Source organism: Mycobacterium sp. Marseille-P9652, assembly GCF_902652685.1.
Taxonomy (GTDB): domain Bacteria; phylum Actinomycetota; class Actinomycetes; order Mycobacteriales; family Mycobacteriaceae; genus Mycobacterium.
Genome location: NZ_CACRUY010000014.1, coordinates 1 through 104,259, shown reverse-complemented (window position 1 = coordinate 104,259; position 104,259 = coordinate 1). Strand labels below are relative to the sequence as shown.

The 104,259-nt window shown below is 68.7% G+C and carries 107 protein-coding genes; 70 read left to right on the top strand and 37 right to left on the bottom strand.

Annotated elements, in window-relative coordinates:
* The first annotated feature begins 400 nt into the window (after nt 1–400).
* The 4 genes from GPY60_RS10835 (at nt 401) to GPY60_RS10820 (ending at nt 5,594) form a co-directional block, all read left to right on the top strand.
* Nucleotides 401–1,486 carry a S1C family serine protease gene (locus tag GPY60_RS10835; RefSeq protein ID WP_156687664.1) on the top strand — a complete coding sequence of 362 codons (1,086 nt, stop codon included), beginning with the start codon at nt 401–403 and terminating at the stop codon, nt 1,484–1,486.
* A gap of 121 nt (nt 1,487–1,607) precedes the next feature.
* Entirely contained in the window at nt 1,608–3,392 is a 1,785-nt protein-coding gene (gene treS, locus GPY60_RS10830) for a maltose alpha-D-glucosyltransferase (RefSeq protein WP_156687663.1), read from the top strand.
* Nucleotides 3,389–4,741, top strand: coding sequence for a maltokinase N-terminal cap-like domain-containing protein (locus tag GPY60_RS10825; RefSeq protein WP_156687662.1), 1,353 nt, complete (start codon nt 3,389–3,391; stop codon nt 4,739–4,741). Before treS ends, GPY60_RS10825 begins: the two co-directional genes overlap by 4 nt.
* 133 nt (nt 4,742–4,874) lie before the next feature.
* Entirely contained in the window at nt 4,875–5,594 is a 720-nt protein-coding gene (locus tag GPY60_RS10820) for a YoaK family protein (protein WP_156687661.1), read from the top strand.
* A 67-nt stretch (nt 5,595–5,661) separates the two neighbouring features.
* On the opposite strand, the gene ag85C is transcribed toward GPY60_RS10820, so the two are convergent.
* The 6 genes from ag85C to GPY60_RS26595 form a co-directional block, all read right to left on the bottom strand.
* Nucleotides 5,662–6,654, bottom strand: coding sequence for a diacylglycerol acyltransferase/mycolyltransferase Ag85C (gene ag85C / locus GPY60_RS10815; protein WP_156687660.1), 993 nt, complete (start codon nt 6,652–6,654; stop codon nt 5,662–5,664).
* 198 nt (nt 6,655–6,852) lie between these two features.
* Nucleotides 6,853–7,671: an ABC transporter permease gene (locus tag GPY60_RS10810; protein ID WP_156687659.1), complete on the bottom strand. Its 819-nt coding sequence runs from the start codon at nt 7,669–7,671 to the stop codon at nt 6,853–6,855.
* Complete coding sequence (locus tag GPY60_RS10805) at nt 7,661–8,479, bottom strand: ATP-binding cassette domain-containing protein (RefSeq protein WP_156687658.1); 819 nt, start codon at nt 8,477–8,479, stop codon at nt 7,661–7,663. Before GPY60_RS10805 ends, GPY60_RS10810 begins: the two co-directional genes overlap by 11 nt.
* Nucleotides 8,476–8,937 carry a MarR family winged helix-turn-helix transcriptional regulator gene (locus GPY60_RS10800; RefSeq protein ID WP_156687657.1) on the bottom strand — a complete coding sequence of 154 codons (462 nt, stop codon included), beginning with the start codon at nt 8,935–8,937 and terminating at the stop codon, nt 8,476–8,478. Before GPY60_RS10800 ends, GPY60_RS10805 begins: the two co-directional genes overlap by 4 nt.
* 56 nt (nt 8,938–8,993) lie before the next feature.
* On the bottom strand, nt 8,994–9,491 hold the full coding sequence (locus GPY60_RS10795; RefSeq protein WP_156687656.1) for a metallophosphoesterase family protein: 498 nt from the start codon (nt 9,489–9,491) through the stop codon (nt 8,994–8,996).
* A 34-nt stretch (nt 9,492–9,525) separates the two neighbouring features.
* On the bottom strand, nt 9,526–9,699 hold the full coding sequence (locus GPY60_RS26595) for a hypothetical protein (protein ID WP_197283629.1): 174 nt from the start codon (nt 9,697–9,699) through the stop codon (nt 9,526–9,528).
* Nucleotides 9,700–9,804: 105 nt separating this feature from the next.
* Between GPY60_RS26595 and GPY60_RS10790 the strand changes: the two genes are divergently transcribed.
* On the top strand, nt 9,805–10,260 hold the full coding sequence (locus GPY60_RS10790; RefSeq protein ID WP_156687655.1) for a MaoC family dehydratase: 456 nt from the start codon (nt 9,805–9,807) through the stop codon (nt 10,258–10,260).
* An 82-nt stretch (nt 10,261–10,342) separates the two neighbouring features.
* On the opposite strand, the gene GPY60_RS10785 is transcribed toward GPY60_RS10790, so the two are convergent.
* Nucleotides 10,343–11,638, bottom strand: coding sequence for an acyl-CoA dehydrogenase family protein (locus GPY60_RS10785; RefSeq protein WP_156687673.1), 1,296 nt, complete (start codon nt 11,636–11,638; stop codon nt 10,343–10,345).
* A gap of 89 nt (nt 11,639–11,727) precedes the next feature.
* Entirely contained in the window at nt 11,728–12,435 is a 708-nt protein-coding gene (locus GPY60_RS10780) for a GAF and ANTAR domain-containing protein (RefSeq protein ID WP_156687654.1), read from the bottom strand.
* A gap of 146 nt (nt 12,436–12,581) precedes the next feature.
* Here GPY60_RS10780 and GPY60_RS10775 point away from each other — a divergent pair, with 146 nt between their 5' ends.
* The gene (locus tag GPY60_RS10775) at nt 12,582–13,478 is read left to right on the top strand and encodes a manganese catalase family protein (protein ID WP_156687653.1); all 897 of its coding nucleotides are present in this window, start codon (nt 12,582–12,584) and stop codon (nt 13,476–13,478) included.
* Nucleotides 13,479–13,544: 66 nt separating this feature from the next.
* Here the strand turns inward: GPY60_RS10775 and GPY60_RS10770 are convergent, their stop codons facing one another.
* On the bottom strand, nt 13,545–14,123 hold the full coding sequence (locus tag GPY60_RS10770) for a hemerythrin domain-containing protein (protein WP_156687652.1): 579 nt from the start codon (nt 14,121–14,123) through the stop codon (nt 13,545–13,547).
* A 120-nt stretch (nt 14,124–14,243) separates the two neighbouring features.
* Between GPY60_RS10770 and GPY60_RS10765 the strand changes: the two genes are divergently transcribed.
* On the top strand, nt 14,244–15,164 hold the full coding sequence (locus tag GPY60_RS10765) for a cation diffusion facilitator family transporter (protein WP_156687651.1): 921 nt from the start codon (nt 14,244–14,246) through the stop codon (nt 15,162–15,164).
* Nucleotides 15,165–15,168: 4 nt separating this feature from the next.
* Here GPY60_RS10765 and GPY60_RS10760 read toward each other — a convergent pair whose 3' ends face one another.
* Nucleotides 15,169–16,257: a F420-dependent hydroxymycolic acid dehydrogenase gene (locus GPY60_RS10760; protein WP_156687650.1), complete on the bottom strand. Its 1,089-nt coding sequence runs from the start codon at nt 16,255–16,257 to the stop codon at nt 15,169–15,171.
* Between the two features lie 65 nt (nt 16,258–16,322).
* On the opposite strand from GPY60_RS10760, the gene GPY60_RS10755 reads away from it, so the two are divergent.
* Together GPY60_RS10755 and GPY60_RS10750 are read left to right on the top strand one after the other, a co-directional pair.
* Nucleotides 16,323–16,928 (top strand): GNAT family N-acetyltransferase, encoded by a 606-nt coding sequence (locus GPY60_RS10755; RefSeq protein ID WP_156687649.1) that lies wholly within the window; start codon nt 16,323–16,325, stop codon nt 16,926–16,928.
* A gap of 47 nt (nt 16,929–16,975) precedes the next feature.
* Entirely contained in the window at nt 16,976–17,371 is a 396-nt protein-coding gene (locus tag GPY60_RS10750) for a hypothetical protein (RefSeq protein ID WP_156687648.1), read from the top strand.
* Nucleotides 17,372–17,418: 47 nt separating this feature from the next.
* Here the strand turns inward: GPY60_RS10750 and GPY60_RS10745 are convergent, their stop codons facing one another.
* Nucleotides 17,419–18,060 (bottom strand): TetR family transcriptional regulator, encoded by a 642-nt coding sequence (locus tag GPY60_RS10745; RefSeq protein WP_197283630.1) that lies wholly within the window; start codon nt 18,058–18,060, stop codon nt 17,419–17,421.
* Between the two features lie 97 nt (nt 18,061–18,157).
* Here GPY60_RS10745 and GPY60_RS10740 point away from each other — a divergent pair, with 97 nt between their 5' ends.
* From GPY60_RS10740 to GPY60_RS10725, 4 genes are all read left to right on the top strand, one after another.
* Nucleotides 18,158–19,228: a ferredoxin reductase gene (locus GPY60_RS10740; RefSeq protein WP_156687646.1), complete on the top strand. Its 1,071-nt coding sequence runs from the start codon at nt 18,158–18,160 to the stop codon at nt 19,226–19,228.
* 59 nt (nt 19,229–19,287) lie between these two features.
* Nucleotides 19,288–20,391, top strand: coding sequence for a fatty acid desaturase family protein (locus GPY60_RS10735; RefSeq protein WP_156687645.1), 1,104 nt, complete (start codon nt 19,288–19,290; stop codon nt 20,389–20,391).
* Between the two features lie 70 nt (nt 20,392–20,461).
* Entirely contained in the window at nt 20,462–20,986 is a 525-nt protein-coding gene (locus GPY60_RS10730; protein WP_197283628.1) for an SRPBCC family protein, read from the top strand.
* Nucleotides 20,986–22,029, top strand: a complete 1,044-nt coding sequence (locus GPY60_RS10725; RefSeq protein ID WP_156687643.1) for an LLM class flavin-dependent oxidoreductase — start codon at nt 20,986–20,988, stop codon at nt 22,027–22,029. The genes GPY60_RS10730 and GPY60_RS10725 overlap by 1 nt, the downstream gene beginning before the upstream one ends.
* Nucleotides 22,030–22,036: 7 nt before the next feature.
* Here GPY60_RS10725 and GPY60_RS10720 read toward each other — a convergent pair whose 3' ends face one another.
* Both GPY60_RS10720 and GPY60_RS10715 read right to left on the bottom strand, forming a co-directional pair.
* Entirely contained in the window at nt 22,037–23,149 is a 1,113-nt protein-coding gene (locus GPY60_RS10720) for a DUF1214 domain-containing protein (protein ID WP_156687642.1), read from the bottom strand.
* On the bottom strand, nt 23,146–23,721 hold the full coding sequence (locus tag GPY60_RS10715; protein ID WP_156687641.1) for a TetR/AcrR family transcriptional regulator: 576 nt from the start codon (nt 23,719–23,721) through the stop codon (nt 23,146–23,148). Before GPY60_RS10715 ends, GPY60_RS10720 begins: the two co-directional genes overlap by 4 nt.
* 97 nt (nt 23,722–23,818) lie before the next feature.
* Between GPY60_RS10715 and GPY60_RS10710 the strand changes: the two genes are divergently transcribed.
* Together GPY60_RS10710 and GPY60_RS10705 are read left to right on the top strand one after the other, a co-directional pair.
* Nucleotides 23,819–24,982, top strand: a complete 1,164-nt coding sequence (locus GPY60_RS10710; protein WP_231639559.1) for a sulfotransferase family protein — start codon at nt 23,819–23,821, stop codon at nt 24,980–24,982.
* Between the two features lie 17 nt (nt 24,983–24,999).
* Entirely contained in the window at nt 25,000–25,890 is an 891-nt protein-coding gene (locus tag GPY60_RS10705) for an alpha/beta fold hydrolase (protein WP_156687639.1), read from the top strand.
* Nucleotides 25,891–25,962: 72 nt separating this feature from the next.
* On the opposite strand, the gene GPY60_RS10700 is transcribed toward GPY60_RS10705, so the two are convergent.
* The 3 genes from GPY60_RS10700 to GPY60_RS10690 are packed head-to-tail and all read right to left on the bottom strand — an operon-like array spanning nt 25,963 to nt 27,861.
* A complete protein-coding gene (locus GPY60_RS10700) occupies nt 25,963–27,006 on the bottom strand; it encodes a zinc-binding dehydrogenase (RefSeq protein ID WP_156687638.1) in 1,044 nt (347 codons plus the stop codon).
* 6 nt (nt 27,007–27,012) lie between these two features.
* Nucleotides 27,013–27,225: a TOBE domain-containing protein gene (locus tag GPY60_RS10695; protein ID WP_156687637.1), complete on the bottom strand. Its 213-nt coding sequence runs from the start codon at nt 27,223–27,225 to the stop codon at nt 27,013–27,015.
* A gap of 39 nt (nt 27,226–27,264) precedes the next feature.
* On the bottom strand, nt 27,265–27,861 hold the full coding sequence (locus GPY60_RS10690) for a TetR/AcrR family transcriptional regulator (RefSeq protein ID WP_156687672.1): 597 nt from the start codon (nt 27,859–27,861) through the stop codon (nt 27,265–27,267).
* A gap of 138 nt (nt 27,862–27,999) precedes the next feature.
* Here GPY60_RS10690 and GPY60_RS10685 point away from each other — a divergent pair, with 138 nt between their 5' ends.
* Nucleotides 28,000–29,325, top strand: coding sequence for a cytochrome P450 (locus GPY60_RS10685; RefSeq protein WP_156687636.1), 1,326 nt, complete (start codon nt 28,000–28,002; stop codon nt 29,323–29,325).
* A gap of 180 nt (nt 29,326–29,505) precedes the next feature.
* The gene (locus GPY60_RS10680) at nt 29,506–30,264 is read left to right on the top strand and encodes a maleylpyruvate isomerase N-terminal domain-containing protein (RefSeq protein ID WP_197283627.1); all 759 of its coding nucleotides are present in this window, start codon (nt 29,506–29,508) and stop codon (nt 30,262–30,264) included.
* Here the strand turns inward: GPY60_RS10680 and msrA are convergent.
* Nucleotides 30,261–30,779, bottom strand: a complete 519-nt coding sequence (gene msrA / locus GPY60_RS10675) for a peptide-methionine (S)-S-oxide reductase MsrA (protein WP_156687634.1) — start codon at nt 30,777–30,779, stop codon at nt 30,261–30,263. The genes GPY60_RS10680 and msrA overlap by 4 nt on opposite strands.
* 79 nt (nt 30,780–30,858) lie before the next feature.
* Between msrA and GPY60_RS10670 the strand changes: the two genes are divergently transcribed.
* From GPY60_RS10670 to GPY60_RS10660, 3 genes are all read left to right on the top strand, one after another.
* The gene (locus GPY60_RS10670) at nt 30,859–31,365 is read left to right on the top strand and encodes a nuclear transport factor 2 family protein (protein ID WP_156687633.1); all 507 of its coding nucleotides are present in this window, start codon (nt 30,859–30,861) and stop codon (nt 31,363–31,365) included.
* Nucleotides 31,362–32,384: an NAD-dependent epimerase/dehydratase family protein gene (locus GPY60_RS10665; RefSeq protein ID WP_156687632.1), complete on the top strand. Its 1,023-nt coding sequence runs from the start codon at nt 31,362–31,364 to the stop codon at nt 32,382–32,384. The genes GPY60_RS10670 and GPY60_RS10665 overlap by 4 nt, the downstream gene beginning before the upstream one ends.
* A gap of 71 nt (nt 32,385–32,455) precedes the next feature.
* A complete protein-coding gene (locus GPY60_RS10660) occupies nt 32,456–32,836 on the top strand; it encodes a DUF427 domain-containing protein (protein WP_156687631.1) in 381 nt (126 codons plus the stop codon).
* Nucleotides 32,837–32,840: 4 nt separating this feature from the next.
* On the opposite strand, the gene GPY60_RS10655 is transcribed toward GPY60_RS10660, so the two are convergent.
* On the bottom strand, nt 32,841–33,242 hold the full coding sequence (locus tag GPY60_RS10655; RefSeq protein WP_156687630.1) for a nuclear transport factor 2 family protein: 402 nt from the start codon (nt 33,240–33,242) through the stop codon (nt 32,841–32,843).
* Nucleotides 33,243–33,277: 35 nt separating this feature from the next.
* Between GPY60_RS10655 and GPY60_RS10650 the strand changes: the two genes are divergently transcribed.
* Together GPY60_RS10650 and GPY60_RS10645 are read left to right on the top strand one after the other, a co-directional pair.
* Nucleotides 33,278–34,210: a DNA-3-methyladenine glycosylase family protein gene (locus tag GPY60_RS10650; RefSeq protein WP_156687629.1), complete on the top strand. Its 933-nt coding sequence runs from the start codon at nt 33,278–33,280 to the stop codon at nt 34,208–34,210.
* 83 nt (nt 34,211–34,293) lie between these two features.
* Entirely contained in the window at nt 34,294–34,845 is a 552-nt protein-coding gene (locus GPY60_RS10645) for a Dps family protein (protein ID WP_156687628.1), read from the top strand.
* Between the two features lie 11 nt (nt 34,846–34,856).
* On the opposite strand, the gene GPY60_RS10640 is transcribed toward GPY60_RS10645, so the two are convergent.
* Nucleotides 34,857–36,311, bottom strand: a complete 1,455-nt coding sequence (locus GPY60_RS10640) for a chloride channel protein (RefSeq protein WP_156687627.1) — start codon at nt 36,309–36,311, stop codon at nt 34,857–34,859.
* A gap of 150 nt (nt 36,312–36,461) precedes the next feature.
* On the opposite strand from GPY60_RS10640, the gene GPY60_RS10635 reads away from it, so the two are divergent.
* The 8 genes from GPY60_RS10635 to GPY60_RS10600 all read left to right on the top strand — a co-directional run bounded on the left by GPY60_RS10635 (nt 36,462) and on the right by GPY60_RS10600 (nt 44,490).
* Nucleotides 36,462–37,448 (top strand): pirin family protein, encoded by a 987-nt coding sequence (locus tag GPY60_RS10635; protein ID WP_156687626.1) that lies wholly within the window; start codon nt 36,462–36,464, stop codon nt 37,446–37,448.
* Nucleotides 37,448–38,092, top strand: a complete 645-nt coding sequence (locus GPY60_RS10630; protein ID WP_156687625.1) for a TetR/AcrR family transcriptional regulator — start codon at nt 37,448–37,450, stop codon at nt 38,090–38,092. Before GPY60_RS10635 ends, GPY60_RS10630 begins: the two co-directional genes overlap by 1 nt.
* A gap of 55 nt (nt 38,093–38,147) precedes the next feature.
* A complete protein-coding gene (locus tag GPY60_RS10625; protein ID WP_156687624.1) occupies nt 38,148–39,095 on the top strand; it encodes a class I SAM-dependent methyltransferase in 948 nt (315 codons plus the stop codon).
* A gap of 28 nt (nt 39,096–39,123) precedes the next feature.
* Complete coding sequence (locus tag GPY60_RS10620) at nt 39,124–40,056, top strand: class I SAM-dependent methyltransferase (RefSeq protein ID WP_156687671.1); 933 nt, start codon at nt 39,124–39,126, stop codon at nt 40,054–40,056.
* Complete coding sequence (locus tag GPY60_RS10615) at nt 40,057–40,983, top strand: SAM-dependent methyltransferase (protein WP_156687623.1); 927 nt, start codon at nt 40,057–40,059, stop codon at nt 40,981–40,983.
* A 164-nt stretch (nt 40,984–41,147) separates the two neighbouring features.
* A complete protein-coding gene (locus GPY60_RS10610; RefSeq protein WP_156687622.1) occupies nt 41,148–42,584 on the top strand; it encodes an aldehyde dehydrogenase family protein in 1,437 nt (478 codons plus the stop codon).
* A gap of 71 nt (nt 42,585–42,655) precedes the next feature.
* Complete coding sequence (locus GPY60_RS10605; RefSeq protein WP_156687621.1) at nt 42,656–43,516, top strand: SDR family oxidoreductase; 861 nt, start codon at nt 42,656–42,658, stop codon at nt 43,514–43,516.
* A gap of 5 nt (nt 43,517–43,521) precedes the next feature.
* Nucleotides 43,522–44,490 carry an NADPH:quinone oxidoreductase family protein gene (locus GPY60_RS10600; RefSeq protein ID WP_156687620.1) on the top strand — a complete coding sequence of 323 codons (969 nt, stop codon included), beginning with the start codon at nt 43,522–43,524 and terminating at the stop codon, nt 44,488–44,490.
* On the opposite strand, the gene GPY60_RS10595 is transcribed toward GPY60_RS10600, so the two are convergent.
* From GPY60_RS10595 to GPY60_RS10575, 5 genes are all read right to left on the bottom strand, one after another.
* Nucleotides 44,487–46,184, bottom strand: a complete 1,698-nt coding sequence (locus GPY60_RS10595; RefSeq protein ID WP_156687619.1) for a PE family protein — start codon at nt 46,182–46,184, stop codon at nt 44,487–44,489. The two genes, GPY60_RS10600 and GPY60_RS10595, sit on opposite strands and share 4 nt — an antisense overlap.
* Before the next feature lie 166 nt (nt 46,185–46,350).
* A complete protein-coding gene (locus tag GPY60_RS10590; RefSeq protein ID WP_156687618.1) occupies nt 46,351–48,069 on the bottom strand; it encodes a PE family protein in 1,719 nt (572 codons plus the stop codon).
* A 160-nt stretch (nt 48,070–48,229) separates the two neighbouring features.
* The gene (locus GPY60_RS10585) at nt 48,230–49,987 is read right to left on the bottom strand and encodes a PE family protein (RefSeq protein WP_156687617.1); all 1,758 of its coding nucleotides are present in this window, start codon (nt 49,985–49,987) and stop codon (nt 48,230–48,232) included.
* A 115-nt stretch (nt 49,988–50,102) separates the two neighbouring features.
* Nucleotides 50,103–50,930 (bottom strand): tyrosine-protein phosphatase, encoded by an 828-nt coding sequence (locus tag GPY60_RS10580; protein WP_156687616.1) that lies wholly within the window; start codon nt 50,928–50,930, stop codon nt 50,103–50,105.
* A gap of 2 nt (nt 50,931–50,932) precedes the next feature.
* Nucleotides 50,933–52,144 carry an acyl-CoA dehydrogenase family protein gene (locus tag GPY60_RS10575; RefSeq protein WP_156687670.1) on the bottom strand — a complete coding sequence of 404 codons (1,212 nt, stop codon included), beginning with the start codon at nt 52,142–52,144 and terminating at the stop codon, nt 50,933–50,935.
* Nucleotides 52,145–52,305: 161 nt separating this feature from the next.
* Between GPY60_RS10575 and GPY60_RS10570 the strand changes: the two genes are divergently transcribed.
* The 4 genes from GPY60_RS10570 (at nt 52,306) to GPY60_RS10555 (ending at nt 55,686) form a co-directional block, all read left to right on the top strand.
* Nucleotides 52,306–52,767 (top strand): nuclear transport factor 2 family protein, encoded by a 462-nt coding sequence (locus GPY60_RS10570; protein ID WP_156687615.1) that lies wholly within the window; start codon nt 52,306–52,308, stop codon nt 52,765–52,767.
* 76 nt (nt 52,768–52,843) lie between these two features.
* Nucleotides 52,844–53,935: a Re/Si-specific NAD(P)(+) transhydrogenase subunit alpha gene (locus tag GPY60_RS10565; RefSeq protein ID WP_156687614.1), complete on the top strand. Its 1,092-nt coding sequence runs from the start codon at nt 52,844–52,846 to the stop codon at nt 53,933–53,935.
* Nucleotides 53,936–54,265 carry an NAD(P) transhydrogenase subunit alpha gene (locus GPY60_RS10560; protein ID WP_156687613.1) on the top strand — a complete coding sequence of 110 codons (330 nt, stop codon included), beginning with the start codon at nt 53,936–53,938 and terminating at the stop codon, nt 54,263–54,265.
* Entirely contained in the window at nt 54,262–55,686 is a 1,425-nt protein-coding gene (locus tag GPY60_RS10555; RefSeq protein ID WP_156687612.1) for an NAD(P)(+) transhydrogenase (Re/Si-specific) subunit beta, read from the top strand. Before GPY60_RS10560 ends, GPY60_RS10555 begins: the two co-directional genes overlap by 4 nt.
* Before the next feature lie 52 nt (nt 55,687–55,738).
* On the opposite strand, the gene GPY60_RS10550 is transcribed toward GPY60_RS10555, so the two are convergent.
* Nucleotides 55,739–55,864 (bottom strand): hypothetical protein, encoded by a 126-nt coding sequence (locus tag GPY60_RS10550; RefSeq protein ID WP_156687611.1) that lies wholly within the window; start codon nt 55,862–55,864, stop codon nt 55,739–55,741.
* A 162-nt stretch (nt 55,865–56,026) separates the two neighbouring features.
* Between GPY60_RS10550 and GPY60_RS10545 the strand changes: the two genes are divergently transcribed.
* Entirely contained in the window at nt 56,027–56,683 is a 657-nt protein-coding gene (locus GPY60_RS10545) for a TetR/AcrR family transcriptional regulator (RefSeq protein WP_156687610.1), read from the top strand.
* Here the strand turns inward: GPY60_RS10545 and GPY60_RS10540 are convergent.
* The 3 genes from GPY60_RS10540 to GPY60_RS10530 form a co-directional block, all read right to left on the bottom strand.
* A complete protein-coding gene (locus GPY60_RS10540) occupies nt 56,661–58,106 on the bottom strand; it encodes a PE family protein (RefSeq protein ID WP_156687609.1) in 1,446 nt (481 codons plus the stop codon). The genes GPY60_RS10545 and GPY60_RS10540 overlap by 23 nt on opposite strands.
* Before the next feature lie 83 nt (nt 58,107–58,189).
* Nucleotides 58,190–59,659, bottom strand: coding sequence for a PE family protein (locus GPY60_RS10535; RefSeq protein ID WP_156687608.1), 1,470 nt, complete (start codon nt 59,657–59,659; stop codon nt 58,190–58,192).
* Nucleotides 59,660–59,789: 130 nt separating this feature from the next.
* A complete protein-coding gene (locus GPY60_RS10530) occupies nt 59,790–60,692 on the bottom strand; it encodes an alpha/beta hydrolase (RefSeq protein ID WP_156687607.1) in 903 nt (300 codons plus the stop codon).
* A 90-nt stretch (nt 60,693–60,782) separates the two neighbouring features.
* On the opposite strand from GPY60_RS10530, the gene GPY60_RS10525 reads away from it, so the two are divergent.
* The 4 genes from GPY60_RS10525 (at nt 60,783) to GPY60_RS10510 (ending at nt 64,500) form a co-directional block, all read left to right on the top strand.
* Nucleotides 60,783–61,868 carry an NAD(P)H-dependent amine dehydrogenase family protein gene (locus tag GPY60_RS10525; RefSeq protein WP_156687606.1) on the top strand — a complete coding sequence of 362 codons (1,086 nt, stop codon included), beginning with the start codon at nt 60,783–60,785 and terminating at the stop codon, nt 61,866–61,868.
* A 23-nt stretch (nt 61,869–61,891) separates the two neighbouring features.
* Nucleotides 61,892–62,632, top strand: a complete 741-nt coding sequence (locus tag GPY60_RS10520) for a glucose 1-dehydrogenase (protein ID WP_156687605.1) — start codon at nt 61,892–61,894, stop codon at nt 62,630–62,632.
* Nucleotides 62,633–62,795: 163 nt separating this feature from the next.
* Nucleotides 62,796–63,101: a WhiB family transcriptional regulator gene (locus GPY60_RS10515; protein WP_231639555.1), complete on the top strand. Its 306-nt coding sequence runs from the start codon at nt 62,796–62,798 to the stop codon at nt 63,099–63,101.
* A gap of 49 nt (nt 63,102–63,150) precedes the next feature.
* Nucleotides 63,151–64,500: an FAD-binding oxidoreductase gene (locus tag GPY60_RS10510; protein WP_156687604.1), complete on the top strand. Its 1,350-nt coding sequence runs from the start codon at nt 63,151–63,153 to the stop codon at nt 64,498–64,500.
* A 77-nt stretch (nt 64,501–64,577) separates the two neighbouring features.
* Here GPY60_RS10510 and GPY60_RS10505 read toward each other — a convergent pair whose 3' ends face one another.
* Genes GPY60_RS10505 through GPY60_RS10495 form a run of 3 tightly spaced genes read right to left on the bottom strand, consistent with a single transcriptional unit; the run spans nt 64,578 to nt 66,810 of the window.
* Nucleotides 64,578–65,117 (bottom strand): TetR/AcrR family transcriptional regulator, encoded by a 540-nt coding sequence (locus GPY60_RS10505; RefSeq protein WP_156687603.1) that lies wholly within the window; start codon nt 65,115–65,117, stop codon nt 64,578–64,580.
* A 31-nt stretch (nt 65,118–65,148) separates the two neighbouring features.
* On the bottom strand, nt 65,149–65,979 hold the full coding sequence (locus GPY60_RS10500; RefSeq protein ID WP_156687602.1) for a thioesterase family protein: 831 nt from the start codon (nt 65,977–65,979) through the stop codon (nt 65,149–65,151).
* Nucleotides 65,980–65,997: 18 nt separating this feature from the next.
* Nucleotides 65,998–66,810 (bottom strand): SMP-30/gluconolactonase/LRE family protein, encoded by an 813-nt coding sequence (locus tag GPY60_RS10495; protein ID WP_156687668.1) that lies wholly within the window; start codon nt 66,808–66,810, stop codon nt 65,998–66,000.
* Nucleotides 66,811–66,996: 186 nt separating this feature from the next.
* Between GPY60_RS10495 and GPY60_RS10490 the strand changes: the two genes are divergently transcribed.
* From GPY60_RS10490 to GPY60_RS10480, 3 genes are read left to right on the top strand one after another with little or no spacing between them, the layout of a single operon-like run.
* On the top strand, nt 66,997–67,878 hold the full coding sequence (locus GPY60_RS10490; protein ID WP_197283625.1) for an acyl-CoA thioesterase: 882 nt from the start codon (nt 66,997–66,999) through the stop codon (nt 67,876–67,878).
* A gap of 5 nt (nt 67,879–67,883) precedes the next feature.
* Entirely contained in the window at nt 67,884–68,804 is a 921-nt protein-coding gene (locus GPY60_RS10485) for an LLM class F420-dependent oxidoreductase (RefSeq protein WP_156687601.1), read from the top strand.
* On the top strand, nt 68,804–69,955 hold the full coding sequence (locus GPY60_RS10480) for an acyl-CoA dehydrogenase family protein (RefSeq protein WP_156687600.1): 1,152 nt from the start codon (nt 68,804–68,806) through the stop codon (nt 69,953–69,955). The genes GPY60_RS10485 and GPY60_RS10480 overlap by 1 nt, the downstream gene beginning before the upstream one ends.
* On the opposite strand, the gene GPY60_RS10475 is transcribed toward GPY60_RS10480, so the two are convergent.
* Nucleotides 69,939–70,625, bottom strand: a complete 687-nt coding sequence (locus GPY60_RS10475) for a DUF427 domain-containing protein (RefSeq protein ID WP_156687599.1) — start codon at nt 70,623–70,625, stop codon at nt 69,939–69,941. The two genes, GPY60_RS10480 and GPY60_RS10475, sit on opposite strands and share 17 nt — an antisense overlap.
* 134 nt (nt 70,626–70,759) lie before the next feature.
* Here GPY60_RS10475 and GPY60_RS10470 point away from each other — a divergent pair, with 134 nt between their 5' ends.
* From GPY60_RS10470 to GPY60_RS10405, 14 genes are all read left to right on the top strand, one after another.
* Nucleotides 70,760–71,929 carry a CoA transferase gene (locus tag GPY60_RS10470; RefSeq protein WP_156687598.1) on the top strand — a complete coding sequence of 390 codons (1,170 nt, stop codon included), beginning with the start codon at nt 70,760–70,762 and terminating at the stop codon, nt 71,927–71,929.
* Between the two features lie 94 nt (nt 71,930–72,023).
* Nucleotides 72,024–72,602 (top strand): hypothetical protein, encoded by a 579-nt coding sequence (locus tag GPY60_RS10465; RefSeq protein WP_156687597.1) that lies wholly within the window; start codon nt 72,024–72,026, stop codon nt 72,600–72,602.
* A gap of 3 nt (nt 72,603–72,605) precedes the next feature.
* The gene (locus GPY60_RS10460; RefSeq protein ID WP_156687596.1) at nt 72,606–73,310 is read left to right on the top strand and encodes an NIPSNAP family protein; all 705 of its coding nucleotides are present in this window, start codon (nt 72,606–72,608) and stop codon (nt 73,308–73,310) included.
* Nucleotides 73,307–74,518, top strand: coding sequence for a cytochrome P450 (locus GPY60_RS10455; RefSeq protein WP_156687595.1), 1,212 nt, complete (start codon nt 73,307–73,309; stop codon nt 74,516–74,518). Before GPY60_RS10460 ends, GPY60_RS10455 begins: the two co-directional genes overlap by 4 nt.
* 1 nt (nt 74,519) lies before the next feature.
* Nucleotides 74,520–75,488, top strand: coding sequence for a zinc-binding dehydrogenase (locus tag GPY60_RS10450; RefSeq protein ID WP_156687594.1), 969 nt, complete (start codon nt 74,520–74,522; stop codon nt 75,486–75,488).
* A complete protein-coding gene (locus tag GPY60_RS10445; RefSeq protein WP_156687593.1) occupies nt 75,485–76,225 on the top strand; it encodes an HpcH/HpaI aldolase family protein in 741 nt (246 codons plus the stop codon). The genes GPY60_RS10450 and GPY60_RS10445 overlap by 4 nt, the downstream gene beginning before the upstream one ends.
* Nucleotides 76,222–76,620, top strand: coding sequence for a nuclear transport factor 2 family protein (locus GPY60_RS10440; RefSeq protein ID WP_156687592.1), 399 nt, complete (start codon nt 76,222–76,224; stop codon nt 76,618–76,620). Before GPY60_RS10445 ends, GPY60_RS10440 begins: the two co-directional genes overlap by 4 nt.
* Entirely contained in the window at nt 76,617–77,345 is a 729-nt protein-coding gene (locus tag GPY60_RS10435; protein ID WP_156687591.1) for an SDR family NAD(P)-dependent oxidoreductase, read from the top strand. The genes GPY60_RS10440 and GPY60_RS10435 overlap by 4 nt, the downstream gene beginning before the upstream one ends.
* Nucleotides 77,327–78,853, top strand: coding sequence for a flavin-containing monooxygenase (locus GPY60_RS10430; RefSeq protein ID WP_156687590.1), 1,527 nt, complete (start codon nt 77,327–77,329; stop codon nt 78,851–78,853). Before GPY60_RS10435 ends, GPY60_RS10430 begins: the two co-directional genes overlap by 19 nt.
* A complete protein-coding gene (locus tag GPY60_RS10425) occupies nt 78,850–79,794 on the top strand; it encodes an alpha/beta hydrolase (protein ID WP_156687589.1) in 945 nt (314 codons plus the stop codon). Before GPY60_RS10430 ends, GPY60_RS10425 begins: the two co-directional genes overlap by 4 nt.
* A 30-nt stretch (nt 79,795–79,824) precedes the next feature.
* Complete coding sequence (locus GPY60_RS10420; protein ID WP_156687588.1) at nt 79,825–81,018, top strand: enolase C-terminal domain-like protein; 1,194 nt, start codon at nt 79,825–79,827, stop codon at nt 81,016–81,018.
* Nucleotides 81,019–81,025: 7 nt separating this feature from the next.
* Nucleotides 81,026–82,333 carry a hydroxyacid-oxoacid transhydrogenase gene (locus GPY60_RS10415; protein ID WP_156687587.1) on the top strand — a complete coding sequence of 436 codons (1,308 nt, stop codon included), beginning with the start codon at nt 81,026–81,028 and terminating at the stop codon, nt 82,331–82,333.
* 4 nt (nt 82,334–82,337) lie between these two features.
* Nucleotides 82,338–82,799: an acyl-CoA thioesterase gene (locus GPY60_RS10410; RefSeq protein ID WP_156687586.1), complete on the top strand. Its 462-nt coding sequence runs from the start codon at nt 82,338–82,340 to the stop codon at nt 82,797–82,799.
* 32 nt (nt 82,800–82,831) lie between these two features.
* Complete coding sequence (locus tag GPY60_RS10405; protein ID WP_156687585.1) at nt 82,832–83,272, top strand: SRPBCC family protein; 441 nt, start codon at nt 82,832–82,834, stop codon at nt 83,270–83,272.
* A gap of 72 nt (nt 83,273–83,344) precedes the next feature.
* Here GPY60_RS10405 and GPY60_RS10400 read toward each other — a convergent pair whose 3' ends face one another.
* A complete protein-coding gene (locus GPY60_RS10400; protein WP_197283624.1) occupies nt 83,345–84,031 on the bottom strand; it encodes a GntR family transcriptional regulator in 687 nt (228 codons plus the stop codon).
* A gap of 152 nt (nt 84,032–84,183) precedes the next feature.
* Here GPY60_RS10400 and fadD5 point away from each other — a divergent pair, with 152 nt between their 5' ends.
* From fadD5 to GPY60_RS10330, 14 genes are all read left to right on the top strand, one after another.
* Nucleotides 84,184–85,833, top strand: a complete 1,650-nt coding sequence (gene fadD5 / locus GPY60_RS10395) for a fatty-acid--CoA ligase FadD5 (RefSeq protein ID WP_156687584.1) — start codon at nt 84,184–84,186, stop codon at nt 85,831–85,833.
* 212 nt (nt 85,834–86,045) lie between these two features.
* On the top strand, nt 86,046–86,861 hold the full coding sequence (locus tag GPY60_RS10390) for an MlaE family ABC transporter permease (protein WP_231639551.1): 816 nt from the start codon (nt 86,046–86,048) through the stop codon (nt 86,859–86,861).
* A 1-nt stretch (nt 86,862) separates the two neighbouring features.
* The gene (locus tag GPY60_RS10385) at nt 86,863–87,732 is read left to right on the top strand and encodes an MlaE family ABC transporter permease (RefSeq protein ID WP_156687582.1); all 870 of its coding nucleotides are present in this window, start codon (nt 86,863–86,865) and stop codon (nt 87,730–87,732) included.
* A gap of 4 nt (nt 87,733–87,736) precedes the next feature.
* A complete protein-coding gene (locus tag GPY60_RS10380; protein ID WP_156687581.1) occupies nt 87,737–89,089 on the top strand; it encodes an MCE family protein in 1,353 nt (450 codons plus the stop codon).
* On the top strand, nt 89,086–90,126 hold the full coding sequence (locus tag GPY60_RS10375; RefSeq protein ID WP_156687580.1) for a virulence factor Mce family protein: 1,041 nt from the start codon (nt 89,086–89,088) through the stop codon (nt 90,124–90,126). Before GPY60_RS10380 ends, GPY60_RS10375 begins: the two co-directional genes overlap by 4 nt.
* A complete protein-coding gene (locus GPY60_RS10370) occupies nt 90,123–91,715 on the top strand; it encodes a virulence factor Mce family protein (RefSeq protein WP_156687579.1) in 1,593 nt (530 codons plus the stop codon). Before GPY60_RS10375 ends, GPY60_RS10370 begins: the two co-directional genes overlap by 4 nt.
* Entirely contained in the window at nt 91,712–93,349 is a 1,638-nt protein-coding gene (locus tag GPY60_RS10365) for a virulence factor Mce family protein (protein WP_156687578.1), read from the top strand. The genes GPY60_RS10370 and GPY60_RS10365 overlap by 4 nt, the downstream gene beginning before the upstream one ends.
* 62 nt (nt 93,350–93,411) lie before the next feature.
* Nucleotides 93,412–94,563 carry a virulence factor Mce family protein gene (locus GPY60_RS10360; RefSeq protein WP_156687577.1) on the top strand — a complete coding sequence of 384 codons (1,152 nt, stop codon included), beginning with the start codon at nt 93,412–93,414 and terminating at the stop codon, nt 94,561–94,563.
* Nucleotides 94,557–96,110 (top strand): virulence factor Mce family protein, encoded by a 1,554-nt coding sequence (locus tag GPY60_RS10355; RefSeq protein ID WP_156687576.1) that lies wholly within the window; start codon nt 94,557–94,559, stop codon nt 96,108–96,110. Before GPY60_RS10360 ends, GPY60_RS10355 begins: the two co-directional genes overlap by 7 nt.
* The gene (locus GPY60_RS10350) at nt 96,077–96,967 is read left to right on the top strand and encodes an Mce protein (protein WP_231639548.1); all 891 of its coding nucleotides are present in this window, start codon (nt 96,077–96,079) and stop codon (nt 96,965–96,967) included. Before GPY60_RS10355 ends, GPY60_RS10350 begins: the two co-directional genes overlap by 34 nt.
* Nucleotides 96,964–97,935 (top strand): RDD family protein, encoded by a 972-nt coding sequence (locus GPY60_RS10345; RefSeq protein ID WP_156687575.1) that lies wholly within the window; start codon nt 96,964–96,966, stop codon nt 97,933–97,935. Before GPY60_RS10350 ends, GPY60_RS10345 begins: the two co-directional genes overlap by 4 nt.
* Nucleotides 97,932–98,486 (top strand): mammalian cell entry protein, encoded by a 555-nt coding sequence (locus tag GPY60_RS10340; RefSeq protein ID WP_156687574.1) that lies wholly within the window; start codon nt 97,932–97,934, stop codon nt 98,484–98,486. Before GPY60_RS10345 ends, GPY60_RS10340 begins: the two co-directional genes overlap by 4 nt.
* A complete protein-coding gene (locus GPY60_RS10335) occupies nt 98,453–99,190 on the top strand; it encodes a mammalian cell entry protein (protein ID WP_156687573.1) in 738 nt (245 codons plus the stop codon). Before GPY60_RS10340 ends, GPY60_RS10335 begins: the two co-directional genes overlap by 34 nt.
* Nucleotides 99,191–99,209: 19 nt before the next feature.
* Complete coding sequence (locus GPY60_RS10330; protein WP_156687572.1) at nt 99,210–99,884, top strand: YoaK family protein; 675 nt, start codon at nt 99,210–99,212, stop codon at nt 99,882–99,884.
* Here the strand turns inward: GPY60_RS10330 and GPY60_RS10325 are convergent.
* From GPY60_RS10325 to GPY60_RS10310, 4 genes are all read right to left on the bottom strand, one after another.
* A complete protein-coding gene (locus tag GPY60_RS10325; RefSeq protein WP_156687571.1) occupies nt 99,881–100,999 on the bottom strand; it encodes a phosphodiester glycosidase family protein in 1,119 nt (372 codons plus the stop codon). The two genes, GPY60_RS10330 and GPY60_RS10325, sit on opposite strands and share 4 nt — an antisense overlap.
* 80 nt (nt 101,000–101,079) lie before the next feature.
* Nucleotides 101,080–102,444, bottom strand: coding sequence for a YhgE/Pip domain-containing protein (locus tag GPY60_RS10320; RefSeq protein ID WP_156687570.1), 1,365 nt, complete (start codon nt 102,442–102,444; stop codon nt 101,080–101,082).
* Between the two features lie 144 nt (nt 102,445–102,588).
* On the bottom strand, nt 102,589–103,314 hold the full coding sequence (locus GPY60_RS10315; protein WP_231639553.1) for a pirin family protein: 726 nt from the start codon (nt 103,312–103,314) through the stop codon (nt 102,589–102,591).
* The gene (locus GPY60_RS10310; protein ID WP_156687665.1) at nt 103,314–104,135 is read right to left on the bottom strand and encodes a MarR family transcriptional regulator; all 822 of its coding nucleotides are present in this window, start codon (nt 104,133–104,135) and stop codon (nt 103,314–103,316) included. Before GPY60_RS10310 ends, GPY60_RS10315 begins: the two co-directional genes overlap by 1 nt.
* Between the last annotated feature and the right edge of the window lie 124 nt (nt 104,136–104,259).

The window sequence follows — 104,259 nt, the reverse complement described above, 5'->3', positions numbered from 1 at the left end:
CAACCTCGACACCCCCGCCCAACGACTCGCCCAACTCCTCGACCAAGCCGCCTGACCAGATGTTGCACTAACCGATTGACAATGCCCCGACGCCCGTCGCAGACGATTACGTCTCGCGAACCCGCGTCGCTACTCCGCATGCGGGCCGAACACCACTTCGCCCGCTTCGAGGCGTAGACGGCTGGTGGCGCTTCTCCTACCGCGACGTCACCCTGATGGACCTGATCTTCGGCGCCAGCCGGGACATCGCGCACGCCGTCAGCAAAGAAAGATAGGCAGCCAATAAGAATCCGCCTCTGCCGTGGTTAGCCAACTGCATTACGGTTAATACCCACAGGGAATTGCCAGCCAGACCTCCAGGCCTGGGCATCCCGATGTTTACCGCATGGAAGGCGACGAAATGAGCAGATCGCACCACCGCCCCGTCGGGTGGTCGGGCTTCGTCGGGGTGCTGGCCGCCGTCGGGCTGGGCCTCGGGCTGGGGCTCAGCCCCGCCACCGCCACGGCGGCGCCCGCCGTGCCGTCGACGCCGGCGCTCGACAAATTCGGCGACCGGCCGCAGGCGCCGCTCGACCCGTCGGCCCTGGTCGGCCAGGTCGGCCCGCAGGTCGTCAACATCAACACGCGGTTCGGCTACAACAATGCGGTGGGCGCCGGAACCGGCATCGTCATCGACCCCAACGGAGTTGTGCTCACCAACAACCACGTGATCTCGGGCGCCACCGACATCAGCGCGTTCGACGTCGGCAACGGGCAGACCTACGCCGTCGACGTGGTCGGCTACGACCGCAACCAGGACGTCGCGGTGCTGCAACTGCGCGGCGCCGCCGGGCTCCCGACCGCCGCGATCGGCGGACCGGCGTCGGTCGGCGAGCCCGTCGTCGCCCTCGGCAACGCCGGCGGCCAGGGCGGCACGCCGAGCGCGGTCGCCGGCAAGGTCCTCGCGCTGAACCAAACGGTCTCGGCCGACGACACCCTGACCGGTGCCCAGGAGACGCTGAGCGGCCTGATCCAGGCCGACACCCCGATCAAGCCGGGCGACTCGGGTGGGCCGATGGTCAACAACGCCGGGCAGGTGATCGGCATGAACACCGCCGCCACCGACAGCTACAAGATGTCGGGCGGGCAGGGCTTCGCCATCCCGATCGGCACCGCAATGGGGGTCGCCGGCCAGATCCGGTCGGGCGCCGCATCGCGCACCGTGCACATCGGCCCGACGGCGTTCCTCGGCCTGGGCGTCGTCGACAACGGCGGCAACGGCGCGAAGGTTCAGCGAGTGGTCACCAGCGGCCCGGCCGCGGCGGCCGGGATCTCCCCCGGCGACGTCATCACGTCGGTCGACGGCGTGGCGATCAACGGGGCCACCGGGATGACCGACGTGCTCGTCCCGCACCACCCCGGTGACACGATCGCTGTGAGCTTCCGCACGGCGGGCGGCGACAACCGCACCCAGCAGGTGACGCTGGCGGACGGGCCGCCGGCCTGATCCTCGTCCGAAAGACGTTGGCCTGGCGGCGAATTACGTTGCCGCCAGGCGTAATTGGGCGGTTCTCCGCGGGCGTGATTCCCACGGTCGCGCCTCGGGTACACGTGGCATCGTGGAAATGATGAACGACGCAAGAGACGCTGTCGAGCACCATCCCGCATCGGGCAGTCATGTGGAGGGAGGGCTGGTCGAACACCCCAACGCCGAGGACTTCGACAACGCCGCCGCACTGCCCGCCGACCCGACCTGGTTCAAGCACGCGGTTTTCTACGAGGTGCTGGTCCGCGCGTTCTTCGACGACAACGCGGACGGGTCGGGCGATTTGCGCGGTCTCCTCGGGCGGCTCGACTACCTGCAGTGGCTGGGAATCGACTGCATCTGGCTCCCGCCCTTCTACGACTCGCCGCTGCGCGACGGCGGGTACGACATCCGGGACTTCTACAAGGTGCTGCCCGAGTTCGGCACCGTGGAGGACTTCGTCGACCTGCTCGACGCCGCGCACGAGCGGGGGATCCGCGTCATCACCGACCTGGTGATGAACCACACCTCGGATTCACACCCCTGGTTCCAGGAGTCGCGGCACGACCCCGACGGCCCCTACGGCGACTATTACGTCTGGAGCGACACCAGCGAGCGCTACAACGACGCCCGGATCATCTTCATCGACACCGAGGAGTCGAACTGGACCTTCGACCCGGTGCGCAAGCAGTTCTACTGGCACCGGTTCTTCTCGCATCAGCCGGACCTGAACTACGACAACCCCGCGGTGCAGGAAGCCATGATCGACGTGCTGCGGTTCTGGCTGGGGCTGGGCATCGACGGGTTCCGGCTGGACGCCGTGCCCTACCTTTTCGAGCGGGAGGGCACCAACTGCGAGAACCTGCCCGAGACGCACGCCTTCCTCAAGAAGGTGCGCAAGGTCATCGACGACGAATTCCCGGGCCGGGTGCTGCTGGCCGAGGCCAACCAGTGGCCCGCCGACGTCGTGGAGTACTTCGGCGACCCCACGACCGGCGGCGACGAATGCCACATGGCGTTCCACTTCCCGCTCATGCCGCGCATCTTCATGGCGGTCCGCCGCGAGTCCCGGTTCCCGATCTCGGAGATCCTCGCGCAGACGCCCGAGATCCCCGACATGGCCCAGTGGGGGATCTTCCTGCGCAACCACGACGAGTTGACGCTGGAGATGGTCACCGACGAAGAACGCGACTACATGTACTCGGAGTACGCCAAGGACCCGCGGATGAAGGCCAACGTCGGGATCCGGCGCCGCCTGGCGCCGCTGCTCGACAACGACCGCAATCAGATCGAGCTGTTCACCGCGCTGCTGCTGTCGCTGCCCGGCTCGCCGGTGCTGTACTACGGCGACGAGATCGGCATGGGCGACGTCATCTGGCTCGGTGACCGCGACGGGGTGCGCACCCCGATGCAGTGGACCCCGGACCGCAACGCGGGCTTCTCCAAGGCCAACCCCGGTCGGTTGTACCTGCCCCCCAGCCAGGACTCGGTCTACGGCTACCAGGCGGTCAACGTCGAGGCGCAGCGCGACACGTCGACGTCGCTGCTTAACTTCACCCGCATGATGCTGGCGGTGCGCCGCCGCCACCGGGCCTTCGCCACCGGGACGTTCGAGGAACTGGGCGGCTCGAACCCGTCGGTGCTGGCGTTCATCCGGCAGGTCAGGGGGAGCGGCCAGACCGGTGACGTCGTGGTGTGCGTCAACAACCTGTCCCGGTTCCCGCAGCCTATCGAGCTCAACCTCCAGCACTGGAGCGGTTGCACGCCGGTGGAATTGACCGGGCACGTCGAGTTTCCGCGCATCGGCCACCTGCCCTACCTTTTGACGCTGCCGGGACACGGTTTCTATTGGTTCCAGTTGTCCCCCGCCTGTGAGGAGAACGCATGACAAGCACTGGAAGCCCGGGCGAGCTGCCCTGGGCGGAGTGGCTGCCTCAGCAGCGGTGGTACGCCGGACGCAACCGGAAGCTGGTGGCGGCCGAGGCCGCCGTCGTCGTCCCACTGCGCGACGACCTTGACCTCGTCCTGGTGGACGCCGAGTACACGACGGGGCCCGCGGAGCGCTACCAGGTGATCGTCGGGTGGGACTCGGCGCCGGTGTCCGAGTACAGCACGGTCGCGACGATCGGCGCCGCCGACGACCGGACGGGTTTCGACGCGCTCTACGACGCGGCCGCGCCGCAATTCCTGCTGTCGCTCATCGACGCGGGCGGCGAACGCGACACACCCGATTCCGGGAAACTCACCTTCACCAAGGAGCCCGGTGTCACCCTCCCGCTGGAGGCCATGCCGCACGTGTCCGACGCCGAGCAGAGCAACACCAGCGTGATCTTCGACCGGCGCGCCATCTTCAAGGTGTTCCGCCGCGTGAGCGCCGGCATCAACCCCGACATCGAGCTGAACCGGGTGCTCGGCCGGGCGGCCAACCCGCACGTCGCCCGGCTGCTGGGCACCTACGAGATGACGCCACCCGGCGACGAGGCGTGGCCGCTGGGCATGGTGACCGAGTTCGCGTCGAACGCCGCCGAGGGGTGGGCGATGGCGACCGCCAGTGTGCGCGACCTGTTCGCCGAGGGCGACCTGTACGCCTACGAGGTCGGCGGGGACTTCGCCGCCGAGTCGAACCGGCTGGGGGAGGCCGTCGCGTCCGTGCACGCCACCCTGGCCCAGGAACTCGGCACGGCGCAGGCGCCGTTCCCGGTGGACAACATGCTCGCGCGGCTGTCGTCGACCGTGGCCGCGGTGCCGGAGCTCCGGGAGTACGCGGCGATCATCGAGGAGCGGTTCGGCAAGCTCGCCGACGAGACGATCACCGTCCAGCGGGTGCACGGCGACCTGCACCTGGGCCAGGTGCTGCGCACCCCGGAGAGCTGGCTGCTGATCGACTTCGAAGGCGAGCCCGGCCAGCCGCTCGACGAGCGGCGGGCTCCCGACTCGCCGCTGCGCGACGTGGCCGGCGTGCTGCGCTCGTTCGAGTACGCCGCCTACGGACCGCTGGTAGAGCAGCCCACCGACAAGCAATTGGCCGCCCGCGCCCGAGAGTGGGTCGAGCGCAACTCCAAGGCCTTCTGCGACGGGTATGCGGCGGTCGCGGGGATCGACCCGCGGGACTCGGCACACGTGCTGGCCGCGTACGAACTCGACAAGGCCGTCTACGAGGCGGGCTACGAGGCCCGGCACCGGCCGGGTTGGCTGCCGATCCCGTTGCGCTCCATCGCCCGGCTCACCGCCGCGTAGGCGCGACGGCTTCGTCACACTCTGTTCGTCACACAGCGATTGGTCACATAGAAATCCGCCCGAGAGGGTTTGCTGCATAGGAGTTTGCTATGCGCGCCCTGCGATTGGCACGGGCTTCTGAAAGCATGTTCGTGTGGCGAGTGAAACCTTCAACAGCGAGGCGCGGCTCTCCTGGGTGCTGGCGGTGGTGGCCGGGGTGCTGGGGGCGATCTCCTTCACCCATTCCCAGGGCTATTTCGTCGTCTTCATGACCGGCAACGCGCAACGCGCCGTCCTGTCCTACTTCACACACCAACCATGGCTCGCCGCAAGCGCGGCGCTGCTGATGGTTTCGTTCGTGACGGGCGTGGTGGTCGCCTCGGTGTGCCGGCGCCACTTCTGGGTCAATCATCCGCACGGCCCCACCGTGCTCACCACGATCAGCCTGCTGATCGCCACCGGCCTCGACGTCATCGACGAGGGCTGGGAGGAGAACTTCCTCGACTTCGCCCCAATCCTGGTGCTGGCCTTCGCCAACGGGGCGTTGAACACATCGTTCGTCAAGAACGGCGAGGTGTCGGTCCCGCTGAGCTACGTGACCGGCACGATCGTGAAGATGGGGCAGGGCATCGAACGCCACATCGCCGGCGCGGGGAAGGTGGACGACTGGCTCGGCTACTTCCTGCTCTTGGCCAGTTTCATGCTCGGCGCCGCGGTGGGCGGCTTCATCAGCGTCGTGACGAACGGGACCTGGATGCTGGTGATGGCCACCGCGGTGTGCGCGCTGACGACCGCCTACACGTACTTCCATCAGGATCGCCGGGCGCTGCTCAAGGAGCGGGCCGAGGCCGACCGGGCCGACGCAGAAAAATAGGCATCGGCAGCGGCGCTGACCGGTTGCGCCACTGCCGATGCCGGCTCGGGTGTTGCGAGGGGTGTTCCTAGGCCGCGTTGTTGCTGCCGAGAAGCACCTGCTGGATGTCGGGCTTCATCGCGACCAGCTGCTGGTTCCAGTACGGCCACGAGTGCGTCCCGTTGGGCGGGAAGTTGAACGTCCCGTTGCGTCCGCCCGAGGCGACGTAGGTGTTCTGGAACTGCTGGTTGGTGCGCAGCGTGAGACCCTCCAGGAACTTCGCCGGCATGTTGTCGCCGCCGAGGTCGCTGGGCGTGCCGTTACCGCAGTAGACCCAGATGCGGGTGTTGTTGGCGACCAGCCGCGGGATCTGAACCATCGGGTCGTTGCGCTTCCAGGCCGGGTCGTTCGACGGGCCCCACATGCTGTTGGCGTTGTAGCCGCCCGAGTCGTTCATCGCCAGGCCGATGAGCGTCGGCCACCATCCCTCGGACGGGTTGAGGAAGCCCGACAGCGATGCGGCATAAGGGAATTGCTGCGGGTAGTAGGCCGCCATGATCAGCGCCGAGCCGCCCGACATCGACAGCCCCACCGCGGCGTTGCCGGTCGGTGACAGCTGCTTGTTGGCCTGCAGCCACGCGGGCATCTCCTGGGTCAGGAACGTCTCCCACTTGTAGGTGTAGTTCTGGCCGTTGCCCGACGACGGCTGGTACCAGTTGCTGTAGAAGCTCGACTGCCCGCCCACCGGCATGATCACGGACAGGCCCGACTGGTAGAACTCCTCGAACGCCGGGGTGTTGATGTCCCAGCCGTTGTAGTCGTCCTGGGCCCGCAGGCCGTCGAGCAGGTAAACCGAGTGCGGCCCGCCCCCCTGGAACTGCACCTTGATTTCGCGGCCCATCGACGGCGACGGCACCGACAGGTATTCGACCGGAAGCCCCGGCCGGGAGAATGCCCCCGCGGTGGCCGAGCCGCCGACGGCGCCGACCAGACCCGCCAACAGGGCCGTTCCCGTCGCCGCGACCATGAGCCGTCGCGGCATGGTCGTCACCGCCCCGCGCAACTTCTGAACGAACGTCATAGCCCCTACCCATCCTTCATCTGCCGCGTGGTGCGGTCGATTTGTTCGCCTGCGCAGTGAAACACAGGGGGAGGGTGCAATTCGCCTGTCGTGGCCGGGCCGCGACATCGCGGTTGGCTAACGATCGCGTGACGGCGCGGACTCGGTCGCGACAGGCTGTCGAGTGAACGGTGTTGCCGGAGAGGCTATTCGCCTGCCCTAGGCGACCAGCCGACGCAAAAGCGTTGACGCCGTGCCGATTCCGATGACTGCGGCCACCGCGAGCACTAGGACGTCGACCGGGTTGAACGGGGTGCCGATCAGCAGCGCCCGCAGCGCGTCGACCTCGTAACTGAGCGGGTTGACCTTGCTCAGCGCGTGCAGCCACGCCGGCATCGCGTCCACCGGGTAGAGGGCGTTGGACCCGAAGAACAACGGCATCGTGATGGCCTGGCCGATGCCCATGAGGCGGTCCCGGCTCAGCACCAGTCCGGCCAGCGTCATCGACAAGCAGGCGAAGAACGCGGAGCCCAGCATCACGACCACCATCGCCGCGAGTACCCGCAGCGGGTTGACGGTCAGGCCGATGTTCATGATGTATGCCAGCGCCATCACGCCGACGACCTGCGCGACGGACCGCACCCCGGCCGCGAACGCCTTGCCGGTGATCAGCGCCGACGCGGGCGCGGGCGTCACCATGAGCTTGGCGAGGACGCCCGCGTCTCGATCCCAGATGATCTGGATGCCATAGAAGATCGAGATGAACAGGGCCGACTGCGCGATGATGCCCGGCGCCAGGAACGCGAGGTAGGACACCTTGCCGGTGTTGATGACGTGCAGGTGGCTGAACGTGGTGCCGAAGATCAGCAGCCACAGCGCGGGTTGCACCATGCGGGTGACGAATTCGGTGCGGTCGTGCTGCAGCTTCTGCAGCTCCACGATCGCGAACGCGCCCACGCGGCTCAGCGTGGCGGGGACGCGCTCGGCCCCCCGCGGCGCGCGGACCAGGGTCGCCTGGGTTGCGTGGTCAGCTGGCACGGCTGGCAACCTTTCTGCTGGAACGGATTTCGCGGAACGAGCCGGAGGTCTCCGGTTGCCCCGCCAGGTCGGAGGCCGCGTAGTGGCGGAACACGTCCTCGAGCGTCGCGCCGGGCGACACCTTGGACTTCAGCTTCGCGGGGGTCCCCACGGCGCGCAGCACGCCGCGGTGCATCAGCGCGACGCGATCGCACAACGCGTCGGCCTCCTCCATGTAGTGGGTGGTGAGCAGCACGGTCATGCCGAACTGGGCCTGCATCCTCTGCACCTGACCCCAAACCCCGTCCCGCGCAATGGGATCGAGGCCGACGGTCGGCTCGTCGAGCACCAGCAGCGACGGGCGGTTCACCAGCGCCTGGGCCACCTCGAGACGGCGGACCATGCCCCCCGAGTAGGTGCCGGCGCGGCGGTCCGCCACGTCGAGGAGCTCCATGGCGGCGAGCGCCTCGTCCACCCGTTGCGCCCGGTCGGCCCGCGGCACCCCGTACAGCCGCGCGAACCACTGCACGTTCTGCCGCCCGGTCAATGCCGGCTCGACGGAAAGCTGCTGCGGCACATAGCCGATGTTGCTGCGAATGTCGACGGTCTCGGCGCGGGTGTCCATGCCGAAGATTCGCAACTCGCCCTGCTGCACCGGCGTCAACGTGGTGAGCATCCGGACCAGCGTCGTCTTCCCGGCGCCGTTGGGGCCCAGCAGGCCCATCGTCTCACCGGGCCGCACCTGCAGCGTGACGTCGTCGACCGCCGTGAAGTTGCCGTAGCGGTAGGTCAGGTTCCGGCAGTCGATCGCCATCGGTAGTTCGCTCATGAGCGCCGCTCCTGGAGTCGTCGGGTCATCATGTCAAGGACCTCCAATCCCCTTGTCAGGGATTCGATCTGTTCGTCGTCGAGTTCGTCGAGCACGTCCGATAGCAGTGCGCGCCGTGCGGCCCGAGACGCGTCGACGAGCTGCTGGGTGGGCTCGGCGAGCCGCAGCCGCCCGACGCGGCGGTCCGTCTCAGCCACGGTCCGGATCAGCAGGCCGTTGGCGACCAGCTTGGACACCAACGTGGAGGCGGTGTTGGGCACCAGGCCGAGTTCCGCCGCGGCGGCGCTCACCGAGATGCCCGGTTGCCGGCCGACGAGCCACAGCAGTTCCGCCTGCGCCTCGCTGAGCCGCGCCGAATCGAACCCGCGACCGGCCGATCGGCGAAGTTGCCGGCGGAATCTGCCGACGACGCCGAACACCTCGGCGACCAGATCGGTGCCCGATTGAACTGCCCCCATATACCTCTGTCTACGAGCTAAATGTGTGTGTCAGCTGTGTATGGGTTAGATACCCGCTACTTGTTGAGGAAATGCAGGTCGACGGCGGTCAATTGGCCGTCCCCGACGGTGGCGGTCATGTAGCTGCAGAACGGTTGGCGGCGACGGTCGGTCGGCGAGCCGGGGTTGAGCAGGCGCAGGCCGGTGGGGGCCGTCGAGTCCCACGGGATGTGGCTGTGGCCGAACACCAGGACGTCGGTGTCCGCATACAGCCGCGACATCCGGCCCTCACGGCCGGCCGCGGCACCCGTCTCGTGCACCACGGTGAAGCGCACCCCGTCCAGCGTCGCGTCCGCGCGTTCGGGAAGCCGCCGCCGCAGTTCCGGCCCGTCGTTGTTGCCCCAGCACGCGACCAGGGTGGCCGCCCTCGACTCGAGCTCGTCGAGCAGTTGTGGTGCGACCCAGTCGCCCGCATGCACCACGACGTCGGCCGCCGCGACCTCGTCCCAGACTTCCGCGGGCAGGTCGCGCGCCCGCTTGGGCACATGGGTATCGGCGATCAGCAGCAGTCGCACGGCGTCATTCTGCGCCCCCCGGCGCGTCAGCCCGTCAGCCTCGCTCGGCCCGGGCCTCGGCGCCCGTCTCCCCGGCGTCGAACGTGTCGTCGGAGCCCGCGGCGCCCACGTACGAGCCGTCGGGCTCCCCCGCCGCGGCGCGCGAGCGAGACTCGTGCGCCTCGGGCTCGACGTCGTCCTCAGTCTTGTGGCCCTTGTTCTCCGTCATCGCTGTCCTGTACCCGTGCGGCCCCGCCGCAAACCGCCCGACGACCCCAGCGGCGGGCTCGGATAGGGTGCAGGCGGGCATCGTTACCACCCCTCAGGAGGACCAATGCGCACCTTCGATTCGGTGGCCGACCTGACGGCCGCCACCGGCGAGACGATCGGCCAGAGCGACTGGGTGACCATCACCCAGGACGACGTCAATCTGTTCGCCGACGCGACCGGTGACCACCAGTGGATTCACGTCGACCCGGAACGGGCGGCCAAGGGCCCGTTCGGAAAGACCATCGCGCACGGGTTCATGACCCTGGCGCTGCTGCCGCGGCTGCAGCACCAGATCTACACCGTCAACGGGATCAAGCTGGCAATCAACTACGGCCTGAACAAGGTTCGCTTCCCGGCACCCGTCCCGGTCGGTTCTCGGGTGCGCGCCAACACGTCGTTGGTGAGTGTCGACGACCTGGGGAACGGTGCCGTGCAGGCGACGATGTCGACGACGGTCGAGATCGAGGGCTCGCCCAAGCCGGCGTGTGTCGCCGAAAGCATCGTCCGCTACATCACCTGATCCCCCGCGCCGAACGTCGAGTTGTTGGCGCGAAACGGACCTTGGGTTCTGGGCAATAAGTCGACGCTCGACCGAGGGAGGTCTAGAACTCGGCGATGGCGTGTTCCAGGCGCTCCGCCAGTCGGGCCTGCGCCTCGGCACGCCGCGTCGGGATGTGCGCGGACGGGAAAGGCGTTGTCACGGGCTGGTATTCGCGCAACGTGCGACGGGCCACCGTCATCTTGTGAAGTTCGGTCGCGCCGTCGGCGATGCCCAGCGACTCGGCGGCCACCAGCATCTTGACGAACGGCATCTCGTCGGAGACGCCCAGGGCGCCGTGCAGGTGCAGGGCGCGGTGCGCGACGTCGTGCAGGACCTGTGGCATGGCGACCTTCACCGCCGCGATGTCGCGGCGCACCTGCTGGTAGTCGTGGTGCTTGTCGATCAGCCACGCCGTGCGCAGCACCAGCAGCCGGAACTGCTCGATCTGGATCCAGCTGTCGGCAATCTTCTCCTGCGTCATCTGGAAGTCGGCCAGCCGGCCGTGCCGCGTCTTGCGCGACACCGCGCGCTCGCACATCATGTCGAATGCGCTGCGCGCCAACGCGATCGTGCGCATCGCGTGGTGGATGCGGCCGCCGCCGAGCCGAGTCTGGGCGATCATGAATGCCTGGCCCTCGCCGCCCAGCACGTGGTCGGCCGGCACCCGCACGTCGTTGTAGCGGACGTAGCCGTGGCTGGCGCGCTTGGACGATTCGGCGCCGACGCCGACGTTGCGCACGATCTCGATGCCCGGTGTCTCGGCGGGAACGATGAACAGCGACATCTTGTCGTATGTCCGGGACTCGGGATTGGTGACGGCCATGACGATGAAGAACGACGCGTGTTTGGCGTTGGTGGAGAACCACTTCTCGCCGTTGATCACCCAGTCGTCGCCGTCACGCGTCGCGGCCGTGACGAACTGCCCCGGGTCGGATCCGCCCTGCGGCTCGGTCATCGAGTAGCAGGAGGTGATCTCGCCGTCGAGCAGCGGCTGCAGGTAGCGGGCCTTCTGCTCGTCGGTGCCGAACAGCGCGAGGATCTCGGCGTTGCCCGAATCGGGCGCCTGGCAGCCGAACACCGACGGCGCCCAGCGCGACCGGCCGAGGATCTCGTTGAGCAGGGCGAGCTTCACCTGCCCGAACCCCTGGCCGCCGAGCTCCGGCCGCAGGTGCGCGGCCCACAGCCCCTGGTCCTTCACCTGCTGCTGCAGGGGCCGCAGGATCGCCATCATCTCGGCGTTCTTCTTGTCGTAGGGGTCGAGGGCCACCAGGTCCAGCGGCTCGAGTTCCTCGGCCATGAATTTCTCGACCCAGTCGAGCTTGGCCTGATATTCCGGGTCCGTCTCGAAATCCCACACGGTGGCCACCCGTTCCCCGGCGCAACGCCGCGCCGGACTCGTCGATTAGGGCCCCACCATCGTAAGCGGGCGTCTCGCCGAGCCGTTCCTCACAGTTCCCCGCCGGTGCCGCGGGTGTCCACGACGCGCTGCGCGATGTCGACGAGCTTGAGCTGGCTCTCCTGCGAGAGCATGCGCAGCAGATCGAAGGCGCGGACGTCGTCGACGCCGAAGCGTTCCATGATGATGCCCTTGGCCTGACCGATCCGGTCCCGGGTCGACATCGCGGAATGCAGCTGCTCACCATGACGCGCCGCCAGGATCGCGGCGGCGGCGTGCGCGGCGAACACCATGCCGATGGTCTCGGCCTCCGAATCCCATGCGCCCGCCTCGAAACTGAAGAGGTTGAGCGCGCCGGCGGTGCGGTCCGCCGTGTACAGCTTCAACGACAGGCTGCCCAGCACCCCGCGCTCGACGGCCGCCGGCGCGTAGCGGGGCCACCGCGTCTCGTCACGCATGTCGTCGCTGCGGACCAACGTTTCCCGCAGCGCCGCCTCGGCGCAGGGACCCTCGCTGAAATCGTGCTGAAGCCTGTCGAGTTCCGCGACGAGACCGTCGGTGTCGGCCACCGACTCGAATTCGCCGCCACCTTTCACCAGCAGGACTCCCGCGAGGTCGACCCGCGGTATGAGCTCCCTCGCTGCGGTGGTGACCTCGGCCAGCACCCGCTCGAGTGGCCGGGGGGCGGCGATCTCGCGCACCAGCTCGGCCATGCGCAGCGCCAGTTCGTGCCGAGCGTTGGTGTCGGCGATGTCCATAAGACGGGATTGTGCACCATCGGTTTTCGCCGGGCGCCCCCGCCCGCCGCGTATGGGCCGAGTAAGCCCGCTGCCACAACGTTTGTCGGCATCTACCACGGGTACCCGCCGCGAATTACACCAGTCCCGAAGGCTTAGGAGGCCCCGTGTTCGTCCATAACAAAGCCCTGCAATTCGAGGTCCGGGTGAGCGCCCCGGATCCGCGGTTCGCCACGCTGCTGCAAGAGCAATTCGGGGGCGCCAACGGGGAACTCAAGGCCGCCATGCAGTACTTCACCCAGGCCTTCGTCCTCCGGGACAAAAACCCCAAAATGTACGACCTGTTCATGGACATCGCCACCGAGGAACTCAGTCACCTCGAAATGGTCGGTTCGATGATCACCATGCTGCTCGACGGGCTCAATGACGATCTGAAGATCGCCAACGAGAAGTGCGACTGGATGCCCGCGGTGTCCAGCGGCGACGGGCGCGACCAGATCGTCCACCAGGTTGCGGTGAACCCGCTGTACCTCGCGCTGACCGGAGGTGGCCCGGACGTGAGCAATTCCCAGGGCGTGCCGTGGATGGGCTCCTACGTCAACGCCAATGGCGACCCGACGGTGGACCTGCGCAGCAACCTGGCCGCCGAATCCCGGGCGAAGATCGTCTACGAATACCTCAAGCAGTTCACCGACGACCCCGGCGTCCAGGACACGCTCAACTTCCTGATGACACGCGAGGTGGCCCACTACCAGCAGTTCACCGCGGCCCTCAACGAGTTGCCGGTCAACTTCCCGCCGGGACAACTGCCGGCGGACCCCCGCTTCGCGAACGTCGCGTTCAACATGTCGAACGGCGGCGGCGAGTCCATTCGAGGGCCGTGGAACCAGGGTCAGGGCCCGTGGCCGGAGGGCATGGAATGGCAGTACGTGGAGAAGCCGCAGGAAGAGTGGCTGGGCGGCACGACCCGTCAGAACACGGGCGCCGAGCAGAACCCGAACGGCTCGCCGGCGATCAACGCCGACAAGCCCTTCACGCACGAACAACGCATTCCCACAATCTGATTCGACCTGATTCGACAGTGAGAAAGGCCGGGCGTTGAAATCAACGCCCGGCCTTTTTCCTCTCTGCTACTTGACCTGCGGGTCGGGCGGGTTGTCGTCGGCGCGGCCGGTGACGGCGTCGCGCACGTGGTCCATGACCGCCGCGCCCATGCCGACCGTCTTGAGCACGGCGGGGTTCGGTGGGGTGTTCGGGTGCGGCCGCGTCGGCGCGACTTTCTTTGCCGCTTCGAGCTTTCCGCCGATCTTCTCCAGGTCGTCGCGGCCGATCACGGCCTCGACCTGCGGCCACACCACGTCCTGCTCGTAGGCGATGTGCTCGCGGCCCAGCTTGACGAATTCCTGCAGCGCGTCGTGATAGTCGGCCTCGCCCGGCTTGCCGTCCTCCAGCCGCTGCAGCACCTTCTTTCCGGCCTGCTCCTGCTCGAGCGCCTTGTCGACGATCCCGTCGCCGATGGCATTTCGCACCGCGGGCCAGAAGAACTGCTCTTCGATCGCCTCGTGTTGCGACTCGGCGATGATCAGGTTGTTCACCACCGTCTCCAGGCCGCTGGCCTCGGCGCCCGACCCGGACGGGGCGCCGTCGAGGGTTTCCAGCAACCCGAGCACGCTCTTGTGGTCCTGGCGGAGAAAAGTGATCGCGTCCATAACTTGCCTTCCATCGGAGCCTTGATCGCGGATTGGCCTGCGGGTACCCGGGCCCCGGGTGTTGAAACGGCTTGCAGCCGACGGTCGTTTCGCGCTGGCGGCCAAGGGTATGCCCGGGTGGTGGCCGCCGACAGCACGACCAAGTCCGTACTGGTGGCGTTCGGTGCCGACGCGGGGATCGCCGTCGCCAAGCTCGTGGGCTTCCTCGTCACCGGCAGTGCGGCGATGCTCGCCGAGGTGCTGCACTCCGTCGCCGACAGCATGAACGAGCTGTTGCTGATGTTCGGCAAGCGCCAGGCGCACCGGCGCCCGGATGCGTTGCACCAGTTCGGGTATGGCCGCAGCCGGTACTTCTACTCGTTCGTCGTGGCCCTGCTGGTGTTCGCGCTCGGCTCGGTGGTCGCCCTCTATGAGGGCTGTCGCAAGCTCCGAAACCCCGAACCGCTGACCTCACCGCAGATCGCGATCGCGATCCTGGGCGTGGCCGCGCTGCTGGAGGGCTACAGCCTGCACACGGTGCGCAAACAGTCGAAGCGGTTGAAGGGATCCGACAGTTGGTGGCAGTTCATCCGCAATTCGCGCGTGCCCGAGCCGCCGGTGGTCCTGCTCGAGGACAGCGCCGCACTGATCGGCCTGGCCCTGGCCTTCGCCGGCGTGGGCCTCACGGCCGTCACCGGTGACCCGATCTGGGACGCGATCGGCACCCTGGCCATCGGCGTCCTCCTCGGCGGGATCGCCCTGGTGCTGATCGTCGAGACGCACAGCCTCCTGATCGGCGAGGGTGCAACGGCGAACCAGTGCAAGGTGATTCGCTCGGTGTTGCAACGCGAGGAGCACGTCGACGCGGTGACCGACCTGCGCACCCAGTACCTCGCCCCGGACCAGCTCGTGGTCGCCGCCAGGGTCGTGTGCGGCCCCGAGCCCGAATTCGCCGTTGCCGCCGCCGTGATTCGCGACGCGGAGACGCGCATCCGTCAGGCGGTGCCGTCGGTGCGGGCGGTCTACATCCAACCCGAAATCCCGAGCGCACCGCCGAACTGACGGATCAGTGCAGCTTCGGCAGGACGTTCGTGCGATAGAAGTCGATGGCCGCGGTCGGATCGTCCTGAGGGAAGTGCAGGAACGGAACGGCCCCGGCGTCCAACGCCTTTTGCACGGCGTTGACGTGGGTTGCCGGGTCGGTGCCGACCGCCCAGTTGGCGAGCACCTTGTCGATGGGGTTGGCGTCGGCGGCGCGCTGGATCTCGACGGGGTTGGGCTGATCGACCGCGCCGGCGGTGAAGCGCCACAACGTCGCCGCGCGGGCGGCCGCGGCGGCGTCGCCGACGACGGCGAACACCTCGGCGCGCTTGCCGAGGGTCGCCGGATCGCGACCGGCCGCTCGAGCGCCGGCGGCGAGCGCGGCGAGCAGCCGGGGATCGGAGAGGTCGCGCGCCTGGGTGATCCAGCCGTCGCCGTACTGGCCCGCCAGCGTCGCGCTCTTGGGCCCGCTGGCCGCCACGAAGATCTGCGGGGGCGTCGGCGGGGTGTCGTACAGCCTCAGCGAGTCGGTCTGGAAGTACTTGCCGCTGAACGAAACCCGGCCGCCGCCCCACAGTTGGCGAATCAGCGTGACGGCCTCGACCAGCCGGTCGTGGCGCTCGGCGTACTTGCCGAAGCTGTTGGTGGTGGCCTGTTCGTTGAGGCGCTCGCCGGTGCCGACGCCGAGGAAGACCCGGCCGGGGTAGAGGAGCGCCAGCGACGCGAACGCCTGAGCCACCGTCGCCGGGTGGTAGCGGTAGGTGGGACAGGTGACGCCGGTGCCGAACGTGAGGCGGCTGGTGCTCTGGCCCACGAGCGCCAGGGTCAACCAGGGGAACATCGAGTGGCCCTCGTTGTCCTGCCACGGCTGGATGTGGTCGCTGGCCCAGACGTATTGGAAGCCGGCCCGTTCGGCCGCCTGGGCCTGCGCCACGAGTTGGTCGGTGCGGAACTGCTCGTGCGACAGCACGACGCCTACCCCTTTGCCCGGCGGGGTCGGGGGACCGGCGGGCCGGCCCCGGTCACCGCCGCAGGCGGCGGAGATTCCGGCGGGCCCCAGCACGCCCGCGCCGGCGGCCATCCGCCCGAACGACCTACGCGACATCCCGGTCACCGGGTCAAAGTACCCGCGGCGTCGCTCGTCACACCTCGCGCCGCGGCGTCGCCTAGCCTGACCTGATGAGCCCACAGGCGCGCCCCGCGCGCGAGTCCGACATCCGCGAGCTCTCGCGCACCATGAGCCGGGCGTTCTACGACGACCCGGTGATGATGTGGATCCTCCCGAATCCCCCTTCGCGCCCTGCGCAACTCAGGCGCTTGTTCGCCGCGATCACCCGCCACCACCACCTGTCCGGCGGCGGCGCGGAGGTGGCCTGTGACGGCCCGGGCATCGGCGCCGCGGCGCTGTGGGATCCGCCGAACCGCTGGCAGCATTCGGGCCGCGAGGAATTCGCGATGATGCCGAGCATGATCCGGGCGTTCGGGCTGCGCACCCGGAAGGCGTTGGCCGTGCTCGAGCTGATGAAGAGCGTGCATCCCGAGGAGCCGCACTGGTATCTGGCCGCGATCGGCAGCGATCCGGACGTGCGGGGCAAGGGCTTCGGGCAGGTCCTGATGCGATCCCGGCTCGACCGCTGTGACGCGGAATACTGCCCCGCCTACCTCGAGTCGAGCAAACCCGAAAACGTGCCGTACTACGAGCGGTTCGGCTTCGAGGTCACCCGCGAGATCCGGTTGCCGGAGGGCGGCCCGACGCTGTGGGCGATGTGGCGGCCGCCGAGGTGACCGGGCGCGGCGTTTAGGGCCCGGACCCGGCGGGCAATCGAAAGGCCATGACCGAGAACCCCCAAGCCGACATGGACGCCTCGGACTTCCCCGAGGAGGGCGGTCCGGGCGACACGCTGAACGCGAGCGAAGGCACCGATTCCGACGAGGTGCACAACGACGACGGGGACATCGTCGTGGACCCGCCCGAGGGATGGAGCGGGGCCAACCGCTTCGGGATGACGGCGCGCGAGGAGCGTGAGGGTGAGTCCCTCGACGCCCGTCTCGCCGAGGAGCAGCCCGACGTCTCCCCTGACGACATCGACGTCCGCGACGCGGTCGAGCCCGCCCCCCCCGCCCGCGCCCACCGGGGGCAGATCGACGGCGCACCCGAGGACGGCGAATCGCTGTACGAGGTCGTCGACGAGAACGTCGAGCCCGACCTCACGCAGACCACGGAGTGATCAGTGTTCGACTGTTCACTGCGATGACGCGGCGAGCCTGAGGAGGGTCAGGGACTGCTCCGCCAGCCCGCGATCCCGATGGCGATCATGCGCAACTGCTTCACGGCGATGCGCCGGATGTCCTCCAGCGCCTCGGCGCTCTGCGCGTCCTCGATGGCCTCGGCGATCACGATCATCGAGTTGACGAACAGGGTCGCAAGGATGTTGAGGTCCTCGGTGCTCCACTCGTGCAGCCGGGGGAACCGCGCCAGGTCGGTCGCCAGTTCGGCGGTGATGAGCCGGATCTCGGTGCGGATGGCGTAGCGCAGCACCGACAGCCCGCTGTTGCGTTCGCGCCCGATGAACCGCCAGTGCTCGCGCCGCTCGGCCACGCTGGCGATCAGGATCTCGACCGACGACTCGATCACCCTGTTCGGGTCGAGCTTGCCCGCGCGGGCCTCGCGCAGTGTGTCGCGCAGGGAGCGGAACGACTCGTCGATCAGGACCAGCCCGAGCGCCTCCATCGACTCGAAGTGGCGGTAGAAGGCCGCGGGCACGATGCCGACCTCGCGGGTCACCTCGCGCAGACTCAGGCTGGAGAAGCTGCGGTCCTGCAGGAGCTTGAGCGCCGCGGCGATGATGGCGCGTCGCGTCGCCTCCTTGCGCTCCTCACGCGACGGCGTCTCGCGCGAGCGGCTCGATCCGCGCAATCGTGAGCTAGGAGTACGGCTGTTCACTATGTGAAGCCTACCACAAACGGGGTGTAAACCCTTGACTACCTGCGTCGTCACACCGCACGGTATACATATGTTCACTCAAACAACTCGTGCCTTGCGGAGACGGGTCTTGGGTTCCGATCTCATCGACCTCCTCACCGGGCCGCACGGCGTCGACCGCTACACCGAACTGGTGGCGCCCACCTGGACGCTGGGCGAGGCCCGCGCCAAGATCGTCGACGTGCGCCGCACCACGCCGCGCAGCGTCACCCTCACGCTCGCCCCCAACGACAGCTTCACCACCGCCCACGCCGTCAAGGCCGGCCAGTACGTCAACCTCACCGTCGAGATCGACGGTCGCCGGCACACCCGCTGCTACTCGCCGGCCAACGCCGAGGGCAGTGAAACGCTCGAGCTGACCATCGGCCGCCACGACGGCGGGCTCGTCTCGGCTTACCTGTACGAGCACGCGCGCCGCGGCATGGTGGTCGGTCTGGCCGGCGTCGGCGGCGACTTCGTGCTGCCGGCGGTGCGGCCACAGCGGATCCTGTTGGTGTCCGGCGGAAGCGGCATCACGCCCGTCATGGCGATGCTGCGGACGCTGCTCGCCTCGGGCCACCGGGGCGACGTCGCGTTCATCCACTACGCCCGTACGCCGGACGAGGCGTGCTACCGCGACGAGCTCGACGCGCTGCGCGGCGTGCGCGTGCTGCACGGATACACCCGCGCCGGCGGCGGTGAATTGACCGGCCGGTTCGGCCCCGACCACCTGGCCGCCGCCATGCCCTCGCCCGACGCCGTCTTCGTCTGCGGCCCAACGGCTTTGGTGGAGGCGGTGCGCGAGCACTGCGACAACGTCTTCAGCGAGAGCTTCGTGCCGCCGGCGTTCGAGGTGCCGGCGAGCCCATCCGGCGGGCGAATCACGTTCGCGGACAGCGGCATCGACGCCGCCGACGACGGGCGGCCACTGCTCGAGCAGGCGGAGTCCGCCGGCCTGACGCCGGAGAACGGATGCCGGATGGGCATCTGCCACACCTGCACCCGCCGCAAGCTCACCGGCACGGTGCGCAACCTGACCACCGGCGCCGTCTCGACCGGACCCGACGAGGACGTGCAGATCTGCGTGTCCGTGCCGGTCGGCGACGTCGAACTGTCCCTCTAATACCTCAAGCCCTGTGACACCCCAAGCCCTCTGACACTTCCCGCACTGGAGGAAACACCATGGCACACAACAAGATCGCCCTCACCCGCGAACAGGCCGACGCGTTCGGCCGCGAGCTCGACGCCATCAGGGAACGCGTCATCGCCGACCTCGGCAGCGAGGACGCCGACTACATCCGCCGCGTCATCAAGGCGCAGCGCGCGCTGGAGGTCGGCGGGCGGGCGCTGCTCTTCCTGCCGCCGGCCTGGCTGGTCGGCACGGCCATGCTGGCCGCGTCGAAGATCCTCGACAACATGGAGATCGGCCACAACGTGATGCACGGCCAGTACGACTGGATGCGCGACCCCGCCATCTCCGGCCGCGCGTTCGAATGGGACACGGCGTGCCCCGCCGACCAGTGGCGGCACTCCCACAACTACATGCACCACACCTACACCAACATCGTCGGCATGGACCGCGACATCGGCTACGGCATCCTGCGGATGAGCGAGGACCAGCGGTGGAGCCCGTATTTCCTGGGCAACCCGGTCTACGCCTTCCTCCTGATGGTGCTGTTCCAGTACGGCGTCGCGCTGCACGAGTTGGAGACCGAGCGCATCCGCGCCGGTGAGATCACACTGCGGGACAAGCGCGAAACCCTGCGGGAGATCTGGAAGAAGACCCGCCGGCAGACGCTCAAGGACTACGTCGCCTTCCCGCTGCTGGCCGGGCCGTTCGCGCCGTTCGTGTTCACCGGGAACCTGACGGCCAACCTGGTGCGCAACGTGTGGTCATACATGATCATCTTCTGCGGGCACTTCCCGGAAGGCACGCAGGAATTCACCGTCGAGGAGACCAGGGACGAGTCGCGCGGCATGTGGTATTTCCGCCAGGTGCTGGGTTCGGCGAACCTGACCGGCGGACGGCTGTTCCACCTGCTGTCGGGCAACCTGTCGCACCAGATCGAGCACCACCTGTTCCCGGACCTGCCGGCCCGCCGCTACGCCGAGATCGCGCCCGAGGTCCAGGAGATCTGCGAACGCTACGGAATCCCCTACAACCGCGGGCCGCTGCTGCGGCAGTTCGGCACCGTGGTCCGCAAGATCGTCAAGCTCGCCTTTCCGGACTCGCTGGTCCGCAAGGCCGCGGACGAGCCGGCCGCTCGGGTGCCCATCGCGGCCTGAGCGACGCAGCACCGCGGGCGCGGTCTCGATCCGGTATCGGGCCGCGCTTCGCGGCTTCCGCGGGAGCACAATGGGCTGCGTGGAATGGACGGGCGCCCGGTACGCGGACAAACCGACGGTGGAGGCGTCGACCTGGATCGACGCCGAGCCCGCCAGGGTGTGGAGTTTGGTCTCCGACATCAAGCTGATGCCCACCCTGAGCAACGAGCTGCAGTCGATCGAGTGGGCCGACGGCGCCGAGGGCCCCTGTCTCGGCGCGCGCTTCGTCGGGCACAACGAACACCCGGCGTTCGGGCAGTGGAGCGCCCCGGCGCAGATCGTCGCCTGTGACGAACCGCGCGAATTCGCCTGGGCCGTCGGGGATCCCGGCGATCCGGCGGCCACCTGGCGGTTCCGGATGACGCCGCGCGACGGCGGCACGGTGCTGAGCTACTGGATGCAGATGGGCCCCGGGCGCTCGGGTTTGTCGCTGGCGATCGAGGCGATGTCCGACAAGGAAGAGAAGATCGTCTTCGTCCGGTTGCGCGAGTTCGAGGGCGCCATGGGCAAGACGTTGGCGGCGATCAAGAGGCTGGCCGAGCACGGGGTGCGCTGATGCGCACCGCGACCACGGTCGAATTCTCCAGCGCCGCGCGCGACGTGCTCACCCTCGCGGTCGAGGCGGAGATGCTGGGGCTCGACGTGTGCTGGGTCGCCGAGGCGTGGGGCACCGACGCGCCGTCGGCGCTGGGGTACCTCGCGGCGCGGACCGACCGGATGCTGCTCGGCTCGGGCGTGCTGCAGGTCGGCACCCGTTCGCCCGTCGCCGTCGCCCAGACCGCGATCACCCTGTCGAACCTGTCGGGCGGGCGCTTCCTGCTCGGCCTGGGCGCCTCCGGTCCGCAGGTGATCGAGGGCCTGCACGGTGTCTCGTTCGCCCGGCCGCTGACCCGCTTGGCCGAGACGGTCGAGATCGTGCGTCAGGCGTTCACCGGCGGCAAGATCTCCCACTCCGGCAAGGAGTTTCAGATTCCCCGCCCCGGCGGCGAGGCCGTGCCGATGCGGTTGTCGACGCGGCCCGAGCACCCCATCCCCATCTACCTGGCCACACTCTCGCCGGCGATGCTGCGGCTGACCGGCCGGATCGCCGACGGGTGGCTGGGCACCAGCTTCGTCCCGGAGGGCGCCGGCGACGCCTACTTCGCTCACCTCGACGACGGGCTGGCCGCCGAAGGCCGCACCCGCGCCGACATCGACATCTGCCAGGGCGCCGAGGTGGCCTTCGCCGCGGACGAGGACGCGCTGCGCGGGATGGTCGCCGCGCGCAAGCGCGAACTCGCGTTCAGCCTCGGCGGCATGGGCTCGTCGAGCACGAACTTCTACAACCGGGCCTACAGCCGGCAGGGCTGGGCCGAGGTCGCCGCGCGGGTGCGCGAGCGCTGGCAGCGCGGCGACCGCGACGGCGCGGCCGCGCTCGTCACCGACGAGATGGTGCTCGCCACCACGCTCATCGGGACCGAGGACATGGTGCGTGCCCGGCTCGCGGTGTGGCGGGACGCCGGCGTGAACACGGTTCGCCTGTACCCAGCCGGTGACACGCTGGACGCGAAGATCGCCACCCTAGGCCGGGCGATCGAGCTCGTACGGGAAGTGGGGTGATCCCGGGTCAGCTCGCGGCGGCCGGGGCGTCCGCCGCCTTGACGAGTTCCACCTGCGGTCGCGCCGGCAGGTCCTCGGCGAGGAACCACCGGAAAGCCAGGTTGCCCCGCGGATAGCCCAGCGTCGTCAGCGAATTCGGGTGGCCGGTCCGCTCGCGGGACAACACGACCGTCACCGACCCGTCGGCGTTGGGCACGGCGCTGTGGCCGTTGATCGAGCAGCGGGCGTCCGGGCCCTCCGAGGCGCCGTAGGTCGCCATGAACTGGTTCCACACCACCAGGTTCCAGAACCGGCACGGCGGGGGCCGGTGCGTGATCACCAGCGCCTCGTCATCGTCGAGCACGAAACTGCCGTAGGAATAGCAGGCGTCGCGCGCCGACCAGCCGAAGTTGGCGTCGGGCACCTGGTAGGGCTCGGCGAATGCGTTTGCGGCATGGACGGTTTCGTGCCCCAGCGCGTGCTCGTCGTCGGCGCGCGTCCCCACCGTCAGCGGAACGATGGCGAACATCGTGCGCAGCCACGCCGTGGCCGCGCGCAGCCGGGCCGCGGTTTCGGTGTCGCCGTGCCGTATCGGCCCGGGCTCCTCGAGCGCCTCGATGCGCCAGCTGACGGGCCGGCCGGTCAGGGGGTCGGCCTGGTAGTCGCGGGTCATCAGCACGGCGGCGTCGGGCGTCGGGCCGAACTCGAAGGAGAAGTTGCCGTCGGCGTCGACGTCCAGGTCGCTGTCGCGGACGATCGCGACGACCCGGTCCGACCACGCGCCGGGCGTCGGTTCGTTGTAGGCGGTCACCGAGAAGTAGACGCTGTCCCCGGCGTTGCCGCTGATGCGGTAGCGCCGCGCCGGATCGACCGGGCACAGGAAGTAGTAGGCGTCGGTGTTGTCGCCGCCCCAGCGCCGGTCGCGCCGGAACGGCGTGTTGACGGCGGCGAACTGCGGGCGCCCGGGTTCGGGGAAGAGGTAGGCGTCGAACGCCACCCCCAGCGTGCTGGCCAGCATCCGGTAGCCGTCCGCGACATGCCGGTCGTCGGTCACGGCGCGGTCGCCCTGGAGGAACGAAACATCGGCGGCACCAAGCACTTCCAGCAGTTCCCGCCACGCGACGGCCGACTCGTGCGTCATACGCCGATTCCTTTCAGCAGTAACTCGGTGGTGCGGTCGACCCAGGTCCCGTCGAGCGCGTCCCCGCGCGTCAGCAGCCCGAGCAGGGTGATGCCGGCGATCGCCTCGGCCAACTCCTCGGCGGTCACGTCGGGGCGGACCCGGCCGGCGCGCGCGGCGATCCGCAGCCACTCGGCCAGGCCGCCGGCGATGACGTCGGCGAACCGCTCCAACAGCGCGGAATGCAGCGTGGGGTCCGCCGCCATCTCGCCGACCAACCCCGGCAGCGCCGCCCGGGCCGCCGGTGTGGTCAGGACGGCCATCGTGCGGCGCACCATCTCGCGCAGGTCGTCGGGCGGTGAGCCGCTGTCGGGGATCGCCGTCGTGGCCCCGAGGGGAAACACGGCCTCGTGCACCAGGTGCGCCTTGCTCGGCCAGCGGCGGTAGATCGCCGGCTTGCTGGTGCCGGCCCGTTCGGCGATCGCGGCGACCGACAGCCCGGGGTAACCGCTCTCGCCGAGCAACTCGACCGTCGCGCGCAGCACCGCACCGTCGATCCGGGGGTCGCGGGGTCGCCCGAAATCCACTGCCATTACGAAACTGACAGTAACATAAGTCGCCGTGACCACCGTTCGCCTCGACGACCTCGAGGTGCCGCAGTTCGGCGCCGAGGCCCGGCAGATCCTGGACATGATGGCCGCCCTGGCGCCGCAGTGCACGCTGGACGCCGGCGCGCTGCACGCGCAGGCCTGCGCCGACACGGGACTGAACGATTTCGGCCCGGACGACTACCGCGAGCGGCTCGACGTCTACCTCGCCGCGCTGCGCGAGATCGAGGGCCTGCACCCGGCCGGCGTGGTCAACTTCTACGGTCAGCTGCTGCAGCTGCTGAAGAACCGGCTGCTGCTGACCGACCTGCGCAGGCGCCACCCCGAGATCGACGACATCGAGCTGCAACCGCCGGTCGTCATCGCCGGACTGCCCCGCACCGGCACCACCCACCTGCACAACATGCTGGCCGCGCCGACCACCTTCCGCACGATGCCCTACTGGGAAAGTGTCGAGCCGTTTCCGCTGCCGGGCGAGGCGGGGGTCGAGCCGGACCCGCGGCGCACGCGGATGGACATGGCCGTCGGCGTCATCAACACCGTGATGCCGCACTTCCCGCTCATGCACGAGATGACCACCGACCACGTGCACGAAGAGATCCAGCTGCTGGCCAACGACATCTCGACCATGCTCTTCGAAACCCTCGGGGAGGTGCCACGCTGGCGGGCCTACTACCAGGCCCACGACCAGACGCCGCACTATGAATACCTGGCGACGCAGTTGCGTGCCATGCAGTTCCTGCGCGGCGGGCGGCGCTGGCTGCTCAAATCGCCCCAGCACCTCGAGCAGGTGCCGGTGCTGAACCGGGTTTTTCCAGGCAGCATCGTCGTGTTCACCCACCGCGACCCGGTGCCGGTGGCGCTGTCGATGGTCGCGATGATCACCTACTCCGCCCGCATGCACCGATCGCCCGTGCCGGTTGAGCGGATCGCGGCGTCGTGGATCGACCGCCTCGACGACATGCTGACCGCGCTCGTCCGCGACCGCGACACCATCGGCCCGGACCGCTCGGTCGACATCCGGTTCGACGACTTCATGGCCGACGAGGTCGGCGTCGCCGAGCGCGTCTATGCGCTGGCGGGGGAACCCTTCACCGACGAGGCGCGCGCGGCCGTCGGCGCGTACCTCGAGGGTCACCGGCGCGGCCGGCTCGGCAACGTCGAGACGTCGTGCGAAATGTTCGGCCTGAGCGAGCCGGATCTGCGCGCCCGGTTCGCGCCCTATGTCGAACGATTCCTGGCTTAGCACTAGGTTCTTGGGGCATGGTCACAATGCCCACCCTGGACGGCGTGGAACACCGGTATGTCGACGTCGGGAACGGCGTCACGATTCACGTGGCCGAGGCCGGGCCGCCCGGTGGCGCCCCGGTGATGCTGGTGCACGGGTTCCCGCAAAACTGGTGGGAGTGGCACGAATTGATCGGTCCGCTGGCCGCCGACGGCTACCGGGTGCTGTGCCCGGACCTGCGCGGGGCGGGCTGGAGTTCGGCCCCGCGGTCCCGGTACCTCAAGAACGACATGGCCGACGACCTGGCCGGGGTCCTGGACCGCCTGGGCGTGGGGCCGGTGCGGCTGGTCGCGCACGACTGGGGTGGCCCGGTCGCGTTCATCCTGATGCTGCGCCATCCCGAGAAGGTCAGCGGATTCTTCGGGCTGAACACCGTGGCGCCGTGGGTGAAGCCGGACCTGTCGCTGCTGCGCAACCTCTGGCGGTTCTGGTACCAGATCCCGATCCTGCTGCCGGTCGTCGGGCCGCGGCTGATCAGTGACCCGAACGCCCGGTTCTACCGCTCGCTGGCGGCGTGGGTCGGCGGCGGCTTCCTGGCGCCCGAGGAGGACGTGCGCTTCTACATCGACTGCATGCGCGAGCCCGGGCACGCGGTCGCCGGGTCGCGGTGGTACCGCACCTTCCAGACCACGGAGCTGGTGCGCTGGCTGCGCGGGGAGTACAACGACATTCGCGTCGACGTCCCAGTGCGCTGGCTGACCGGCACCAAGGACCCGGTGCTCGTCCCCGACCTGCTCGCCGGATACGACGAGCGGATCAGCGATTTCGACGTCGAACTGGTCGACGGTGTCGGCCATTGGATCGTCGAGCAGGCGCCCGAGCTGGTGCTCGACCGGCTGCGTGCCTTCCTGCGTTACGAGGGGTGACCGCTGAGCGTCGAGTCGTTGTCGATCAATCACGCCGTTCGCCGCAACACGTCGACGTTCGACGGGAAAACGTCAGGGCTTGACCAGGATTCGGATGGGGTTGCCGTCGCGGCGCTCCAGCTTCTCGATGCCCAGCGGCAGGTCCTCGAGCGAGACGACCTCGCTGATCGACCGCGACAAGTCAAGGCGCCCAAGCGAAACCAGCTTCGCCAGCGTCTCGATGTCGACGTTCTGGTAGCCGAGGTGCCCGAGAGCCTGCTTGCGGGTCAGCCCGAACAGCGCGGTGGGGCCGACGGTCGGCGCCTCGGCGCTCATCCCCACACCCACCAGCCGGCCGCCGACGCCCAGGCAGTCCAGCGCCTGCTCGAACGTGGACTTCAGCCCGACGGCGTCGAAGGCGACGTCGAGGCGGCGCCCGCCGGTCACCTCCGCGATCTTGTCGCCCAGCGCGTCGTCGCGTGAGCTGAAGGCGAAGTCGGCGCCGAGTTCGAGAGCCCGGTCGAGGACGACGGGTTCGATGTCGACGGCGACGATCGGGACCGCGCCGACCAACCGGGCGAGCTGCACGATGTGCGTGCCCACGCCGCCGACGCCCCACACGCCGACCGATTCCCCGACCGTCACCTTGCCGGTGCGCACCACGGCGCCGTACGGCGTCGACACCGCGTCGGCCAGGATCGCGGCCTGCTCCAGCGGCACGTTCTCCGGCACGCGGGTCAGGCCCGCCGCCTGCGCCACCGTGTACTCGGCCCACGCGCCGTCATAGGCGAAGGCCATCAACTGGATTCGCAGGCAGTTCACCACGTCGCCGCGGCGGCAGTTGGGGCAGCTCTGGCAGGGCCGGCCGGCGGCGACCACCACCCGGTCGCCCTCGGCCCACCCGGTCACACCCGGCCCGAGCGCGGCGATCGTGCCCGACGCCTCGTGCCCCTGCGTGACCACGGGTTGCTGGGGCGGAAAGGTGCCGTTGATCAGGCTGAGGTCGGAGTGGCAGATGCCGCAGAACGCGACCTTGACCAGAACCTCCCCGGGCCCCGGCTCGGGAATCGGAACATCCTCCAGCACAACCTTTTTGGTGTCGGCGTAGAAGCGCTCGGCGCGCATAGTGGCTGCCATGTGAGGCTACTCGACGCCGATCGTGACTTCGGTGGACTTGATGAACACCGTTGCCGGCTGACCCTCCTTGAGGCCGAGGTCCAGGGCGGCGTCCTTGGTGACGGACGACGTGACGATCTGGTCGCCGCCGTCGAGCCTGACCTTGACGATCGCCATTACGCTGCCGAGGTTGACCTCGGTGATGGTCCCCTTCAGCTGGTTTCGGGTCGAAAGGCGCATCGCAGTCTCCAATTCGTCGAGGTCTTCCGGCTGTCGAGCCTAGCGGGGGCCGAGGAGCGCGATCGACGCGTCGACGGCTGGCTCGACGATCTCGCGCACCGGGCGCCCGTCCTCGACGGCCAGCGCGGTCAGCTCGCGCAGGCCGCCCAGCAGGATGACGGCAAGCGGCGGCGTCAACGGTGGCAGCCCGGCCCGCCGGAACCCCGGGCCCGCGCTGAGGCCGGCCAGCAGTCCGGATAGGAGCTGCAGGCCGCGGCGCTGCGCCGGCCGGGCCGCCGCCCCCAGTGACGGCAGCTCACGAATCCAGCTCAGCGTCAACGCCGGCCGTGACTCGATGTGCCCGACGTAGGCCTCGACCGCCTGGCGAATCTGGTGCTGCCAGTCGGCATCGGGGTCGACGGCCGCGGCGATGCGCTCGCCGAGCTTCTCGACGTCGGCCTGCAGCAGCTCGAGGAAGCATTCCTCCTTGCCGGCGAACTGGCTGTAGAACGTGCGCTTGGAGGTGCGGGCGTGGCGGACGACGTCGGCGACCGTGCTGGCGCGATAGCCGCGCTCGTCGATCGAGGCGGCGAGGCCGTCGAGCAGGCGGAGCCGGAACGGGTCGCCGATCCCGGCGTCACCCTCCGCTGCTGTCAGGGCTGTCGTCACGGCGGGCCTTTCGTGAGTGAGCACCTTGTCATGCCTGGTACCACAGAGTACCGTACGGGGAAAGGTGTGCGGTACACCGTCGTACCACCCGGGGCCCCGGGGGGAGAAAATGGGAGCATCACCGTCATGAGCGAAGTCGTCACCGAGGCGCCGGCACCCGCCGACGTCAGGCTACCCCCCACGGCCCGCCTGCCAAAGGTTCTGGCGGGCTTGGGTTTTGCGTTCACGCGGCGGCCCATGATGCGGTGGCTGGCCCGCCGCCACGGCAATGTCTTCACGCTGGAGCTGCCGATCTACGGCCGCGTCGTGATCGTCGGCGACACGCAGCTGGCCAAGCAGATCTTCACCACCAGCCCCGAGGAGCTCGGCAACATCCAGCCGAACCTGAGCAGGATGTTCGGCTCCGGCTCGGTGTTCGCGCTCGACGGTGACGACCACCGGCGCCGGCGGCGCCTGCTCGCCCCGCCGTTTCACGGCAAGAGCATGAAGAACTACGAGGCGATCATCGAAGAGGAGACGCTGCGCGAGACCGCCAAGTGGCCGGAGGGGCAGTCGTTCCCCACGCTGCCGTCGATGATGCACATCACGCTCAACGCGATCCTGCGCGCCGTCTTCGGGGCCGAGGGCGCCGAACTCGACGAGCTGCGCCGGCTCATCCCCCCGTGGGTCACGCTGGGATCGCGCATGGCGACCATGCCCAAGCCCCAGCGCACCTATGGCCGGTTCAGCCCCTGGGGGCGGCTGGACGAATGGCGCCGCCGGTACGACGTCGTCATCGACAAACTCATCGAGGCGGAGCGGGCCGACCCGAACTTCGCCGAGCGGACCGACGTGCTGGCGTTGATGCTGCGCAGCACCTACGACGACGGTACGGCCATGTCGCGCAAGGACATCGGCGACGAATTGCTCACCCTGCTCGCCGCCGGGCACGAGACGACGGCCTCCACGCTGGGGTGGGCTTTCGAGCGGCTGACGCGTCACCCGGACCTGCTGGCGGCGCTCGTCGAGGAGGCCGACTCCGGTGGCGGCGAGCTGCGCCAGGCGACCATCCTGGAAGTGCAGCGGGCCCGCACGGTGATCGACTTCGCCGCCCGCCGCGTCTACCCGCCGGCGTTCCGGCTCGGCGAGTGGGTCATCCCGCGCGGGGACTCGCTGCTGGTGAGCATCTCGCAGATCCACGACGACCCCGAGGCCTTTCCCGAACCGGACCGCTTCGACCCGTATCGGTTCATCGGCAACAAGCCCTCCTCGTTCGCCTGGATCCCGTTCGGCGGCGGCACCCGCCGGTGCGTGGGTGCCGCGTTCGCCAACATGGAGATGGACGTGGTGCTGCGAACGGTGTTGCGACACTTCACCATCGAGACGACGACGGAGCCCGCGGAGAAGTGGCACGGCCGCGGCGTCGCCTACACCCCCAAGGACGGCGGGCGGATCGTGGTGCACAGGCGATAAGTCGCCCGTTGCACGGTCGGGCCACCGCGATGTCGCAATCCCGCCAGCGGGTGCCGCCCCGGCCGTGCTTGTGTTGTCGGCGTGAACAAACTGCTCGTCGACGCGCTCGCCCGCCCCTCGTTTCGCGCCGGATGCGCGCGGACCATTGCCGAACTACCCGGAGCGGCAAGGCTTTTGCCCTTGACGAGGCCACCCGCGGAAGCGGCGTTCGTCGCCATCACCCGGAGCCTGTTGTCGGCGGATCCGCACGCGCCCACACGGTGTGCCGGCTGGACGGTTCACGAGCTCACCGCGCACCTCGCCGCGGGGTCGGCCGAGATCGCGGATCTGGTCGAAGGCGAGCTCGCGGGGTTGCCGACGCGCGCGACACGGGACTTCGAAGAACGTGAGGCGCCGTACCGAGCGCTGTCGCCAACGCGCCTGCGGCGGAGTTTCTTTCGGGAGGCGCTGAGGGCGACGGTGGCGGTGGAGCGGCTGTCGGCCGCCGGCGATGGTCGTCGCGTCGCGTTCACGGGCGCACGGTTGGACGCACCGACGCTGATCCTGCACATCGAAAGCGAACTCGTGCTCCATCGCTGGGACATCGCCGGATCAGACCGGACGGGCGTTGACGCGCTCAGCGACCCCCGGCTGGCCTCACACGCGGCGACGACGGTTGCGGGCATGCGGCCCAACGTGTTTCCGGCCCGCTCCGGGGATCGCGGCACAGTCGTCCTGCGCTCGCCGGGGGCCCGCGACGTTGCGGTCACCGGCGGTGCGGTGACGACGATCGAGCCCGCCCCGCAGGACCTCGGGTGCCCGGTCGTGAGTTGCCATCCCGCGGTGCGCACCCTGCTGCTGTGGGGGCGGCAACCGGAGCGCGAACTCCCGGCGCCGCAGGGGGATCGGGACGCGGTGGACGCCGTCGTCGCGATGCTGCGCCCGAAGGGCAGCTCCTAGCCGGTCGTCGGTGCGGACGCGCGACGCGGCAGCTTCCAGCCGGGGCGCACGAAGTGGCAGGTGTACCCGTTCGGGTAGCGCTGCAGGTAATCCTGGTGCTCCGGCTCGGCCTCCCAGAAGTCGCCGGCCGGGCTGACCTCGGTCATCACCTTGCCCGGCCACAAGCCGGAGGCCTCGACGTCGGCGATCGTGTCGAGCGCGACGCGCTTCTGCTCGTTGTCGAGGTAGAAGATGGCCGACCGGTAGCTGAGCCCGCGGTCGTTGCCCTGGCGGTTCTTCGTTGTGGGGTCGTGGATTTGGAAGAAGAACTCCAACAGTGTGCGGTAGTCGGTGACCGCCGGGTCGTACACGATCTCGACGGCCTCGGCGTGCGTTCCGTGATTGCGGTAGGTCGCGTTCGGGACGTCGCCACCGCTGTAGCCGACTCGGGTCGAGACCACGCCGGGTAGTTTGCGGATCAGGTCCTGCATGCCCCAGAAGCAGCCGCCCGCAAGGATCGCCTTTTGCGTGCTCATTGGTTCTCCTCCTCGGTAACCGACGACACGCGCCAGGCTACACTCCGCCGATGACGTGTAGCGGCGCAAAGGAGCGCGCGTGACCGCCCGACAGTTCTCCCGCAGCGAACTGGCCGACGCCTTCGTGCAGTTCGAGGCGACGGTGTCCCGCGCCGCCGAGACGCGCGACTGGGACGGGTGGGTCGAGCAGTACACCCCGGACGTCGAGTACGTCGAGCACGCCGCGGGCACCATGCACGGCCGCGACGAGGTGCGCACGTGGATCCAGCGCACGATGACCACCTTCCCGGGCAGCCACATGGTGGCCTTCCCGTCGCTGTGGTCGGTGATCGACGAGCCGACCGGGCGGGTGATCTGCGAGCTGGACAACCCGATGAAGGACCCGGGTGACGGCACGGTGATCACCGCGACGAACATCTCGATCGTCACCTACGCCGGCGACGGTCAGTGGCGCCGCCAGGAGGACATCTACAACCCGCTGCGTTTCCTGCGCGCCGGACTGAAGTGGTGCCGCAAGGCCCGGGAACTGGGCACGCTCGACGACGACGCGGCGCGCTGGATGGAGCAGAACGGAGGAGCGCAGTGAGCGCGAAGCCCAAGCTGGTCATAGGCGCCAACGGATTCCTCGGTTCGCACGTGACCCGGATGCTCGTCGCCGACGGCTACGACGTGCGGGCGATGGTGCGGCCGAACGCCAATACCCGCGCCATCGACGACCTCGCGCTGACCCGGTTTCACGGCGACGTCTTCGACTCCGACACCCTGCGCGAGGCGATGGACGGCGTCGACGACGTCTACTACTGCGTCGTCGACACCCGGGCCTGGTTGCGTGACCCCGCGCCGCTGTTCCGCACCAACGTCGAGGGCCTGCGCAACGTCCTGGACGTAGCGGTGCACGCGAACCTGCACCGGTTCGTCTTCACCAGCACCTACGCGACGGTGGGCCGGCGGCACGGGCACGTGGCGACCGAGGAGGACGTCGCCGACGTGCGCCGGCTCTCCGCCTACACCCGCTCCCGCGTGCAGGCCGAGGACCTCGTCATGCGATACGTCGCCGAGTTCGGCCTGCCCGCGGTGGCGATGTGCGTCTCGACGACCTACGGCAGCGGCGACTGGGGCCGGACCCCGCACGGCGCATTCATCGCGGGGGCGGTCTTCGGCAAGCTGCCCTTCCTGATGGACGGCATCCAGTTGGAGGTCGTCGGCGTCGACGACGCCGCGCGGGCGATGATCCTGGCCGCCGAGCGCGGCCGACCCGGCGAGCGCTACCTCGTCAGCGAGAAGATGATCCCGCTGACGGAGGTGGTGCGCATCGCGGCCGACGAGGCCGGCGTGCCCCCGCCGCGACGCTCGATCTCGGTGCCGGTGCTGTACGCGCTGGGCGCGCTGGGCAGCCTGCGGGCGCGGGTCACCGGGAAGGACGCCGAACTCAGCCTGGCTTCGGTGCGCATGATGCGCGCCGAGGCGCCGGTCGATCACGGCAAGGCGGTGCGCGAGCTGGGCTGGCAGCCCCGGCCGGTCGAGGACTCCATCCGCGAGGCCGCGCGGTTCTGGGCGGCGATGCGCACGGGCAAGAGGGACAACCGGGCCGCCGCCGCCGAATAACGTCCGGCCGGGAAGCCCCGAACGCGCGCCGGCGTTGCAATCGTCATCCGCGTCTTCAGGAGGAACCCACCATGAGCCACCCGGAAATCAAGGAACCCAGCGCCGGGCACCCGATCACGATCGAGCCGACCAAGGGGCGCGTGCAGGTGCGCGTCAAGGGCGAACTCGTCGCGGACACGACGTCGGCGCTGGAACTGCGTGAAGCGACTTTGCCTGCGGTGCAATACATTCCGATGGACGACGTGGTCGCCGACCGGTTGACCCGCACCGCCACCAGCACCCACTGCCCGTTCAAGGGGGACGCCAGCTACTACAGCGTGACCACCGCGGCCGGTGACACAGTGGACGACGTCATCTGGACCTACGAGCAGCCCTATCCGGCCGTCGCGGCGATCGCGGGGCACGTCGCGTTCTATCCCAACAAGGCCGAGATCAGCGTCGCACCCGAATAGCGGCTCAGTAGGGGATCCACCCGGGCATCGCTGCTTCCTGCGCCCGGGTGTCGCTGTAGAGACGCATCGAGACGATCACCCCGTCGCGGGTCTCGAAGATGCACACGAAGGGGCTCTCGTACTTCACACCGTCGGTGGTGGTGCCGCTGGCCTGCGCCTCCACGACCACCGTTTCCCCCTCGTTGACGCACCGGGCCAAGTCGATGGTCACTTCGAGCACCCGCTTGCGTTCGTCGATCGCCCGCCGCAGGGTGTCCTTGTCGCACGACGACCGCGTGTAGAGGCTCCAATAGGTGAAGTCGTCGCTGAGGAGCGCGAAGCCCTCGTCCACATCGCCGCCCTCGCTGATGCTCTCGAGGAACATCCAGGCGAGTTCGCCCTGCGGGTCATCGAAAGGCGTCGCCACACCGCAATATTGTCTTGGGAGATCAGCAGCGGTCAATGAGGGCGGTTTCGACAGCGGTGAAAAGCGCGCGCACGGTCACGTTCCCGGGCCCCGCCAGCTTCGGGCACACGTTGGCGCCGCTTCGCCGGGGACTGCGGGACCCGTGCTTTCAGGCGCCCGGTGACGGCACGATCTGGCGCACCAGCCTGCTCCCGAGCGGTTCGGTCACCGCGCGGATCAGCCGCGCCGCGGCCGACGCCGCCCACTGCGAGGCGTGGGGCGACGGCGCCGAGGAATTCGTCGAGGCGCTGCCCGCGCTGCTCGGCCTCGAGGACGACGCGTCGGGCTTCGCACCCGTCGACCCGGTCGTCGCCCCCGGGCACCGCCGCGTCCCGCACTTCCGGCTCGGACGCACCGGGCTCGTCCTGGAGGCGCTGATCCCGGCGGTCATCGAGCAGCGGGTGCCGGGCGCCGACGCCTTCCGGTCGTGGCGCCTGCTGGTGACCCGGTACGGGACGCCGGCACCCGGACCGGCGCCCGCCGGAATGCGCGTCCCGCCGTCGGCCGAGGCGTGGCGCACCATCCCGTCGTGGGAGTTCCACCGCGCCAACGTCGATCCCGGGCGCGCCCGGACGGTGGTGCTGTGCGCGCGCCGCGCGGCATCCCTGGAACGGCTGGCCGCGCGGCCGCCGGCTTTGGCCCGTGAGGCGCTGACGTCGCTGCCCGGGGTCGGGATCTGGACCGCCGCCGAAACCGCGCAGCGGGCGTTCGGGGACGCCGACGCCCTCTCGGTCGGCGACTACCACATCCCGAAGATGGTCGGCTGGACGCTGCTGGGCCACCCGGTGGACGACGCGGGCATGTGTGAACTGCTCGAACCGATGCGGCCCCACCGCCACCGGGCGGTGCGATTGCTGGAAGTCAGCGGGCTGGCGTACGAGCCCCGGCGCGGGGCGCGGCTTCCGGTGCAGCACATCAGCCGGCTGTAGACGCCGAAAAGGCGTTGGTTACGGGCGGAGCCATCGGGTATCCCGTTGCAGACGTGACCGTATCCAATAGCAGGGGGCAATCGATGACCCAGTTCACTATCCCGGGCCTGACCGACAAGCAGGGCGCCCGGCTTGCTGAACTGCTACAGAAGCAACTGAGCACTTACAACGATCTTCATCTGACGCTCAAGCACATTCATTGGAATGTCGTGGGGCCCAACTTCATTGGGGTGCACGAGATGATCGACCCGCAGGTGGACGCGGTCCGCGCTTTCGCCGACGACGTCGCCGAGCGCATCGCGGCCCTGGGCGCCTCGCCGCAGGGGACGCCGGGAGCGATCATCAAGGACCGCACCTGGGACGACTACTCCGTGGGCCGCGACTGCGTCCAGTCCCACCTCGCGGCGCTCGACCTGGTCTACACCGGGGTCATCGAGGACATCCGGGCGAGCATCGCCGAGACCGAGGAGCTCGACCCGGTCACCCAGGACCTGCTGATCGACCAGGCCGGCAGCCTGGAGAAGTTCCAGTGGTTCGTGCGGGCGCACCTGGAGAGCGCCGGCGGGGCGCTGACCCACGAGGGCGCGTCGACGGAGAAGGACGCGGCCAGCAGCGCGCGCACCACGTCGGAGTAGGGCGACCGGCGTCAGGCGGCCTGGTCGGCCTGCCCGCTCTCGGCGGCCGCGCGCTCGGCGGCCGCCGTCTCGCGGTTGAGGCGCTGCGCCTCGTAGATCGTGACGTTGGTGCGTGACATCAGCAGCGCGGCGATCCCGACCGAGAGGATCGCCCCCGGGACGACGGAGAACGAGCCGGTCATCTCCGCGACCATGATCATGATCGCGAGCGGCGCCCGCGCGACGCAGCCGAAGCAGGTCATCATGCCCACGACGACGAACACACCCGGCTCGTGGGGCACCCCGGGCAGGGCGAACGCCTCACCCAGCCGCCAGACGGCGGCGCCGACGAACGCGCCGATCACGATCCCCGGGCCGAACAGTCCGCCCGATCCGCCGCTGCCGATCGAGAGCGACGTGGCGACGATCTTGGCGACGGGCAGGACAAGCACGATCCACATCGGAATGTCCATCAGCGATCCCCGGTCGGCGGCCAGCTGAGCCCAGCCGTAGCCGCTGCTCAGGATCTGCGGGATGACCAACCCCAGCAGGCCGACCAGCAGCCCGCCGATCGCCGGCTTGACGATCGGGCCCCCGGGCAGCCGGTGGGCGATGCGCACCGAGGCGTGGAAACACCGGGCGAACAGGTAGCCGACCGCCGCCGCGACCACGCCGATGACCACGAACCACAGCAGCGGCCAGGCCCGCTCGAAGCGGTACTCGGCGTCGATGTAGCCGAACAGCGGGTCGAAGCCGAGGAACGAGCCGAGCACCGCGTACGCCGTGCCGGACGTGATGAACCCCGGCAGCAGGCACTCGTAGTCGAAATCGTCGCGGTAGGTGATGGACGCCGCGAGGACGGCGCCGCCCAGCGGCGCCGCGAAGATCGCCCCGATGCCGGCGCCGATGCCCAGCGCCACCGCGATCCGGCCGTCCTCGTCCGACAGATGCAGCCGGCGGGTGAGCAGCGAACCGAAGCCGGCCGACATCTGCGCAGTCGGCCCCTCCCGGCCGGCCGAGCCTCCCGAGCCGATCGTCAGCGCGCTCGCGACCATCTTGACCAGCACCGCCCGGAACCTGATGGCGCGAGGGTCGGTGTGCACCGCCTCGATCGCGGCGTCGGTGCCGTGCCCGGTGGCCTCCGGGGCGAACTTGGTGACCAGCAGGGCCGACAGCAGCGCCCCGCCCGTCGTCACCAACGGAATCGCCCACGCGCGCTGGAAGCCGGTGGATCCGCGCCCGCCGCCCTCGCCGACGGGCCGCGGGATGTGGTAGTCCGCCAGGTAGCCCAGCAGGAACTCGCCCGTGTACTTCAGCGCCAGATAGAAGACCACGGCGCCCAGGCCGGAGATGACGCCGATCGTGACGCCGAGCACCAACCACTTCTGCAGGTAGCCCGATTTTCGGATCGACGCGCCGAACCGGCCGCCGGCGCCGCGGACCGTCGCCACGTGGGGCTGGGGTTCGTCTTCTTCCGGCTCGCTCACGCAGCGCGTCCGGCCCGCGACCGTCGGACTGGTCCCCCAAGCACGACGTCATCTTAAGCGGGCGGGGGCAGGTTGAACGCCGCTCGGGAATATCCGGACCATAGTCCGGTTATAGGGGGCAGTTCTTCGCAGTCCCTTATCGGAGGTCACATGCCAGCCGTCACCGCAGACACCCTGACTTTGCCGCGGGTCACCCCCGCCGGTCCCGCCGACAGGGAGCGCCCCGTCCGGTCGATCACCACCGGCCCGCGCGGCTACGAGGGTGAGGGATTTCCGGTCGTTCGCGCCTTCGCCGGGGTGAGCGCCGCCGCCCTGGACCCCTTCGTGCACATGGACCAGATGGGCGAGGTCGACTACGAGCCGGGGGAGCCGCGCGGCACCGACTGGCACCCGCACCGCGGCTTCGAGACGGTCACCTACATGCTCGACGGCAAGTTCGCGCACCAGGACTCGCACGGCGGCGGCGGCCTGATCACCGACGGCGCCACCCAGTGGATGACGGCCGGGTCGGGCATCCTGCACATCGAGACCCCGCCCGCCGAGCTGGTGGAAAGCGGCGGCCTGTTCCACGGCATCCAGCTGTGGGTCAATCTGCCCAAGAAGGACAAGTTCGCGCCGCCCCGCTACCAGGCCATCGAGGGCGGGGACGTCGGCCTGCTGGCCTCCGACGACGGCGGAGCCTTGGTCCGCATCATCGCCGGGGAGATCGACGGCCACCGCGGGCCCGGTGTCACCCACACCCCGATCACCCTCGCGCACGCCACCATTGCGCCGGGGGCCCGGCTCAGCCTGCCGTGGCGGCGCGACTTCAACGCGCTGCTCTACGTGCTGTCCGGCAGCGGACACGTCGGGCCGTCCGGCCACCCGTTGCATGCCGGTCAGCTGGCCGTCCTCGGGCCCGGTGACCGGATCACCGTCGGCGCCCACGGCGTCCAGGACTCGTCATCCCCGACGGGGTACGAGGTGTTGCTGCTGGGCGGCCAACCGATCCGCGAACCGGTATTCCACTACGGGCCATTCGTCATGAACTCGCGCTCGGAATTGATCGAGGCGCTGCAGGACTATCAGGCCGGCAAGTTCGGCACAATTCCGCCCAACGCTTTAATGCCTCACCGCGGCGGTGGCACACTCGAGTAATGTCGCCGACGGCGAGCCGCAGGCCCGGACGCCCCCCCGCCGCGAAAGCGGACGAGACGCGTGAGCGCATCGTGCAGGCCGCACGCCTGGTGTTCAGCGAACGCGGGTACGACGGTGCGACTTTCCAGGCCATCGCGGCGCGCGCCGATTTGACCAGGCCGGCCATCAATCACTACTTCTCCAGCAAGCGACTGCTCTACCGGGAGGTTCTGCAGCAAACCAATGACGTGGTCATCACCGCTGGCATCCGGGAGGCGCAGCGCGAGACCACCCTGACCGGTCGGCTGACCGCATTCATCTCGGCCGCGGTGCGGGCCAATTCCGACAATCCGGCCGTGTCGGCGTTTCTCATCACCGGCGTGCTGGAATCGCAGCGGCATCCGGAATTGAGCCAAACGGACAACGACTCGGTCACCATTACCCGGGAATTCCTGACGCGGGCGGTCAACGACGCGATCGAGCACGGGGAGGTTGCTGGCGACATCGACCCGGCCGCCCTGGTCGAAACGCTGCTCGTCCTGATGTGCGGCGTGGGGTTTTACTCCGGCTACATCCGCAGCTACGAGGAGATCCTGGCGGTGAGCGACGTGCTGCGCCGGCTCCTGGAGGGCGCGCTGTGGCGGCCTGACGCCGGACCGCAGTGACCTGGCGCACAAAGCGCATAGTTTGCCTAACTTACTCCGGTAGCATGATGCGGTCATGACTGATCTCGATGACTGCTCCCCGGCACCGTCCTCCCTGCGAACCGAGGGTGACTCCTGGGCCATCACCGAACTGGTCGGCGCCACCGCGCTCGGCGTCGCCGCGGCGCGGGCGGCGGAAACGGCCGGTCCCGCCCCGTTGATCTCCGACGAGTTCGCCCGGATCCTGGTGTCCTCTGCCGGCATCTCGTGGGCGCGTCTCGCGGACCCCGAACTGGCCTGGCTGGACGGCGATGAGCAGGGCAAGCGCGCGTATCGGCTGGGCATCGACTACCAGGCGGTCCGCACCCACTTCTTCGACGAGTACTTCGCCGATGCGGCCGCCGCCGGGATCCGGCAGGTGGTCATCCTGGCCGCCGGGCTGGACTCGCGCGCCTTCCGGCTGAACTGGCCGGCGGGAACCGCCGTCTACGAGATCGACCAGCCCAAGGTGCTGGAGTACAAGACCCGCACGCTCGAAGAGCACGGCGCGGTGCCGACCGCCAGCCGGCGCCCGGTGCCGGTGGACCTGCGCGACGACTGGCCGGCCGCGCTGCGTGCCGCCGGATTCGACCGCACCCAGCCGACGGCGTGGCTGGCCGAGGGCCTCCTGCCGTACCTGCCGAGCGACGCGCAGGACCGGCTGTTCGAGCTGGTCACCGCGCTCAGCGCGCCGGGCAGCAGCATCGCCGTTGAGGCGTTCGGCCTGAACACCCGGAGCAACTCGCAGCGCTGGCGGCGCATGCGGGAGCGTCTGGGCCTCGACGTCAACGTCCACGCGCTCACCTTCCACGAGCCCGACCGTTCGGACGCCGCCGAGTGGCTGGCGGACCACGGATGGCAGGTGAGCGCCGTCAACAACCGGGACGAGATGGCCCGGCTGGGCCGCCCGGTGCCCGACGACCTTTCCGACGAGGCGGTCCGCAGCACCCTGCTGCGGGCGCGGCTCGACGATTCGTCCGCCTGACCCGAGGAGCTAGAAGCGTATGAGCTCGTTGCGCACCCACGACGACACCTGGGACATCAAGACCAGCGTCGGCGCCACCGCCGTGATGGTGGCCGCCGCGCGGGCCGTCGAGAGCGAGCGCCCGGAGCCGCTGATCCGCGACCCCTACGCCAAGCTTCTGGTGACCAACGCGGGTGCCGGCGTGTTGTGGGAGGCCATGCTCGACCCCGAGATCGCCGCCAAGGTGGAGGCCCTCGACTCCGAGTCCGCCGCCCACCTCGAGCACATGCGCGGCTACCAGGCCGTCCGGACACACTTCTTCGACTCCTACTTCAACGACGCCGTCGCCGACGGGATTCGCCAGGTGGTGATCCTGGCCTCGGGCCTGGACTCGCGTGCCTACCGGCTGGACTGGCCGGCCGGCACCGTCGTCTACGAGATCGACCAGCCGCAGGTGCTGGACTACAAGTCGCAGACCCTGGCGGACAACGGCGTGACGCCGACCGCCGACCGCCGCGAGGTGCCCATCGACCTGCGGCAGGACTGGCCGGCCGCGCTGCGTGACGCGGGCTTCGACCCGTCCGCGCGGACGGCGTGGCTGGCCGAGGGACTCCTGATGTACCTGCCGGCCGAGGCGCAGGACCGGTTGTTCACCCAGATCGGCGAGCTGAGCCCGGCCGGAAGCCGCGTCTCGGCCGAGACCGCGCCCGCTCACGCCGACGAGCGGCGCCAGCAGATGCGCGAGCGGTTCAAGAGGGTCGCCGACGAGATCGGCCTGGAGGAGACCGTCGACGTCGGCGAGCTGATGTACCGCGACGACAACCGGGCGGACGTCGCGGCGTGGCTCAACGACCACGGCTGGCGCGCCCGGGCGCAGAAGTCGACGGACGAGATGCGGCGCCTCGGCCGCTGGGTCGAGGGCGTGCCGCTGGCCGACGACAAGGACGCGTTCTCTGACTTCGTGATCGGGGAGCGGCTGTAGATGGCGCGGAGCCTGGACGATTCCTGGGACATCGCGACCAGCGTCGGGGCGACCGCGGTCATGGTCGCGCTGGCCCGCGCGCGCGAGACCGCGGGTGCCGACCCGCTGATCCGCGACGAGTTCGCCGAGCCGCTGGTGTCCACGCCCGAGCTGGCCGGCGTCCGCGAGCAGGTGGCGGCGTGGTGGGCGGCCCCGGACGAGGACGACGATCCGGACTTCGCGGTGAACGCGCAGAACATGATCGACTACCAGGCCGTCCGCACCCACTTCTTTGACGGGTACTTCGCGGACGCGACGGACGCCGGCATTCGTCAGGTTGTGCTCCTCGCCGCGGGCCTGGACTCACGCGCCTACCGGCTGGCCTGGCCCGACGACACCGTCGTCTACGAGATCGACCTGCCCAAGGTGCTCGAGTACAAGTCGGCCACCCTTGCCGCCCAGGGCGCGTCGCCCGTCGCCGACCGGCGGCCGGTGCCCGTCGATCTGCGCCACGACTGGCCGCGGGCGCTGCGCGACGCCGGCTTCGACGACGCCCGCCCCACCGCCTGGCTGGCCGAGGGGCTGCTGCCGTTCCTCCCCGCGACGGCGCAGGAGGCGATGTTCACCTCGATCGACGCGCTGAGCGCGCCCGGCAGCCGGGTGGCCGTCGAGATTTTCGGGATCGACCCCGAAAGGCGCCGCGAGGCCGAGGAGAAGTGGGCCGAACTGCGCGCGAAGCGCGAGGCGCGCGGCGAGGACACCTCGTTCAACCCGTTCGACCTCTGGTTCGACGACGAGGGCCGCCCCGACAGCGCCGAGTGGTTCGCCGCGCACGGCTGGACCACCCGCGCCGTCAACGCGCGCGACGAGGCCCTGCGCCTCGGTCGTCCGCCCCGCTCGGACGACCGGCCGTTCGCCAACAGCTTCGTGACCGCGACCAAGGGCTGACAGAAAGGCCCGATTCTCCCCGCCCGCGCGGCCGGCCTCGTCCTCCCGGCGGATCTTTCCTACTGCTCTCCCAACCGGATGGTTAGGATCGCGGGTATCACCCAATGAGCGTTCAGCGCGACGAGCAGCGGGCGCCTTCGCGACGGCCCGTTCAGGGAAGGACAATGATGACCACCGAATCGGTTGCGCCCAAGACATCCGAATCCCCCACCAATGGGGTGCCGACCGCCCAGCAGGTCGACATCCCCGGTGTGGTGGCGCGCCTCCGCAAGACCTTCGCGACGGGGCGCACCCGCGACCTCGACTGGCGAAAGCGGCAGCTGCTGCAGCTGCAGAAGCTGATGGAGGAGAACGAGGACAAGATCGCCGCCGCGCTCGTCGAGGACCTGGACCGCAACCCGTTCGAGGCCTACATCGCCGACGTCGCCACCACCGCGGGCGAGGCGAAGTACGCGGCCAAGCACGTGCGCCGGTGGACCCGCCGCCGGTACAAGTTGCTGGAGGTTCCGCAGCTCCCGGGCCGCGGCTGGGTGGAGTACGAGCCGTACGGCACCGTGCTGATCATCGGCGCCTGGAACTATCCGTTCTACCTGACGCTGGGCCCGGCGGTCGGGGCGATCGCCGCCGGCAACGCGGTCATCCTCAAGCCGTCCGAGATCGCGGCGGCGTCGTCGCACCTGATGGCCGAGCTGGTGCCGCGCTACCTCGACAGCGACGCGATCGCGGTGGTGGAGGGTGACGGCTCGGTGAGCCAGGAGCTCATCGCCCAGGGCCTGGACCGGGTGATGTTCACCGGCGGCACCGAGATCGGCCGCAAGGTCTACGAGGGGGCGGCGCCCCACCTGACGCCCTGCACGCTCGAACTCGGCGGCAAGAGCCCGGTGATCGTCGCCGCGGACGCCGACGTCGACGTCGCCGCCAAGCGCATCGCCTGGATGAAGCTGCTCAACAACGGGCAGACCTGCGTGGCGCCCGACTACGTGGTCGCGGACGCGAAGATCCGCGACGAGCTGGTGGACAAGATCAACGCGGCCGTCACCAAGTTCACGTCGGACAAGCCCGACGGCGTGCGCATCGTCAACCGGCGCCAGTTCGACCGCATCAGCGGATACCTCGCCGGCGGCGACGGCAAGGTCACCGTCGGCGGCCGTTGCGACCCGTCGAGCCTGCGCATCCAGCCGGCGGTGGTCGTCGATCCCGACCCGGACGGCCCGCTGATGCAGAACGAGATCTTCGGGCCGATCCTCCCGGTCATCACGGTCAAATCCCTCGACGAGGCAATACGATTCGTCAACTCGCGCGCAAAGCCGTTGGCCGCGTACCTGTTCACGAAGGCGCGGGAGACCCGCGAGCGGGTGATCAGGGAGGTGCCGGCCGGCGGCATGCTGATCAACCACATCGCATTCCAGGTGTCGACGGCCAAGCTGCCGTTCGGCGGGGTCGGGCCGTCCGGCATGGGCGCCTACCACGGCAAGTACGGATTCGAGGAGTTCAGCCACCGCAAGTCGGTGCTCACCAAGCCCACCCGGCCGGACATGTCGAGCTTCATCTACCCGCCCTACAGCAAGATGGCGTTCAAGATGGCGCGCAAGATGTTCTGATCGACCCGGCACCCGCCGGTCAGCGCCGAAACCCATTCGACTGCAATCACACAACTTCAGAGAGGAACCTGATGCCCGGAGTGCAGGATCGCGTCATCGTCGTCACCGGAGCCGGGGGAGGGCTCGGGCGTGAATACGCCCTGACCCTTGCCCGCGAGGGCGCCAGCGTCGTCGTCAACGACCTCGGCGGCGCCCGCGACGGCACCGGAGCGGGCCACAACATGGCCGACCACGTCGTCAACGAGATCAAGGACGCCGGGGGCCGCGCGGTCGCGAACTACGACAGCGTCGCCGACCAGCAGGGCGCCGAGAACATCATCAAGACGGCGCTCGACGAGTTCGGCGCGGTGCACGGTGTGGTGAGCAACGCCGGCATCCTGCGCGACGGCACCTTCCACAAGATGTCGTTCGAGAACTGGGACGCGGTGCTCAAGGTGCACCTGTACGGCGGTTACAACGTGATCCGCGCCGCGTGGCCGCACTTCCGGGAGCAGAGCTACGGCCGCGTGGTCGTCGCCACCTCGACCAGTGGCCTGTTCGGCAACTTCGGCCAGGCCAACTACAGCGCGGCCAAGCTCGGCCTCGTCGGCCTGATCAACACGCTGGCGCAGGAGGGGGCGAAGTACAACATTCACACCAACGCGCTGGCCCCAATCGCCGCGACGCGGATGACCGAGGACATCCTGCCCAAGGAGGTGCTCGAGAAGCTCACGCCCGAGTTCGTCGCCCCCGTGGTGGCCTACCTGTGCACCGAGGAATGCCCCGACAGCGCCTCGATCTACATCGTCGGCGGCGGCAAGGTGCAGCGCGCCGCGCTGTTCCAGAATGAGGGCGAGACCTTCGACAAGCCGCCGACGGTCGAGGAAATCGCCTCGCACTGGGGCGTGATCAGCGACCTGTCCAACGCCCAGAGGGCCGCCTTCAAGCTGTAAAGCTGATGAAAGCCTGTGTGGTTCAACAGTTGTCCGGCCCTTCCGGCGTCGTGTACACCGACATCGACGAGGTCACCGGCGATGGTGACAGCGTCGTCATCGAGGTTTACGCGGCGGGCGTCTGCTTTCCGGACCTGCTCCTGGCCAAGGGCGAGTACCAGCTGAAGCTGCCGCCCCCGTTCGTCCCCGGAATGGAGGCCGCCGGTGTGGTGGTTTCCGCGCCGCCCGGCTCGGGATTCCGTGAAGGAGAACGCGTTTCGGCGTTCGGAATCCTCGGCGCTTATGCCGAGCGAGTCGCGGTCCCGGTGCCGAACGTGATCCGCAGTCCGGCCGAACTCGACGACGCCGAAGCGGTGTCGCTGTTGGTCAACTACAACACCATGTACTTCGCCCTGGCCCGCCGCGCCGCCATGCGTCCGGGCGACACCGTGCTGGTGCTCGGGTCCGCCGGCGGGGTCGGGACCGCGGCGATTCAGGTCGCCAAGGCGATGGGCGCCCGCAAGGTGATCGGCGTGGTGCACCGCGAGGCGGCGGCCGACTTCGTGTCGTCCGTCGGGGCCGACCTCGTGGTGCCGCTCTCCGAGGACTGGGCCGCGCAGGTGCGCGAATACACCCGCGGGCGGGGCGTGGACATCGTCGTCGACCCCATCGGCGGCCCCGCGTTCGACGACGCGATCCGGGTGCTGGCCATCGACGGCAAGCTCCTGGTGATCGGCTTCGCGGCGGGCAGCATCCCGACCGTCAAGGTCAATCGGCTGTTGCTGCGCAACGTCAGCGTGGTCGGGGTGGCGTGGGGCGAATACCTCAACAAGGTCCCCGGCTCGGCGGCCCTGTTCTCGTGGGGACTCAGCCAGTTAGTTTCGCTGGGCCTCAAACCCCCTCCGCCGCAACGGTATCCGCTGTCCGAGGCGCAGGCCGCGCTGCAGAGCCTGGCCGACGGCGGCGTGCTGGGCAAGGTCGTGCTCGAACCCTAGGGCGCCGGGTGCGGTGTGCCGAGGAGGATGGTCTGCAGCGCGCTCACTCCGATGAGGAATTCGACACCGCCCGAGACGGTCCCTAAGCCGATGTCGGCGACGATCGGCCCTCCGATCGCGTTGACGATGCCCCCGACGGGGTCACCGTTGAGGGCCTGCGAGATTCCGCTCAGGAAGAGGTTGACGTCGTAGGACGGCAGGGTGACGGCCAGCGCGGTCGCGATGTCGGCGGTCGGCAGCAGCGTCGCGTAGGCCGTCGACACGTCCGCCGTGAAGGCGCCGACGACGTTCGTGTTGGCCGACTCGAGGCCCTTGATGAACCCGTTGAGCGACGCCGGGGACAGCAGCGTGCCCGGCGACGGCAACGGGGACTGCCCACCGCCGCCGAGGTCGGGCAGCGAGAACTGCGGCGGGCCCTCGGCCTGTAAAGCGTTGAGCGCGTTGGCGACACCCTCCTGGGTTCCGCTGACCAGGTAGCCGGGCAGCGACGTCGTCGCGCTGAGCGGCGGGAACACGCCGAACGGGGTCGTCACGTCCGCAGGGCCGGTGGACCAGCCGTAAGCCGGGTCTCCGTAGCCCCAGTTGACGAGGTATCGGAGATCGGGTTGGAGCAGCTCGGCGAGCGGGTTCCCAATGTAGGGAATGGAGCGCAGCGGCTCGACGAGGGGCAAGTGCGGGCTGGGGATCATGCGGTAGGTGGTGCCGCCGTTGTAACCGGGGGACGTCGGCAGGTCGAAGGCCAGAGCGAGTTGCGACTGCGGGATGCTCAGGTACGTGCCGTGCACGTACACGATGCCCATGACCGCATTGAGGTCGGAGAGAAAGTCGATGGGGTATTGCGGGAAGTCGGCGAAGCCGTCGTACTCCAGCGTGTTGTTGATGACCGTGAACCCCGTGTTCGCATCCATCCCGCCGTAGAACGGCAGGCCGAGGCTCGGAATGTTCAGTCCCGGGAAGCGGGCGAGCATGCCCCCGTTCGGGGTCATCTCGTTGCCGACGAGCACGAAGCTCACGTCGCCCGGGTGCAGCCCCAGGCCGGCGAGCTTCGGCAGTTCCAGGGCGGCCAGGATGGCGCCCTGCGAGTAGCCGAACACGGTGAACGGCTTTCCGATGGCGGCTTGGCCGAGGATCTCGTTCTGCAGGATCGTGAGGCCGCGGTCGACCGAGATGTTGAGGGTCAGGTCCTTGATGCCGGTGATCGGATACAGCCCCTCGGGGGTGAACACCGATTGCAGGTTGTTGGTGGTGAAATAGGGCGAAATGTACTTGGCGTAGGCCGCGGCGATGTACTGCGCGTTGGGTATCGGCACGCCGCTGGCGCCCAGGATCAGCCCCGCGTCGACGTTTGTCGCGGCGGCGTTGAGCGCGGGCACGCCGGCGGCGGGTGCGGCGAGTGACCGCAGCGAATTGGACGCCGCCGCTTCGGCTTCCACGTAGGCTCCCGACGCGGCCGCCAGGGCGGCGGCGAACTGGTCGTGGAAGGCGCCGGCCTGCGTGATGAGCGCCTGGTAATCCCGAGCGTAGGCATCGAACAGCGCTGCCGTGGCGGCCGACACCTCGTCGGCGGCCGCGGCCACGACCCCCGTGGTAGCGCCCGCGGCGGTGGCGTTGGCCTCGCTGATCGTCGAGCCGATCGCCGCCATGTCCGCGGCGGCCGCCGTCATCGTGGATGGTTGAGCGAGAACGTAACTCATCGGCGCAGATCCTCTCGCCTGGCGATTGGCCACCTCGGCACTTCGTCAGCGTAGAGGGATCGCGCCGGTTTGTCCGGCAGTTGCGCGCATTTAGCGCGCGGGCGTTCGAGGGTGCTTCGATCGCCGACAGGCAACTAGCACAGCGTCATTCGCGGCGCCTGGCGAATCAGTTGGGGCCGGGGGCCGGCACTCCGGTCAAGATCGTCCTGCCGGCATTGACGAAGTTGAGGGCTTCGAAGCCTCCCGCCAGCGTCACCAGTCCGACGTCGGCGGCGATCGGACGGCCGAACGCATCGAGGAGCCCCTGCACCGGGTCGACGGTGATCGCCTCGGAGATACCGTCCAGGAACAGGTTCACGTCGTAGGACGGAACCGAAATCGCCACGGCCGTAGCGATGTCCGCGGTGGGCAGCAGCGTCGCATAGGCGGTCGAGACGTCGCTCGTGAACGTGCCGACGATGTTGTTGTTCGCGTTCTGGATGGCGGCGATGAGGTCGGGCAGGTTCGCCGGTATGGACGCGGACGGCGCGGTCAGCGCGCTGAGCGCGGCGTTGCCGGTCGCCTGCGCGGACGGGAGGATGTTCGCCAGGTCCTTTGTGAAGGCGCTGACGCCCTGCTGGGTGCCGGTGACCAGTAGCGGACCCAGAGCCGTGGTCGCGCTCAGCGGCGGCAGGAACCCGAACGGGGTCTGAACATTGGACGGACTGGTCGAGTAGCCGTAGTTCGGGTCGCCGTAGCCCCAGTTCACGATCGCCCTGAGGTCCGGCTGGATCAGGTCCGCCAGCGGGTCGCCGATGATCGGGAGGGCCCGCAGCGGCGTCAGCAGCGGCAGGTTCTGGGTGGGGATGAGGTGGTAGTCGGTCATGCTGCCGGGAGTCCCCAGCGATTCCGATCCCGGCAGCAGGTAAGACGCCCCGAGCTGTGCGCTCGTCAGCGTGGGGTACGAGCCATGGATGAAGACGATGCCCGCCAGCGCGTTGAGGTCGGAGAGGAAGTTGATCGGGTAGCGCGGGAAGTCGGCGAAACCGTCGTATTCCAGGGTGTAGATGTCGGTGTGGAAGAGGTTGCTCGGGGTCGACGTGCCGAAGGTGAGGCCGAGGCTCGGCAGCGTCAGGCCGGGGAATCGCGCGATCAGGCCGCCGTTGGGGTTCGCCGGGTCACCGAGCAGGGTGAAGTAGACATTCGATGAGTTGTAGCCCTCGGCGATGAGCTTGGGCATCTCCAGTGACGCGATGATCGAGCTCTGCGAGTAGCCCAGAACGGAAACGACATTGCCGGTGGGCGCCGGGCCGAGGACCGCGGTGATCGCGTTGTTCAGCTCGGTGACGCCGCGGGCCAGGGATATGTCGAGCGTCAGATCTTTGACGCCGGTGTAGGGGTACAAGCCCTCGGCCGTCGACACGGCCTGCAGGGCGCCGATGTAGTTGTTGCCTCCGTAGAGACCGGAAAGGTAGCGGCTCGCGACGTTGTTGAGGTAGGTGGGTGACGGTGTGGCGGTGCCACTGCCGGTCATGATCAGGTTGGCCAGAACCGGAACGTTGGGATCCGGGGGTGCCGCGCCGAACACCGGGGCCGGAGCGCCGCCGAGACCCAGCGCGGCCGCGATGTCGGCTTCGGTTTGCGCGTAGGCGTTTCCGGCCGAGGCCAGCGCAGCCACGAACTGGCCGTGGAACGCGGAGGCTTGGGCGAGCAGCGCCTGGTATTCCTGACCGTACGCACCGAAAAGCTGCGCGGTGATCGCCGAGATCTCGTCCTGGGCCGCCGCCATCACGCTGGTGGTGGGGCCGGCGGCGGCCGCCGTGGCTTCGTTGAGCGTCGAGTTGATCGATGACACCTCGGCCGCCGCCGACGCCAGGAGTTGGGGCTGAGTGATCAGGCTGGTCATCGGCTTTCCCTTCTCAGCGAAAAAGGTTGTTGCAGCGGTGCCGACGGCCCCGATGCCCCCCTGTCATCGCGGAGCCGACAGCAGCAAGCCTAAAGCGATCACGTCGGTTCGTCTGGCGTTTACGTTGTTTTCCCGCCGGGTTCCGGGCCGGAGTCGGGCGTCAGATGCTGGCGATGTCCTTGAGGACGTTCACGGTGGTCAGAATGACCACCAGCCCTTCGACACCGCCCGCGACACTGAACAGTCCGGCACTCGCCGCGAGCGGGTCGCCGACCGCACGAATGAGCCCGACCGGATCGCCGCCCAACGCCTGCCCGATCCCCTGCGCGAAGAGGCTGGCGTCGTAGGCCGGGATGGAGATGATGGCGGCGTTCGCGATGTCGACCGTGGGCTGGACGATCGAGAACGCATCGGACACGGCGCTGCTCACCGCGTTGGGAATGTTGGTGATCGCGTGCTGCAGCGTCTGGGCGTAGCCCCCGATCGACGGCGGCGACAGCAGCGCGCCCGGCGAGGACAGGGTGAGCGACGTCAGCGGATTGGTCATGCCGGACAACGAAACGGACGGCGGGAACGAGAGCCCCTCGGCCACGAGGTCCCCTGTGGCAGCGGTGATTCCCTGTTGGGCGCCCGTCACCAGGTCGGCCCCGAGAACTCCGGGACTTACCGGTGGGATCAGCCCGAACGGCGTCGGCACGTTGGCGGGTGAGGTCGAGTAGCCGTAGTTGGGGTCGCCGTAGCCGACGTTGACCAGCGCCCGCATGTCCGGTTGGAGCAGGTCTGCGAGCGGGTTGCCGATGACCGGGATGGAGCGGAAGGGCTCCAACAACGGGAGGTTCTGGGTGTGCACCATGTAATAGGTGGTGTTGCCGGTGTACGTCGATTCGACGGGCAGCGTCACGATGTCGCCGGGCGGCAGCGTGGCCGGATCCAGGTGCGGGTAGTTGGGATGCACATACAGGATTCCCGCGACGGCGTTGAGGTCCGACAGCACGTCGATCGGATAGCGCGGGAAGTCGGCGAACCCGTCATACTCGAGCGAATAGATGGCAGTGTGCCAGGGCGCATCCGGCGGTGTGGCGCCGTAGAACTCGAGGCCGATGCTTGGCAGGGAGAGGCCGGGGAACCGCGCCAGCAGGCCGCCGTTGGGGTTCATCGGGTCGCCCAGCAGGTTGAACGCGAGCTGGGTAGAACTCGGCGGGTTGGGGTTGAGGGCCGGGTTCATCAGGTTCCGCATCTCGAGCGAGGAGATGATGGAACTCTGCGAATACCCTTGCACGAGAACGCTGTTCCCGCCTGCGAGACTCTGTTTGATGGAGGCGTCCAGGATCTGGACGCCCTCGTTCACCGATATGTTGAGCGGCAGGCTCTTGGAGCCGGTGAGGGGATACAGGTTCTCGGGCGTGAAGATGGCCTGGGCGGTGTTCCACGAATAACCGGTCAGCGTTGCCCACTTGAGGACGCCGTTGACGAACGTCGTGTTGGGTATCGGGTTGCCGCTGCCGCCCATGACCAGCGCAACGGTGGGCGGCGTCAGGGGATTCGGTGGATCCACGAACGGTGTGCCACCCGGGGCCGCGGGCGCTCCGCCGACCAGCGACTGCGCGTCCGCCCCGAGCGTGCCGAGCGCGTTGGACGCCGCCGTCTCCACTGCCGCGTAGGCGCCACCGGCGGTAGCCAGGAGCCGGCTGAATTCGTTGTTGAACACCGTCGCCTGCTCTACGAGCGCGCGGTACTCCTGGCCGTACGTCCCGAACAGTTCGGCGACGGTCGCCGATATCTCGTCGGCCGCGGGGGCCAGCAACCCGGAAGTCGGTCCTGCCGCAGCCGCATTCGCCGCGCTGAGGGCCGAGCCGATTCCGTCGACATCGGCGGCCGCAGCGGCCAAGAGCTGCGGTTCGGTTGCTAGGTAAGTCATCGGGCCCTTCCGGCGTCGTCATCCAAGAACCCCCTGGCAGACACAGTAAAGACTTTTCGCACGCGCGTACGGGAATTGGCCCAAATGCGCAGAGCCACCGGACGGATGGGTGTCCTCAGCTGAGGAGCGCGCCGCGCAACCCGTCGAGTTCGGCGGCGGTGACACCGGCGTCGAGCAGGTAGCGGTCCAGTGACCCGAACTCGTCGTCGATGGTCTGGCGGGCCGCGGCCAGGTACTCCTCGCGGACGCCGAGCACCCCATCCGACAATCGCGCCTCGGTGAAGGTGATGACCTCCGGCGTCAGTTCGGTGTCGGAGCGCTGCGCGATCATCTCCGAGATCCGGGCCCGCAGGTCGGGTACGGCGTCGTTGCTGCGCAGGTAGTCGGCGACGATCGTGTCCCGGTCGATGCCGACCGCCTCCAGCACCGTCGCCACCACGAAGCCGGTGCGGTCCTTGCCCGCGAAGCAGTGCGTCAACACCGGGCGTCCCGCGGCCAGGAGCGTGATGACGTGGCGCACCGCGCGCTGCGCCCCGTTGCGGGTGGGAAACTGCCGGTATTCGTCGACCATGTAGCGGGCCGTGGTCTCGTTGATGGACGCGTCCGGCGCGCTGTTGTTCATCAACTGCTGGAACGCGTGCTCGTGCGGCGCCGCTCCGTCGTCGGCGTCGTCACCCTGTTGGTCGGACAGGTCAGGGAACGGCAGCAGGTGGACGTCGACGCCGTCGGGCACCCGGCCCGGCCCCCGGCGCGCCACCTCGCGGGAGGCGCGCAAATCCGCGACGTCGGTGATGCCGAGGTTGAGTAGCGTCGCCCGGCCGTCGTCGTCGAGTCGGCTCAGCTCGCTCGACCGGAACAGTCGCCCCGGGCGCAGCGCGCCGGCGCCGTCCGCCACGTCGCGAAAGTTCCACGCCCCCGGCAATTCTCGGAGAGCCGCGGCCATTGTTAGGTGACCGCCGCCGCGAAGGCCGACTTCTCCCGGCCCACCTCGTAGCGGGCGATGGTCCGCATGTGCACCTCGTCGGGGCCGTCGAAGATCCGCATCGCCCGATGCCAGCCGTAGAGCCGCGCCAGCACGGTGTCGTCACTGACCCCGGCCGCGCCGTGCACCTGGATCGCGCGGTCGATCACGTCGCAGGCCACCCGTGGCGCCACCGCCTTGATCTGCGACACCAGCAGGTGGGCGGCCTTATTGCCGTGTTGGTCTATGGTCCAGGCGGCCTTCTCGCACAGCAGCCGGGCCTGGTCGATCTCGTTGCGGGACTTGGCGATTGACTCCCGGACCACACCCTGCTCGGCCAGGGGTCGGCCGAACGCGACCCGGTTGCGGGCCCGGTCGACCATCAGCGCCAGCGCCCGCTCGGCTCCGCCGAGTGCGCGCATGCAGTGGTGGATGCGCCCCGGCCCCAGCCGGGCCTGGGCGATCGCGAAGCCGCTGCCCTCCTCGCCGAGCAGGTTGGTGACCGGCACCCGGACATTGTCGTAGATGACCTCACAGTGGCCGTGCTGGTCCTGCCAGCCGAAGACGGGCGTCGACCGGACGACCGTCACGCCGGGGGTGTCCATGGGCACCAGCACCATCGACTGCTGCTGGTGTGCCGCCGCTTCGGGATTGGTGCGGCCCATGACGATCAGGATCTTGCAGCGCGGATCCGCGGCGCCGGAGGTCCACCACTTGCGCCCGTTGATGACGTAGTCGCCGCCGTCGCGCACGATCGACGTCTCGATGTTGCGGGCGTCGCTGCTGGCGACGGCCGGCTCCGTCATCGAGAAGGCGCTGCGGATCTCCCCGTTGAGCAACGGCTCCAGCCACTGCTTGCGTTGCTCCTCGGTGGCGAACAGGTGCAGGGTCTCCATGTTGCCGGTATCGGGTGCGGCGCAGTTGGTCACCTCGGGGCCGATCTCCAGGCTCCAGCCGGTCAGTTCGGCGAGCGGCGCGTACTCGAGATTGGTCAGACCGGACTCCGCCGGCAGGAACAGGTTCCACAGCCCGCGTTCCCTGGCCTTGACCTTCAGGTCCTCGATGATCGGCGGAACGGTGAAGTCGTGCGGGCCGGCTTCCTCGCGGTATTTGTCGTATTCGGCCTCGGCCGGGAAGACGTACTCGGTCATGAAGTCGGACAGCCGTTGGTGATAGTCGATGGCCTTCGCCGACATCGAGAAATCCATGTCCGCCACGATAGGACACCCAGGTTGACGGCGTGTCAGGGCCACTCGTCTTGTGGCTCCGTCCGCGACATTGCATCGCGTGCACGACACATGTGCGTCGTGCACGGCCTGGGGAACGATCCGGGCGCAAGTCGAGCACGATGGACGCCATGACCGAGTCGCGCCCGCCGTTCCCGCCGTTCACGTATGAAACCGCGCTGCAGAAGGTCCAGGCCGCCGAGGACGCCTGGAACACCCGCGACCCCCAGCGCGTCAGCCTCGCCTACACGCCCGACTCGCGCTGGCGCAACCGCGACGAACATCTCGTCGGCCGCGACGAGATCGTCGCCTTCCTGACCCGCAAGTGGCAACGCGAGCTCGACTACGCGCTGCGCAAGAACCTGTGGGACTTTCACGACAATCGCATCGCGGTGCGGTTCCAGTACGAATGCCGCGACCACAGCGGCCAGTGGTTTCGTAGCTACGGCAACGAGCTCTGGGAGTTCAGCGCATCGGGGCTGATGGCGCGCCGTGAGGCCAGCATCAACGACGTGCCGATCGACGAATCCGAGCGCCGCTACTTCGGTCCGCGCCCGGCAGCGGAACACGGGCAGGACATTCCGCTCTGGTAGCGCCGGTTAGGGTAGCTGGGCGCCGGAGATCACCGGCCGGCAAGTCAGTGAAGTAAGGAAAGTAGATGTACGCGCCATGACAGATCCGCACACGACGGTGGGAGTGGTCGCCGAGTCCGGGGCCGATGAGCGGCGCGTCGCCCTGGTGCCGAAGGCGGTCGCGTCGCTGGTCGGCACCGGCGTTGCGGTGGTGGTGGAGGCCGGCGCCGGCGATAAGGCGCTGCTGCCAGACGAGCTCTACACCCAGGCCGGAGCGACCATCGGCGACGCCTGGGCCGCCGACATCGTCGTCAAGGTCGCGCCGCCGACACCCGATGAGGTCGGCAGGCTCAAGCGCGGTCAGACGCTGATCGGCTTCCTGGCCCCGCGCAACGCCGAGAACTCGATCGGTGCCCTCACCGACGCCGGCGTCCAGGCGTTCGCGCTCGAGGCGATCCCCCGCATCTCGCGTGCCCAGGCGATGGACGCCCTGTCGTCGCAGGGCAACGTCGCCGGATATAAGGCGGTGCTGCTGGCGGCCACCGAGTTGACCCGGTTCTTCCCCATGTTGACAACCGCGGCCGGCACGGTGAAGCCGGCGACCGTGCTGGTGCTCGGTGTCGGCGTGGCGGGGCTGCAGGCGCTCGCGACGGCCAAGCGGCTGGGCGCGCGCACCACCGGGTACGACGTGCGCCCCGAAGTGGCCGACCAGGTGCGATCGGTGGGGGCGCAGTGGCTCGACGTCGGGATCGACGCTGCCGGCGAGGGCGGCTACGCCCGCGAGCTCACCGAGGAGGAGCGCGCGCAGCAGCAGAAGGCCCTCGAGAAGGCGATCGGCGGATTCGACGTCGTGATCACCACGGCGCTGGTTCCGGGCCGCCCGGCGCGGCGCCTGGTGACGGCCGCGGCGGTGGAAGCGATGAAGCCCGGCAGCGTGGTCGTGGACCTGGCCGGCGAAACCGGGGGCAACTGCGAGCTCACCGAGCCCGGGAAGGTCGTCGTCAAGCACGGCGTGACCATCGCCTCGCCGCTGAACCTGCCGGCCACCATGCCCGAGCACGCGAGCGAGCTCTACAGCAAGAACATCACGGCGCTACTGGAACTGTTGATCCAGGACGGCAAGCTGGCGCCCGACTTCGACGACGAAGTGATCGCGGGATCGTGCGTCACTCGCGGGAAGGACATCTAGATGTACAACGACCTGTTGGCCAACCTGGCGATCCTGGTGCTGTCCGGGTTCGTCGGGTTCGCCGTGATCTCAAAAGTGCCGAACACGCTGCACACCCCGCTGATGTCGGGCACCAATGCCATTCACGGCATCGTCGTGCTCGGCGCACTGGTGGTGTTCGGGTCGGTGGAACACCCGTCGCTGGCGATCCAGATCATCCTGTTCGTCGCGGTGGTGTTCGGCACGCTGAACGTCATCGGCGGGTTCATCGTCACCGACCGCATGCTCGGCATGTTCAAGGGCAAGAAGAAGGCCGTCCCCGTGAAGACCGACGATCTGGCCGTGAAATGAACTACCTGGTCATCGTCCTCTACATCATCTCGTTCTCGCTCTTCATCTATGGGCTGATGGGCCTGACCGGCCCCAAGACCGCGGTGCGGGGCAACCTGATCGCCGCGGTCGGTATGGCGATCGCGGTGACGGCCACGCTGATCGCGATCCGCCACACCACCCAGTGGCCGCTGATCATCGCCGGTCTGGTCGTGGGTGTGGTGCTCGGCGTCCCGCCCGCGCGGCTGACCAAGATGACGGCGATGCCGCAGTTGGTCGCCTTCTTCAACGGCGTCGGCGGTGGCACCGTGGCCCTGATTGCGTTGGCGGAATTCCTTGAAACGGACGGGTTTTCGGCCTTCCGGCACGGCGAGTCGCCGACGGTGCACATCGTGGTCGCGTCGCTGTTCGCCGCGATCATCGGGTCGATCTCGTTCTGGGGATCGATCATCGCGTTCGGCAAGCTGCAGGAGATCATCTCCGGCTCGCCGATCGGGTTCGGCAAGGCGCAGCAGCCGATCAACCTGCTGCTGCTGGTGGCGGCGGTGGCCGCCGCGGTGGTCATCGGCGTGCACGCGCATCCCGGCACCGGCGGTGCGTCGCTGTGGTGGATGATCGGCCTGCTGGTCGCGGCCGGAGTGCTGGGCCTGATGGTGGTGCTTCCGATCGGCGGTGCCGACATGCCGGTGGTCATCTCGCTGCTCAACGCGATGACCGGGCTGTCGGCGGCCGCGGCCGGACTGGCGCTGAACAACACCGCGATGATCGTGGCGGGCATGATCGTCGGCGCCTCCGGCTCGATCCTGACCAACCTCATGGCCAAGGCGATGAACCGCTCGATTCCGGCGATCGTCGCGGGCGGCGGCGGCGGCGGCGGGGTGGCCCCCAGCGCCGACGGAGGCGCGAACAAGACCGCCAAGGCCACCTCGGCCGCCGACGCCGCGATCCAGATGGCCTACGCCAACCAGGTGATCGTCGTCCCGGGCTACGGCCTGGCCGTCGCCCAGGCCCAGCACGCCGTCAAGGACATGGCTAACCTGCTCGAGGCGCGCGGCGTGCCGGTGAAGTACGCGATCCATCCGGTCGCCGGCCGCATGCCGGGTCACATGAACGTGCTGCTGGCCGAGGCCGAGGTCGACTATGACGCCATGAAGGACATGGACGACATCAACGACGAGTTCGGCCGCACCGACGTCGCGATCGTCATCGGCGCCAACGACGTCACCAATCCCGCGGCCCGCAACGACGCGTCCAGCCCCATCTACGGCATGCCGATCCTCAACGTGGACAAGGCGAAATCGGTGATCGTGCTCAAGCGGTCGATGAACTCGGGCTTCGCCGGCATCGACAATCCGTTGTTCTACGCCGACGGCACGACGATGCTCTTCGGCGACGCGAAGAAGTCGGTGACGGCTGTCGCCGAGGAACTCAAAGCGCTCTAGCGATTGCGAGCGCGGCGGAACCGGGGGGCGAGGCGGGTCGCCACCAATAGATCTAGACGGGCGGGTAGGCCGGCGGCGGGTAACCGTTGCCGTCGACCACACCGCGCAGGCCCCACGGCACGTACTTGAGGAAGAACTCGATCTCGTCGCTCATGTCGTAGTCAGGACTCGGGTCCATGCGTCCACCCCTTCGATTCGCGACCTGGTTCTCGGGCGAGTCTAGTCCGATCCGCGTCGGTCCGACACCCATGACCCTGCCTAAACTGGCCAACCAGTTAGTTGATAACTAGCCTTACCCGGGATCCGGCCATCCCGCCGGCAGCGACGATAGAGAGTTGAGATGCCACCCGAGAACGGGCTGACGCGCCGCGAGGAGTTGCTGGCGGTCGCCACCAAGCTGTTCGCCGCCCGCGGTTATCACGGCACCCGGATGGACGATGTCGCCGACGTGATCGGCCTGAACAAGGCGACCGTGTACCACTATTACGCCAGCAAGTCGCTGATCCTGTTCGACATCTACCGCCAGGCCGCCGAGGGCACGCTGGCCGCCGTCCACGACGACCCGTCCTGGACGGCCCGCGAGGCCCTCTACCAGTACACCGTCCGGTTGCTGACCGGGATCGCGGCCAACCCGGAGCGGGCGGCCGTCTACTTCCAGGAGCAGCCCTACATCACCGAGTGGTTCACCGCCGAACAGGTGGCCGAGGTCCGCGAGAAAGAGGCTCAGGTCTACGAGCACGTGCACGGGCTGATCGACCGCGGGATCGCGAGCGGAGAGTTCTTCGAATGCGATTCGCACGTGGTGGCCCTCGGCTACATCGGGATGACGCTGGGCAGCTACCGCTGGCTACGGCCGAGCGGACGGCGCTCGGCCAAGGAGATCGCCGCGGAGTTCAGCACCGCCCTGCTGCGGGGACTGATCCGCGACGAGGCGATTCGCCAGCATTCACCGCTCGGCTCCGAGGATCCGGTGGTCAGCAATTCACCGGCGGAATGAGATGCAATATCGACCCGAGGGCGCCGCTCAGCACGGATAGCCCCGTCACGCTCGGCTGCCCGACGTTCAACGAGAGACCCGGATTCAGCGACGGGACGTAGGGATAGGTGTCGGGCAGGCACGACGGCGGGAGCAACCCGACGTCGACCAGCGCGCCCTGCGGTCCCTGCACGGCGCCCGTGAGCAAGTCGTAGCCGACGGTGACGGGGTCGATGATTTGGAACAGCCGCGCCGGGGTGGGGATGTCCGCGTAGTCGGCGCCGGTGCCGATGTTGCCGTACCCGAGGTCGACGAGCACCCGCAGGTCCGGCTGGATCAGGTCGGCCATCGGCGGGCCCACATACGGGATGTCGCGAATCGGCTGCACGAGAGGGAGATTCTGCGTCAGCAGCATGTAGTAGTGGGTGTTGCCCGTGTATCCAGGGGAGGTCGGCAGGGGGACGGCGCCGGCGACCTGGGTGGCCGTGGCGTTCTCGTAGGCCGAGTGCAGGTAGATGTATCCCATGACGGCATTCACGTCCGACAGGACGTGCAGCGGGTACTGCGGTGTGGAGGCGACGCCCTCGTACTGGATCGAATAGATGGTCGTCGGATAGGGGCTGCCCGGCGGCGTGGCGCCGTTGAAAGGCACGTCGAGGAACGGGATGTAGAACCCGGGGAAGCGTTCGAGCAAGCCGCCGTCGGGATTGTTGGGGTTGCTGGCCAGAACGAAGGACAGCTGGTCGGTGTGCGGTGAGCCGATCGCCATCAAAGCCCTGATCTCGTTGGTGGCGATCGTCGCGCTCTGCGAGTAGCCGAAGACCACGGCGCTGTTGGTCGGATTGATGGTCGCTTTGATCGCGTTGTCGAGCAACGTGACGCCCTGCGCGACCGACTGCCCGAACGTCAGGTTCCCGGTGACCGGCCAGAACGCCTCGGGCGTGTACACGCCCTGCTTGAGGGCTCCCGGAAAGAGGGGCTGGATGTAGGCGTCGTTGATGGCCGTGACGTAGGAGGGGTCGGGTTGCGGGTTGTCGGTGCCGCCCATGATGAGGGCCGTGAGCGGGTCCGCGGAGGTCGATTGCAGCAACGATGTGAGCGCGCCGACGGGGGCGGGTGTCGATGCGGTCGGGCCGCTGACGAAGGTCGCAAGCCAGCTCGCGCCGGCCGACTCGGCCTGCCCGTAGAGGTTTCCCGCGGTGGCCAGCGTGCCGGCGAACCCCGTTTGGAATGCCTCGGCCCGGATGATGACGGACTGGTAGGCCCGGCCGTAGCCCTCGAACGCATCCGCGATGGCCGCCGACACCTCGTCGCCCGCGGCCGCGGCCAGCGCGGTGGTTGGTCCGGCCGCCGCGGTGCGGGCGTCGGCGATCGCGGATCCGATCGCTTCCAGATCCGTGGCCGCGGCGGCCAGCGTGCCCTGGGCGACGGCCACGTGCGGCATGGCGCCTCCTTCCGGCTTCCGGCCATGGTGGCCGGCTCGGAGGTCGCGGAAAAAGAGGAAGAAGTCCTACCCGGTGGGGCCGATCAGCCGAAGTTCGGCGGCGGGATGATGTGCAGCAGGTTGCCCGTTGCCCCGCTCAACAGGGACAGCAGCGTCGTGCTCTGCTGGCCGAAGGAGAAGTTCAGGCCGGGATTGATGGACGGAACCCACGGGTAGGTGTTCGGGAAGTACGACGGCGACACCAATCCCGCTTCGACGCCGATCTCGACGGCGGCGCCGTACGGCCCCTGCACCGCACCCAGCGCGAGATCCGGGATCACGGTGAAGGGGTTGGGGAGGTCGAAAAGGCCGGCAGGCGTGGGCACATTGGCGTAGTTGGCGCCGGGCCCGTAGTCCGCATAGCCCAGGTCGACGAGCACCCGCAGGTCGGGCTGGAAGATGTCGGCGATCGGCGGCCCCGCGTAGGGGATGTCGCGGATCGGCTGTAGCAGCGGCAGGTTCTGCGTCATGACCATGTAGTACTGGCTGGTGGGGTCACTCGAGGGCAAGAGAACCGCGTTGGCGATCTGGGTCGGCGTCAGGTTCGGGTACATGTTGTGCACGTAGAAGTAGCCCATGAAGGCATTGAGATCCGACACGAGATTGAGCGGGTACTGCGGGGTGTCGGCGATGCCGTCGTATTGGATCGTGTACGTCGTCGTGTGGTACGGGCCCGACGGCGTCGCACCGTTGAACGCCACGTCGAGGAACGGGAGGTAGAACCCGGGGAAGCGCGAGAGGATCCCGCCGACGGGATTGTTGGGATTGCCGACGAGCACGAACTGCAACATGTTGGTGTGCAGGGGATCAATAGTTGAATAGGGTGCGCCCGCCGCGATGAGGGCATTGATCTCGTTGGTCGCGATGGTGGCGCTCTGTGAGTAGCCGAATACGACCGCGCTGTTGTTGGGATTGCTGAGGAGGCCGGTGATTTCGGTGTTGAGCAGGCTCACGCCCTTGGCCACCGACTGTCCGAAGGTGAGGTTGCCCAGCTGTGGCGTCACCGGCCAGAACTGCTCGGGCGTGAACAGGCCGATCGGCGGCGGCTGCACCGCCGGGTAGAGGGGCTTGATGTAGTTGTTGAAGACGTTGTTCAGGTATTTCGCGTCGGGTAGCGGGTTGCTCGTGCCGCCCATGATCACGGCGTACAGCGGGTCGCCGGCGGGCGACTGCACCGCCGCCGCGAGCAGGCTGGGGCCGTTGCCGCTCGGGCCGCCCGACAACAACGCCGCGCCGGTGGCCTCCGCCTGGGCGTAGGCGCCGCCCGCCGCGTTGAGGGCCTGGGTGAACTGGCTGTGGAACAGCGCGGCCTGCGACACGAGCGCCTGATATTCCTGGCCGTAGCCGGCGAAGAGCCGTGCAATGGCCGTGGAGACCTCGTCCTGGGCGGCGGCCAACAATCCGGTCGTCGGGGCCGCCGCATTCGCGCCGGCCGTCGTGATCGCCGAACCGATGTGCTCGACATCGGCGGCAGCTGACGTCAATATGTCGGGCGCGCTGACCAAGTACGACATCCCGCCGGTCCTTCCCCTCATCGGCGACCCTGCCCCGATCAGCTACCCGCAACCCGGGGTCCTGGGTAATCCGAGAGTAGAACCGTCCCGTCGTGCAGGCGGCGATTTGACGCAAACTCTCCGAAGTTTGCTAACGCTCGGCGCGCGCACCCTTCAGGTGCCTGTCGAGGAATGTGAGCTGGTCGGCCACCACACGCTCGAAAGCGTCGCCGACGTAGATCGCGAAATGGCCCTCGGGATACATCCTGACCTCGCCGTGCGGCGCCTTCGCCGCATACCGCAGCGTCGGCGTCGCCGGCGCCACCGAGTCCGTCTCGCACACGCAGAACAGGATCGGGCAGGGGACCTTCGCGGTCAGCCGGCCCGGACGGTAGGTGAGGACTTTCAGGCCGATGCGGGCGGCGACCTCGTTGGGGACCTGCACACCCGGCGGCACGAGCCTGAGGTAGCCGTCGTAGGCGTCGGGAGCGGTCATCAGCGCAACCTCGCCGGGCCTTCCGGCGGTCGGGATCATCACCGGGGTTCGCCCGGTGGCGGCGCCGACGATGTCGCGGACGGCCCGCTCGGTGATGCGGGCGGCGGTCAGCGGCGGGATCGCCCGCAGCGACGCGACGCCGTCGGTGAACGGACATTGGGCCACGGCCGCCGCGATACCCGGCACCCGGGCCGCCGTGGCGATCACGTGCCCACCGCCGAAGGATGTGCCCCACAAGCCGATCCGGTCGGGGTCGACGGCGTCGAGGGTGCGCGCGTACGAGACCGCCGCGGCCCAGTCCGCCAGCTGCATCCCGACGTCGAGCAGCTGGCGGGGTTGGCCGCCGCTGTCCCCGAAGTTGCGATAGTCGAAGACCAGGCACGCGTAACCGGCCGCGCTGAAGCGTTCGGCGTAGGCATCGAGCCTCATGGTCCGGACCGCCCCGAGGCCGTGCGCCATCACCAGCAGCGGCGCGCGACCGTCGCCCGCCGGGCGATAGAGCCACGCGCTGATGCGGTCGGCACCGGAGGTGAATTCGACGTCGTCTCGCTGGGTCATGGGTGAATTCCATTCTGCCCGGATAGGCGGCGGACAAGTAGTGGACTACTGTCTAGAAAGTTTCGAGCGGCTTCCGGGACGGAGGAACTCATGGCGATTCGCGTGGCGCACGTCGGCACCGGAAACGTCGGACGCCTGGCCCTCTCCGAACTCGTCGCCAACCCGGCGTTCGACCTGACCGGGGTGTGCGTGTCGTCGCCGGAGAAGGTGGGCAAGGACGCGGGAGCGCTGTGCGGTGCCGGGGTCGACACGGGCGTCGCGGCGGTCGGCGACCTCGACGCCGTCCTGGCCACCGGCCCCGAATGCGTCGTCTACTGCGCGATGGGCGACACCCGCCTACCCGAGGCGATGAACGACGTCCGGCGCATCCTGGCGGCGGGCAGCAACGTGGTCGGGTCCGCTCCGGGCCTGCTGCAGTATCCGTGGGGCGTGATGCCCGACAAGTACATCGCCCGCATCGAAGACGCTGCGCAACAAGGCAATTCGACCCTATTCATCAGCGGTGTGGATCCGGGGTTCATCAACGACCTGATCCCGTTCGCCTTGGCGGGAACCTGCCAGAGCATCGAGCAGGTGCGCTGCATGGAGATCGCCGACTACGCCACCTATGACGGCGCGGAGGTCATGCACTACATGGGTTTCGGCCGTCCCCTGGAAGACACTCCGATGTTGCTGCAGCCCGGTGTCCTCAGCATCGCGTGGGGGACGGCCATCCGGCAGCTGGCGGCCGGCCTGGGCATCGAGATCGACCAGATCACCGAGTCGCACCAGCGCGAACCCGCGCCGGAGGACTTCGACATCGCGGTCGGCCGGGTCGCCAAGGGCACGCTGGCCGCGCTGCAGTTCGAGATCCGCGGAATGGCGGGCGGCCGGCCGGCGATCGTCATCGAGCACATCACCCGGCTGCGCCCCGACCTGCGACCGGACTGGCCGCAACCCGCCGCCGGAGGTGGCTCGTACCGCGTCGAGATCACCGGTGAACCGTCCTACGCCGTGGACATCGTTCCGAGCAGTCGCAAGGGTGACCACAACTACGCCGCGATCGCGGGCGCGGCCGGCCGCATCGTCAACGCGATCCCCGCGGTGATCGCCGCGCCGCCCGGCATCCGCACCACCCTGGACCTGCCGCTGGTCACCGGCAAAGGCCTCTACGCACCAGATCTCGTGGCCACCTAACCGGAGAAAGGAACCCCGCCCCTATGGGACGAGTAGACGGCAAAGTCGCGCTGATCAGCGGTGGCGCCCGCGGCATGGGTGCCGAGCACGCGCGCGTGCTCGTGGAGGAAGGCGCCAAGGTGGTGATCGGCGACATCCTCGACGACGAGGGCAAGGCGCTGGCCACCGAACTGGGTGACGCCGCCCGCTACGTCCACCTCGATGTCACCCAGCCCGACCACTGGGACGCGGCGGTCGCCGCGGCGACCGGCGATTTCGGCAGGCTCGACGTCCTGGTCAACAACGCCGGCATCGTCGCGCTGGGGCAGCTGAAGAACTTCGACCTGGCCAAGTGGCAGAGGGTGATCGACGTCAACCTGACCGGGACCTTCCTGGGCATGCGGGCCGTCGTCGAACCGATGACCGCGGCGGGGGGCGGCTCGATCATCAACGTGTCGTCGATCGAGGGGCTGCGCGGGGCGCCGGCGGTGCACCCGTACGTCGCATCGAAGTGGGGGGTGCGCGGCCTGGCCAAGTCGGCGGCACTGGAGTTGGCGCCGTTGAACATTCGCGTGAATTCCATCCATCCCGGCTTCATCCGCACCCCGATGACCGCTAAGCTCCCCGAAGACATGGTCACGGTCCCCTTGGGCCGACCCGGGGAGGCGCGGGAGGTGTCGATGTTCGTCCTGTTCCTGGCGAGCGACGAGTCGTCGTACTCCACGGGCAGCGAGTTCATCATGGACGGCGGGTTGGTCACCGATGTGCCGCACAAGGAGTTCTGACCGGGATATCGTGATCGGGACATAGTCGTCCACGTTGTTTGACTTGTGTTTAGGCGGGCCTGGTGGGGGGAATCACCAGATTCTGCTGTGGGGGGCTTCGGCCTGAAGAAGGGAACGCCTCGTGTCAGTGTCAGATCTTCCCGGCCGACGATACGGCGCGGGCGTGTGGGGCGTGGTCCGCAGCGCGGACGACGAGGACTCGGCCGGTTGGGTGTCGAAAGCCCTGTGCCGCGAAAACGATCCCGACGAGCTGTTCGTCACCGGTGCCTCCCAGCGCAAGGCCGCGGCCATGTGCCGTCGCTGCCCGGTCACGCAGGAGTGCGCGGCCGAGGCGTTGGACAACAGGGTGGAGTACGGGGTCTGGGGTGGCATGACCGAGCGCCAGCGGCGCGCCCTGCTCCGGCAACACCCCGAGGTGGTGTCATGGTCGAACTTCCTCGGCAAGCATAGAAGCCGCGACGCGGGCTGAATTTCGCCGTCGGACGGGCGTTTTCCCGTCACGTGCTATAACCGCGAGCATGCCGGGCAGCCTCTCCGAACTGAAGAACATCGTGGGGCCGAACCATGTGGTCACCGACCCCGACGTGCTGGCCGGCCGCGGGGCGGACTGGACGGGGCGGTATCGCGGACGGGCCAGCGCCCTGGTGCGCCCCGGCTCGGCCGAGCAGGTGGCGCAGGTGCTGCGGGTGTGCCGCGACGCCGGGACGCACGTGACGGTGCAGGGGGGTCGCACGTCGCTGGTGGCGGGCACTGTCCCCGAGCATGACGACGTGCTGTTGTCCACCGAGCGGCTGCGTGATCTGGGTGATGTCGACAGCGTCGAGCGCCGCGTCGAGGCCGGTGCCGGCGCCACGCTCGCCGCGGTGCAACGGGCGGCGCAGGGGGCGGGGCTGGTCTTCGGTGTGGACCTCGCCGCCCGCGACACGGCCACCGTCGGCGGCATGGCGTCGACGAACGCCGGCGGCCTGCGCACGGTACGTTACGGCAACATGGGCGAGCAGGTCCTTGGGTTGGAGGTGGCGCTGCCGGACGGGTCACTGTTCCGGCGCCACAGCCGTGTTCGCCAGGACAACACCGGCTACGACCTGCCGGCCCTGTTCGTCGGCGCCGAAGGAACCCTCGGGGTCATCACGTCGCTGGAATTGCGCCTGCACCCGACCCCGTCACACCGGGTGACGGCGGTCTGCGGGTTCGCCACGCTGGACGCGCTGGTGGAGGCGGGCCGGAGCTTCCGGGACGCCGACGGGATCGCCGCGCTGGAGCTCATCGACGGCCGGGCCGCCGCGCTGACCCGCGAGCACTTGGGGGTGAGCGCCCCGGTCGAGGGCGACTGGCTGCTGCTGGTGGAGCTGGCCGCCGACCACGACCAGACGAGCCGGCTCGCCGACCTGCTCGACGGGGTGCAGTTGTGTGGGGAGCCCGCCGTGGGCGTCGACGCCGTCGCGCAGCAACGGCTGTGGCAGCTGCGCGAGTCGATCGCCGAGGTCCTCGGCGTGTACGGTCCCCCGCTCAAGTTCGACGTCTCGCTGCCGCTGTCGTCCATCCACGAATTCGTCGATGCGGCAACGCGTTTGCTCGAGGAGCGCGTGCCGGACGCACTTCCGGTGCTGTTCGGGCATGTCGGCGAGGGCAACCTGCACCTCAACGTGCTGCGCTGCCCGGCCGAGGGGGAGCGGGCGGTGTACGGGCCGATGCTGGAGCTCATCGCGGGGTGCGGGGGCAACGTGAGCTCCGAGCACGGCGTCGGCAGCCGCAAGCGTCTCTACCTCGGCATGTCGCGCGAGCCCGCCGACGTCGCCGCGATGCGCAGTGTGAAGTCGGCCTTGGACCCGACCGGCTACCTCAACGCCGCGGTTCTCTTCGACTGATCTTCCGCGGCCGCGAGCGTGCGTAGTTGCGCGCGGCGGAGCGGCGTGTCGCGTGCAAACGCGCACGCTCGCGGGAGTTAGTCAGCCGTCTTCATGCCGACCGCGTGCCGCAGCTGCGCGAGGAACTGGTCGGCGTCGTCGCTGCGAACGATGTAGTGCGAGATGGCGATTCGGATCACCGTCGCCGCCTTCACCGCGGCGTTGGGTCCCGACAGGTGCCGTTGCAGCCCGTCGCGCATCTGGGGAATGACCCCGCCGAACTGGGCGATGGTGTACTCGGGCTCCACGTCGACCATGCGCACCCCGGAATAGGAGTGCTGGTAGTCGACGATGAAGCGCAGCACGGCGTCGAGCTTGTCCACACCCTTGAGCCCCTGCGTCGCCTTGATCAGACCGCTCTCGAACACCTGGCGCTCGTACTGCGAAAACGCCGCCAGCAACTCCTCTTTCGAGGCGAACCACCGGTAGAGCGTGGGACGCGAGACGCCCGCCTGCGCGGCGACCTCGGACAGGCTGAGCTTGGTCTTGCCGTTGCGGCCGAGCACCTCGGCGGTGGCCTCGAGGATCCGCTGACGCGTCGAGGTGTCGGTGTCGGACGTCTGGGCCGGCTGGCTCATGTCTCAAACCTTACGAAGTTGAGCCGCGTTGTCACGTACCGTGCCCCCGCCCCGGGCGGGCCCGCACCAGCACGGACTGCTGGATGGCTCCCACGGCGCCCCCTTCGTCGAACAGCGTGCCGACCGTCGTCCCGATGCCGTCCGGGCCGTAGCTGGTCTCCGCGCGGATGCCGATCCACTCGCCGTCGGGTATCCGGAACACGTGCACCGCCAGGTCGGTGTTGAGAAACGTCCACTTGGTGATGTCGAGCTTGCTGCCGATGCCGTTGGCGCAGTCGGCCACCGCGAACAGGCGTTCCAGCTGCGTCATGTTCTCGCCGCTGACGAGGTCGACGCTCGGCTTGATCCAGGATTCGCCGGGACCTTCACTCAGCGGCTCGGTCAGCCAGAGCCAGTCCAGGCTGTGCACGTAGTTGCGGTCCCAGTCCCTCGCCTTGAGGTTGCGGTCGCGGGCCTGGATCCGCGGCCGCGGCGGCTCGGGAGCGGCGTGGGCAATCCCTCGCGTGTCCTGCCGCTGTAACCGCCATCCGGTGGCACGCGCCACGGGCCGCGGTTCGCCGTCGGGACCGGGGGCGAGCATCTCGGCGCCGACCAGTTCGATCTGTTTGCCGGCGCGCTGCACCGCAGAGCCGATCCAGAGGTCGCCCTCGGCCGGCACCCCGCCGAGCAGGTCGATGACGACCCGGGACAGACGGGTGTCCTCTCGCGGTGAGCATTGTTCCAGCGCCCGGACCAGTAGCGCGGACACCGGGCCGCCGTGCTGGATCGCCGCCGACCAGGTGCCGCGCGCCAGGTCGGTGGCCCTGAACCTTTCGCCCAGCCGGTCGTCGGCGTCGATCAGCTCGTAGTAGGAGTCGGTCACTCGTCCGCCTCTCGGAGTTCAGGGCCGGCCGGCGCCGGGGACGGTTACCGTGACCGCGTCCACCCGGGACAGCCGCGTGCCGACGAGCCGTTGAGGGTACGCGTCCGTGCTCGACAGCAGGAACAGCGTGCGTCGCTGGGGGCCGCCCAGCGCGCACGCGATGGCGACCCGGTCGCCCATGTCGATGCGGTCGGTCACGGCGCCGCCCTCGACGATGCGCTCGAACTGGTGGGCCAGCGTCATCGACGTCCACACCCCGCCCTCGGCGTCCAGGGCGATGCCGTCGGGTGGGCCGTCGAGGCCCTCGGCGAACACCCGGCGGTTGCGCAGCGCGCCCGCGTCGTCGATGTCGAAGGCGGTGAGCCGACGGCCGGTCGACTCGGCGACGATCAGCGTGCCGTCCGGTGTGATGACCATTCCGTTGGGAAAGTCGAGGTCTTCGGCCACCACGTCGGCGCCGTCGGCGTCGAGGCGGACGATGACACCGCCGGAGAAGGCCTGGCTGCCGATGTAGGCACGGCCGGCGTCGTCGACGACCATGTCGCCCAGGTTGGCCGGCGCCAGCGCGGAGAGATCGGCGATGGTGACGACGGTTTCCCCGTCGTAGCGCAGGACCTGGCGGTGCTCGGTCGAGGCGATCAGCAGCGACCCGTCGGGCCGGAATCCGAGGCCCGACGGCCGGTGGCCCGGCAGCGGCAGCGTGGTGACGGAGCCGCGCAGGTCGGAGGTGTGCACGGCCTCGCCCAGCATGTCGGAGAACCAGAGCAGGCCCTCGAACCAGCGGGGGCCCTCCCCGAAGCAGAATCCGCGGGCCAACGGCTCCGGGATCAGGCTTTCCGCTTTACAAAACATCGAAAAAGTGTCACGTACCGAAGGTGTCGGTGTCAATGTGACCGCGATTGCCTTGGCGCGCAGCGCCTTCCGCTCGCGCCGTGGACCACGCCTCGTCGGCTTTACAAATTGTGCGCCGAGTGTCACGCTGAGCGAGGACCGCGACGTGGGAGAGGCGAGGTGGAATTGACCACAGATTCTGATCAGACGCAGTGGTCGGTGGACAGCCTGCTCGACCTTTTTGATGTGCGGGCAGACGGGACCGACCGGTTCGCCGCCGACACCGGGATCGCGGGCGACGACGGCCGCCAGGTGGTCGAGGGCACCCAGGTGGTCGCGCAGGCGATAGTCGCTGTGGCCAAACGATTCCCGGGCAAATCCGTGCGCTCGGCGCACGCGGTGTTCTCGCGGGCTGTCGCGGTCGGGCCACCCGCCGAGCTCGCCCTCGACGTGGTGCACGAGGGCCGCTCGACGGCGACCGCGATCGTCGCCGTGATGCAGAACGGCCGTCGCTGCATGAGCGTGACGGTGCTGGCCGACGTGCCGAGTGGCGACGTCATCCGTCACCACCAACCGCGGCCGGAGGTGGCCTCGCCCGCCGAGGCCAACCCGTGTGAGATGCCGATGATCGGACGGGAGGTGCGGGTGGTCGACGTCGTCGACGTCAACAGTCCCGACGAAGTGGGGCCGCCGGAGCTGCACGCGTGGGTCCGCTACGAGCCGATTCCCTCCAGGGACGACCTGGCCAAGGCGCTCGTCGCATACTTCACCGGGCACTTGGGCATCTCGACCACCATGCGCGCGCATCCCGGCATCGGCACGAGCCAGGCGCACCTGACCGTGTCGACCGCCCCGATGAGCATCTCGATCGCGTTCCACGAACCGGTCCGCTGGGACGGCTGGCTGCTCTACACCCACGACAGCACCCAGGTGGGTGCGGGAATGTCCTACGTGCGCGGCACCGTCCACACCGAGCAGGGTGAGCTGCTGGCGTCCTTCGCCCAGGAGGCCCTGATCCGTCCGCTGCGCACCAGCGACACGACCATCGACGCCCGCTCCCGCTTCTGATCGCGATGCGCTTCTCCATCACCCACCCGATGCACACGCATCCCTATAACCCCGAACTGGTGTCCGGGGAGGGCATCGCGACGGTGGCGGCGGCGGCCGAGGCGGCCGGGGTGCACGGCTTCGGGTTCACGGACCATCCGGCGCCGTCGCAACGCTGGCTCGACGCCGGCGGGCACGACGCCCTGGATCCCTTTGTGGCACTGGGTTTTGCGGCTGCCCGCACGAGCAGGCTGCGGCTCATCCCCAACATCGTCGTGCTGCCCTACCGAAACCCGTTCGTCGTGGCCAAGTCCGGGGCGACGCTCGACCTCCTGTCCGGCGGCCGGTTCACCCTCGCCGTCGGCGTCGGATATCTCAAGCGGGAGTTCGCGGCACTCGGGATCGACTACGACGAGCGCCTCGAGCTCTTCGAGGAGGCGCTGCAGGTGATCCGGGCGGTGTGGACCGGCGACGACATCTCCTTCGAGGGAAGGCACTTCACCGCCCGCGGGATCACCGCCCACCCCCGCCCGGTCACGTCGCCGCACCCGCCGATCTGGATCGGCGGCAACACGGCGGCGTCCCGCCAGCGGGTGGCGCAGTACGGGGACGGCTGGTGCCCGTTCCCCGCACCGCCGCAGCTGGCGCAGACCGCCGGCACCGCCGTCATCGACTCGGTGCAGCGGCTCACCGAGGGCATCGACGACCTGAGGCGCCGCTGCGATGCGGCGGGCCGGGACTGGTCCGCGATCGACATCGCCTTCACCAACTTCGAGGGCGGCAGTCCCACCGACGACCAGTTCAACGCGGACGCCTATCTGGGCGGACTGGAAAAGCTTGCCGCGCTTGGCGTCACCTGGGTGAGCGTCGGGCTGCCCGGCGACAGTGTGGCGCATGCGCTGGAGACCCTTGACCGTTTCGGCAGCCTCGTCGTGGAAGCGGCCTGATGGACCTCTCCCACGTCGAGCTCAGCGCCGAGGACCAGGCCTTCCTCGACGAGACACGGGCGTTCATCGCCAAGCACGTCACCGAGGACGTGCTGCGGCGGCAGCGGGAGTTCGGTGAGAACTTCGACGAGCAGGTTCATCTGGCGCTGGGCGAGGCCGGCTATCTGGCCTCGGACTGGAAGCTGGAAACCGAGGGCGGTTACAGCGCGGTCCGCCGCCGCATCTTCCAGCTCGAGATCGCGCGAGCGCACACACCCTGGTATCACTGGGGCACCACCTCCGTCGTCGCGCGGCTGGTGCAGCAGTTCGCCGCGCCCGAACTCACCGAACGGGTCCTGCCCGGGGTGTTGTCCGGAGACATCCGGCTCTGCCTCGGGTACACCGAGCCCGAGGGCGGCTCGGACGTCGCGACCTGCAAGACGCGCGCGGTGCGGGACGGGTCCGGCTGGGTGATCAACGGCTCCAAGATGTTCACGTCGAACGCGCAGAACGCCCAATACGTCTTCCTGCTCACCAACACCGACCCGCAGGGCCGGAAACACCGGAACCTCACCATGTTTCTGGTGCCGCTGGATTCACCGGGCATCGAGATCCAGCCCATCCGGACCCTCGACGGCGACCGCACCAACATCGTCTACTACAGCGACGTCCGCGTCGACGACCTGTACCGCATCGGCGAGGCGAATGGCGGCTGGACGGTGATGCGGGCGGCCCTGGACGCCGAGCACGGCATGGTCGACCCGGAAGACCATGGCCTGCAATACCTTGCGGCGATGGCGGCGCACGGCGACATCATGGCCGAAGTGGTCGACACCGTCGCGGCGATGGTCGCGGCCGTCGACGACGAATCGGTCCGGTACCGGCTCGGGCGGGCGGTCGCCCGGATGGAGGCGGCGCTGAGCACGCCGGGCATGTTCGGGCGCGTCGCGATCGCGCAGACGATGCGCGACATCTCGCCGGACCTGATGGACATCATGGGACCGGCGTCCGCCCTGCCCGCCGACGCGCCGGGCTCGGCGAGCGACGGCGCGGCCGAACACCTCTACCGGCTCGCGTTGCCGCTCGGGATCTACGGCGGCACCCTGGAGGTGTTCCGCAACATGATCGCCCAGCATGTGCTCGGGCTCGGGCGGCCTAGCTACGGCGGCTGAGCGGCAGGTCGGCGTCGACGTCGACCCGGTCTTGATCGAAGCTCAGGAAGCCTCTGACGGGAAGGCTTTCCGGCGGCGGGTCCTCGTAGCTCCAGGCGACATCCTCGATCAAGTGGCCGTTCGCGGCGACGGACCAGTAGGTGGCATAGCCCTTGTAGTTGCAGTAGGTCGTCGTATCCGAGCGCCGAAGGAGGTCGGTGCGCACGTGCGCGGGATCGACGTAGAGCCTTGGTTCGAGAGCGGTTTCGAACAGGATCACGGTGTCGCCCGTGTCGACGAGGACCGTGCCGTCGACGGTGACGCGCAGGCGGCGTCGTGTTGGGCGGCAGTCGACGCGGTGGTAGGGGTTGGGCGGGTAGTGGACGAGCTCGCGTCCCTCTTCCAGCCAGGTGTCGACCGCATCCCAGGGCACGCGCACGAAGCCGGGCGCGTCGGGTCCGGGTTCCGTCGTTAGGTCGCCCACCTCGTCGACGGGGAAGACATAGCTCAGCGGGTGGCCGCGCCGGTGCACCATCAGCGCCCGCTCGGTGTCGATCACGATGCGGCCGTCCTTGATGGCCTCGACGCGGCGCGGGTGCGGCTCGATGTAGCTCACGCCGTCGGGTATCGGGGAAGAGAACCGGCCCGCCGGGTCGTCGCTGAGCGGGCCGCGCCCGGCCACCAGTGTCATGGGGCTAACCCTTCCAGTTGCGCGGGGCCGCGTCGACCGTGCGGTGATGGGCCATCGCACAGTCAACGCTTCGGGCGGCCGATGGAGGCCAGGCCGTACACCCGGTCGATGCGCGGCTGGTTAAGGTGCCAGCCATGGCTGGACCGCTGGAAGGCATGAGGGTCGTGGAGCTCGGGGTGTGGGTGGCCGGGCCGGCCGCCGCCGCGATCCTGGCCGACTGGGGCGCCGACGTGGTGAAGATCGAGCCGCCGTCCGGCGACCCGGGGCGCCTGTTCGGCCGCATGCTCGGCTGCGACCTGGGCGTGAACCCGCCCTTCGAAATGGACAACCGCTCCAAGCGCAGCGTCGTGCTCGATCTGTCCTCCGGCGCCGGCCGGGATGCCGCTTACGAATTGCTCGCCGGCGCAGACGCTTTCGTGACCAACGTCCGCCCGGGCGCGCTGCGGCGGCTCGGGTTGGACTACGACGCCCTGGCGGCCCGCCACCCGCGCCTGGTCTACGGGCTGATCACCGGGTACGGCGAGAGCGGACCCGACGCAGACCGGGCGGCCTACGACGTCGCGGCGTTCTGGTCGCGCGCCGGTCTGGCCCACCTGCTCACCCGGCCGGGTGACACCCCGCCGTTCCAGCGCGGCGGCATGGGCGACCATTCGGCCGGCATGACGCTCGCCGCCGCCATCTGCGCCGCGCTGATCGCCCGGCACCGCACAGGCGCAGGCCAGCTGGTGACCACCTCGCTGTACCGGCAGGGCGCCTACACCGTGAGCTTCGACCTCAACACGTATCTGATGACCGGGCAGCCGATCGCGGTCGGGCAGCGCGAGACCATGGGCAACCCGTGCATGAACAACTACGCCGCCGGCGACGGGCGTCGGTTCTGGATCGTCGGGCTGGAGGCCGATCGGCACTGGCCCGCGTTGTGTCGCGCGGTGGGCCGCACCGATTGGCTGAGCGACCCGCGCTTCGACAACGCCCGGGCGCGGGCCGCCAACGCCACCGAGCTGATCGCCGAACTCGACCGCATCTTCGCCACCCGGCCGCTCGACGAGTGGGCGGTGGTCTTCGCCGGCGAACCCGACTTCTTCTGGTCACCGGTCAACACCCTCGAGGACGTCGTGGCCGACGCGCAGTTCCACGCCGCCGGTGGCGTGGTCGATGTCCCGGACGGGGAAGCCGGCGTGCCGATGGTGGCCAGCCCCGCCGATTTCCACGGCACGCCCTGGGCGCCCCGTTCGGCGGCACCAAAACTCGGGCAGCACACCGACGAGGTCCTGGCCGAACTCGAGGCCCGGCGAGGGCTGTAACCGCCCCTGACCGAGGCCGGTCGCCTTTACAATTTTCCCTTGAAGTGTCACGCTGTCGGGTGACGACACACACATCCTTCGAGGAACCGATTTGATGGTCACATCAACGTTCGACATCAGCCACGATCGCGGGACCGGCGCCGCGCGGGCCCCCCGCACGGAGGGTGAGGATCTGCGATATCGACTGGACGTCGTCGCGGCCAGCGTCGCCGACGTCGTGCAATCGGCCGGGGGGTGGCTGTACGACCGGGTGATGGCCGGGTGGGAGGTGACGGCGCTCCTGCCGCCGGGCAGCGACAGCCGCCCGCTGCGAATTCTCGGCGTTCAGTCGATTGACGGCGAGCTGCGGCCATCCCTGTCGGCGTTGAGGTGCCAGACCCTGGCGGTCAGCGCCGAGGCGTTCAGCGCCCACGCGAGCGTGCGCGACAGGGTGATCCAGGCGCTGGGCGACCGGTTGACCGAGGTGGCGCTGTGGGGTGACGGGCTGCCCCTGGGCGTCAACCGCGCGACGACCCGGACGCAACATGTGCTCAGCAGCGCGGCCCGCCGATTCAAGGGCTTCGCCCTGGCAGCGGCCGGATTGCCCTGCGATTCGGTGTATCTCACCGAGACGCTGCTGTGCGACATGGCCAGCTGTTCGCCGGTCGACGCGGAGTCGGCCTGGCGCCGTTAGCCAATGAAGAAGTACTACAGCCACACACTGCTCTACCTGCACGAGACGATCTCGCTGGGAACGGGGAGAAGTGACGCCTTCACCGAAACGTTCACCCGCATTTACCAGCCGATGATGGCCGAGCTCGGTGCCCGGCTGTTCGCCATCTGGGAGACCACCCCCTATAACGGCCACTGGCCGCAGGTGACGATCATCTGGGAGATCGATGGCTTCGCCGACTACGCCAGAATCGGGGCCGCCCAGTCGCGCGGCGGCAGCCACCGTGTCGCGGCCGGCCGATGGTCGGAGTTCTTGGCAGGTATCGGCGCCGCGGGGGAGGGGCGCATCATGTACCCCGGCCCCTCCAACAAAACCCTGGTTCAGCTGCGCGGAACCAATTTCCTCGCGCCGCTGGTCATTCAGGAGATCATGCAGACCAAACCGGGGCGCCAAGACGACTACATCCGCGAACTGGAGCGGCTGTATGTCCCGTGGTCGGAGCGCACCGGCAAGCGTTGGCTGGGTTCCTTCACCACCACATTCCGCTACAACGAGGTCATCCACTACTGGGCGCTGGACGGCGGCTGGGAGTGCTTCGCCAATCACTACCCGTCATTCAAAGAGAGTCCCCCCGCCGAGCTCGTGACGTGGATGAGCGTGGCGCCCGCCCTGCGCGACGGCTGGGAGGACTCGATTCTCCAAGCCCTACCCCCCTCGCCCCTGCAGTGACCTTTTCGTACGATCCGTTCGGCGCGGATGTGATGGCAAACCCGTTGCCGTACTACCGGATTCTGCGCGACGAGCACCCGGTGTACTACATGCCGCAGTGGGACACCTACGTGCTCTCCCGCTTCGACGACATCTGGCGCGTTTTGGAAGTCAACGACGGCACCTTCGTCGCATCCGAGGGAACGCTGCCCGCGGCCTCGGTGTTGGCCCGGCACAACGCCGGTCCCGTCGACGACCCGCCATTGCACCCGCTGCCGTTCCACGCGGTATTCGACGCCGACCTGTACGGCGAGATCCGGCGCGCGCACAGCCTGCCGCTGCGACCGAGGGCGGTGGCCGGCCTGGAGGACAGGATTCGCGCCCTGGCCAACGAGCGCCTCGATGTGCTGCTGCCACAAGGCAGGTTCGACCTCACTCAGGACTACGGCGGTATCGTGGCGGCGTCCATCGTGTGCGACTTGCTTGGCATACCAACCGATCTCGCGTCTGAGGTGCTCGCGTCGGTCAATGCCGGCAGCCTTGCCGAACCGGGCGTCGGCGTCGAGGTCGCGCAGGCCAGGCCGAACTACCTCGAGTTCCTGATCCCGTCGGTCCAGCGGCGCCGCGCCGACCCGTCCGGGGCCACGCTGCCCGTGGTCGACGGCCTGCTCGGCTACCGCCTGCCCGACGGCACCGCGCTCGACGACGTCGAAGCCGCCACGCAGATGCTCTGCATCTTCATCGGCGGGACCGAAACGGTGCCCAAGATCGTCGCCCACGGGCTGTGGGAACTCGGCCGGCGGCCCGACCAGCTGGCGGCGGTGCGCGCCGACCTCCCCGACAACGTGGCGATTGCACGCGAGGAGATGATCCGGTTCTGCGCGCCGGCGCAGTGGTTCGCCCGAACGGCGCGGAAACCCTTCACACTTCACGACCGGACCATCCGGCCCGGCCAGCGTGTCATCACGCTGCTGGCCTCGGCCAACCGCGACGAACGAGAGTACGACGAGCCCGACGAATTCGTGTGGAACCGCCCGATCCGTCGCTCGCTGGCCTTCGGCCGCGGCCAGCACTTCTGCATCGGTTACCACCTGGCACGGTTGGAAGTCGCCGTCCTGCTGCAGGAATGGCTGCGCAGGGTGCCCGATTATTCGATCCAGGAACAGGCCGCGACCCGACTGCCGTCCAGCTTCCAGTGGGGATGGAACAAGATCCCGGTGGAGGTCTGAGGTGTGGTCCTACCGCATCGTCGCCCCGTATCAGTTCGAGCGGACGTCGATACCCGAGAAGACCCCCGATCACCTGGCCGAGGGCGAAGTGCTGCTGCGGTTCTCGGCCGCCGGCATCTGCGGCAGCGACCTGCCGGCCTTCCGGGGCGCCAAGGGCCGGTTGCCGGGCGATGACGGGACCAGCGCCGCGGAAAAGGACGGGTTTCCGATTCACGAGGTGGCCGGTGAGGTCATCGCCAGCCGCCACCCCGACCACCGAACCGGCGATCGCGTCGTGGGTTGGGCATCGGGGTTCGACGGGCTGATGGAACGGGTGATCAGCGATGGCGGCATGTTGGCGCCGTATGATCCGGCGCTGCGCCCGGCGGAGGCGATCGGCCTGCAACCCTTGGCCTGTGTCTTGTATGCCTGCGAGCAACTCCCCGATCTGGCCGGCCGGCACGTCGCCATCATCGGCCAGGGCTCGATCGGCCTGCTGTTCTCCTACGTGGCAATGGCGGCCGGCGCCCGGCGCGTCACCGGCGTCGACCCGGTCGACCGCTCAACTCACGCAACGGCATTCGGTGTCGACGACCCGATGCGCGCCACCAGCGACCGATGGGTGAGCCACCTGGCGCCCGGCGACCGGGCCGACATCGTCATCGAGGCCGTGGGACACCAGGTTGCCACCCTGGGCCACGCGATCGAGGCCGCCGCCCCCGGTGGCACGGTCTTCTATTTCGGCGTGGCCGACGACGACGCCTATCCGATCAGCATGCGCCTGATGCTGCGTAACAACCTCACGCTTAAATCCGGTGTGACGCTGGATCGGAGGCGGGTCCTGGATGCTGCAGCGAAGTTCGCCGACGAGCATCCCCGGTTGCTCGGCACCTATCTCACGCACACCTTCGACGTCCGCGACGTGCAGGGCGCGTTCGACCTGGCCTGCCGCCCGGTGCCCGAGCGTATCAAGATCGCGATCGCCCAATGAGCCTCTTCGACGGTGAGCGCAGCGGTCCCCTTTGGGGCGGCTGGATCACCGGGCCCACGCTGCTCGGGCCGGAGGAATTCGCCCGGGCCGGTTACGACTACGTGGGTTTCGATGCCCAGCATGGCTACCTCGACGACGCCGACATCGCCCGTATGCTCCGCCGCATCGAACACGTGCCGATCGCCACGGTGGTGCGCCTGCCCAGCGCCGACGCGGCGCCGATCGGTCGGGTGGCCGACGCCGGTGCCGACGCTGTCGTCATCGCGATGATCGAGTCGGCGGACCAGGCCGCCGCGGCGGTGGCCGCCACTCGCTACCCGCCGGCCGGTGTTCGCAGCTTCGGCCCGCTGCGTGCCAGCCTCGGCCACGACACCGCCGCGCTGCAGTCGCGCGTGAGCGTGTTCGCGATGATCGAGACGGCGGCCGCGCTGTCGGACCTCGGGGAGATCTGCGCCGTCGATGGACTGGCCGGCTTATATGTCGGGCCCGCCGATCTGGCCCTCTCGATGGGAGTGGGTGTCGTCGGCGCAACGAAACACCCGGTGGTGCTGGACGCGGTACACCGAATAACCCAAGCCGCCGGCGACGCGGGCCTGATCACCGGCATCCACGCGGGGGACGGCATGACCGGTCGCGCCATGGCGGAGCGGGGATTTCGGTTGATCACCCTGGCGGCCGAATCGCAGGCCCTGCGGCGCGGGGCCGCGGAGCATCTCCGCGAGGCGGCCGGGCCGTGACGGACGATCGAGCCGCCATCCACGCGCTGATCGCCGGCTACGCGCTCGCCCTCGATGCCGGTGACCTCGACGGCTGCCTGGCTCTGTTTCTCCCCGACGCCGAATTCGTGGTGTACGGGCGGTCTTTCGTGGGTTTCGCCGGCATCGGTGCGATGTTTCGGAATGCGCCGCACGGGCTGCACCTGACCGGAGCCTCGCAGATCGACGTCCGCGGTGACACCGCGACCGCCCGTTCGCAGGTGTTGTTCGTCCGGGCAGGTGACCTGTGCCTACGACCCGCCCTGTACGACGACGAGCTGGTCCGCGCCGACGGGCGGTGGCGCTTCGCCAGGCGCCGTTGCCAATTCATCACCAGCGCCGGCCTTTCCGGCAGTCCCGAGGTGACGTCGTCATGAACGAACGGGTCGCACTGGTGACCGGCGCCGCCGGTGGACAGGGCTGGGCCATCGCCCAGCGGGTGCGCGCGGCGGGCTACGCGGTGGCCGCCTGCGACCGCCGCGCCGACGAGCTGACCGCGGCAGTCGACGCACTGGGCGATGACGCGGTGATCGGGGTCGAGCTCGACGTCACCTCGCAGTCGCAGTGGGAGAATGCCGTCGCCGCGGTTGTCGGCCGTTTCGGCTCGTTGACCGCACTGGTGAACAACGCTGGGGTGCTGCACCGCGCGTCGCTAGCCGACGAAACGGCCGATGATTTTGAAAGATCTTGGCGCGTTAACTGTTTCGGCGCATTCCTGGGAATCCACTCGGCGCTTCCGCAGCTGAGAGCCGCCACGGACGCGGCCATCGTCAACATCTGCAGCACCGGGGCCATCCGTCCATTCCCGCGGCACAGCGCCTACGGTTCCTCCAAGTGGGCGCTGCGGGGCCTGACCCAACAGGCCGCCGCCGAACTGGCCCCGTTGGGGATCCGAGTCAACGCGGTGTTTCCCGGACCCATCGCAACTCCCATGCTCGACGATGCGACGCAACTGAGGCTGGCCGCGTCGTCGGCCTTCGGGCGGATTGGCCAGCCGACCGAAATCGGCGCGGCCGTTGCTTTCTTGCTCTCCAGGGAGGCGTCGTTCATCACGGGTTGCGAACTGGTCGTCGACGGTGGGCAATGCCTGGAGATTCGGTGAGCGCCGGGTTGTCCGTCGGCATCATCGGGGCCGGGCCGGGCGGCATGGCGATGGGCATCCTGTTGGCCGAAGCGGGATTCCGTGACTTTACGATATTCGACCGAGAAGACGACGTCGGGGGCACCTGGCTGATCAACACCTATCCGGGGCTGGCGTGCGACGTCAAGTCGCACCTGTATTCCTACTCGTTCGACCTGAACTCGGACTGGTCGAGGCTCTGGCCCGCGCAGCCCGAGATCCTGAAATACTTCCAGCGCTGCGCCGACAGGTACGGTCTGCGCCCGCACCTGCGGCTGCGCACCGAGATCGTCTCCGCCAATTGGGAGGAAGATACCCAACGGTGGTGCCTGACGAGTGCGGATGGTGACCAGCACCGGTTCAACATCGTCGTGTCCGCCGTCGGGCTGTTCACCCGCCCGCTCTTTCCGGCGCTCGTCGAAGAGGAGCCGTTCACCGGCACGCTGATGCACTCCTCGCGGTGGGACCACTCGGTGCGGCTCGAGGGTGCGCGGGTCGCCGTGCTGGGCACCGGTTCCACCGCATCACAGCTGGTGCCCGAGTTGGCTGAGGTCGCCGACACGGTGTACTCGGTGCAGCGATCGCCGACCTGGATCCTGCCCAAGCCCGACCGCCCGTACACCCGTCGGGAACGCTGGCTATTCGCCCACCTACCGTTCGCCAAGAAGCTGTACCGGACCCGATTGTGGCTGCGCAGCGAATCCAACATCTCGGTGATCGAGCACGGCAGCCCGAAGACCGAGGAATTCACGGCGATCGCGCTGGGCATGCTCGAAAAGACCGTTGCCGATGACGAATTGCGTCGCAAGCTGACCCCTGACCACCCCATGGGCTGCAAGCGGCTGGTGTTCTCCTCGGACTACCTGGCCGCATTGACCCGGCCCAACGTCGAGGTACTGGACAGCCCGGCGCGATGCCTGCGCGAGCGCACTCTGGTGACCGATGACGGCAGAGAGCGCGAGGTCGACGTCGTGGTGTGTGCGACGGGTTACGCCGCGGCCGACTACCTGGGCGAGTTGGACGTGACCGGCGAGGGCGGGGCCACGCTGCGAGAGGTATGGCGCGACGGGGCGCACGCGTATTTCGGGATGGCCGTTCCGGGGTTCCCTAACTTCTTCATGCTGTACGGGCCGAACACCAATGTCGGTTCCAACAGCGTGATCTTCATGCTCGAAGCCCAAGCCCGCTACATCGTGCGCGCGCTGAAATACATGCGGCGCAGAGGCAAGACCTATGTCGCAGTGCGGCCCGCCGCGCTGGCGGACTTTGTCGCCAAGGTCGACCGCTGGATCGTCGGCACCGTGTGGACCACGCGCTGCAGCAACTATTTCCGCGCCCCCAATGGGCGGGTGGTGACCCAGTGGCCGCGCAGCGCCCGTTCCTTCTGGGCCATGACGCGCCGCTTCAAGCCCGTCGACTTCACTTTCCGCGCACCGGGCGGGTCCGAAGTTGGTGCGGCGGTGCCGGCAGCGGAGCAGAGCAACCGATGACGGAGCTGGGTGGCCTGGATGGCTTCGAACGGCTTGATCCCGCCTTGCGCGCCGTCGCGACGACGCGGACCGACTTTGCCGCGGAGTCGATTCGGCTCATGCGGGAACCCTTCAACCAGCGTCGCCGGGAGACCGCCGAGCGCACCGACGCGCGGGGCGTGCGGATCGTCGAAGATAACGTGGCGACCGAATCGGGCGATGTGGCGGTCCGCATATATCGCGGTGGACCGTCGCCATCCCCGACCGTAATCTACTGTCACGCGGGCGGTTTCGCACTGGGAAACCTGGACACCGATCACCGGCAATGCGTCGAACTCGCGCGTCGCGGCCGATGCGCCGTGGTGTCCGTCGACTACCGGTTGGCCCCGGAGCATCCCTATCCGGCCGCCCTCGAGGACGCGAGGGCCGTCCTGACGTGGGTGGCCGAATCGGCGGCCGACCTGGGTGTTGATGCCGCGCGGCTCGCCGTTGCGGGGAGCAGCGCCGGCGCCACGCTGGCGGCCTGCCTCGCCCACGAGACCGCGGACGGGTCGCTCCCGCGGGTGGTGTTCCAGCTACTGCACCAACCAGTGCTCGACGATCGGCCGACCGCGTCCAAGGAGGAATTCCGCGCCAGCCCGGCCTTCGACGGCGAGGCCGCGGAGTCGATGTGGCGGTACTACCTGGGCGCCACGGACGTTTCTCCCGCCGCGGTCCCCGCCCGGCGAGTCCATAACGGCTATCTCCCAACGGCATTCATCACGTGCGCCGAGGTCGATCCCTTCCGTGACGAGGCGATCGAGTACGCGATGCGGCTTTTGCGCGCCGGAGTGTCCGCCGAGTTGCACGTCTTTCCCCGCACGTGTCACGGGTTCGACACCCTGCTGCCCGACTGGCCGCCGTCCGAGCGACTGTTCGCGCTGCAAGGGGACGCCTTGGCAAGGACCTTCGCCTCTACTTGAGCGTTCGGCCCGCCGGAACAATCGGCAGGCATGAAGATCACGGGGCTCGAGGTGGTGCCGTTCGAGACGTTCGTCGACCGAATCTCGTTCGGCCAATTGAACACCGACTACCGCGTGGTGCAGACCGTCACCAAGGTGCTCACCGACGAGGGCATCGAGGGCTATTACTTCGGCGGCCACTTCCACGGCGACCAGGACGGGCTGCTGCCCGGCGACCGGGCGCTCATCACGCAGTTCCTGAGCCCGCTGCTCGCCGGCCAGGACCCGTTGGACCGGGCCGAGATCTGGCGGCAGCTGTGGGCGGCAAAGCTTCCCGAAAACGTCTGCAGCGTCATCGATCTCGCCTTGTGGGACCTGGCGGGCCGGGTCGCCGGACTGCCGGTGCGCAAACTCCTCGGCGGCGCCCGCGACCGGGTCAAGGCCTACGCCAGCAGCTTCAACAACCTCGGATCCCCCGGCGAGTATGCCGCCCACGCCGTCGAGTGCAAGCGCCAGGGCTACGGCGCCTACAAGATCCACCCGTACCACTACTGGAATCCGGCGACAGGCGAGCCCGCGCTGCCGCGGCCGTCGTACGTCGACTGGGACATCGGAGTCTGCCGCGAGGTTCGCGCCGCGGTGGGCGACGACATGGTGCTGATGTTCGACCCGTGGGGCACCTACCACACCTACGCCGACGCGCTGCGGGTCGGCCGCGAACTCGAACGGCTGGGCTTCTATTGGTACGAGCACCCCATGCCGGAACACCAAACGCAGTCCTATGTGCGCCTCGCCCGGGAGCTCGACATCCCGATCTGCTCGCCCGAGATCGCCGAGGGCGGCATCTACACCCGCGCGGACTGGATCCTGCGCGACGCGTCCGACATCAGCCGCATCGACGTGCTGCGGGGAGGCATCACCGGCGTGATGAAGCTGGCCGGGATGTGCGAGGCGGTCGGCATGCGCTGCGAGCTGCACATGAGCGGCTTCGGCAACCTGCAAGTCCTGGGCGCGACCAGCGAGGACGTCTGCGAATACTACGAGCGGGGGCTGCTCGGGCCGGGAGTCCGCTACGACGGCGCGCCGGCCTACCTCGACGCGCCCTGCGACCCGCTCGGCGCAGACGGGTTCGTGGACATACCGTCGGCGCCCGGCCTCGGCTACCAGATCCGCTGGGACTACATCGACGAGCACCGGCTGCCCGAGACCGCCGTCGAGCCGGTGGCGCCGCTGCACCCGAGATAATGGGCGCATGGCGTGCTGCGATTACCCGATTCCCTCGGAGGGCTGCGAAGGCGCCTTCACCGTCGACGCCTCGCGGGTGACGTTCGGACGCAACTGCCTGGCGGAGGTGGGTGACAGGGCGCGCGGCCACGGGATGCGCCGGGTGGCGTTGTTCTCCGATCGCGGCGTGGCCGCGCTGCCGATCTTCGCGAAGACGCGTGACGCGCTCGTCGCCGCCGGGATGGACGTCGTCGCCTACACCGACGTGCACGTCGAGCCCACCGACGCGTCCTTCCGGGACGCGGCCGGTTTCGCCCGTGAGCTCGGTCCCGACGGCTACGTGTCGCTGGGCGGGGGATCGGTGATCGACACGTGCAAGGCCGCCAATCTGTACGCGACGCATCCGGCGGACTTCTTGACGTACGTCAATGCGCCCGTCGGCGACGGCAAACCGGTCCCCGGCCCGCTCAAGCCGCACATCGCATGCCCCACCACGGCCGGCACCGGCAGCGAGGTGACCGGCATCGCGATCTTCGACCTGCTGTCGCTGTCGGCGAAGACGGGCATCGCCTCTCGCTCGTTGCGGCCCACCGAGGCGCTCGTCGACCCCGACTGCACGGCGAGTCTGCCGCCAGGCGTCGTCGCCGCGGCCGGCCTCGATGTGCTGTCCCACGCCCTGGAGTCCTTCACCGCGCGGCCCTACGTCCGCCGGCCCGCGCCCGAACGGCCGACCCTGCGCCCGATGAGCCAGGGCGCCAATCCGTGGAGCGACCTGGGCTGCCGCGAGGCGTTGCGCGTGCTGGGGCAAAACCTGGAACGGGCGGTGGGAGACGCCGCCGACGGCGAGGCCCGCGAGCAGATGATGTGGGCCGCAACGCTTGCCGGCATCGCGTTCGGCAACGCGGGGGTGCACGCGCCGCACGGCATGGCCTACGCGGTGGCCGGACTGGTTCGTGACTTCCGCCCCGCGGGTTACCCGGACGACGAGCCGCTGGTGCCCCACGGCATGGCGGTCATCCTCAACGCGCCCTCGTCGTTCCGGTTCACCGCCGAGGCCAGCCCCGAACGGCACCTCGAGGGCGCCCTGCTGCTGGGAGCCGACGCGCGCGGCGCCGGGCCCGAGGACGCGGGCGAGGTGCTGGCCGCCGAACTGATCCGCATCATGCGGGCGGTCGGCATGCCGAACGGCCTCAGCGGGGTCGGGTACGGCGACGACGACGTGACGGCCCTGACGGAGGGCGCCCACCCTCAGCAGCGCCTGCTGCAGAACGCGCCGCGCGAGATGAGCAAACCCGTTCTGGCGGACCTGTTCCGGCACGCCATGCGGTACTGGTAGACGCATGACCTCTGTGGTTCCGCCCGCGCCCGACGGGCTGACGAGCGACGACTTCCCGGTGCTGTGGCCGGTGGGAACCCGGTGGGCCGACAACGACATGTTCGGCCACCTCAACAACGCCGTCTACTACCAGCTGTTCGACACCGCGATCAACGCCTGGATCAACACCAGCACCGGGCTCGACCCGATCACCGCGCCGGCGCTGGGCATCGACGCCGAGTCCGGCTGTCGCTACTTCTCCGAACTGCACTTCCCGGAGGCACTCGTGATTGGGCTGGCGGTCACCCGGCTGGGCCGCAGCAGCGTCACCTATCGCCTGGGCGTCCTGCGGGCGGGTTCGAAGCCGCAACCGGTCACCGCGCTGGGCCATTGGGTGCACGTCTACGTCGACCGGACCAGCCGCAAGTCCGTCCCCATCCCGGACCCCATCCGCGCGCTGCTGTCGACGGCCGTTGTGGGGCAATAAGTTCCTGCGGGGCAATAACTTAAGGTTGGCGAATGCCAGTTCTGAGCAAGACCGTCGAGGTCGGTGCCGACGCCGCATCGATCATGGCAATCGTCGCCGACTTCGAGGCCTACCCGCAGTGGAACCAGGAGGTCCAGGGACTGTGGGTGCTGGCCCGCTACGACGACGGGCGGCCCAGCCAGCTGCGCCTGGATGCGGACTACCAGGGGATGAAGGCCACCTTCATCCAGGCCGTGTACTACCCGGGGGAGAACCAGATACAGACCGTGCTGCAGCAAGGTGATCTCTTCACCAAGCAGGAGCAGCTGTTCAGCGTCGTGGAGACCGGCGCGTCGAGCCTGCTGACGGTGGACATGGACGTCGAGACCTCCATGCCGATCCCGGCCCCGATGGTGAAGCAGCTCGCCGGCAACGTCCTCGACCACCTCGCGGAGAACCTCAAGCAGCGCGCCGAGCAGCTCTCCGGCAACTAGCCGGCTTGGCCTCGAACGTGGAGGCGTTGTCGGCTTGAGGCGCGTTCGTGCGCAACAAGTCGACGTTCGCCGCTAGATCCCCATCCGCCCGCGCATCTCGGTCAGCCGGTTGGCCGCGTCGGTGAACTGCCAGACGGTGTGGTCGATCACCGCGGCGGCGTCGCGCCGGCGCAACGCGGCGATCACCTGCCGGTGGTTGTTCACCGCGGCGTCACCCCACTGCTGGTCGGCGGCGTACACCAGCACCGGCATGTAGCGCGCCGCGTTGAGCAGGAACCAGGCCAGCTTTATCCGGCCGCTGGCCTGATTGAAGACCCGGTGAAACGCGAACTCGATGCCGGCGATCGTCTCGGCGTCGCCGGAACCGACCGCCGCCGCCAGCGCGTCGTTGATGCGCTCGAGCTCGTTGACCTGGGCGTCGGTGATGTTCTCCGTGGCCGCGGCGGCCAGTTCCCGCGCGATGGTGGCCTGCAGCCAGAAGATGTCCTGGATGTCCTGCGCCGTCAGAGGCAACACGACGTGACCGCGGTGCGGCTCCAGCTGGACCATGCCCTCGCCGCGCAGCTTCAGCAGCGCCTCGCGCACCGGCGTGATGCTGACCCCGAGCTCGGCCGCGGTCTCATCGAGCCGGACGAACGTCCCCGGGCGCAGCGTCCCGGACATGATCGCCGCCCGAAGACGTCCCGCCACCTCGTCGGACAACTGCGCCCGGCGCAGTGGTCGACGCCTCCTCGGCTGCGTCGATATCGGTGCGTTCACGTCGGCTGCCTGGGCTTTCCGGGGCGAGGCGGTGGCTTGGGCCGGGTCTTGTCAGGTGGCCTTTTAAGCCATAGTGTGACCCAGACAACACCAAGTTTTATCAAATATCAACCTGGCGCAAGCGGTGCGTGAGTGAAGGGGAGGGGTTGGCGTTGACCGCGCAACTGGCCGGCCACCTGGCGCAGGGCTCGCGTGCGAGCCAGCAGCTGTACCGCGCCCGCCGGCAGAACTGGGTCAACCAGCTCGAGCGCCACGCGGTCATGCAACCGGACGCGACCGCGCTGCGGTTCCTGGGCAACACCCTGACGTGGGCCGGTATGCAGCGCCGGGTCGCCGCGCTGGCCGACGCGCTGAGCCGCCGCGGGGTCGGCTTCGGCGACCGGGTCATGATCCTGATGCTCAACCGGCCCGAGTTCATCGAGTCCGTCCTGGCCGTCAACATGCTCGGGGCGATCGCGGTCCCGCTGAACTTCCGGCTCACCGCGTCCGAGATCGCGTTCCTGGCCGAGGACTGCGAGGCCCGCACGATGATCACCGAATCGGTGCTGGCGCCGGTGGCGCTCGGGGTCCGCGAGATCCAGCCCATCCTGGGCACGATCGCCGTCGCCGGGGGCTCGACCGACGACCGCGTGCTGGGCTACGAGGACCTGGTCGACGAGCCCGGTGACTCGCACGAGCCGGTCGACATCCCCAACGACTCGCCGGCGCTCATCATGTACACGTCCGGCACCACCGGCCGCCCGAAAGGCGCGGTGCTGACCCACGCCAACCTGACCGGGCAGACCATGACCGGGCTCTACACCAACGGCGCCGACGTCAACAGCGACGTCGGCTTCATCGGCGTCCCGTTCTTCCACATCGCCGGGATCGGCAACATGCTGACCGGCCTGACGCTCGGCACCCCCACGGTGATCTACCCGCTGGGCGCGTTCGACCCCGGCCAGCTGCTCGACGTCCTCGCGGCCGAGAAGGTCACCGGCATCTTCCTGGTCCCCGCCCAGTGGCAGGCGGTCTGCGCCGAACAGCGCGCCCGCCCCCGCGACCTGCGGTTGCGGGTGATGTCCTGGGGGGCGGCGCCGGCGCCCGACGCGCTGCTGCGCGAGATGTCGGCGACGTTCCCGGGGACGCAGATCCTGGCGGCGTTCGGGCAGACCGAGATGTCGCCGGTGACCTGCATGCTCCTCGGGGAGGACGCCATCCGTAAGCGCGGGTCGGTGGGCAAGGTGATCCCCACCGTCGCCGCGCGCGTCGTCGACGAGAACATGAACGACGTTCCCGTCGGCGAGGTCGGCGAAATCGTCTATCGCGCGCCCACATTGATGAGCGGCTACTGGAACAACCCGGAGGCGACGGCGGAGGCCTTCGCCGGTGGCTGGTTCCACTCGGGAGACCTCGTCCGCATGGACGACGAGGGCTACGTCTGGGTGGTCGACCGCAAGAAGGACATGATCATCTCCGGCGGCGAGAACATCTACTGCGCGGAGGTCGAGAACGTGCTCGCCGGCCATCCCGGCATCGTCGAGGTGGCCGTCATCGGCCGCGCCCACGAGAAGTGGGGGGAGGTGCCGATCGCGGTCGCGGCCGTCACCGACGCCGAGTTGCGGCTGGAGCACCTGGCCGATTTCCTGGCCGAGCGACTGGCCCGCTACAAGCACCCCAAAGCGCTCGAGATCGTCGACGCCCTGCCCCGAAACCCCTCCGGGAAGGTGCTCAAAACTGAGCTGCGGATCCGTTACGGGGCCGCGCAAATGCTCGAAACACGTTCCGGTGCAGAGGGTTCCACGACCAGCGAGGGGGGTTGACGGGACCTGTAACGTTTGCCGGTTGTTGACGAAGGGTTAATTGTGCGGATGCAGTTCACACGTGAGAAGCCATCGGGTACATTCCTGTGGTCGCCGTTACTACCTGCGAGTAGGGAGCCGATGGTCACACACGTAGGGCCGGGGAGAGGTGGCGTGCGACACGATCCGTCCCGGCGCCTGAAGGCGGCCGGCGCCGGTGCAAGGGGGGAATGGTGAGTTCAACGTCGACGAGTCGGCAGGGCCCCCATTTGGTGGGTTATCTGCGCGATCAACTCGAGACGCCGCTCACCCTCATCGGCGGTTTCTTCCGGATGTGCGTCCTGACGGGGCGGGCCCTGTTCCGCTGGCCGTTCCAGTGGCGGGAGTTCATCCAGCAGTGCTGGTTCATCATGCGGGTGGCGTTCCTGCCGACCATCATGGTCTCGATCCCGCTGACCGTGCTGCTCATCTTCACGCTCAACGTGCTGCTGGCCCAGTTCGGCGCCGCCGACCTGTCGGGCGCGGGCGCGGCCATCGGCGCGGTGACCCAGCTCGGCCCGCTGACCACGGTGCTGGTGGTCGCCGGCGCCGGATCCACGGCGATCTGCGCGGACCTGGGCGCCCGCACCATCCGCGAGGAGATCGACGCGATGGAGGTGCTCGGCATCGACCCGATCCACCGCCTGGTGGTCCCCCGGGTCATCGCCGCGACCCTGGTCGCCACGCTGCTCAACGGCCTGGTCATCACCGTCGGCCTGGTGGGCGGCTACCTGTTCGGGGTGTACCTGCAAAACGTCTCCGGCGGCGCGTATCTGGCCACCCTGACCACCATCACCGGTCTCCCCGAGGTCGTCATCGCCACCGTCAAGGCGGCGATATTCGGGCTGATCGCCGGGCTGGTCGGCTGCTTCCGCGGGCTCACGGTGCGCGGCGGTTCGAAGGGGCTGGGAACCGCGGTGAACGAGACCGTCGTGCTCTGTGTGGTCGCGCTGTACGCCGTGAACGTGGTGCTGACCACGATCGGCGTGCGGTTCGGGACGGGACGCTGACATGTCGACCGCTGCCGTCCTGCGCTCCCGATTCCCCCGGGCAGTAGAAAGGGTCAACCACTATGGCGGTGCGGTGGTCCGCGCGGTCGACGACATCGGGCAGATGGCCTGGTTCGGCGTCGTCTCCGTCGGCAACATGCCGCACGCCCTGCGCAACTACCGCAAGGAGACGCTGCGGCTGATCGCCCAGATCGGCATGGGCACCGGCGCGATGGCGGTGATCGGCGGCACGGTCGCGATCGTCGGCTTCGTGACCCTGTCGGGCAGCTCGCTGGTGGCGATCCAGGGGTTCGCGTCGCTGGGCAACATCGGCGTCGAAGCGTTCACCGGGTTCTTCGCCGCACTGATCAACGTGCGCATCGCCGCCCCGGTGGTCACCGGCATCGCGATGGCCGCCACCGTCGGAGCGGGCGCCACCGCCGAATTGGGAGCCATGCGAATCAGCGAGGAGATCGACGCCCTGGAAGTGATGGGCGTCAAGTCGATCTCGTTCCTCGCGAGCACGCGCATCATGGCCGGGCTGGTGGTGATCATCCCGCTCTACGCGCTGGCCATGATCATGTCGTTCCTGTCGCCGCAGATCACCACGACCGTGCTGTACGGCCAGTCCAACGGCACGTACGAGCACTACTTCCGGACGTTCCTGCGTCCCGACGACGTGTTCTGGTCCTTCCTGGAGGCCATCATCATCACGGCGGTGGTGATGATCAGTCACTGCTTCTACGGCTACAACGCCGGAGGCGGTCCCGTCGGCGTCGGCGAGGGCGTCGGCCGGTCCATGCGTTTCTCCCTCGTTTCCGTCCAGGTTGTGGTGCTGGCCGCCGCGTTGGCGCTCTACGGCGTCAACCCGAACTTCGCGCTGACGGTGTAACGCCATGTCATCCCCGATCAAGGTCAACGCCCCCCGCAATCCGCCGTACAAGCTGGCCGGCGTCGCCCTGCTGGTGGTCCTGGTCATCGCCGCGGTCCTCGTCTTCGAGCAGTTCCGCGGAAACTTCACGCCCAAGACCAAGCTCACGATGGTCGCGTCGCGGGCCGGGCTCGTCATGGACCCGGGCTCGAAGGTCACCTACAACGGGGTGGAGATCGGCCGGGTGGCCGACATCTCCGAGACGGTGCGTGACGGCAAGCCGGCCGCCAAGTTCAGCCTCGACGTGTACCCGCGCTACCTCTCCCTCATCCCGGCCAACGTCAACGCCGACATCAAGGCGACCACCGTGTTCGGCGGCAAGTACGTCTCGTTGACGACGCCGAGGGACGCGCAGGGCAACATCATCGCCAAGGGGCGGCTCAACCCGCAGACCACCATCGTCGCGAACTCGGTGACGACGGAGATCAATACGCTGTTCCAGACCATCACCTCGATCGCGGAGAAGGTCGACCCGGTCAAGCTCAACCTGACGCTCAGCGGTGCCGCGCAGGCGCTCAACGGGCTCGGTGAGAAGACCGGGCAGTCGATCGAAAACGCCAACGCCATCCTCGACGACGTCAACCCGCAGATGCCCCAGGCGCGCCACGACATTCAGGCCCTGGCCGCGCTGGGCGACACCTACGCGAACGCCGCCCCGGACCTGATCGAATTCCTCAACGACGCGGTCGTCACCGCCAGGACCATCAACCGTCAGCAGAAGGACCTCGACCAGGCGCTGCTGTCGGCGGCCGGCTTCGGCAACACGGGCGCCGACATCTTCGAGCGCGGCGGCCCGTACCTGGCGCGCGGCTCGGAGGACCTGGTGCCGTCGGCCCAACTCCTCGACACCTACAGCCCGGCCATCTACTGCACCATCCGCAACTATCACGACATCGAGCCCAAGGCCGCCTCGTTCCTCGGCGGCAATGGCTACTCGCTGAACAGCCACACCCAGGCGCTGTCGGGGCTGGGGCTGCTGCTGAACCCGGTGTCGGCGATCACGCTCATCGGCCTCATCGGGATCTTCGCGCTGCCCACCCAGGGGCTCTCGTCCCTGGGCAACATCGCCACCCTGATCGGTGGGGCACCCAACCCGTACACCTATCCGGAGAACCTGCCGCGGGTGAACGCGCGCGGCGGCCCGGGCGGTGCGCCCGGATGCTGGCAGCCGATCACCCACGATCTGTGGCCCGCGCCCGAGTTGGTGATGGACACCGCCAACAGCATCGCGCCGTACAACCACCTGGACACCGGTTCGCCGTATGCGATCGAGTACGTCTGGGGTCGCCAGGTAGGGGATAACACGATCAACCCATGAAAATCACCGGTACCATCATCCGTCTCAGCATCTTCTCGCTGGTGCTGCTGGTCTTCACTGTGATGATCATCGTGGTGTTCGGCCAGATGCGTTTCCAGCGCACCTATAAGTACGCCGCCGAGTTCACCAGCATCAGCGGCCTGCGCTCGGGCCAGTTCGTTCGCGCGTCGGGTGTGGAGATCGGGAAGGTCAGTTCGGTCGACGTCGTCGACAACGGCCGACGGGCCCGCGTGGAGTTCACCGTCGACCGCGGGGTGCCGCTGTACCAATCGACGACGGCGCAGATCCGCTACCTGGACCTGATCGGCAACCGGTACCTGGAGCTGAAGCGCGGTGAGGGCGAGGGGGCCGACAAGGTCCTGCCGCCCGGCGGTTTCATCCCCGTCTCGCGCACCTCGCCGGCGCTCGACCTCGACGCGCTGATCGGCGGCTTCAAGCCGCTGTTCCGGGCGCTGGACCCGCAGAAGGTGAACACCATCGCCACGGCGCTGATCACGGTGTTCCAGGGTCAGGGCGGAACCATCAACGACATCCTCGACCAGACCGCGCAGCTGACCAACCAACTCGGCGAGCGTGACCAGGCGATCGGCGAGGTGGTCAAGAACCTCAACACCGTGCTGGACACCACGGTCCGGCACCGGCAGCAGTTCGATCAGACCGTCAACAACCTCGAGGTGCTGATCACCGGGCTCAACGACCACCGCGACCAGCTGGCCGGTGGGACCGCCCACATCAGCAACGCCGCCGGCACGGTCGCCGACCTGCTGGCCGAGGACCGCGGCCTGCTGCACAAGACCATCAACTACCTGGACGCCATCCAGCAGCCGCTGATCGACCAGCAGGACCAGCTGCAGGACTACCTCAAGAAGGTGCCGAGCGCGCTGAACATGATCGGGCGGGCCATCGGCTCCTACGGCGACTTCGTGAACTTCTACTCGTGCGACATCACGCTCAAGATCAACGGGCTGCAACCCGGCGGCCCCGTCCGCACGGTCCGGCTCTTCTCGCAGCCGACGGGTAGGTGCACGCCGCAATGAGGACGCTGGAACCCCCCAACCGGATGCGCATCGGCCTGATGGGCATCCTGGTCACGCTGCTGGTCATCGGTGTCGGGCAGAGCATCACGAGTGTCCCGATGCTCACCGCCAAGCCCGAGTACTACGGCCAGTTCACCGACACCGGCGGCATCAGCACCGGCGACAAGGTGCGCATCGCCGGCGTCGACGTCGGCAAGGTGGAAAGCCTGAAGATCGACGGCGACCACATCCTGGTCAAGTTCAACATCGGCACCCAGAAGATCGGCACCGAGAGCCGGCTGGCGATCAAGACCGACACCATCCTGGGCAAGAAGATCCTCGATGTGGAGGCGCGGGGCAACCAGATCCTGCGGCCCGGCAGCACCCTGCCGATCGGCCAGAGCACCACCCCGTACCAGATCTACGACGCGTTCTTCGACGCCACCAAGGCCGCGTCCGGGTGGGACATCGACACCGTCAAGCAGTCGCTGCACGTGCTGTCGGAGACGATCGACCAGACCTATCCGCACCTGAGCTCCGCGCTGGACGGGGTGGCCAAGTTCTCCGACACGATCGGCAAGCGTGACGAGCAGATCAAGCACCTGCTGGCGCAGGCCAACCAGGTGGCGAGCGTCCTCGGTGACCGGAGCAACCAGGTCGACCGGTTGCTCGTCCACGCGAACACGCTGCTGGCCGCGTTCGACGAACGCGGGCGTGCCATCGACGCGCTGCTGGCCAACGTCGCCGCGTTCTCCGAGCAGGTGAAGGGCTTCATCAACGACAACCCGAACCTCAACCACGTGCTCGAGCAGCTGCGCACCGTCAGCGACATCCTGGTGCAGCGCAAGGAAGACGTGGCCACGGGGCTCACCGAGGTCGGCAAGTTCCTGCCGTCGCTGAACGAGGCCATCGCGTCGGGACCGTACTTCAAGGTCGTGCTGCACAACATCGCGCCGTATCAGATCATCCAGCCGTTCGTGGACGCCGCCTTCAAGAAGCGCGGCATCGACCCCGAGAACTTCTGGCGCAGCGCCGGGCTTCCCGAGTTCCGGTGGCCCGACCCCAACGGCACCCGGTTCCCCAACGGGGCCCCGCCCCCGGCACCGCCGGTGCTCGAGGGCACGCCGGACCACCCAGGACCGGCCGTTCCGCCAGGGTCGCCGTGCTCCTACACCCCGGCCAACCCGGGCGGGAACGTCACCGTGGGCGACGAGGGTCTGCCTCGGCCGTGGAACCCGCTGCCGTGCCTCGGGACGAACATCGGCCCGTTCGGTGGCCCCGGCTTCCCCGCGCCGACCGACATCTTGTCGTCGCCGCCGCAGCCGGGCGGCCTGCCGCCCACGCCGGGCATCCCGATCGCGGGTCGCCCGGGTGACCCGCCGCCGGACGTGCCGGGCACCCCGGTGCCGCTGCCCACCCAGGCGCCGCCGGGTGCGCGCACCGAGAACCTCGAACCGGCCGGCCCGACGCCGCCGCCGTCGACGTTCGCGCCCGCTCTGCCGCCGGGGCCGCCGGCCCCGCCCGGACCCGGCAACCAGTTGCCGGCGCCGTTCATCAACCCGGGCGGAACCGGGGGCAGCGGTGCAGCGGGAGGGGGTAGCCAGAATTGAGCACCATCTTTGACATCCGCAACCTGCGGCTGCCCAGGCTATCCCGGGCGACCATCATCATCGGGACGCTGGTGGTGGTCCTGGCGCTAGTGCTGGGATTCGTCGGCTGGCGGCTGTATCAGAAGCTGACCAACAACACGGTGGTGGCGTACTTCCCGGCGGCCAACGCCCTGTATCCGGGCGACAAGGTCCAGATCATGGGGCTGCGGGTGGGCGCGATCGACAAGATCGAGCCGTCCGGCGACAAGATGAAGGTCACCTTCCACTACGAGAACAAGTACAAGGTGCCGGCCAACGCGTCGGCGGTGATCCTCAACCCGACCCTGGTGGCATCGCGCGCCATCCAGCTGGAGCCCACCTACAAAGGCGGTCCGGTGCTCGCCGACAACGCGGTGATTCCCGAGGAACGCACTCAGGTGCCGGTCGAGTGGGACCAGCTGCGCAACAGCATCACCAACATCATCTCCAAGCTCGGCCCCACCTGCCCGCAGGAGTCGGGGGCGGGCTGCACGACATTGCAGCGCGAGGGGCCCTTCGGTGAGGTCCTCGACTCGTTCGCCAACGGACTGGCGGGCAAGGGCAAGCAAATCAACACCACGCTGAGCAACCTGTCGCAGGCGGTGACCGCGCTCAACGAGGGCCGCGGCGACTTCTTCGCGGTGCTCAAGAGCCTGGCGCTGTTCGTGAACGCGCTGCACCAGGACGATCAGCAGTTCGTGTCGCTGAACGAGAACCTGGCTTCGGTCACCACGCGGCTGGCGCACAACGACACGGACCTGGCAAACGCGGTTCAGCAGTTCGACAGCCTGCTGTCCACGGTTCGCCCGTTCCTGGACAAGAACCGCGAGGTGCTGACGCACGACATCAACAACCTGGCGACGGCGACGAACGCGCTGTTGCAGCCGGATCCGCTGAACGGGCTCGAGACGGCTTTGCACGTGCTGCCAACGGCCGCGTCGAACATCAACCAGATCTATCACCCGTCGCACGGCTCGGTGGTCGCCATTCCGGCGATCACGAACTTCGCGAACCCGATGCAGTTCATCTGCAGCGCGATCCAGGCGGGCAGCCGCGCCGGATACCAGGAGTCCGCCGAGCTGTGCGCGCAGTACCTCGGGCCGATCCTCGACGCGATCAAGTTCAACTACCTGCCGTTCGGGTTGAACATCGCGAGCACCTCCGAGACCCTGCCCAAGGAAGTCGCCTACTCCGAGCCGCGGCTGCAGCCGCCGAACGGATACAAGGACACGACCGTCCCGGGCATCTGGTCGCCGGACACGCCGACGTCGCACCGCAACACGCAGAAGGGGTGGATCGTCGCCCCCGGCATGCAGGGCCAGCAGGTCGGGCCGATCACGCAGGGGCTCATGACGCCGGACTCGCTGGCAGAACTCATGGGAGGCCCCAACATCGCACCCGTCCAGTCGACGTTGCAGACCCCGCCGGGGCCGCCGAACGCCTATGACGAGAACCCGATCGTTCCGCCGATCGGCCTGAACGCTCCGGTGCCGATCCAGCCGCCGCCGCCCGGCCCCGAGGTGGCGCCGGGACCGGTCGCACCGACGCCCGCGCCGGTGGCGGCGCCGGCGCCGAATGCCGGCGGGCCGGCTAACAACGCGGGGGCGGGCCAGTGAGGGGCGCGACGAGCGCGGGACGCGCGAGGAGCAACCCGAACCGAGGGCCAGTGATCCGGTTGATGCCTATCGTTCGCCGCCGCGTGTGGCAGGGGTCGGTGCTGGCGATGGCCGCCCTGGTGCTGAGTTCCTGTGGGTGGAAGGGCATCTCGAACGTGCCCATCCCGGGCGGTCCTGGGAGCGGTTCGGGCGCCATGACCATCTACGTGCAAATGCCGGACACGCTCGCGATCAACGGCAACAGCAAGGTGATGGTCGCCGACGTCTTCGTCGGGTCGATCAAGAAGATCGAGCTGAAGAACTGGATCGCCACCCTGACGCTGGGCGTGCAGAAGGACCTCAAGCTGCCCAAGAATGCGTTGGCCAGCATTGGTCAGACCTCGCTGCTGGGTTCGCAGCACGTCGAGCTCGCGTCGCCGCCGAACCCCTCTCAGGAGTTGCTGAAGAACGGCGACACGATCCCGCTGAAGAACTCGAAGGCGTTCCCCACCACCGAGCAGACGCTGGCCAGCCTGTCGTTGGTCTTGCGGGGCGGCGGCATCCCGAACCTCGAGGTGCTGCAGAACGAGGTCTTCAACATCTTCAACGGGCGGGGCGAGAAGATCCGCGCCTTCCTGAACAAGCTGGACACCTTCACCGACCAGCTCAACCAGCAGCGCGACGACATCACCCACGCGATCGACTCGACCAACCGGCTGCTGGCCTACGTGGGCAACCGCGCCGACGTGCTGGACCGGGCGCTCACCGACCTCCCGCCGCTGATCAAGCATTTCGCCGACACCAAGCCTCTGTTGATCAACGCCGTGGACTCGGTGGGCCGGCTCAGCCAGGCCGCCGACCAGTACCTGTCGGAGGCCCGCGGGCCCCTGCACACCGACCTGCAGGCGCTGCAGTGCCCGCTGAAGGAACTCGGCCGCGCCTCGCCGGACCTGATCGGCGCGCTGAAGCTGATCCTGACGCAGCCGTTCGACATCGACACCGTGCCGAAGATCTTCAGGGGTGACTACATCAACATCTCGCTCACGCTCGACGTGACGTGGAGCGCCATCGACAACGCGTTCCTCACCGGCACGGGAATGTCGGGGGCCCTGCGCGCCCTCGAGCAGTCCTACGGGCGTGACCCGGAGACGATGATCCCCGACGTCCGCTACACGCCGAACCCGAATGACGCGCCCGGCGGACCGCTCGTGGAAAGGGGGGACAGGAATTGCTGACTCCCTTTGTCCGACGCCAGTTGATCATCTTCGGGATCATGACGGTGGTCTCGATCCTGGTGCTCGGCGTCTACTACCTGCAGATCCCGAGCCTGATCGGGATCGGCCGCTACGAGCTGAAGGCGAAGCTGCCGGCGTCGGGCGGGCTGTACCCGACGGCCAACGTGACCTATCGGGGCATCACCATCGGCAAGGTCACCGACGTCGAGCCCACCGAGGGTGGCGCCGAGGCGACGATGAGCATCGACAGCCGCTACAAGATTCCCGTCGACGCGACGGCGAACGTCCACTCAGTGTCGGCGGTCGGTGAGCAGTACCTCGACCTGGAGTCGACCGGGAACCCCGGCAAGGTCCTCTCGCCGGGGCAGACCATCACCAAGGGCACCGTCCCGAGTGAGATCGGGCCGGCCCTGGACACGGCGAACCGGGGCCTCTCCGCGCTCCCGAAGGAAAAGATCGGGCAACTGCTCGACGAGACGGCTCAGGCCGTCGGGGGTCTGGGCCCGGCGCTGCAACGGCTGGTCGACGGGACGCAGCAGATCGTCGGCAACTTCAAGACCAACATCAACGACGTCAACGACCTCATCCAGCACTCCGGGCCGATCCTGGACAGCCAGGTGAATTCGGGCAGCGCGATCGAGCGCTGGGCGCGGAACCTGAACGTGTTGGCGGCCCAGACGGCCCAGAACGACCAGCACGTGCGGAGCATCCTGTCGCAGGCCGCCCCGACGGCCGACCAGGTCAACGAGGTGTTCAACGACGTCCGCGACTCCCTGCCGCAGACGCTGGCCAACCTCGAGGTGGTGTTCGACCTGCTCAAGCGCTACCACACCGGTTTCGAGCAGGTCCTGGTGTTCCTGCCGCAGGGTGCGTCGATCGCGCAGACCGTCGCCGCGCCCTTCCCGAACATGGCCGCGCTGGACCTGGCGTTGTCGATCAACCACCCGCCGCCGTGCCTGACCGGCTTCATCCCGGCGTCGGAATGGCGGTCGCCCGCGGACACCAGCATGCAACCGCTGCCGTCCGGGACGTACTGCAAGATCCCGATGGACACGCCGGCGAACAGCGTGCGCGGGTCGCGCAACATTCCGTGCACCGATATCCCGGGCAAGCGAGCGGCCACGCCCAGGGAATGCCGCGATCCCAACCCGTACGTTCCGGCCGGGACCAACCCCTGGTACGGCGACCCGAACCAGATCCTGACCTGCCCCGCGCCCGCGGCGCGCTGCGACCAGCCGGTGAAGCCCGGCCTCGTGATCCCGGCGCCGTCGGTCGACAACGGGCTGAACCCCGCGCCGTCGGACCGCGTGTCGGGGACGCCCCCGCCGGTCAGCGACCCGTTGTCGCGGCCGGGATCGGGTACGGTCCAGTGCAACGGTCAGCAGCCCAATCCGTGTGTCTACACTCCGAGCGGGCCTCCAGCGGCGATGTACAGTCCTCAGAGCGGTGAACTGGTAGGGCCCGATGGGGTCAAGTACTCCGTCGAAAACTCGACCAAAACAGGAGACGACGGATGGAAGGAGATGCTGGCACCAACAGCCGGCTGAACCCCCCACCAATGCCGACGAATCGTCGTCTGCGCAGGCGCAACCGAACATTCAAGGCGGGCAATAACGAGTCGGAGGCGGTCGCGGACGAGACCGCTACCCCCGCCGGTTCCGAGGTGACGACCGAGGATTCGCCAGAATCCGAGGGAGGAACCGAGCCGACTGCCCCAGCGGTGACGACCGAGGATTCGGCAGAATCGCCGGAGGCCGAGAAGCCAGCCGAGCCGACGACGCCCGAGGTGGCGTCCGAGGATTCACAAGAATCCGAGGAGCCTGCCGAGCCTGCCGGCGAGGCCGAGGACGGTGCCGTCGCCGAGGAGCCGGAGGAGTCGTCGGCCGCCGCGGGCATCGAGCGCCGGCCGTCGCGATTGGGTCGCGGCTGGAAGGTGGCCATCGCCGTGGCGCTCGTGTTGTGCGCCGGCGGGATCGGCTTCGGCGGCTACCGCGCCCTGGTCTCCCATAAGGACGCGCAAGCGATCGCGCGCAATGACGCGGAGGCGCTCAAGGCGGCGGTGGACTGCGTCTCGGCGACCCAGGCCCCGGACACCAACGCCATGGCGGCCAGCGAGCGAAAGATCATCGATTGCGGCACGGACGCTTTCCGCTCGCAGGCCCTGCTCTACACCGGCATGATCGTGCAGGCCTATCAGGCCGCGAACGTCCACGTCCAGGTTGCCGACGTGCGGGCGGCGGTGGAGCGCAACAATAGTGACGGATCCGTCGATGTGCTTGTCGCGCTTCGGGTCAAGGTGGACAGCGCGCAGCAGCAGAACGAAACCGGCTATCGACTGCGGGTGAAGATGGCTCTCGCAGAAGGGCAGTATCGGATATCGAAGCTCGACCAGGTGACGAAGTGACCGTGGTGGTCGAGGAGACTCAGACCACCGCCGTCCCCGAGTCAGCACCGAATGCATTGGCGCCGTGGCACGTTCGTGCGGGCGCCTTGGCGGTGGACGTGCTGCCCGGTGTCGCGGTGGTCGCCACGTCGGCGTTGGTGGCGTTGAGCCTGCCCCAGCACCCGGTGTGGTGGTGGGTGAGCGTGTCGATCGGCGGACTGACCATCCTGCTGATGCTGGTGAATCGGCTGCTGCTGCCGACGGTCACGGGCTGGAGCCTGGGCCGAGCGCTTTTCGGCGTCTCGGTGGTGCGGCACGACGGCTCGGTCCCGGCCCCGTGGTGGCTGTTGCTCCGGGACCTGGCCCACCTGCTCGACACCTTGTCGGTCGTGGGATGGCTTTGGCCGCTGTGGGATTCGCAGCGCCGCACGTTCGCCGACATGCTGTTGGGCACCGAGGCGCGGCGCGTCGGGCCGGACGCCGAGCGCCCCGACGCCCGGCGGTGGACCCTGGTGGCGGTCGCGAGCGCCACGGCGTTGTGCCTCGGTGGGGCCGCCGTCAGTTTCCTGGTGGTGTACTCCTACGACCGGGACACCCAGCACACCAAGGCCGAGATCGCGGTCCAGGGACCCAAGATCGTCGCCCAGATGCTGACCTACGACCCGAAGTCGCTGGCCGACGACTTCGCGCGCGCACGCTCGCTGGCCACCGACAAGTACCGCAGCCAACTGGCGACCCAGCAGGACGTGGTGCAGAAGGGCAACCCGGTCATCAACGAGTACTGGCCGATCAACAGCTCGATCCTAACGGCCGGGCCGGACCGGGCGACGATGCTGGTGTTCCTGCAGGGCCGGCGAGGGTCCGCTCCCGACGAGCGCTACATCACCGCCACCGTCCGCGTCGCCTTCCTCCAGGGCGGGGACCACCACTGGCGCGTCGACGACCTGGCCGTATTGACCAAGCCGAAGCCCCCCGGGAACGGGAAATGAGCCCCCGCCGCAAGATTCAGCCCGGCGAGGAGCCGCTGCTCGTCGAGCGGGAAGTCCCGCCGCGGCTATCGCCGGTGCTGCCGGCCGCCGCCACGGTCGCCGCGGTGCTGATGGCGGCGGCCATCACGGTGTGCGCCCTCGTCCTCGTCTCCCATAAGTCGCGCGAGCGCGCGGAGTCCAAGGAACTCGCCGCGGTCACTTATGTCAGCGGGTTCATGGTCCAGTTCACGTCCATCGACCCGTTCCACGCCAACGAATACGTGGAGCGGGTGTTGGCGCAGGCGACCGGCGACTTCGCCAAGCAGTACCGCGAGAAGGAGAACGAGATCCTGCTTCAGATCGCCCGTGCCGAACCGGCGACCGGAGCCGTGCTGGGCGCGGGGGTGGAACGATGGAACGACGACGGCAGCGTCAACGTCATCGTGGCGACGGCCGTCACCTCCAAGTCGCCGGATGAGAAGCAGGTTGTGGAGAACACCAATCGTTGGACGGCAACCGCCACGCAGGAAGGGAAGCAGTGGAAGATCAGCAACCTGCAGCAGGTGATCTGACCGCCGACGCGGCCACCGACGAAGCGGCCGAGACGGCCACCGACGAAGCGGCCACCGACGAAACGCCCGAAGCGGCCCGCGACGAAGCGGCCGAAGCGGCCGAAGGCGAGGCCGGTGAGCCGGACGAGGCGGACTCCGGTCAGCAAGCCGACGTGAGCGACAAGGCCGTCACGCGCCGCCGGCGGCCCCTGGCCGGTAAGTGGCTCGGCGTCGCCGTGGTGCTGGCCGCCGTGCTCTTCGTCGGGTCGGCCGCGTTCGCCGGCGCGACCATGCAGCCGTACCTGGCCGACCGCGCCACCGCCGCAACGAAGATGCTCGTGGCCCGGACCGCGGCGAACGCGATCACGACGCTGTGGACCTACACGCCGGAAAACATGGACGGACTGGCCGACCGGGCGTCGGCCTATCTCAGCGGCGACTTCGAGGCCCAGTACCGCAAATTCGTCGACCAGATCGTCGCCCCCAACAAGCAGGCCAAGGTGAGCAACAGCACCGAAGTCACCGGCGCGGCGGTCGAATCGCTCGACGACCCGAACGCGGTGGTCATCGTCTACACCAACACCTCGTCGACCAGCCCGCTGACCAAGAACATCCCGTCGCTCAAGTACTTGTCCTACCGGTTGTTCATGAAGCGCAATCACGGCCGCTGGCTGGTGACCAGGATGACGACCATCACCTCGCTGGACCTGACGCCGCACGTCTAGCCGAAAGGCGTTGCCGCGCATGGCCGTATCGTCGCCGGTCTCCGAGCGATCGACCGTCGCGGCGTTGTTGCTGCTGACGTTCGCCACCGGGCTCGCCGACTCGATCAGCATCCTGGTGCTGGGCCACGTGTTCGTCGCCAACATGACCGGCAACGTGATCTTCCTCGGCTTCTGGCTCGCGCCGAGAACCAGCATCGACCTGACCGCGGTGGTGGTGGCCCTGCCGACCTTTGTCTGCACGACCATCGTCAGCGGCCGGTTGGCGCGCCATTTCGACCAACGCACGCGATCGTGGATCTGTACCGTCCTGACGACGGAAGTCGTTCTACTGCTTGCGCTTTCGGGGTTAGCCGGCGCGGGCGTCCTGCACTATCACGACAACACCAAGTTGATCACCATCGGCGTTCTGGCCGTGACGTTCGGCCTGCAGCATTCGAGCGCCCGCCAGTTCGGCATCCAGGAATTGTCCACGACGGTCCTCACGTCGACGATCGTCAGCCTCGGTCTGGACAGCCGCCTGGCCGGTGGCACCGGCAACCGCCAGAGGCTGCGCGTCACGGTGGTGGTGACGATGTGCGCCGGCGCGTTCCTGGGTGCGACGATGTCGCGATTCTTCGTCGCGCCGGTGTTCGCGGTGACGGCCGCGGTGATCGCGGTCAGCCTGCTGATCTTTCGCTTCGGACCGCCGAACTAGTTGAACGCCAACCAGCTTGGCAGCGCCCGCTCGTGGGAGTCGCAGAGGACCTGCCGGGTGTCGCACGATCCCCGCGGGGAGCCGGCGCCGGCCCACATGCCGCCGGTGTCGCGGCGCAGCACGATGGCCGACGAGCCGCCGCCGTCGAGGAGCACGGCGGTGTCGCTGCCCAGGCCGCGGAAGAGGTCCTGCATGTTGTCGGGTGTGTAGCTCCCGCCCTCGAAGATGTACATCTCGTCCTTCTGCCGCGCGTAGGCCAGCGCGGTGCGCGCCGCGCTGGGGCCGCTGTCGCGCAGTTGCCCGGTGTTGCCAGGCGCGAGCAGGCCGATCCCCGACACCGCGACGAACCTCTCGTTCTTGTTGAGCAGGTCCTGGACGACGGGAGTGGCGGCGTCATAGTCCTGTTTTGTCCTGGGCCACACCATGTATGGGGCACCGCCCGCCGGCAGGATCATCGTCGACAGGACACTCCAGCTCTCGCCGCCGCCGGAGAGTCCCTGCTTGCCGGGGTAGGCGACGGTGCCGGTGACCGCCTGGTTGGCCCGGCCCTGCCCGTGGGTGTTGTCGACGAACGCCCCGAGCGGTGAGCTGCAGCCGGTTTGGCGCCAGGAGCCGCCCTTCTGCCCGCGCACGTCGAAGAAATTCGCGTTGATCGCGATCGTCGGTTCGCCCATGCGCTGCCACGCCTGCAGCGGTGCGTAGACCTCGGACGCCTGCCACAGTCCCTCGCCGGTGCGGGCGCCGGGATTGTTCTCGCAGCGGGCCTGATCGCCCTGGTGGGTGTCGACGAGTAGGTGCGGTGCGAGCCGTCCGGCCGCGTTCTTGATGATCATGAGGTGACCGCCGTTGTCCATCTCGTACCAACTGCCGGCGGCGTTGAGCATCGGCGCGGGGTGCCCGGGCCCGAAGTTGTAGACGAGGTAGGAACCCTTGGTGCCGTTGATGGCGCTGGCGAGCAGGTCACGCCCGTCGGCGGCGTGTGCGACGGGCTGCCCGGTGGTGATCGGCAGCGCCGCGCAGGCGACGGCGGCGGCCACCGTCGCGCAGCGGGCGGCCAGCCGGCGCCAGCTCGCGCGTGGGGTCAGCACGGTAGCCCTTTCGGCCCTGATATGGATGCAACATAAGAAGCATCAGTCACATTCGTCACAGCTGTCAAGTAGCGTAACGACGGGGTGACGTTTCGGCTGCGGCCGAATTACGTTTGTTCGCTTGAGCTTTCGAGCTCGCGATCGCTCCGGCTGGCCTGGTACTGCGCCTGGTGTTCTTTCGCGATCGCCATGGCGACGGCCCCGGGTATCCGGTGGAAGCCCTTGCGGTCGTAGAGGTGCGTGACGATGCCGCCGAACAGCAGGCCGATCACCAGGCCGATAGCCGTCAGCGTCAGCGCCTGCGCCAAGCCGGTGCCCGCACCGCCGTCGAGATAGACCAGCGACCGGACGCCGAGGAACACCTGATGCATCGGCTCGAATTCGGCCAACCAGCGGAATAGCGACGGCGTCGCCTCGATGGGGACGGTCGCCCCGGCCGACGGCAGCCCGAGGATCACGAAGATGAGCATGCTGACCAGCAGGCCCAACGACCCCAGCACCGACAGGATGGAGCTGGACGTGACGCCGACGGCCGCGATCGCGAAGACACCGTAGGCCCATAGCTGCCAGCCCAGCGGGATCGGCATCCCCAGCCCGTGCGCGATTGCGAGATAGGTCGCCGACGTCAGCAGCGCCAGCAGCACCATCATCGCCCACTTGACCAGCAACGTCTGGAAACGCGAAATCCTGACCTGCTCGGCGAGGCGGTAGACCGGGCCGAATTCGGCGGGCACGTAGCCGAGCAAGGCGTCCACCAGCGTGCTGACGACCACGCTGCCCGTGAAGCCCGCGAGCAACAGCAGCAGCGCGTAATAGAAGGCCGAGAGCCCGTTGCCCGTGCCGTTCGGCAGCGGCTTGTAGACGGTGGACTTCACGTCGATGGGGTTGGCGATCCCCAGCTGGGAGGCGCCGGTCAGCGGCGCACCGCCGGTCTGCGCGGACACCTCCGCCGTAAGTCGTTGCCCCACTCGGCTGTTGGCGACCGTCATGGCCTGGGTGAGGGTCTGGCCGGCGATGCTGGCGCCGAGCGTGCCGGCGCGCGGGTTGGTGGCGATCGTGATGGGGGGACGGTCGGCGTGCGTGGGCGCGACGGCGCTCTCGCCGAACTCCCGCAGCCGCGACGAGAAGGTCGGCGGGATCACCGCCTCGCCGTAGACCTGGGCACGGTCCATCAGCAGCTGCGCCTCGTCATGCGAGACGACGCGGACGTCAAACTTGTTCTTGTCCAACCCCGCAACGAGGCCGTCGACGATCTGGCCGCCGGTCGGCCCGGCGTCCTCGTTGACCACGGCGATGGGGAAGTGCCGCAGGTTGGTCATCGGGTTGAGGATGCCGCCGAGGTACAGCGCACACAGCGCCGACATGAGGGCCAGCGTGATGGCCAGCGGGGCCGCCCAGAACCGTACGGTGCGTATTGCCTTGACATTCCGGTCCGGGTTCGGCGCCGCGTGCCGCGGCTGCGATCGAGACATGCGGGCTCCTGTCTGTCGTGCCCACTCTATGCAATGGCTTCCGCGTGGCGCCCCGCCGCGTCGCGCGTCGTCGAAAGTGAAACCTTGGCGGCGACACGCCGAGGAGGGCCGCCAGGATGTCACGCTGGACGGTGTCTGGGCGCGCTAGTCGCCGAGCCTGGCGTGCATCTCCCAGACCAGCAGTTCGGCGGGCCCGGTCGCCGTGACGCGCGCACCGCCGGCGTCGGTGAACCGAACGGCGTCGCCGTCGCGCAGCTCACCGCCCCCCTCCAGGGTGGCCCCGCCCCGGGCCGCGAACAGGTGCAGGTACGGCGCGTCGGGCAGGGTCACCGCGTCGCCGGGCCGCAGCCGCGCCGCGTGCAGCGCCGCCCCGCCGTTGTGCAGCGTGATGGCCGCGTCGTGCCGGGGAATGCCGGAGGCGACGGTCGCGAGCTTGCCGTCCAACTCGCGCTCGTCGATGTCGTGCTGTTGATAGCTCGGCGCGATGCCGGCGGCGTCGGGTAGGACCCACATCTGCACGAAATGCACCGCCTCGGTCGCCGAGTCGTTCTGCTCCGAGTGCAGGATCCCGCTGCCCGCCGACATACGCTGCGCCAGGCCGGGATAGACCACGCCGGAGTTGCCGGCCGAGTCCCGATGGGTGAGCGCGCCGCTCAGCACCCAGGTCACGATCTCCATGTCGCGGTGGGGGTGCGTCCCGAATCCCGCGGCGGGCTGGACAATGTCGTCGTTGTTGACCATCAGCACCCCGAAGTGGGTGTTGTCCGGTTCGTAGTGGTCGCCGAACGAGAAGGAGTGCCGGGATTGCAGCCAGGGCGTCGTGGTCACGGCCCGGTCGGCCGCGCGCCTGATCTCGACAGCCATGGGGATCAGCGTAGGTCAGCGAGCAGTGCCCGGGCGTGGCTGAGGGTGGCGTCCAGGGTGGCCAGGGTCAATCCAGTGGGTCGGCCCAGGTGGATCTCGATCTGGTATTCCGGTTGCCCGTCGTGACCGAAGATCGGCAGGACGACGAATTCCGTTGACTCGAGCTCGGTTTCGAGCACGTCGGTGACCGAGCGCAGGGTCACCATCGTCATCAGGGCGGTGAGCCGGCGGGTCACCTGCGCCGTCGGTTCCAGCGATGCCAGCACCTCGGAGAGCCGGTGGTGCAGCGAACGGTGGGTGTCATCGAAGCGCCACGCGCCGTACCCGCGGGCGCGGATGTCGGCCAGCACCCGCCGATGCTCGGCGACCTCGACGCGCGTCAGCCGCGGCATCACCCCGTGCAGCCACGCCTGCACGGAATCGTCGTCGCGCCAGGCCATGGCCACCAGGCCGAAGGGCGGGTCGATGGGGAAGCGCTGCCCGACGGCGTGTTCGCCGTCGGTGCCGTGGCCGACCGCGTCGACGGTGGTGAGGTGCCGAACGCCGATCCGCGACATCGAGCACCCGGCGCCCAGCGCGTCGTGCAGGTGGCGCAGCGCGGCGCGTCCGCGGTCGAGCAGCGGGAACTGCTCCCGCAGCCCGTGTACCAGGCCGAACAGGCCGCTGCCGAGCACGTAGCGGCGATCGTCGCGCCGCGCCACCCACGCCCTGCCGTCCAGTTCGGCCAGGATGAGCGCGCACGTCGAGGTGCTGATCCCGCAGGCCTTGGCCAATTCGGCCGAGGTCCGTCCCCGCGGTGAAGCGGCCAGCGCGGCAAGGACGTCCATCACGCGGGCGGTCGGCGGTGACTTGGCGGTTGACGGGGCCACGGCCCGCTCCTTACGCTCGTCCAAATATCAAGGCAATACTTCCTAATAATAGGAGACATTGTGCTCAAGGTGGGGGTGTGGG

Excerpts from the sequence above, each read along its gene's own strand:
- GPY60_RS10835 (WP_156687664.1), top strand. The coding sequence starts at position 401 with ATGAGCAGATCGCACCACCGCCCCGTCGGGTGGTCGGGCTTCGTCGGG.
- treS (WP_156687663.1), top strand. The coding sequence starts at position 1,608 with ATGAACGACGCAAGAGACGCTGTCGAGCACCATCCCGCATCGGGCAGT.
- GPY60_RS10825 (WP_156687662.1), top strand. The coding sequence starts at position 3,389 with ATGACAAGCACTGGAAGCCCGGGCGAGCTGCCCTGGGCGGAGTGGCTG.
- ag85C (WP_156687660.1), bottom strand. The coding sequence starts at position 6,654 with ATGACGTTCGTTCAGAAGTTGCGCGGGGCGGTGACGACCATGCCGCGA.
- GPY60_RS10805 (WP_156687658.1), bottom strand. The coding sequence starts at position 8,479 with ATGAGCGAACTACCGATGGCGATCGACTGCCGGAACCTGACCTACCGC.
- GPY60_RS10800 (WP_156687657.1), bottom strand. The coding sequence starts at position 8,937 with ATGGGGGCAGTTCAATCGGGCACCGATCTGGTCGCCGAGGTGTTCGGC.
- GPY60_RS26595 (WP_197283629.1), bottom strand. The coding sequence starts at position 9,699 with ATGACGGAGAACAAGGGCCACAAGACTGAGGACGACGTCGAGCCCGAG.
- GPY60_RS10790 (WP_156687655.1), top strand. The coding sequence starts at position 9,805 with ATGCGCACCTTCGATTCGGTGGCCGACCTGACGGCCGCCACCGGCGAG.
- GPY60_RS10780 (WP_156687654.1), bottom strand. The coding sequence starts at position 12,435 with ATGGACATCGCCGACACCAACGCTCGGCACGAACTGGCGCTGCGCATG.
- GPY60_RS10770 (WP_156687652.1), bottom strand. The coding sequence starts at position 14,123 with ATGGACGCGATCACTTTTCTCCGCCAGGACCACAAGAGCGTGCTCGGG.
- GPY60_RS10755 (WP_156687649.1), top strand. The coding sequence starts at position 16,323 with ATGAGCCCACAGGCGCGCCCCGCGCGCGAGTCCGACATCCGCGAGCTC.
- GPY60_RS10750 (WP_156687648.1), top strand. The coding sequence starts at position 16,976 with ATGACCGAGAACCCCCAAGCCGACATGGACGCCTCGGACTTCCCCGAG.
- GPY60_RS10740 (WP_156687646.1), top strand. The coding sequence starts at position 18,158 with ATGTTCACTCAAACAACTCGTGCCTTGCGGAGACGGGTCTTGGGTTCC.
- GPY60_RS10735 (WP_156687645.1), top strand. The coding sequence starts at position 19,288 with ATGGCACACAACAAGATCGCCCTCACCCGCGAACAGGCCGACGCGTTC.
- GPY60_RS10730 (WP_197283628.1), top strand. The coding sequence starts at position 20,462 with ATGGGCTGCGTGGAATGGACGGGCGCCCGGTACGCGGACAAACCGACG.
- GPY60_RS10725 (WP_156687643.1), top strand. The coding sequence starts at position 20,986 with ATGCGCACCGCGACCACGGTCGAATTCTCCAGCGCCGCGCGCGACGTG.
- GPY60_RS10720 (WP_156687642.1), bottom strand. The coding sequence starts at position 23,149 with ATGACGCACGAGTCGGCCGTCGCGTGGCGGGAACTGCTGGAAGTGCTT.
- GPY60_RS10715 (WP_156687641.1), bottom strand. The coding sequence starts at position 23,721 with ATGGCAGTGGATTTCGGGCGACCCCGCGACCCCCGGATCGACGGTGCG.
- GPY60_RS10710 (WP_231639559.1), top strand. The coding sequence starts at position 23,819 with ATGATGGCCGCCCTGGCGCCGCAGTGCACGCTGGACGCCGGCGCGCTG.
- GPY60_RS10705 (WP_156687639.1), top strand. The coding sequence starts at position 25,000 with ATGGTCACAATGCCCACCCTGGACGGCGTGGAACACCGGTATGTCGAC.
- GPY60_RS10700 (WP_156687638.1), bottom strand. The coding sequence starts at position 27,006 with ATGGCAGCCACTATGCGCGCCGAGCGCTTCTACGCCGACACCAAAAAG.
- GPY60_RS10695 (WP_156687637.1), bottom strand. The coding sequence starts at position 27,225 with ATGCGCCTTTCGACCCGAAACCAGCTGAAGGGGACCATCACCGAGGTC.
- GPY60_RS10685 (WP_156687636.1), top strand. The coding sequence starts at position 28,000 with ATGAGCGAAGTCGTCACCGAGGCGCCGGCACCCGCCGACGTCAGGCTA.
- msrA (WP_156687634.1), bottom strand. The coding sequence starts at position 30,779 with ATGAGCACGCAAAAGGCGATCCTTGCGGGCGGCTGCTTCTGGGGCATG.
- GPY60_RS10660 (WP_156687631.1), top strand. The coding sequence starts at position 32,456 with ATGAGCCACCCGGAAATCAAGGAACCCAGCGCCGGGCACCCGATCACG.
- GPY60_RS10650 (WP_156687629.1), top strand. The coding sequence starts at position 33,278 with ATGAGGGCGGTTTCGACAGCGGTGAAAAGCGCGCGCACGGTCACGTTC.
- GPY60_RS10645 (WP_156687628.1), top strand. The coding sequence starts at position 34,294 with ATGACCCAGTTCACTATCCCGGGCCTGACCGACAAGCAGGGCGCCCGG.
- GPY60_RS10635 (WP_156687626.1), top strand. The coding sequence starts at position 36,462 with ATGCCAGCCGTCACCGCAGACACCCTGACTTTGCCGCGGGTCACCCCC.
- GPY60_RS10630 (WP_156687625.1), top strand. The coding sequence starts at position 37,448 with ATGTCGCCGACGGCGAGCCGCAGGCCCGGACGCCCCCCCGCCGCGAAA.
- GPY60_RS10625 (WP_156687624.1), top strand. The coding sequence starts at position 38,148 with ATGACTGATCTCGATGACTGCTCCCCGGCACCGTCCTCCCTGCGAACC.
- GPY60_RS10615 (WP_156687623.1), top strand. The coding sequence starts at position 40,057 with ATGGCGCGGAGCCTGGACGATTCCTGGGACATCGCGACCAGCGTCGGG.
- GPY60_RS10610 (WP_156687622.1), top strand. The coding sequence starts at position 41,148 with ATGATGACCACCGAATCGGTTGCGCCCAAGACATCCGAATCCCCCACC.
- GPY60_RS10605 (WP_156687621.1), top strand. The coding sequence starts at position 42,656 with ATGCCCGGAGTGCAGGATCGCGTCATCGTCGTCACCGGAGCCGGGGGA.
- GPY60_RS10600 (WP_156687620.1), top strand. The coding sequence starts at position 43,522 with ATGAAAGCCTGTGTGGTTCAACAGTTGTCCGGCCCTTCCGGCGTCGTG.
- GPY60_RS10595 (WP_156687619.1), bottom strand. The coding sequence starts at position 46,184 with ATGAGTTACGTTCTCGCTCAACCATCCACGATGACGGCGGCCGCCGCG.
- GPY60_RS10590 (WP_156687618.1), bottom strand. The coding sequence starts at position 48,069 with ATGACCAGCCTGATCACTCAGCCCCAACTCCTGGCGTCGGCGGCGGCC.
- GPY60_RS10585 (WP_156687617.1), bottom strand. The coding sequence starts at position 49,987 with ATGACTTACCTAGCAACCGAACCGCAGCTCTTGGCCGCTGCGGCCGCC.
- GPY60_RS10580 (WP_156687616.1), bottom strand. The coding sequence starts at position 50,930 with ATGGCCGCGGCTCTCCGAGAATTGCCGGGGGCGTGGAACTTTCGCGAC.
- GPY60_RS10575 (WP_156687670.1), bottom strand. The coding sequence starts at position 52,144 with ATGTCGGCGAAGGCCATCGACTATCACCAACGGCTGTCCGACTTCATG.
- GPY60_RS10570 (WP_156687615.1), top strand. The coding sequence starts at position 52,306 with ATGACCGAGTCGCGCCCGCCGTTCCCGCCGTTCACGTATGAAACCGCG.
- GPY60_RS10565 (WP_156687614.1), top strand. The coding sequence starts at position 52,844 with ATGACAGATCCGCACACGACGGTGGGAGTGGTCGCCGAGTCCGGGGCC.
- GPY60_RS10560 (WP_156687613.1), top strand. The coding sequence starts at position 53,936 with ATGTACAACGACCTGTTGGCCAACCTGGCGATCCTGGTGCTGTCCGGG.
- GPY60_RS10555 (WP_156687612.1), top strand. The coding sequence starts at position 54,262 with ATGAACTACCTGGTCATCGTCCTCTACATCATCTCGTTCTCGCTCTTC.
- GPY60_RS10550 (WP_156687611.1), bottom strand. The coding sequence starts at position 55,864 with ATGGACCCGAGTCCTGACTACGACATGAGCGACGAGATCGAGTTCTTC.
- GPY60_RS10545 (WP_156687610.1), top strand. The coding sequence starts at position 56,027 with ATGCCACCCGAGAACGGGCTGACGCGCCGCGAGGAGTTGCTGGCGGTC.
- GPY60_RS10540 (WP_156687609.1), bottom strand. The coding sequence starts at position 58,106 with ATGCCGCACGTGGCCGTCGCCCAGGGCACGCTGGCCGCCGCGGCCACG.
- GPY60_RS10535 (WP_156687608.1), bottom strand. The coding sequence starts at position 59,659 with ATGTCGTACTTGGTCAGCGCGCCCGACATATTGACGTCAGCTGCCGCC.
- GPY60_RS10530 (WP_156687607.1), bottom strand. The coding sequence starts at position 60,692 with ATGACCCAGCGAGACGACGTCGAATTCACCTCCGGTGCCGACCGCATC.
- GPY60_RS10525 (WP_156687606.1), top strand. The coding sequence starts at position 60,783 with ATGGCGATTCGCGTGGCGCACGTCGGCACCGGAAACGTCGGACGCCTG.
- GPY60_RS10520 (WP_156687605.1), top strand. The coding sequence starts at position 61,892 with ATGGGACGAGTAGACGGCAAAGTCGCGCTGATCAGCGGTGGCGCCCGC.
- GPY60_RS10510 (WP_156687604.1), top strand. The coding sequence starts at position 63,151 with ATGCCGGGCAGCCTCTCCGAACTGAAGAACATCGTGGGGCCGAACCAT.
- GPY60_RS10505 (WP_156687603.1), bottom strand. The coding sequence starts at position 65,117 with ATGAGCCAGCCGGCCCAGACGTCCGACACCGACACCTCGACGCGTCAG.
- GPY60_RS10485 (WP_156687601.1), top strand. The coding sequence starts at position 67,884 with ATGCGCTTCTCCATCACCCACCCGATGCACACGCATCCCTATAACCCC.
- GPY60_RS10480 (WP_156687600.1), top strand. The coding sequence starts at position 68,804 with ATGGACCTCTCCCACGTCGAGCTCAGCGCCGAGGACCAGGCCTTCCTC.
- GPY60_RS10475 (WP_156687599.1), bottom strand. The coding sequence starts at position 70,625 with ATGACACTGGTGGCCGGGCGCGGCCCGCTCAGCGACGACCCGGCGGGC.
- GPY60_RS10470 (WP_156687598.1), top strand. The coding sequence starts at position 70,760 with ATGGCTGGACCGCTGGAAGGCATGAGGGTCGTGGAGCTCGGGGTGTGG.
- GPY60_RS10465 (WP_156687597.1), top strand. The coding sequence starts at position 72,024 with ATGGTCACATCAACGTTCGACATCAGCCACGATCGCGGGACCGGCGCC.
- GPY60_RS10460 (WP_156687596.1), top strand. The coding sequence starts at position 72,606 with ATGAAGAAGTACTACAGCCACACACTGCTCTACCTGCACGAGACGATC.
- GPY60_RS10445 (WP_156687593.1), top strand. The coding sequence starts at position 75,485 with ATGAGCCTCTTCGACGGTGAGCGCAGCGGTCCCCTTTGGGGCGGCTGG.
- GPY60_RS10435 (WP_156687591.1), top strand. The coding sequence starts at position 76,617 with ATGAACGAACGGGTCGCACTGGTGACCGGCGCCGCCGGTGGACAGGGC.
- GPY60_RS10430 (WP_156687590.1), top strand. The coding sequence starts at position 77,327 with ATGCCTGGAGATTCGGTGAGCGCCGGGTTGTCCGTCGGCATCATCGGG.
- GPY60_RS10425 (WP_156687589.1), top strand. The coding sequence starts at position 78,850 with ATGACGGAGCTGGGTGGCCTGGATGGCTTCGAACGGCTTGATCCCGCC.
- GPY60_RS10420 (WP_156687588.1), top strand. The coding sequence starts at position 79,825 with ATGAAGATCACGGGGCTCGAGGTGGTGCCGTTCGAGACGTTCGTCGAC.
- GPY60_RS10415 (WP_156687587.1), top strand. The coding sequence starts at position 81,026 with ATGGCGTGCTGCGATTACCCGATTCCCTCGGAGGGCTGCGAAGGCGCC.
- GPY60_RS10410 (WP_156687586.1), top strand. The coding sequence starts at position 82,338 with ATGACCTCTGTGGTTCCGCCCGCGCCCGACGGGCTGACGAGCGACGAC.
- GPY60_RS10405 (WP_156687585.1), top strand. The coding sequence starts at position 82,832 with ATGCCAGTTCTGAGCAAGACCGTCGAGGTCGGTGCCGACGCCGCATCG.
- GPY60_RS10385 (WP_156687582.1), top strand. The coding sequence starts at position 86,863 with ATGTCGACCGCTGCCGTCCTGCGCTCCCGATTCCCCCGGGCAGTAGAA.
- GPY60_RS10380 (WP_156687581.1), top strand. The coding sequence starts at position 87,737 with ATGTCATCCCCGATCAAGGTCAACGCCCCCCGCAATCCGCCGTACAAG.
- GPY60_RS10375 (WP_156687580.1), top strand. The coding sequence starts at position 89,086 with ATGAAAATCACCGGTACCATCATCCGTCTCAGCATCTTCTCGCTGGTG.
- GPY60_RS10370 (WP_156687579.1), top strand. The coding sequence starts at position 90,123 with ATGAGGACGCTGGAACCCCCCAACCGGATGCGCATCGGCCTGATGGGC.
- GPY60_RS10360 (WP_156687577.1), top strand. The coding sequence starts at position 93,412 with ATGCCTATCGTTCGCCGCCGCGTGTGGCAGGGGTCGGTGCTGGCGATG.
- GPY60_RS10350 (WP_231639548.1), top strand. The coding sequence starts at position 96,077 with ATGGAAGGAGATGCTGGCACCAACAGCCGGCTGAACCCCCCACCAATG.
- GPY60_RS10340 (WP_156687574.1), top strand. The coding sequence starts at position 97,932 with ATGAGCCCCCGCCGCAAGATTCAGCCCGGCGAGGAGCCGCTGCTCGTC.
- GPY60_RS10330 (WP_156687572.1), top strand. The coding sequence starts at position 99,210 with ATGGCCGTATCGTCGCCGGTCTCCGAGCGATCGACCGTCGCGGCGTTG.
- GPY60_RS10320 (WP_156687570.1), bottom strand. The coding sequence starts at position 102,444 with ATGTCTCGATCGCAGCCGCGGCACGCGGCGCCGAACCCGGACCGGAAT.
- GPY60_RS10310 (WP_156687665.1), bottom strand. The coding sequence starts at position 104,135 with ATGGACGTCCTTGCCGCGCTGGCCGCTTCACCGCGGGGACGGACCTCG.